This window comes from Aeromonas sp. s9 (genome assembly GCF_040907765.1).
Classification (GTDB): Bacteria; Pseudomonadota; Gammaproteobacteria; order Enterobacterales; family Aeromonadaceae; genus Aeromonas; species Aeromonas caviae.
Map to the genome: position 1 here is coordinate 55,144 of NZ_JBFOCK010000015.1, position 112,842 is coordinate 167,985.

Genomic DNA, 112,842 nt, shown 5'->3' on the forward strand with positions numbered 1-112,842 from the left:
CCAACGCTGGCTGGCTCGACTGGCCACGCTCTGGCCGGATGTCGCCCCCGGCGACAAGCTGGTTTTTTATGTGGACGAGCAAGGCACGGGCCACTTCTGGTTGCGAGATCGCCTCCTTGGCTCTCTTGATGATCCCGCCTTCGCCCCCGCGTTTCTTGCTATCTGGCTGACTGACGACAGCCGGGATCCCGCTCTGACCCGCCGTCTGCGCGGCCAATCCTGATGGAGTATTCCATGAAGTTCTCTTCCTGGTGGCGTCTTGCCTGGTTGCTGCCCCTGCTGTGGCTCTCTGGTTGCGGCGCGGGTCTTGACGATTATCGCGGCTCCCGGCCGGGCTGGGATCTCGCCCGTTTCTTCAATGGCAAGCTGGTGGCCCACGGCCTGGTGACGGACCGCAGCGGCGAAGTGACCAGTCGCTTTCGGGTCGAGATGCAGGGGCACTGGCGAGAGGGCAAGGGGGAGCTGTTCGAGCAGTTTTACTTCGATGATGGCCGTCGGCAGACCCGCACCTGGTTTTTGAGCAAGGGGGCGGATGGCCACTGGCGCGGCACGGCTTCAGACGTGGTGGGGGAGGCGGTAGGCAAGACAGAGGGCTTTGCCCTCAACTGGCGTTATCAACTCGATCTGGCACTGCCGGATGAGAGCGTGGTGAGGGTGAGCTTTGATGACTGGATGTATCTGCTGGACGACGATCGCCTGATCAACCGCGCGAAGATCAGCAAGTTCGGCATTCACCTCGGCGAGGTGATCCTCTATATCGAACGGCTTGAGCAATGAAAGCCGTTGCATTTTTGCCGACGATAGCCATTGGCTATGGATCGGCAAGGCACAGACGATTGTCCTTTGAGTCTGCTTCTGGATAAGCTGACTCCGTTCCCGATAATGCTTACCACCTGGAGGTGAATCATGAAGAGCCCCATTGGTCTTGATACCGTTCAATCACAAGCCCTGGCCGCCGAGCTCAACAAGCTGCTGGCCAGCTACCAGATCCTCTACATGAACGTCCGTGGCTTCCACTGGAACATCCGCGGCAACCAGTTCTTCGAGCTGCACCTGAAATTCGAAGAGATCTACAACGACCTGCTGCTGAAAGTCGATGCCCTGGCCGAACGCATTCTGACCCTGGATGGCGTGCCCCTGCACAGCTTCAGCGACTACATCCAGGTGTCCGCCATCCCCGAGCAGAAGGGGCTGCATGACGGTCGTGCCTGCGTGGAATCCCTGCTGGCGAGCTTCCGCGAACTGCTGGTTGCCCAGCGCCGCATCCTGGGTCAGGCCGCCGATGCCGGTGATGAAGGGACTGCATCCATCCTCTCCGACTATGTGCAGCAGCAGGAAAAACTGGTCTGGATGCTGCGCGCCTATCTGGCCTGATGAACCTGGGGCCGGCTGCCCATGCTCCGGCCCGTATCATTGCCCCTGTTGTTGCACACCCGAGTTGTCTCTCCTTGATTTCCCACCCGCTTGCCGCCCGATTTGGGCGGCTTTTTTCTATTTGATCTGCATCAATGAAATGTTAATTGGTAAATTGAATGCCTATTAAGTTTTCCAGGAGGGGAATAGAATCGCCACAAAACAGATAACTGAAATGTCCAATTAGGAGAGACATGATGTTTTGTGTGCAATGTGAACAGACTATTCGTACCCCGGCAGGCAACGGCTGCGCCTATGCACAAGGCATGTGCGGCAAGACGGCTGAAACTTCTGATCTGCAGGATGTGCTGATCTATACCCTGCAAGGGCTCAGCGCCTGGGCCCTGGCGGCCCGCGAGCACGGCATCGTCGACAGCGAAATAGACGCTTTCGTGCCCAAGGCGTTCTTTGCCACCCTCACCAACGTCAACTTCGACTCCGCTCGCATCGTCGCCTACGTCAACCAGGCGCTGGCCTATCGCCAGCAACTGGCCGCCAAGCTGGCACCGCTGGCGGTACAGGCCGATGCACTGCCCGCTGCCGCCCGCTTCGAGCCGGGTGCCGATCTGCTGGCCCAGCTTGCCCAGGCGCCGCAGACCGCGGTCAACCGGGGCAAAAACGAGGTCAACGAAGACATCATGGGGCTGCGCCTGCTCTGCCTCTATGGCCTCAAGGGTGCCGCCGCCTACATGGAACACGCCCGGGTGCTGGATCAGCAGGATGCCGGGGTCGCCGCCGAATTCCATCGCATCATGAGCTGGCTCGGCACGGATCCCTGCGATCTGGATCCCCTGTTCAAGTGCGCCATGGACATTGGCCTGCTGAACTTCAAGATCATGGAGATGCTGGATCTCGGTGAAACCACCGCCTTCGGCCACCCCGAGCCGACTCAGGTACGCGTCACTCCGGTACCGGGCAAGTGTATTCTGGTCTCCGGCCACGACATGGTGGATCTCAAGCTCATCCTGGAGCAGACCAGGGGCACTGGCATCAACGTCTACACCCATGGCGAGATGCTGCCGGCCCTGGCCTACCCCTTCTTCAAGCAGTACCCGCACCTGGTGGGCAACTACGGCTCCGCCTGGCAGAACCAGCAGAAGGAGTTTGCCAACTTCCCGGGCGCCGTGGTGATGACCTCCAACTGCATCATCGACCCGAACGTGGGCAACTACAGCGATCGCATCTTCACCCGCTCCATCGTCGGCTGGCCGGGCGTGACCCACCTGGAAGGGGAAGATTTCTCCGTCGTTATCGCCAAGGCGCAAGCGCTGGAAGGCTTCAAGCACGTTGAGCTCGAGCACTTCATCACCATCGGTTTTGCCCGCAACGCCCTGATGCAGGCCGCTCCCGCAGTGATCGACAAGGTCAAGGCTGGCGAAATCAGCCACTTCTTCCTGGTGGGGGGATGTGACGGCGACCGTGCCGAGCGCGCCTACTACACCGAGTTTGCCAAGGCGATCCCGCAGGACAGCCTGCTGCTGACCCTGGGCTGCGGCAAGTACAAGTTCAACAAGCTCGATTTCGGCGACATCGGCGGCATTCCGCGCCTGCTGGACGTGGGTCAGTGCAATGATGCCTACTCCGCCATCCAGCTGGCCCTGGCGCTCGCCGACGCGTTCGAGTGCGGCGTCAACGATCTGCCGCTGACCCTGGTGCTCTCCTGGTTCGAGCAAAAAGCCATCGTCATTTTGCTCACCCTGCTGGCGCTCGGCGTGAAGGACATCCGCACCGGCCCGACCGCCCCGGCCTTCCTCACCCCGGCCCTGCTCAAGGTGCTGGAGGAGCAGTTTGGCCTGAAAGGCACCACCACGGCAGACGCGGATCTCGCCGAGATCCTGGCGGCCTGAGCAAAGACACAGCCTTACACGCTCAGCATGTTGTAAGCCTTTGGCGAGCCTGATGGCTCGCCTTTTTTCAACGCTATTTCCGAGCAAGAGGAGCCTTGCGATGACCTCCACCTCTTTGAGCCTGCGCTGTATAGCCCGCCGGGCAGAGACCCACGACGTGGCGAGCTGGCAATTTGAACCCCTGGCTGGCGACCTGCCCTCCGTGCTGGCCGGCCAGTGCGTCACCCTGCACACGATGATTGACGGCCAGCCTCACTGCCGCGCCTACACCCTCTCCTCCAGCCCGCAGGATCCTTTCTGGCAGGTCACCATCAAGGATGTGGGGCTGGTCTCTCACCATCTGCACCAGAGCCTGCAAGTGGGGGACGAGATCCGGGTAGACGGCCCCTTCGGCGATTTCCACCTGACCGCTTTGCCCTGCGAGCGGCCGCTGCTGCTCAGCGCCGGTTCCGGCATCACCCCCATGTGGGCCATGCTGCGGGACGAGCTGGCCAAACGGCCGGATGCAGACATTCGCTTTATTCACAGCGCCAGAACCCCCGGGGATGTGATCTTCGCAAGGGAACTGGCTTCGCTGGCCGAGGCTCATGCCGGTGTGCGCCATGCTTTAGTGCTGGAGAAAGTAGGGGAAGAGGCGCCAACGGCTCATCCCTGGGTTGGCCGGCTCACACCGGACATGTTGAGGGAACTGGCGCCAGACCTGCTGGTGCGCCACGTCTATCTGTGCGGGCCTGCCCCCTACATGACCGCAGTCTGCACCATGCTGGCGGAGCTGGGACTGCCGGCAGCGCAGTTGCACCAGGAGTCGTTCGGCCTGCCTGCTGGAACATCGAGTGCGGCGCCAGTTGCGGCCGGCAGCGACCACTTCTGGCTGACCCTCAAAAAGAGCGACAAGAAGGTGAAGATCCTGCCGGGTCAGACCCTGCTGGCGGCACTGGAGGGGGCGGGGGAGACCATGATGGCCGCTTGCCGCGCCGGGGTGTGCGGCGCCTGTCGCTGCACCACGGAAGGCGAAATCGAGCGCCAGAGCGTGATGACCCTGAGCGCGCAGGACCTCGAGAACGGGGTGGCGCTGGCCTGTTCCTGCACCGCCAGAGGGGATGTGAGTCTGGAGTACTGACGGGCGTCATTGGTATCCCGAGCTTTTCTCGGGCGGGTCGTGCGGGTAGACTCAACCCCAGTTTCAGCAAAGTACGGGATAAAAAATGACAATTCTGGTGACGGGGGGAGCCGGTTACATCGGTTCCCACACCCTGGTCGAGCTGCTTGGTACCGGGCAGCAGGTCGTAGTACTGGACAACCTCTCCAACGCTTCCCCCGAATCGCTCAAACGGGTCGAGCGGATCACCGGCAAGCCGGTCACCTTCGTGGAAGGGGACATTCTGGACAGAGCCTGCCTGCAGCGGCTGTTTGCCGAGCACAGGATAGTATCCGTGATCCACTTCGCCGGCCTCAAGGCGGTGGGGGAATCCGGCCAGATCCCGCTCACCTACTATCAGAACAACGTGACCGGCACCCTGGTGCTGTGCGAAGAGATGGCCAGGGCCGGCGTGTTCCGGCTGGTGTTCAGCTCCTCGGCCACCGTTTATGGGGATCCGGCCTCGGTACCCCTGCGGGAAGATTTCCCCACCAGCGCCACCAACCCCTATGGCCGCTCCAAGCTGATGGTCGAAGAGATCCTGCGTGACCTCTCCAAATCAGATCCCCGCTGGGCCATCGTGCTGCTGCGCTACTTCAACCCGGTGGGTGCTCACGAGAGCGGCCTCATCGGTGAAGATCCCAACGGCATCCCCAACAACCTGCTGCCTTACATCAGTCAGGTCGGCGTGGGCAAGCTCAAGGAGCTGGGGGTCTTTGGCAACGACTATCCGACCCCGGACGGCACCGGGGTGCGCGACTATATCCACGTGGTGGATCTCGCCATCGGTCACCTCAAAGCATTGGCCCGCATCAAGAGTGATACCGGCGTCTTCACCTATAACCTTGGCACCGGTCAGGGCTATTCCGTGCTGGAGATGGTCAAGGCGTTCGAGGCAGCCAGTGGCCGTGCCATTCCCTACCAGATCAAGCCCCGTCGCCCCGGCGACATTGCCGAGTGCTGGGCTGAACCGGCCCTGGCCCGTGACGAGCTGGGCTGGCAGGCCGAGCGGGGGCTGGAGCAGATGATGATCGATACCTGGCGCTGGCAAAGCCAGAACCCGAACGGTTATGGCCCTGCTGCGAAGCCGTGATCAAGGGTCATGCGCTGCTCTTCGCCTTGCTGACAGCTTCTCGCGACGACCCATCAGGCCTGATGGTTTGCAGCCTGAATAGCAAAACGCCCCGGCATGCCGGGGCGTTTTTTCATGCACAACGCGCGGGTTACTGAATGCTCTTGCCGGCGCGGACATCCTTGATGATAGCCTTGAGGCTGGCCAGATCCCGCGGTGCGCCGCGCAGGATCTGATCGCCGATGATAAAGGCCGGGGTACCGGAAATGGCCATGGCTTCGGCCAGCGCCCGGTTGGTACCCAGATTCTGATCGATGCTGCCGTCCTTGATCTTCGCCTCGACCTTGCTCCAGTCCACGCCGGCGGCCCTGGCGACGTCTTTCACCTGGGCTTCGTCGGAAAGGGGTCCCTGATGGGCGTACAGCTTGTCGTGGAAGGCCTGGTATTTGTCGGGCTGGCCGAGCTTCACCGCCAGCGCCGCGCGGGCGGCGTAGTAGGAAGTTTCGCTCAGGATGGGGAACTGCTTGTAGATGTAGCGGATCTCCTTGTCCTCAGAGAGCAGTTGCTGAATGAGGGGATGAGCGCGCTTGCAGTAGCCGCAGTTGTAGTCGAAGAACTCCACCACCGTCAGGCTGCCCTTGGGATTGCCGCTCTCGGGATCCTGGTTGGCGAAGAGCTGCTTGGCATGGGCTTCTATCAGCGTCTTGTCGTTCTCGGCCTGCTGGCTCTCCTGCTTGGCACGCAGGGCGTTGGACATCTCGACCAGGATCTCCGGATTCTTGACCAGATAGTCGCGCACGATCTGCTCGACATCGCTCTTGGTCAGCTCGCTCGCCTGCACGGGCGCCGCAAGCAGGGTCGCGCCGGTCAGGGCGGCGAACAGGGCATGTTTGATTCTCATAAGTCCATCTTGCTGGGGATGTGGTAGTGGCCCCTATAGTGGGTGAGTCTGTTTTCAAGTCAAGCCATCCGCTTGAAAAAGCACGGTTTGCAGCGGTTTTGCCGGTTTTGTGCGCCAGATAGCCCAATAAATGGGCAAACAAACGGAGTGGGGATTTACAAGGGCTGGGGGCATGGGTAATATGCGTCGCACTGCTGCGGAGGGGTGGCAGAGCGGCTGAATGCACCGGTCTTGAAAACCGGCGATGGGCGACCATCCGTGGGTTCAAATCCCACCTCCTCCGCCATCTATATAGCCCAACTGATTTATTCAGTTGGGCTTTTTCGTATTCGCGCACCTACATGCAGGTGCCATTGAGTGACAACCTGAGCGGGGCTCTCCCACCCGTCAGTTCCTTCAATGGTGGCCAACAAGATGCGGACGAGCACGGCCAGGCTGCCCGTCAGTCCGGTGGATGTCTGGCTCGAACGCCGAGCCTGTCTCTTTCACGGTCTCGATGGCCTCTGTTGTCTGAACGCTGTCATTGTCTGGGCCGTTAGATTGCTGCCGCCAGTGACGATAATCCCGCCTCCCGTGCTCTCCTGCCAGCCCATGCCTTCTCACCTTGGCCGCCACCACAGCGCCCGTGATGACACTGGAAGTGAGGGCTGAGAGCCACTCCCTGCAGCCCCCTGCCGGCATTGCCGAGCGCCAGACATCAGGGGGCAACATCATGACGCTCTCCGCTGCGTGGCTCGTCTGGCCCTCCAGGCCTGAATGCGCGCCTGGGTGCCGATGACGAAGACAAAAAAGACCGGCACGAAGAAGATGGCCAGCAGGGTGCCGCTGATCATGCCGCCGAACACGCCGGTGCCGATGGCATGCTGGGTCTCCGCGCTGGCACCACTGGCAAGCATCAGCGGCACCACGCCGAGGGTGAAGGCGAGCGACGTCATCAGGATGGGGCGCAGGCGCAGGCGGGCGGCGGTCACCGCAGCGTCAAGCAGCGAGCGCCCTTCGCCGTGCAACTGGCGGGCAAACTCCACGATGAGGATGGCGTTCTTGGCCGACAGACCGATGATGGTGATCATGCCCACCTTGAAGAAGACGTCGTTGGGCATGCCGCGCAGCATCACCGCCGCCACGGCGCCGAGCAGGCCCAGGGGAACCACCAGCATCACGGAGAGCGGAATGGACCAGCTCTCGTAGAGCGCGGCCAGCACCAGGAAGACCACCAGCGCCGACAGCAGCATCAGCAGGGGGGCCTCGGCCGCCGACTGGCGCTCCTGCAGCGACTGTCCCGTCCAGGCCAGGGCGAAGCCTGGCGGCAATTGCGCCACCAGGCGATCCATTTCCGCCATCGCGGCGCCACTGGACACCCCGGGGGCGGCACTCCCGGAGAGACGCACGGCGGGGAAGCCCTCGAAGCGCATCATCTGTTGCGGCGACTGGCGCCAGGTCGGCGTCACCACCTCCCGCAGGGGCACCATGCCGCCGCTGGCATTGCGCACCCGCAGGCCGAGTACGTCATCGAGCTGCATGCGCGCCGACGCGTCGGCCTGCAGGATGACCTGCTGCATGTGCCCGCCGTTGGGGAAATCGTTGATATAGAGCGATCCCATCGCCGCCGACAGGGTGCTGCTCACGCTGGTGAACGAGAGTCCCATGGCCTCGGCCTTCTGCCGGTTGATCTCGAGGTGAATGCTCTCGCCGGGGGGCAGGCTGTCGGGATAGACATCGCTCACCACTTCGCTTTGGGCCGCCAGTGCCAGCAGTTGCGCCTGGGCGGCCAGCAGCGCGGCCTCCCCCTGGTTGGCCCTGTCTTGCAGGAAGAGCGTGAAACCGGAAGAGGTGCCCAGTTCGTCGATGGCGGGCGGCAGCAGGCTCATCACGGTGCCTTCCTTGCTGTTGGCCATGGCGGCCTGTGCCAGCTCAGCCTCTTCGGCAGCCGTGGCACCATGACGCTGGTCCCACTCTTTGAGCATGGTGAAGGCCATGGCGGCATTGGGGCCTGCGCCGGAGAAGCTGAAGCCCTGCACCACCAGGTTGGTGTCGAGCGCCTCGCGAGAGGCCACATGGGCCTCGAACTCCTTGATGACGGCCAGGGTGCGCTCGCTGGTGGCGCCGGTCGGCAACTGGATGGAGGTCATGAAGTAGCCCTGATCCTCGTCCGGCAGAAAGGAGGAGGGCAGCTGGGTGGCCGCAATGGCCAGCACGGCGCAGAGGGCGGCGAAGGTAGCCATCATGCGTCCGCTGCGCCCGACCAGCCGGGTGACCCGAACGCCGTAGCCTGCGGTGAGCCGCTCGACGCCCCGGTTGAAGGCGCCGAAGAAACCGCGCTTCTCATGGTGATCCGGGCTGATCGTACGCAGCAGGGTGGCGCAGAGCGCCGGCGTCAGGGTCAGGGCCAGGAAGGCGGAAATCAGGATTGACACCGCCATCGACAGGGTGAACTGCTGGTAGATGACCCCCACGGAGCCGCTGCCGAACGCCATGGGGATGAACACCGCCGTGAGCACCAGAGTGATGCCGATCACCGCCCCGGTGATCTCCTTCATGGCCCGCGATGTCGCCTCTCGGGGCGATAGCCCCTGGGTGGCCATCAGGCGCTCGACGTTCTCCACCACCACGATGGCGTCGTCGACGATGATGCCGATGGCCAGCACCATGCCGAACATGGTGAGGGTGTTGATGGAAAAGCCGGCCAGCAGCATCACCGCGAAGGTGCCAAGCAGGGCGATGGGGGCGACGATGGCCGGGATCAGGGTGTAGCGCAGGTTCTGCAGGAAGAGAAACATCACCAGGAACACCAGCACCATGGCTTCCAGCAGGGTGTGGATCACCTTGTCGATGGAGACCTTGACGAAGGGGGCCGAGTCAAAGGGGATCGAATAGGCCATGCCCGCCGGCAGGGTTGGCGAGAGCTGGGCAAGGCGAGTACGCACCGCATCGGCGGTGCGCACGGCGTTGGCGCCGGGGGAGAGCTGAATGGCGGCGCTGGTGGCAGCCACCCCGTTCTCGCGGTTGGAAAAGGCGTAGGATTGCGCCCCCAGCTCGACCCGGGCCACGTCACCCAGCACCAGCTTGGCGCCATTACTACCGGCCCGCAGCACGATGGCGGCGAACGCCTCGGGAGTGGTCAGCTGCCCCTGTACCGTGAGGGGAACCGTCAGTCGCTGGCCAGGCAGGGCGGGTTCGTCGCCGAGGCGCCCCGGTGCAATCTGCACGTTCTGCTGCTCGATGGCCTGCGCCACCTCGCTGATGGTCAACCCGTAGGCGGCGAGCTTGCCCGGATCCACCCAGATGCGCATGGCCTGCTCGGCGCCGAACAGCTGCACTCGCCCCACGCCGTCGATGCGGCGCAGCTCCTGCACGATATTGCGCGCCATGTAGTCGTTCAGCGCGACCTCATCGAAGCGGCCATCCGGTGAAGTCATGCCGACCATCATCAGAAAGCCGGACGAGGCGGACTCCACCTGCAGGCCGGTTTGCCGCACCGCCTGTGGCAAGCGAGGCTCGACCGCCTTGATGCGGTTTTGCACGTCCATCTGGGCCAGCTCCGGATCGGTGCCCGGCTTGAAGGTGGCGGTGATCTGCGCGCTGCCGGAGGCATCTACCGACGACTCGAAGTAGAGCAGGTTCTTCACCCCAGACAGCTCGCGCTCGATCAGGCTCACCACCGCATCGTTCAGGGTCTGCGGCGTGGCGCCCGGATAGGTGGCATAGAGGGTCACCGACACCGGCGCCACCGAGGGATAGCGGGAGATGGGCAGCTTGGGGATGGCGATGACCCCCGCCAGCACGATGAAGAGGGCGATCACCCAGGCAAACACCGGGCGATGAATGAAAAACTGCGGCATGAAATGTCTCCGATTCAACGGTTACCGGCGTCAGCCTGCTGGCTGACTGCGGGGGATTGCCAGGGATGGGCAATGACTTGCGTCCCCGGGGTCAGGCGGTCGATCCCCTCGATCACCACCCGCTGTCCGGCGTTGAGCCCGGACGCGATGCGGTACTGGCTATTCACCAGTTCAGCGGTGTTGACCGGAACCAGTTGTGCCTGCCCCTGGCCATCCACCACCCACACGCTGGTCTGGCCCGATGTGCGCACCACCGCCTGCTGAGGCACGCTCAGGGCGTTGGCATAGCGGGCACGGGGAATGCGCGCCTGTACGTAGAGGCCGGGCAAGAGCCGCCGCTCCGGGTTGTCCACCAGTACCCGCAGCAGTACGTCGCCGGTCCCGGCATCCACCTCGATGCCGGAGAAGAGGATGTGCCCCTGCATGCCGAGCGGCTTGCCGTCGCTGCCGAGGATGTCCACCGCCAGTTCCGGTGCCGTCGAGCCAGCCTGCTGGCGCAGGGTGTCCAGCACAGAGGCCGGTTGACGCACATCGACGTAGACCTGATCGATCTGCTGGATCCTGGCCATGGGGGTGGCATCGGTGGGGGACACCAGGGCCCCTTCACTCACCAGCGCCTGATCGATGCGCCCGGCGATGGGGGCTTCCACGCTGGCAAATTGCAGGTTCAGCTGGTGCCGGGCCAGGGTCGCCCTGGCCTGGGCCACATCGGCGGCCGCCTGATCCCGCTGGGAGACAGCATCGTCATAGGTTTGGCGGCTGATGGCCTCGGTGCGCAGCAGCGGCACCAGACGGTCAATCTGGATGCGGGCGCGGGCCAGCACGGCCTGGGCGCGCTGCAATGCGGCGGCGGCGCTGTCGACATCCGCCTTGAAGGGGGCCGGATTTATCTGGAAGAGCACGGTGCCAGCGTTGATCTCGGCACCCTGCTCGAACAGGCGGCGCTGCACGATGCCGCTGATCTGGGCCCGAATTTCGGCGCTGCGCACCGCGGCTACCCGGGCGGGCAGATCCTCGCTGATGACCAGGTCCTGCCCTGCCAGCGTCATCACCGACACCTGAGGACGGGTCGGCGCATCTTGCGCTTGCGACGCCCCATCGCAACCTGCCAATCCGAATACGGCAATGACGGCGAGCAGGGCGCCCGCATACCGCTGTTTGACAAACATCATACTCACCTCGTTAAACCGTCTCCCGGGCATGGTGCTGCCGCGAGAGCACATCGAACGGGCATTATGGCGAGGGGCTATTGCGAATGATTCGAGGCTTTGTGGAGAATCCATGGAGGCGGTGATAAAGTTCAAGCCCACCATTTTCGAGTCCGACCATGTCGTATCTTCCTGCTTCCGCCAACCCGGCGGCCCAGTCACTGGTACTGATTGCAGAGGATGAAGCCGAGATAGCCGACATCCTCGCCGCTTACCTGCAACGCCACGGATTGCGCACCCTGCATGCCGCCGATGGCCGCGAAGCCCTGGCCATGCACCAGACATGCAAACCCGATCTCCTGTTGCTGGATGTGCAGATGCCGCAGCTCGATGGCTGGCAGGTGCTCAGCGAGATCCGGGCCCGTGGCGACACGCCGGTGATCATGCTGACCGCTCTGGATCAGGACCTCGACAAGCTGATGGGGCTGCGCATGGGGGCGGATGACTATGTGGTCAAACCCTTCAACCCGGCCGAAGTGGTGGCTCGGGTACAGGCGGTGCTCAGACGCAGCCAGGCTGCGAAGCAGACCACGGCCCGGGTGCTGCGGGTCGGCCCCTTCCAGATCGATCTGGAGAGCCACGAGGCCAGCATTTGCCGCGATGAGGGGCAGCAGATGCTGGATCTGACCCTGACCGAGTTCAAGTTGCTCGCCTCCCTGATGCGGGCACCCAAGCGGGTGTTCAGCCGCGCCGAACTGCTGACCCACTGCCTGCCGGAGGGGGATACCCAGGAGCGCACGGTGGACAGCCACATCAGCAAGCTGCGCAAGAAGCTGGAGGCACAGGGCATCCAGGGGGTGCCCGCCAGTGTCTGGGGCGTCGGCTATCGCTTCGGGGGCGATGCGTGACATCGGCACCCGGCCTGCGCAGGCAGATCATCCGCTCCCTGGGGCTGATGGCACTCGGCATCATCTGCCTCGCGGTGATCGGCACCTATGTGTTCTACGCCATTGCCGTGACCTATGTGCCTGGCAGCATCTCCGAGAGCTGGATGCCATCCAGGGTCGAGATGATCTGGATCGGCTCGACCATTCTTATTGCATTGGGGATGGCGCTGTACGTGGCGGTGCGCCTCTCTCGGCGCATCCTGACCCCGCTCAATTCGGTGGCGAACAGCCTGCGAGAGGTGGCAGAGGGCAAACTCGATGCGCGCGTGCCGCTGGATGAACAGGCGATCGGGGAGACGGCGCAACTGGTGCGGGACTTCAACACCATGGCCGAGCGACTGCAAAGCATGACCCGCGAGCGGGAGTTCTGGAATGCCGCCATCGCCCACGAATTGCGCACCCCGGTGACCATCTTGCGTGGCCGATTGCAGGGGCTGGCCGAAGGGGTATTTCCGCCAGAGCGTGCGCTCTTTGAAGGTTTGTTGCGCCAGGTGGAGGGATTGACCCACCTGATCGAAGACTTGCGGGTATTGAGCCTCAACGACAGCGGCCACCTGGAGTTGCAACGAACAGAGGTCAGGCTGGCTGATGAGCTTGCAGTGGTGCTTGAGGCGTTTGCCACTCCTCTGGCCGCGAGCGGTTTCACCCTCAAGCGGGAGCTCGATGCCGAACTCTGGGTCTGTTGCGATGCACTTCGCATCCGTCAGGCCCTGATGGCGCTGCTGGAAAATGCCCAGAAGCACGCGGTGCCGGGCATGCTGACCGTGCGCCTGCATCGTTCGGGCACCCAGTGCATCCTGAGTGTGGAAGATGAGGGGCCTGGCATCAGCGAGGAGGTCGCCGCCCATATCTTCGAGGCGTTTCGCCGGGGGGATCCGTCACGCTCACGCAAGAGTGGCGGCAGCGGGCTCGGGCTGGCCGTGGTCAAGGCCATTGCCGAGGCCCACGGCGGCAGTGCGGTCTGCCAACCCGGCGGGCGGGGCGGCACCCTGTTCCTGCTTTCCTGGCCCCTCTTGCACCCTGACGGCAGGTCATGACCCCGCATTGCCCCATCGGTTGAGGATAGGCAAGCCGAGGCGCGTGTGTTGACTGTGATCCAACAGCCCAAAAAAAGCCCATCTCATGGGGAGAGACGGGCTTTTTTTATGGCTTGCAGGCAGCGCCCTCATGGGGCGCCGGGATCAATGCTCGGCCAGCAGGGGCTCTCCCTCCTGGCGTTTGTCGTGGATGGCAAAGCGATCGACCAGGGTGGCACTGGCGTCGTTCAGGCCGATGACCGCCACCTCTTTCCCCTCGCGGCGGAACTTGATGACCACCTTGTCGAGGGCCGTGATGGCGGTGATGTCCCAGAAGTGGGCGTGCGTCAGGTCGATGACCACCTTCTCCACTTCCTCCCTGAAATCGAAACCGGCCAGGAACTGCTCGGCGCTGGCAAAGAAGACCTGGCCCCGCACCAGATAGGTACGCACGGCGCCGCTGCGCTCGCTGTCGCTTTTGACCAGCATGACGCGGGCAACCTTGTGGGCGAAAAAGAGAGAGGCGAGCAGCACCCCCACGAAGACCCCGAGTGCCAAGTTGTGGGTCGCGACCACCACGGCGACGGTGGTCACCATCACCAGGTTGGTGGAGAGGGGGTGGCTCTTCAGGTTGCGTACCGACTCCCAGGAAAACGTGCCGATGGAGACCATGATCATCACGGCCACCAGGGCTGCCATGGGGATCTGACGGATCCACTCATCCATGAAGACCACCATCAGGATGAGCAGGGTCCCCGCCACGAAGGTGGAGAGGCGGCCGCGGCCACCGGATTTGATGTTGATGACGGACTGGCCAATCATGGCGCACCCCGCCATGCCTCCCAGCAGACCGGCGCCGATGTTGGCGATCCCCTGACCCTTGCACTCGCGGTTGCGATCGCTTGGGGTGTCGGTCATCTCGTCGACGATGGCTGCCGTCATCATGGACTCGAGCAGTCCCACCACCGCCAGCCCCGCTGAGTAGGGGAAGATGATGGCCAGGGTCTCCAGATTGAGGGGCACGTCGGGCCAGAGGAAGACCGGCAGGGTATCGGGCAGCTCACCCATGTCGCCCACGGTACGGATGTCGATGCCCAGGGTGATGGCCACCGCCGTCAGGATGACGATGCACAGCAGGGGGGAGGGGAGCAGTTTGCCCACCACGGGAACGAGGGGGAACAGATAGATGATGCCAAGCCCGGCCGCGGTCATGGCGTAGACCTGCCAGGTGACGTTGGTGAGCTCGGGCAGCTGGGCCATGAAGATAAGGATGGCCAGGGCGTTGACGAAGCCGGTCACCACGGAGCGGGAGACGAATCGCATCAGGCTGCCGAGCCTGAGGTAGCCCGCCGCTATCTGGAAGAGGCCGGTGAGCAGGGTGGCCGCCAGCAGATACTGCAGGCCATGTTCCTTGACCAGGGTCACCATCAGGAGCGCCATGGCGCCGGTGGCGGCGGAAATCATGCCGGGACGACCGCCGACGAAGGCGATGACCACGGCGATGCAGAAGGAGGCATAGAGGCCGACCTTGGGGTCGACGCCCGCAATGATGGAGAAGGCGATGGCCTCCGGGATCAGCGCCAGGGCGACGACGATGCCCGACAGCAGATCGCCCCGTATGTTGGAGAACCACTCTTGTCTTGCACGTTCCAGCATGGGGATTTTCTCGCTCGTTGAGGATCCATGGCCACAGGCCCGCAAATCAGGGGGAATGGCGGGGATCACAGGGTTGGATTGGCTGTTGATGGTCGGGTAAACCGGCCGGTCGGCATAACCGGAGTCAGGCGGCAGAGGCCGCACAGGGCAGGGTCAGGGCGGCGTGACGGCCACCCCAGAGCACATAACAGGCATAAGGGGCGCATGTTAACAGCCGGTGCCAGGCCGGGGAAGCCCGGATTGTTTTATCTAGCACAAGAGCAGCCAACATAGACCAAACAAGGGGGCTCTGCCGTTTTCAGAGAAGTGATTGATGCGATTATGGCAACACCGAAGGGGGCAACACCATGGGACCGGCCACCGTACGGGCTGCCTCGTCACCTCGCAGTACCCGTACTATCTCGAGAGCGAACTCGATGGCGGTGCCTGGTCCCTGGCTGGTGATCAGGCGATGGGCTTCATCGGTCACTACCCTTGCCGTGCTCAATTGTGTCGCGGGCAGACGGGCCTGAAAGCCCGGGTGGCAGGTGGTGCTCGCATCCCCTAGCAAGCCGTGATGGTGGAGTACCACGGCGGGTGCGGCGCAGATGGCGGCGCGCCAGCGGCCGAGGCCTGCCTGCTCCCGTAGCAGGTCGATGGCGAGGGGGGTGTCGCGGATCACTTCGCTGCCGGGCAGACCGCCCGGTACGACCATGGCATCGAAGTCACGGGTGGTCAGCTCGTCGAGATGGCAATCCGCCACCAGTTGCACCCCGCGAGAGGCGCGGATCTGGCGCGCTCCTGTGGGGCAGCAGGAGGCCAGCACCACATCGATGCCACCCCGAACCAGGGTATCGACGATGGCAACCGTCTCTATCTCTTCCGACCCGGGGGCCACCAGTACCAGTACGCTCATCCTGCACTCCTTGCTTGCCAGCTGCTCTGCTCAGCGCTTCTCTTTGACGGCCTGATAGAGGCCCTGATTGACCGGCACCGCGATACCGTGAAGGGCGGCCTTGCCCAGCAGGAAGCCGGTGATGGCTTCGATCTCGGTCTCTCGGCCCTGTTCCATGTCCTGATACATGGAAGAGTAATTGTCGGCGGTGAGCTCCACCACCATCATGACGCGGCGCAGCAGCTCTTCGCTGCCGGTGGGCTGACCTTCGGCCCGCATGACGTCAGCCACTTCCACGCAGATTTGCTGCAGGGCATCGGCAAAACGCGGACCGGCCAATTCGCCGTTCTTGAGCTTGTAGAGCGCGGTGAGGGGATTGATGGCGCAGTTGACGGCGAGTTTCTGCCACTGGCGTGTCAGGATCTGCTCATCCCAGCCGGCCTGACCCAGGGCGCTGGCCAGCTCGTCGGCGAGGTGGGCATGGGCACGGGCCGCTTCGTTGATTGGGCCCAGCCAGGTCTCCCCCTTGCCGGTGTGGCGGAACACGAAGTGGCCGCTCTGCATGGCGCCATGGCTGGTGACGCCGGCGATCACCGGATTGTCGGGGAAGAGTGCGACCACCTGATCGGCGATCCCCATGCCGTTGTGCAGCAGCACGATGGGTACCCCTGTCGCCAGTTGCCCGACCAGGGGAGTGAGGGCCGATATCACCTGCCCCGCCTTGGTCATCACCAGCAGGCGTTTGATGCAGCCCGGCTTGTCGATGAAGGCGCGTTCGATGGCCAGGAGCTGGGTATGCCCCTCAAGGGAGGTAAAGTCGACGCCGGGATGCAAGGTGGCACGATGGCGCTCGCGCAGCAGGAGGCGGGTTGCTTGGCCGCTTTGGGTCAACAGGGAGGCGAAGACGCCGCCCAGGGCGCCGCAGCCCAGCAAGGTCCACTCGGGAGAGACAGGGTGACGGCGTGTTTTCAGGTTGTTGTCGCGTAATCCGCTTGGCATGAAGAGGCTCGATCATGGGAAGGGCTGCCATCCTGTCAACCGCCAACCCGGGATAAGGGAAGATGTCGCTTGGTGAATACCTGGAACCGGTGCATGAGCTGGCTGCCGGGTCGTGCTCAAGGTTCATGGGCAGCCAGGGAGCCTCATGTATGCATGACCATACGGGTTCCTGGGCTGCACTTCACCGAGTGTCGGACCTCTCGCGACCGCTCCTGGACGGGTTCTAACGGGTCTCACCATTCCTGTGCGCAGGGGATTCTAGCAGAGCAATCCCATCGAAATCAGCAAATTTGCCCGTTTTCTGGTAGATTTGCCCACCTGTCAGCACAACCTGAAGTACAGCATGAGGAGCCCGGCTATGCCGTCATTCGATATTGTCTCTGAAGTCAAAATGAACGAGGTGTTGAACGCCGTTGATAACGCCAACCGTGAACTGGCGACCCGTTTCGATTTTCGTGGTGTGGAAGCCAGCTTCGAATTGAACAAGGAAGAAGTGAAGCTGGAAGCCGATGCCGATTTCCAGCTCAAGCAGATGGTCGAGATCCTGCGCGGCGCCCTGCTCAAGCGCCAGATCGAGAACAGTTCCATGGATGTGGGTGACAGCGTCCACTCCGGCAAGCGTTTCCACCTGACCGTGAAGTTCAAGCAGGGGATCGACAAGGAAGTGGCCAAGAAGCTGGTGAAGCTCATCAAGGATTCCAAGATCAAGGTGCAGGCCGCCATCCAGGGCGACGAGGTGCGGGTCACCGGCAAGAAGCGCGACGATCTGCAGGAGACCATGGCCCTGGTGCGTGGCGCCGAGCTGGGTCAGCCGATGCAGTTCCAGAACTTCCGCGACTAATGGCGGACGGGGAGGGCTCGGTCCTCCCCATTGTCACGGCAAAGAGGTCGGCGAAGGCGCCATAAAAAAACCGGAGCGGCTGCTCCGGTTTTTTGTTTCTGCGAAACCCGTTCGATTAGAACTTGTAGGTCACGGAGAAGTAGTGGCTGAAGCCAGAGCTCTTCCAAGGGGTACCGTCGTAGGCGGTAGAGCCGTCTTTGGTGCCGTAGGCATCCATGAAGTACTTCAGACCATAACCCACTGCGTAGCGGTCGGAATGCCAGTAGATACCGTGGAAGGTAGCCAGGTTGTCGCTGGTGCGGTCGGCACGGTTGTGGGTATCCAAGTCGAACGCGTAGTCCAAGTAGCCTTGGTAGGAGACGAAGCTGCCGTTGCCAAAGGTGTAGAAAGGCTTGAACCAGTTCATGGCGAACCAGTAACCGTTCCAGTCACCTTCTTCTTCAACAAAGAACTGGTTTTCGGTGGAGTGGCGGGCATACAGGTTCATGCCGACTTTACCGAACCAGGGCACTTGCACATCAGCGCCCAGACCGATCATGTTCTCCATCTGGTGGTCGCCGATATTGTTCAGGGAGGCGATGTAAACCTCTTGCACCGGGCCGAAGGAGAGATCTTTACCAGTCAGCGCATCCAGAGACATACGCGGCGCAAACTTCATGAACAGATTCTGATCGCGGTGCTTATTGCTGTGACGGGAATCGAAGATATCGAACACATCGACGTAACCGTAAAGGTCGAACAGACCGGAGCGACCACCGAATTCCATTTCGAAGTAGGTGTCGTTGTAATCTTCAGCACCAGTGGTGAAAGGACGTTGGTCGATGGTGTGCATCACGTTGAACTGCATCCACTTGTAGTCGTTCTTGTGGATGTCGCCGCTGTAATCGGCAGCCAGGGCCGGAGTGGCGGAGGCAGCCAGCAGACCGGCAGCGATCAGAGTCTTGGTAAATTTGGCCATTTTATTGGTCTCTTGTGCGTTAGTTGAGGTTTTCCGTAGCCTGCCCACAAGGAGCGGGAGGGATTCTAGCCAAATAAATTCAACGGATAAACAAGCACCAGGGAACTTTGTCAGGATTTGTGAATCTAATCACCCCCTAAAATGCGCAAACGCTTGCTATTTGTGCGTTTGTGGTGACAAGGTGCTGCCTCGTTTGGCAACCATGATGATCAGGATCATCACCGGAATACCGAGCAGACTGGTGCCGATGAAGAAGTGGCTGTAGCCGATCTGCTCCACTACCCGACCGGAAAACCCCGCCAGCAACTTGGGCAGCAACAGCATGATGGAGCTGAACAGGGCGTACTGGGTGGCGGAGAAGGCGACGTTGGTGAGACTCGAGAGATAGGTCACAAACGCAGCCGTGGCGATGCCGGCGCTGAGGTTGTCCAGCGAGATGATCAGGGTCAGCAGCTCCAGGTTGTGGCCCACTTCGTTGAGGAGAGCGAACAGCAGGTTGGTGCTGGCGGTCAGCACGGCGCCGAGGAACAGGATGCGCAGGGTGCCAAAGCGCATCACCAGCACGCCCCCGAGCGCGGCCCCCACCAGCGTCATGATGACGCCATAGACCTTGGTGATGGTGGCCACTTCCGTCTTGCTGAACTGCAGATCCACATAGAAGCTGTTGGACATCACCCCCATCACCACGTCCGAGATGCGATAGCAAGCGATAAGCCCCAGGATCAGCAGGGCCGAGGAGCCGTAGCGGCGGAAGAAGTCGGCGAAGGGACACCAGATCGCCTCGTAGGTCCAGGCCCCCAGCCCGGCCAGCGTGGGGGACCAACCCCGTGCCAGCAGGGTGGCCTTGCGCGCCATCTGCTGCTCGTCCTGACTCTTGAGATCGATCTGCGGCTCGTGACTCATCAGGGTGGTGAGGATGCCAAGAGACATCAGCCCTCCCATCAGCAGATAGGTGAGCTGCCAGCCGCGATAGTCATAGCCGCTGTTGCTGCCGAGCCAAGCCGCCAGCGCCAGTGCCCCCGCTCCCGCCATGATCATGGCGAGTCGATACCCCGTCATATAGGAAGCGGCCATGGCCGCCTGCAGCCGCTCGGGAGCAGATTCGATGCGATAGGCGTCGATGACGATGTCCTGGGTGGCAGAGGAGAAGGCAACCAGCAGGGCGAAGAGGGCCAGCTGGGCGAGCTGGGTCTTGGGATCGCAATAGGCCATCCCCACCAGGGAGAGGGCGATCAGCACCTGGGAGAACAGCATCCAGCTGCGTCGCCGCCCAAGCAGCCCTGACAGCAGGGGCAGGGGCAGCCGATCCACCAGGGGCGACCACAGCCACTTGAAACCGTAGGCCAGCGCTACCCAGCTCATGTAACCGATGTCGGTCAGGCTGACATCCGCCTCGCGCAGCCAGAACGAGAGGGTGCCAAAGACCAGCAGCAAGGGCAGGCCGGAGGAGAATCCCATGGCAAACAGGATGAGTACCCGCGCTTCCAGATAGACGGCGAGGGCATCTCGCCAGCGGGTGGCGCGGCCCGGTGTGTGGCTGGGCGGGCGGAGATTGTTCAACTGCCTGACTCCTCGGGGAAAAGGGGGTCATTTTGTCAGGTTCGGCAGGCGTAGCCAAGGCAAGCCGAGGGGGGAGCGGCAGGTTTCAGGGGCGCGAGCCGATGCAGTGGTGCGGGCAGGGGCCCCCGTCGGCGAGAAAATTGGCGCAGGCCATGAGTTGCAGGCGCAGCGCGTCATCACAGAGGAGGTGCTGCTCATCCCACAGGTGCAGGCTGTGAAGCAGATGCCAGAACACCCCTTCCTGTGCGTTGGCGGGGGTTTTGTCCATGGGGATCACGCAGAGCGCCTGCCAATGGGAGAGAAGTTGCCAGCTCAAGTCCTCCAGCTGCTGGTAGGGAATCTTGCGTGCCAGAAAATGGCGAACCGCCTGGGCCAGCGGGCCGGCGTGTTGGGCTATGTAATCATGACAGGTCACCGGCTCCTCCTTCTGGTTCTGCTCCCCGATGCGTGGCACACATCGGGGAGCAGAGTATAGAAAAAGAGATTGGTGACCCGTTCAGGGACGCGGTGGAATGTGATCCGGGCCGCGTTATTTGTCCGCGAGCAGCACCACTTTCTTCAGGATGATGGGGCTGGTGGGGACGTCGTTGGCACGCAGGATGGAGCTGTAGCCGGTCTGGACCTGGGCCAGTTTGTCCAGCACCTCCATCCCCTTCACGACCTGGCCGAACACGGTGTAACCGGCGCCGGCATTGGCGTTGAGGTTGTCGTTGTCCACCAGATTGAAATAGAACTGGCGAGTGGCGCTGTCGACCGCCTGGGTGCGGGCCATGGCGATGGTGCCGCGCTTGTTGGGCAGGCCGCCTCTGGACTCGTTGACCACGGGATCGAAGGTCGGCAGGGGCTGGAACTGCTGGTTGTAGCCTCCACCCTGCACCACGAAGTTCTGGATCACCCGGTGGAACAGGCTGCCGTCATAGCTGCCGTCTGTCACGTAGCGCAGGAAGTTCTTCACGGTCTGGGGCGCCTGTTTGGGGGCCAGCTCCACGACGATGGTGCCATGGTTGGTCTCCATCTGGACTTTTTGACCGGCAAAAGCCAGGGGGGCGATCAGGGTGACCAGTAACCAGAGTTTCTTCATTTATATATCCTCGCTCAGCTCGGCTGACCCTTGAGATAACCGCGCAGCGCCTCGTCGGCCATGATCTGCTGCAGCACGCTGCCCAGCTGCTGGTTCAGAGTGGATTCCAGATCGGCCATGCTCGGCTCACCCGGGCCCTCCTTGCTGGAGGACATGTTGAACTGCTTGGTCAGCTTGCTGCCCTGGAAGTCCGCAATCACCTGCAGGCTGACGCGGGACTTGGTGACATAGGTGAAGGTCTTCTCTTCCACGGTGACGGCGGCAGTGGAGATGGCCAGCGTCAGGTTGGTGGTGCCGCTGTTGCCCACTTCCAGGCCCTGGCTGCGCAGCCCTTCCGCCAGTTTTTCAGCCAGCAGGCTGTTGAGAGGCTGACTGCTGTTCACCAGCACAGGAGCCTTCTCTTTCTTCTTGATGGAGAAGACATAGGCGGCTTCACGCTTGTCCACCCCTTCCATGGTGATGCGGTTGCCGGAGTAGTACTGCTGGTTGGAGGGGATGACTTGCGGGTTGAGCAGGGCGCTCTCGGGCCAGTGAGTAGCACAACCGCCCAATACCAGAGCGGCCAGCAGCAAGAGTGACTTTTTCATCATGGGTTTCCTTTAGCTTTATCTTTAGCGTTTGATGGCTTTCAAAATAACGAATTTGCTGTTCGACGCAACGACTTGTGCGTTGCCAAACAGGCGCTTGAGTTTGTTGTGATAGTCCAGATGACGGTTGCCTACTATCCAGAGTTCGCCCCCCTGAGGCAACACCCGGTGGGCATCGCTGAACATCTGCCAGGCGATGTGATCGGTGATCGCCTGCAACTGATGGAAGGGGGGATTGCAGAGGATCCTGTCCGCTGCCCCGACGGGAACGTCATCGAGACAGTTGTTGACCATGAAGTGGGCACGGGGCAGGGCATCGGGCAGGTTGTGCTCGACGTTGAGCCGTGCGGACGCTACCGCCATATAGGACTCGTCGATGAAGGTCACCTCCACCTCGCTGTCGCGCGCGAGCAGGGAGAGCCCGAGCACGCCGTTGCCACATCCCAGATCGATCACTCTGTGGGCACTGTGGATGGGCAGGTTGTCCAGCATGAAGCGGGCGCCGATATCCAGGCTCGTGCGCGAGAACACGTTGGCATGGTTGTGGATGAGCATGTCGGTGCCTTCCAGCGGCCAGACGGTCGGGAAGGGACTGGTCAGGGACGGGCGCTCGGCGGCCGGGGTGCAATGAATGAGGCGCGCCTTCTTCCAGGCGAGCGAGGTGCGGGTCTCCCCCAGATATTTCTCGAACAGCTTGAGGGTGGAGGTGTGGATGTCCTTGGCCTTGCCGGCAGCAATGATGCGGGTCGCAGGGGTCACGACCCCGCGCAGGGCAAGCAGTTGCTGCTCCAGCAGCGCCTGATACTTGGAGACCTTGATCACCACCAGGGCGGGGGCATCGGGCAGGGGGGCCAGCGCATCCTGCAGGGTGATGGCGTGGGGATCCAGCCCGTTTTCCGCCAGATTGGCCAGGGTGGCCCGCTCGCTGATGTGGGAGTCGGTCACGCAGACGGGGGCGTGGGCATGCAGATAGCTGGCCAGGGCGCCGAAGCCGTCGTTCATGATGATGACGGGGCCGTCAGGTGCCTGCTGCGATTCGGCAAGGTGGCTTATCAGATACTCGTCCGCCGCATCCCAGGCCTGCAGGGGGTCCTGGCTCTGCCGTGGGTAACGATACAGGGTCAGGCGGCAGTGGGCCGTGTCGAGCAGGGTTTGCATAGGCAAGAGTCCAACGTGTGATTGATGAATGGCGACCGTCTGCCCCGTGTTGCCCGGCAGCGGTGAAAGTGGCGCTATTCTAGCGGCGGCGGAGAAATTCACCAGTCCGGTGCGGCGAGAGCGAGCGGATCCTTCGTACCTGATGCATCGGGCGCACAACCCTGGCTACAATGGCCGGATATTCAACGAGGAGTCCTTACCGTGAGCATGCAACAACAGATAGAGGCCAAGCTGGCCGCCGCGCTCTCCCCGAGCCACCTGGAAGTGATCAATGAAAGCTACATGCACAGGGTGGCACCGGGCTCCGAAAGCCACTTCAAGGTAGTCGTGGTGAGCCAGGCGTTTGAGGGACAGCGTTTGCTGGGTCGCCATCGTCAGGTGAACGGGGTGCTGGCCGACGAGCTGGCGGGAGCCATTCATGCATTGGCGCTGCATACCTATACCGAATCCGAGTGGCAGGCCCGGGAGCAGGCGCCAAAGACGCCGGGTTGCGTCAGCAAATCCCCCTTTGCGTGAGCCGTTGGACCTTCTGATGGCGCCTTCCTCGGGCCATTAACAGCGCTATCACGAATGGTGTGCAGCCAGGGATGAGGGGGAGGAGCATTATTTTTTCTAATCCTTTTCCTCATGCCTGAAAAATACCCCTATATGGTTAGTTTTGCGAAAAGTCCTTTAAAACCACGGTTTGCAAGGACGTGCGCGAAATATTCAGTGAAGGTTAATTTTGTGATAGGGCGGGGATTTTCCCCATTTGGCGTGGCGGCTAACTCGCCTAAGGTGGTAAACTCAGGCGCTTTTGAATGATCCTGTATGTTGCTGATTTGTTTATTTCTTCGACAGCTTTCCGCGATGTTGACGGGCTCATTCAACAACTCGTCGTGATGTATTTCTCGGCGCTAACCAACCTGTCTTCCCTTAACGGTAGTGCAAGTGAGTATGATTACAATTAAAAGAGGACTGGACATCCCCGTGCTGGGTGCTCCGGAGCAAGTAATCTACGATGGCCCGGCCATCACCCGTGTTGCTACACTCGGCGAAGAGTTCGTGGGGATGCGTCCTACTATGTTTGTCAAAGTAGGTGATCGCGTCATTAAAGGTCAGGAGCTCTTCGAAGATAAGAAGAATCCCGGCGTTAAATTCACGGCCCCTGCCACCGGTGTGGTTTCTGAGATCAACCGTGGTGCCAAGCGTGTTCTCCAGTCCGTCGTCATCGACATCGATGGGTCCGACGAGCAGGTGACCTTTGCGCATTTTGCCTCCGCCGAGCTGGCACAGCTCGAGCGCAGCAAGGTGCAGGAGATCCTGGTCGCATCAGGCCAATGGACCGCGCTGCGTACCCGCCCGTTCAGCAAGGTGCCGGCCGTGGGCTCCACCCCGCGCGCCATCTTCGTCACCGCCATGGACACCAACCCGCTGGCCGCCAGTGCGGAGCTGATCATCAAGGAACAGGCCCAGGCCTTCCTCGACGGTCTGGCCGTGCTGACCCGCCTGACCGATGGTACCGTCCACGTCTGCAAGGGCGAAGCCAGCCTGCCGCACTCCTCCCTGGCCCAGGTCAAGGAAGCCGTGTTCGTCGGTCCGCATCCCGCCGGTCTGCCGGGCACCCACATCCACTTCCTGGATCCGGTCGGTGCCAACAAGGTGCAGTGGCACATCAACTATCAGGACGTGATCGCTTACGGCAAGCTGTTCACCACCGGCCAGATCTTTACCGACAAGGTGATCTCCCTGGCTGGCCCGAACGTCATCAAGCCGCGTCTGCTGCGTACCCGTCTGGGTGCCAGCCTCAGCCAGCTGACCAACAACGAGCTGCGTGCGGACGAAAACCGCATCATCTCCGGTTCCCTGCTGAGCGGTGCCAAGGCCGAAGGGGTCCATGACTACCTGGGTCGCTTCCACAACCAGGTGAGCGTGCTGGGCGAAGGCCGTGAGAAAGAGTTCATGGGCTGGGTCAAACCCAGTGCCAACAAGTTCTCCATCACCCGTACCACCCTCTCTCACCTGATGAAGGGCAAACTCATCAACTTCACTACCACCACCAACGGTAGTGATCGCTCCATGGTGCCTATCGGCAACTATGAGCGCGTGATGCCGCTCGACATCCTGCCGACCCTGCTGCTGCGGGATCTGATCTCCGGTGACACCGACAGCGCGCAGGCGCTCGGCTGCCTGGAGCTGGATGAGGAAGATTTGGCGCTCTGTACCTTCGTCTGCCCCGGCAAGACAGAGTACGGCCCCGTCTTGCGTGAGTGCCTGACCAAGATCGAACTGGAAGGTTAAGCGATGAGTTTCAAGCAACTTCTTGAAAATATGGAACATCACTTCGAGCCGGGTGGCAAGTACGCAAAGTACTATGCCTTGTTCGAAGCGGCGTACACCCTGTTTTATACCCCGGGTTCCGTGACCCGCAATGCCGCCCATGTCCGTGATGCGATCGATCTGAAGCGCATGATGATCATGGTGTGGCTGGCTGTGTTCCCGGCCATGTTCTGGGGCATGTACAACGTCGGCAACCAGTCTATCGCCGCCATCGCCCACATGGGCAGCGCGGCCGGTGCCGATTCCTGGCAATACGCCCTGGCCACCCTGTTCGGTGCCTCGCTGGATCCGGCCGTCGCCGGCATCGGCAGCAAGATGCTGATCGGTGCGGCGCACTTCTTCCCGATCTACATCACCGTCTTCATCGTCGGTGGTTTCTGGGAAGTGTTGTTCGCCATGGTGCGCAAGCACGAGATCAACGAAGGCTTCTTCGTGACCTCCATCCTGTTCGCCCTGATCGTGCCGCCCGAGCTGCCCCTGTGGCAAGCTGCCCTGGGTATCACCTTCGGTGTGGTGCTGGCCAAGGAAGTGTTCGGTGGTACCGGCAAAAACTTCCTGAACCCGGCGTTGGCGGGTCGTGCCTTCCTGTTCTTCGCCTACCCGGGTCAAATCTCCGGTGATGCGGTCTGGGTTGCCGTTGACGGCTTCTCCGGCGCAACCGCACTGAGCCAGTGGGCCCAGGGCGGCCAGATGGCGCTGATCAACGGTGCCACCGGTGAAGCCATCAGCTGGATGGATGCCTTCCTTGGCAACCTGCCCGGTTCCATCGGTGAAGTTTCCACCCTGATGATCCTCATCGGCGCAGCCATGATCGTCTACATGCGCATCGCCTCCTGGCGCATCATCGCCGGCGTCATGGTCGGCATGGTCGCGACCTCCCTGCTGTTCAACGTCATCGGTTCCGATACCAACCCCATGTTCAGCATGCCGTGGCACTGGCACCTGGTGTTGGGTGGCTTCGCGTTCGGCATGGCCTTCATGGCGACCGACCCCGTTTCCGCTGCCTTCACCAACAAGGGCAAGTGGTGGTATGGCGCCCTGATCGGCGTGATGGTGGTGCTGATCCGGGTAGTGAACCCTGCATTCCCGGAAGGCATGATGCTGGCCATTCTGTTCGCCAACCTGTTTGCCCCCTTGTTTGACCATTTCGTGGCACAGGCGAACATCAAGCGGAGGATCGCACGTGGCGTTTAATAAAGACTCTACTACCGGCACTCTCGCCGTAGTGACCGGTCTGTGTCTGGTCTGCTCCATCGTGGTCTCCGTGGCTGCCGTGGGTCTGCGTCCGGCCCAGCTGGAAAACAAGGCACTGGACAAGCAAAGCAACATCCTGTCCGTCGCCGGCGTCGACATCAGCGCCGTGGCCAAGCGTGACCTGGCCCAGCTCTATGGCGACAAGATTGAAGCGCGTCTGGTGGATCTGACCAGCGGTGAGTTCGTTGACGGCGATGCCGACAACTTCGACACCAAGGTTGCCGCCAAGGATCCGGCCAAGAGCATTCGCCTGGCTCCGGCCGACGACAAGGCCGGCCTGCGTCAGATCTCCAAGCTGGTTCCCGTGTTCTTCGCCAAAGATGCCGAAGGCAAGGTCGACAACATCATCCTGCCGATCTACGGCCAGGGTCTGTGGTCCACCATGTATGCCTTCGTAGCGGTCGCGGCCGACGGTCAGACCATCAAGGGCATCACCTACTATGACCACGGTGAAACCCCGGGTCTGGGTGGCGAGATCGAGAACCCGGCCTGGCGCGAGCTGTTCGTCGGCAAGAAGCTGTTCGACCAGAACGGTCAGCCTGCGCTGCGTGTGATCAAGGGCCATGCTCCGGCTGGTTCCGAGCATGAAATCGACGGCCTGTCTGGTGCAACCCTGACCGGTAATGGTGTACAGCACACCTTCGACTTCTGGATGGGCCCCAAGGGCTTCGGTCCCTTCCTGGCCAAGGTACGTGCAGGAGAAATCAACAATGGCTGACAAGAGCGAAATGAAAAAGTTGCTGTTGACGCCTGTGCTCGGCAACAACCCCATCGCACTGCAGGTGCTGGGTGTCTGTTCCGCGCTGGCCGTTACCAGCCAGATGAAGACGGCGTTCGTGATGACGCTGGCCGTTACCGCGGTCACCGCCTTCTCCAACCTGTTCATCTCCCTGATCCGCAACCAGATCCCGAACAGCGTGCGGATCATCGCCCAGATGGCGGTGATTGCCTCGCTGGTTATCGTGGTTGACCAGGTGCTCAAGGCGTATGCCTATGACATCTCCAAGCAACTGTCGGTGTTCGTCGGCCTCATCATCACCAACTGTATCGTGATGGGTCGTGCCGAAGCCTACGCCATGAAGAGTGCCCCGCTGCCCTCCTTCCTGGACGGTATTGGCAACGGTCTGGGTTATGGCGCCGTGCTGCTGACCGTGGCCACCGTGCGCGAGATCCTGGGTTCCGGCACCTGGTTCGGCATCGAGCTGCTGCCGCTGGTGAACAATGGTGGCTGGTATGTGCCCAACGGCCTGCTGCTGCTGCCGCCGAGTGCGTTCTTCATCATTGGTCTGATCATCTGGGGCGTGCGCACCAAGGATCCCAAGCAGGTGGAGGCGAAGGATTAAGGTATGGAACACTATATCAGTCTGTTGATTCGCTCGATCTTCATCGAGAACCTGGCGCTCTCCTTCTTCCTGGGGATGTGTACCTTCCTGGCGGTGTCCAAGAAGGTCAAGACCGCCATGGGTCTGGGGATTGCCGTTATCGTGGTTCAGACCGTGGCCGTCCCGGCCAACAACTTGATCTACAACTACGTGCTCAAAGACGGTGCCCTGGTATCCGGTCTGGATCTGAGTTTCCTGAGCTTCATCACCTTCATCGGGGTGATCGCGGCCCTGGTACAGATCCTGGAGATGGCCCTGGACAAGTACTTCCCGGCCCTCTACAACGCCCTCGGTATCTTCCTGCCGCTCATCACCGTGAACTGCGCCATCTTCGGTGGCGTCTCCTTCATGGTGCAGCGTGACTACAACTTCGTTGAGTCCGTGGTCTATGGCGTGGGTTCGGGTGCAGGCTGGATGCTGGCCATCGTCGCGATGGCAGGGATCCGCGAGAAGATGAAATATTCCGATGTTCCGGAAGGCCTGCGCGGCCTCGGCATCACCTTCATCACCGCGGGTCTGATGGCGCTGGGCTTCATGTCCTTCTCTGGTATTTCCCTGTAATCGGAAAGGAAATATAGATGGAAATTATTCTGGGTGTGGTCATGTTCACCGTGATCCTGCTGGCCTTGGTGGCAGTCATTCTGTTCGCCAAGTCCAAGCTGGTGACCGCCGGTGACGTGACAATCAGCATCAACGGCGACCCGGCCAAGGCTGTGACCAGCCCGGCGGGTGGCAAGCTGCTTGGCGTGCTCGCCGGCAGTGGTATCTTCGTCTCCTCCGCCTGTGGTGGCGGTGGCTCCTGTGGTCAGTGCAAGGTGCGTGTGAAATCCGGCGGCGGCGACATCCTGCCGACCGAGCTGGATCACATCAGCAAGGGCGAAGCCCGTCATGGCGAGCGTCTGGCCTGTCAGGTCACCGTGCGCTCCGACATGGACATCGAGCTGCCGGAAGAGATCTTCGGCGTGAAGAAGTGGGACTGTACCGTCATCTCCAATGACAACAAGGCCACCTTCATCAAGGAGCTCAAGCTGCAGATCCCCGATGGCGAGAGCGTGCCGTTCCGCGCCGGTGGTTATATCCAGATCGAAGCGCCTGCCCACCACGTGCAGTACAAGAACTTCGATATTCCCGAGGAGTATCGTGGTGACTGGGATCGCTTCAAGATCTTCGAGCTGGAGTCCAAGGTCAACGAGCCGATCATCCGTGCCTACTCCATGGCGAACTATCCGGAAGAGTTCGGCATCATCATGCTGAACGTGCGGATCGCAACCCCGCCGCCCAGCAACTGGACTGCCCCTCCCGGCCAGATGTCTTCCTACATCTTCAGCCTGAAGGCCGGTGACAAGGTGACCATCTCCGGTCCGTTCGGCGAGTTCTTCGCCAAGGACACCGACGCCGAAATGGTGTTCGTCGGTGGTGGTGCGGGTATGGCGCCGATGCGCTCCCACATCTTCGACCAGCTGCGCCGTCTGAAGACCAAGCGCAAGATGAGCTTCTGGTACGGTGCCCGTTCCAAGCGCGAGATGTTCTATGTCGAAGACTTCGACATGCTGCAGGCCGAGAACGACAACTTCCAGTGGCACGTCGCCCTGTCCGATCCGCAACCGGAAGACAACTGGGATGGCTACACCGGCTTCATCCACAACGTGTTGTTCGAGAACTACCTCAAGAACCACGAGGCGCCTGAGGATTGCGAGTTCTACATGTGCGGGCCTCCCGTGATGAACGCCGCCGTCATCAACATGCTGAAAAACCTCGGTGTTGAAGACGAAAACATCCTGCTGGATGACTTCGGTGGTTAATCCATGCACAGCGTTGTAAAGACCTGGCTAGCCTTCGGGCTAGCCTTTTTCTTGACTGGGTGCGGTCAGGAAACGGTCCAATCGAAGCCGGAGATCCACATCACCGGCAGCACCATGGGTACCTACTACTCCATCAAGGTGGCGGATCGCGCCGTTCAGGATGCCGCCAGGCTGCAAGCCGAGGTCGATGTCTTGCTGGAGCGGGTCAACGATCAGATGTCGACCTATCGCCCGGATTCCGAGCTGTCACGCTTCAACCAGCACAAGAGCAATACCCCTGTGGTGGTTTCCCGCGATACCGCGCGGGTGGTGACCGAGGCCATTCACATTGGCCGCGAGAGCCGCGGGGCGCTGGACGTCACCGTCGGTCCTCTGGTCAATCTGTGGGGCTTTGGGCCGGATGCCAGACCGAGCAAGGTGCCGTCCGACGAGCTGATCGCCCAGACCCGGCAGAAGACGGGCCTTGGCAATCTGCATGTGATAACCTCGGTCGACGCCGATACCTTGCAAAAGGACATCCCGGACCTCTACGTGGATCTCTCCGCCATTGCCAAGGGGTTTGGCGTGGACAAGGTGGCCGAGTACCTGGAGTCCCAGGGGGCGCGCAACTATCTGGTGGAGATCGGCGGCGAGCTGCGCATCAACGGTGTCAACGGCAAGGGGCATCCCTGGCGTGTCGCCATCGAGAAGCCGACCGTCAATGCCGGTTCCGTACAAGAGGTGATCCTGCCCGGTGACAACGGGGTGGCCACCTCGGGCGAGTACCGCAACTATTACGAGCTGGACGGCAAGCGCTTCTCCCACACCATGGATCCGCTGACGGGCAAGCCCATCCAGCACCGCCTGGTGTCGGTGACCGTCATCCACCCCTCCTGCATGACTGCAGACGGGTTGGCGACCGTGTTCATGGTCATGGGGCCGGAGAAGAGCCTGGCCTATGCCAAGGAACGGGGGCTGGCCATCTTCACCATCACCAAGACGGATGACGGGTTCGAAGAGGCCTATTCGGATGCCTTCAAACCATATCTGGTCAAGAAGTAAGGGGTAACTACATGCAGATCTTTCTGATCACCTTCGGGGTGTTTCTGATGGTCGTGGTGGCCATGGCCATCGGCTACATTTTCCAGCGCAAGTCCATCTCCGGCTCCTGTGGCGGCCTGGGTTCCATCGGGATCGAGAAGGAGTGCGACTGCCCCGAGCCTTGTGACAACCGCAAGAAGAAGATGGCCAAAGAAGAGGCCCGTCGCAAGATGCTGGTGGACAACCGCATCATCTAACGGCGGATATCGCTCTGAAGGCAGCCTTGCAACGAAACGAGCCGACCCCTGGGTCGGCTCGTTTTTTATGTGGCATGGGGTCAGTAGTCATATTGGCTGCATGCCTTTGCCTTGAACTCTTTCTTTCGCTTTGCCAGCTCCTCCCTGGTGCCCAGTTCATCCCCTTGCTGTATGGCTTTTTCCAAGGCGGCGATGCGCTGATAGAGCCAGTTGCACTCCGCAGTCGGGTGATCCTTGCTCGCGCCCGTCAGCGGCAGCAGCAGGCCCAGCAGCGGCCAGAATCTTCTCATCCTGCACCTCCCAGCCCCCGCAAATGGGAGCCCTGAGAGTCTATGCCCTAGCCCGAACTGGCGCGCTGGCAGAAATGACAGGCTTGGGGTAGCATGGAACGTTCAACTGGTTATCCATACAGTATTTTTGTCGTTCGACACGCCTCCTCGCCGGATGCCCAGGGTCTATCCCTATGATCTGTTCGGGAGGCTGTCGACACAGCAACAGACACGGCCATGCGCAAGATCATTCACATCGACATGGACTGCTTCTTCGCCGCGGTGGAGATGCGGGACAACCCGGCCCTCAGGGAGGTGCCGCTCGCCATCGGTGGCGCCGCCGACCGACGCGGGGTCATCTCCACCTGCAACTACGTGGCGCGCCGCTTCGGGGTGCGCTCTGCCATGCCGAGCGCCCTGGCCAGAAAGCTCTGTCCGCCATTGGTGCTGATCCCCGGGCGGATGGCCGTCTACAAAGAAACTTCGCGCCAGTTGCGCGCCATCTTCCTGCGCTACACCGAGCAGGTGGAGCCGCTCTCCCTCGATGAAGCCTATCTCGACGTGACCCAGAGTCCCCGCTGCGGTGGCAGCGCCACCCTGATGGCGGCGGAGATCCGTGCCGCCATCAGCGCCGAGCTTGGGCTGACTGCCTCGGCCGGTGTGGCGCCGAACAAGTTTCTGGCCAAGCTCGCCTCGGAGCAGCGCAAGCCTGACGGCCTGTTCGTCATCCGCCCCCAGGAGGTGGACGAGTTCGTGCGCCAGCTCCCTCTTGGCAAGCTGCCCGGCATCGGCCGCAAGACGGCAGAGCGGCTGGAGTCCCTCGGGCTGTATTCGTGCGAAGATGCCCGCCAGCTCGGCAACGAGGAGCTGATCGCCCGTTTCGGCAAGCTCGGGGAGATGCTGGCCGGCCGCATCTGGGGGCATGACGATCAGCCGGTGCAGGCCAGGCGGGTGCGCAAGAGCATCGGTGTGGAGACGACGCTCGCCAGCGATGTGCTGGACGAGGACGCCTGCTGGCAGGTGCTCAGCCGGCTCATTCCCGAGCTGGAGCAGCGTTTTGCCAAGGCCTGCTCTGCGGAGATGCTGATGGGGCAGGGGATCAAGCTGAAGTTTGCCGATTTTCACCAGACCACCGTTTATCGCAAGGGGAGTTATCAGGCGGCCCGCTTCCACGATCTGCTGCACGAGGGACTGCAACGGGCTCAAGGAAAGCCCATTCGCCTGCTCGGTCTGGTCGTTGGTTTGCCCGGAGAGGGTGAAATCAATCAATTAAGCCTGGATTTCTGCTGATTTAGTTAAGTTTTTGTATCCAAAACCGATACAGTGTTCACATCTGTAGACGTTAGGAAATAGTGGCATGAGTTCTCTTTCTGTTCAGGGACGGATCACCCTGATCGCCGGTTGCTGTCTGCTGGCCAGTGCCGTCGCGCTGGTGGCTTCTTCTCTTTTCAACGCGGCCCGCATGCAGGAGCAGGTGCTCACCTCCACCACCCTGGAGGGGCAGCACGCGGCAGAAAACTGGATGCAGGCCATGGGGGCGACCCAGGCAGCCCGGGTGACCAGCTACCTCGATGAGGCTTACTTCAGGGCGACCCTGCTTGCCGAGGGCATTCTGTTCCAGCGCAAGAACGCGGCCGACAACTTCGTTCACTCCGAGGCGCTGCGCAATGCCGTCAACCAGCAGTTGCAGGATGCGGCGGAGTCGTCAGCGAACCTGCTCGGTGTCTATGCGGTATTCGAACCCAACCAGCTCGACGGGGAGGATGACAACTATCAGGGGTCGACGGCGCTCGGCGCCAACGACAAGGGGCGTTTTTCCAGCTATTGGGCCAGGGTCGACGGCAAGGTCAGCCTGGAGGTGATGGACGAGGCGATGCTGGCCAACGACAAGCCCTCCGGACACGGCGGCCTTGAGAACGACTGGTACAGTTGCAGCATCCGCAGCAAGGCGCTCTGTCTGCTCGAACCCTATGTGGACGAGGTGGGGACCCAGCAGGTGTTAATGACCTCGGTGACCGTGCCGCTGCTGGACCAGGGTTCCCTGCTTGGCATGGTGGGGGTCGACATCTCCCTGGGGACCCTGCAGAGCCTGGTGGAAGAGATGGGCCGGACCCTCTACAAGGGGCAGGGCAAGGTGCTTCTGCTCAGCAGTGAAGGGCGGGTGGCCGGCGTGGAAGGGTTCCCGGTCGCCCTTGGCAATCTGCTGGAGCAGCAAGGGCTGGCGCAGGATCTCAAGGGGTGGCTGACCAAGGGAGATGTGGTGACGCGCTGGAGCCCGGATGGCGCACTGTTGCAGACCTTCGTGCCGGTCAGCATGCGCGGTACGGATCGCAAGTGGGGCATCTATATCGAGCTGCCCCGCGCCGTGGTGCTCGCCTCGGCCCTGCAACTGCAAGGGGAGCTTGAGGATCAGGCCCAGCGCAGCGTGGCCACCCAGCTCACCATAGGTGGCGGGATTTCGGCGCTCGCCCTGCTCTGCATCTGGCTGATGGCCCAGCGCATCGTGGCGCCCATCCGCGCCGTGGTGGCACGCCTCAAGGACATTGCCAGCGGGGAGGGGGATCTCACCCAGCGCATCGATCTGCGCAGGGATGACGAGATAGGCGAGCTGGCCAAGTGGTTCAACAACTTCCTGGACAAGCTGCAATCCACCATCAGCCAGGTGATCGACACCGTTGCGGGCACTCGGGCCAGTGCGGCCCTGGCGGCGCAAGGGGCAGCCCGTACCAGCGCCGGCATGCAGTCCCAGTATCAGGAGGTGGATCTGGTGGCGACCGCGTTTGAAGAGTTGAGCGCTACCGCCCTGCAGGTCGCCGGCAATGCCAATGCGGCGGTGGCGGCGGCCGATGAGGCCGACACGGCGGCCCAGGAGGGCAAGTCCGTGGTGGCGCAGACCCAGGAGGCCATGTCCAGACTGATGACGGTGATAAGCGATGCCAAACCAGTGGTGGAGCACCTCTCCGCCAACAGCGACAACATCAACGACATCCTGGTGGTGATCCAGGGGATCGCCGAGCAGACCAACCTGCTGGCCTTGAACGCGGCCATCGAGGCGGCCCGAGCCGGTGAGCAGGGGCGCGGTTTTGCGGTGGTCGCCGACGAGGTGCGCAACCTGGCGGGCCGAACCCAGAACGCCATCGTCGAGATCCAGAACCTCATCGGCCAGTTGCAGTCGGGGACGGAGGCGGTGGTGAAGGCGATCCTGACCGGTCATCACCAGGCGGATCTGACCCTCACCAAGGTGGAGCAGTCGGTCAGCGTGCTGGAGCAGATCATCCAGGCGGTCGGCACCATCCACCAGATGAACGAGCAGATCGCGAGGGCCGCGCAGGAGCAGAGCGGAGTGGCGGACGAGATCAATCGCAACGTCAGCAACATTCGCGATGTGAGCCATACCATTCGGGCGGAAGCGGCGACCTCCGCCGACAACGGGCGCGAGCTGTCGCAACTGGCGGACAAGCAGCAGCAACTGGTGGGCCAGTTCCGGGTGTAGGGGAGGATAAGAAAAAAGGCGCCATCCAACCGGAGGCGCCAAACACATTCAGATGACAGACTGGGTTAAATCGACCTGATTTAGCCCTTCTTCCCGCAGAGGAAGAAACACAACACCACAATCACTGTCGACTCACTCACAAAAACCACATGTAAACCAACATGGAAGAGAAGGTGTGAGCCATATGACAACGAATTGCGTGGCGAATTATGTTTATTCACTGGTCGACCCGCAACCGACAATTTATAATGCGCCTCATTAGAAAAATTCATCGTCGGCCGATTCCATGTCTCGTCGTTTACCTCCGCTCAATGCACTGAAAGCGTTTGAAGCCGCGGCTCGTCACTTGAGCTTTACCCGCGCAGCAGAAGAGCTGTTCGTGACCCAGGCAGCCATCAGCCACCAGATCAAGGCGCTGGAGGAGTATCTCGGCATCAAGCTGTTTCGCCGCAAGAATCGCTCCCTGCTACTGACCGAGGAGGGGCAGAGCTACTTCCTCGACATCAAGGACATCTTCGCCTCCATCTCCGAGGCGACCGACAAGCTGCTGGCCCGCAGCGCCAAGGGGGCGCTCACCGTCTCCCTGCAGCCGAGCTTCGCCATCCAGTGGCTGGTGCCCCGCCTGGTCAAGTTCAGCGAACGCCACCCGGACATCGATGTGCGGATCAAGGCGGTGGACATGGACGAGGGGTCGCTGACCGACGACGTGGACGTGGCCATCTACTACGGCCGCGGCAACTGGCCGGGTCTTCGTTCGGACAAGCTGCACACCGAGTACCTGATCCCGGTCTGCTCGCCCCTGTTGCTGACCGGCCCCAAGCCCCTGCGCACCCCGGACGATCTGACCCGTCACACCCTGCTGCACGACACCTCCCGGCGCGACTGGAAGGCCTGGTTCCGCCAGCTCGACATCGATGCCCCCAATGTGAATCAGGGGCCCATCTTCAGCCACTCCACCATGGTGATCCAGGCGGCGATCCACGGTCAGGGGGTGGCGCTCGGCCACAGCGTGCTGGCCCAGCCGGAGATAGAGGCGGGTCGTCTCATCTGCCCGTTCGAGCAGGTGCTGGTGAGCAAGAACGCTTTCTATCTGGTGTGTCAGGAGCAGCAGTCCGATCAGGGCAAGATAGTGGCCTTCCGTGACTGGATGCTGGAACTGGTGGAGCAGGAAGAGGCCCGCAGGCGTGCCCGCCTTGCCGATGCCTGAGGAGTTGACCTGGTGACTGACCTGACAAGAGAGGGGGCGAGTGACGCCCCCGTTCGCATTCTGCTGGCCCACGGCGCGGGGGCGGGCATGGAGCACAGCTTCCTGGCCGAGTTGTCGCGACTGCTGGCGGGGCCGGATATCGAGGTGGTGCGCTTCAACTTCCCCTATATGACCAAACGAGCTCAGGACGGCAAACGCAGGCCGCCGGACAGACAACCCGTGCTGCTGGCTCACTGGCGCGAGATGGTGCGTCAGTTTGCCCATCCCCGGCTGTTTCTGGCGGGCAAGTCCATGGGGGGAAGGATGGCGGCCGAGCTGTTTTGCGAGGGGGGCGACGAGATGGATGCTGCAGGATTGATCGTTCTCGGGTATCCTTTCCACCCCCCGGCCAAGCCCGACGCATGGCGGGGCGAGGTGCTCAAGCTGATCACGACGCCCACACTGCTGCTGCAGGGGGAGCGCGATACCTTCGGTTCCCGCGCCGAGCTGGCCGATTTCCCCTTCTCACCCGCCGTATCGGTCCACTGGCTGACCGACGGGGATCATGGTTTCAAACCGAGAAAGGCGAGCGGCATGAGCGAGCAGGAGAACCTGCGCCTGGCCGCGGAGCGGATCAAGGGTTTTATCGCGGCGGTGGGCCGCTCCTGACCATCTCGAGCGGGTCGAGAGAAGAAGCGTGCAAGGAGAGAAGATGCAGATCCAACGACATTGGCTGGTGCTGGCGGGCTTCTTCGGCCTGACGGCCACCATGCTCGGGGCCTACGGCGCTCATGGGCTGGCGGCGACCGGCATCGCTCCTTCGTTGCTGGCGGCGTTCAACACCGCCGTGCAATACCAGTTTTTCCACGCCCTGGCCCTGCTGGTGCTGGGGTTGTGCGGCGTGCGCGGCAAGGTGATCACCTTCGCGGGCGCCGTCTTTGTGCTGGGGATCCTGGGATTCTCCGGCAGTATTTACGCCATGGTGCTGCTTGGCAGCAAGGGGCTGGGGCTCATCACCCCGGCCGGTGGCCTCTGTTTTATGTTGGGATGGGCGGCTCTGATGTGGGCCGGCTGTCGTCTTGGAGGAAAGAATGAATAATCTGCTGCTTTATTGCCGCCCGGGTTTTGAGAAAGAGGCGGCGGCAGAGATCACCGAGCGTGCCGGCAACATGCAGTGCTACGGCTTTGCCCGGGTCAAGGACGACAGCGGCTATGTGATCTTCGAGTTGTATGACGAGGAGCAGGCCGATCTGCTGGCGCGCAAGCTGCCGTTCCGCGAGCTCATCTTCATTCGCCAGATGCTGGTGGTGACCCACGAGCTGAAAGATCTGGAAATAAGCGATCGGGTCTCTCCCATCCTGGAGGCGGCGAGCGGTTACGCCATTTGCGGTGATCTTCGGGTTGAGACGGCCGATACCAACGAGGCGAAGGAGCTCTCCGCCTTCTGCCGCAAGTTCACCGTGCCGCTTCGCCAGGCGCTGCGCAGCAACGAGATCCTGACCAAGAAGGAGACCCCGAACCGTCCCGTGTTCCACGCCTTCTTCCTGGCCAATGACCACCTGATGCTGGGGTACTCCTACTCCTTCAACAACTCTGCCTTCCACATGGGGATCCCGCGCCTGCGATTCCCGGCCGATGCCCCGAGCCGCTCCAGCCTCAAGCTGGAAGAGGCGTTCTACGTCTTCGTGCCGAAGGAAGAGTGGGACTTGCGCCTGTGCTCCGGCCTGAAGGCCGTGGATCTTGGTGCCTGCCCGGGTGGCTGGACCTATCAGCTGGTGCGTCGCGGCATGATGGTGACGGCGGTGGACAACGGCATGATGGCCCAATCCCTGATGGACACAGGTCAGGTGAAGCACATCCGTGACGATGGTTTCGTGTGGCGGCCGAGCAAGAAGAATACCTACTGGCTGGTGTGCGACATGGTGGACAAACCGGCGCGAGTGACCCACATGGTGGCCGACTGGTTCAGGGAGAACGACTGTCAGGAAGCCATGTTCAACCTCAAGCTGCCGATGAAGAAGCGCTACGCCGAGGCGGTGCACAACATCGAGGTGCTGCGCGGACTGCTGGCCGACATCGACGGCGGTTTCATCATTCAGGCCAAACAGCTCTATCACGATCGCGAAGAGATCACGGTGCACGTTTACAACAAGTTCTGGGTCTCCAAGCTGTCCCCCAAGTCCTGAAGCAGCATCGGGAACAGGGCATGAAAAAACCGGACGGCGACGTCCGGTTTTTTTGTGTCTGGGTCATCAGAAGCGGTAGTCCAGACGCATCATGGACTCGTCGTCGGTGATCTTCAGCTCAATTTGCAGGGGAATGGTCTTGTCACTGGGGTTGAACTGCATCTTGACGCCATCCCCGCGAAGCTTGACAGAGGTGTTGATGCCACCAGCGTTGAACTTGATCCTGGGCTTTTGCTTTTCGAAGGAGAGGCTGACGCTCTTCTCTGCCGTGAGGTTCAGCTTCTGATAGGGGGTGACCTGCCGATTGCCGTTGCTGTCGGTGGTGATATCCACCCCCAGAGAGAGCGGCTTGGGCTGTTTGAGCAGATCGTTGGTATCCAGGGTGGATTGCCAGGTCTGCTTGGCTGGCGCCTCGTGCTGGGGGGGCGGCGTCAACCAGGCATTGTCGACTGGCCTGTCTAATGCCGTGGCACTGCTGCTGACAATCAGCAAGATGAAAGTAGCACGCATGGTGGATCTCCTTATCCCTCATATCAACATAGTATTCATCTGGCGTGGGAGGTAGGGAGGCGTTGGCATAAAACAAAGGGAGCCGAAGCTCCCTTTTAAAATCATATGGTTGGATTCTATTTATAGACGGTCGATGATGGCCTGGGTGAATTCGCTGGTGGACGCTGTGCCCCCCAGGTCACGGGTCACCCGATCGCCGGACTCGATGGTCGCCCGCACGGCCTCGCGAATGCGCTCCGCTTTGTCCTGCATGCCGAGATACTCCAGCATCTGGATGGAGGCGAGGATCACCGAGGTGGGGTTGGCGATGTTCTTGCCGGCGATGTCCGGCGCAGAGCCGTGTACCGCTTCGAAGATGGCGGCCCCTTCACCGATGTTGGCGCCCGGCGCCATGCCCAGCCCCCCCACCAGACCGGCACAGAGATCCGAGAGAATGTCGCCGAACAGGTTGGTGGTGACCATCACATCGAAGCGTTCCGGGTACATCACCAGGTTCATGCAGGCGGCGTCGACGATCATCTCCTCGTTCTGGATGTCCGGGTAGCGGGCCGCGACCTGACGGGCCACTTCCAGGAACAGGCCGGAGGTGGACTTGAGGATGTTGGCCTTGTGGATGATGGTGACCTTCTTGCGTCCTTCCTGGCGCGCCAGCTCGAAGGCGAAGGTGACGATGCGCTCGGCCCCTTCCCGAGTGATGATGCTCATCGCCTCGGCGCTCTGGTTGTCATCGCTGCGCTTCTGGCCGGCACCGGAGTACATGCCTTCGGTGTTCTCGCGCACCGTGATGATGTCGATGTTGTCGTAACGGCTCTTGGTGCCCTTGAAGGAGAGGACGGGGCGCACGTTGGCGTAGAGATTGAACTTCTTGCGCAGGGAGACGTTGATGGAGGTGAAGCCGCCGCCGACCGGAGTGGTGAGCGGGCCTTTCAGGCTGACCTTGTTCTTCTCGATCAGGTCGAGGGTGGCCTGGGGCAGCAGTTCGCCATGTTTTTCCAGGGCTACCAGACCGGCGTCTGCGTATTCGTAGTCGAAGTCACAACCCGCGTGGGTCAGGATCTGGATGGCGGATTCGATGATGCTGGGGCCGATGCCGTCGCCCGGGATGACGGTAATCTTTCTTTTTGACATGAGGCGTATCCACTTCTAGGGAACAGAGGGGGAGGATTCGTCGGCTTTATACCATTTTTGCACCACATCCTCCATGTTTCTTTACATTTTACCCATTTATGTCAACAGGTACGGCCTGTCTTGGGAAATGGTGTGCTGGGGATCACGCCCCGGCATCAGGGACGGGAGGGTAGCGGATCTCCCGCAGGTTGAACCCGAGCGGGATATCGTGCTGCAGCCGGACCAGGCGTTGGGCCAGCAGGGCCTCTTCCCGGTGCTGGCGCAGCTTGAGCAGGGGTCTGGTGGCCTCCTCCCGCTCGCAGGCCTCCAGCATGGCAGCCAGGTCCCCGTATTGCTGCAGCAACTGGGTGGCGGTCTTGGGGCCGATGCCGGGCACCCCCTTGATGTTGGAGCCGCCGATACCGGTCAGGGCCCAGAAGTCCACAAGCTGGGTCGGTGTAACGCCGTACTGCTGCTGGACGAAGGCGGCATCCAGCCAGCGTTTGTTGAAGTAATCCCGCACCCGGATCTGCGGGCAGATGAGCTGGCAGAACCCCTTGTCGGTGGAGATGATGGTGGCGCTGGCGCCGTGCTGGGCAATGCCGCTTGCCAGGGTGGCGATGAGATCGTCCGCCTCGTCGGTCTGGGAGAGCAGGGCATCCACACCGCACTCCCAGAAGGCGTCCTGCAGGTCGGCAAGCCCTTCCCTCAGCTCATCCGGCATGGGGGTGCGGCCCTCCTTGTAGGGGGGATAGAGCGTCTTGCGCCAGCTGTGGACCTCACCGTCAAAGACCGCGATGGCGTGGGTCGGCTCGCTGGCTGCCAGGAGCTTCTTGCAGGTGTTGATGAGGTTGGCTCGGGTGGCGAGCAGGGCCTGGGCCGGGGTCAGTCCCTGCTGGCTCTGCACCGCGTGCAGTCGGCGGATGAGGTTGAGGGCATCGATGATGAGCAGGTGTGGCATGGGGCACTCCGGGCGTCGGGGAGTGCCATTGTAACAATGGTGGCGTCTCCTGCTAACCCCGTAGAAGACCAGTCAATGAAAGAGGGGCCCATGGGCCCCTCCGGTGCATTGTGGTGTCCCGGCTATTTGACTATCTCGTAGCAGGGAACGTACTGGCTGCCCGGCAGCTTCATGCGCTGCTGCTTGACGAAGCTTTCCAGCAACCTGTCCATCAGGTGCATCAGCTCCTTGTCGCCGTGCAGCTTGAAGGGACCCTTCTTCTCGATGGCCCTGATGCCCCCTTCCTTGACGTTGCCTGCGACGATGCCTGAGAAGGCGCGGCGCAGGTTGGCTGCCAGCAGCTGGGGTGGCTGGTTGCGATGCAGATCCAGGCTGGCCATGCTGGCGTGATCCGGCTCGAACGGCAGCTGGAACTCGGGCTCGATCCGCAGGGACCAGTTGAAGGAGTAGGCATCTCCCACCGACTTGCGGTATTCGCGGATCTTCGGCATCGCCTCCTTCATCACGCGGGCCACCTCGGGCGCATCGCCGATGATGATCCGGTAGAGACTGGTGGCGGCTTCCCCCAGGGTCGCCTTGACGAAGTCGTCGATGGCGCGGAAGTAGTCGGCGCTCTCTTTCGGGCCGGTCAGCACGATGGGGATGGGTTGGCGATCGTTGGCCGGGTGCATCATGATGCCGAGCAGGTAGAGCAGCTCCTCGGCAGTGCCGACCCCGCCCGGGAAGATGATGATGCCGTGACCCAGACGCACGAAGGCTTCCAGCCGCTTCTCGATGTCCGGCAGGATCACCAGCTCGTTGACGATGGGGTTCGGCGGTTCGGCGGCGATGATGGAAGGCTCGGTGAGACCGATGTAACGGCCGTTGCGCACCCGCTGCTTGGCGTGGCCGACGGCGGCCCCCTTCATGGGGCCCTCCATGGCACCCGGACCGCAGCCGGTACAGATGTTGAGCTCGCGCAGACCCAGCTCGCTACCCACCGCCCGGGTGTACTGGTATTCCACCTCGTTGATGGAGTGGCCGCCCCAGCAGACCACCAGGTTGGGATCGGCGCCGGGCAGGATCGCCTTGGCGTTGCGCAGGATGGCGAACACCACATTGGAGATATGGGTGGAGCTGGTCAGGTTGACCAGACGATTGGACTCGAGCTGGGTCGACACATAGAGAATGTCCCGCAGCACGGAGAACAGGTGCTCCTGGATGCCGCGGATGATCTCGCCGTCGACGAAGGCGTGCTCGGGGGCGTTGAACAGCTCGAGCTTGACCCCGCGCTCGCGCCGGATCACGTGAATATCGAAGGATTTGAAACGTTCCAGTATCTCTTTGGAACTGTCGGTATGGCTGCCGGAGTTGAGGACCGCCAGCGAGCAGTTGCGAAACAGTTGATAGATATCGCTGGAGGCCGTCTGCTTGAGGCGATCCACCTCGAGCTGGGACAGCAGGTCCATGCTGCCCACGGGATTGATGTGTGTAATCATAATTTCCCCTTTCACTCGCTTGTTATCGTTGTGCTTTCCCTGGGGAGAAAACGGGATGCTTTGGCATCCCTCGGGTTCGATAGTAGAGGCAAGGGGGTGGGCAGGGGAATAGGGGGACTGTGCGTTTGCCGCTTTTTTAGCCGCCCCTCAAAGCGGATTCAGGCGAGATTGACCTGATCCCGGCCGGAGTGCTTGGAACTGTAAAGCGCCTTGTCGGCGCGCTCGAACGCATCCGTGGTATGGTCGCCGGTCCGAAACAGGGTGGCACCGATGGAGATGGTGATCTCGACCCTGGCATCGCGAAAGCGGAACGGGATGCTCTTGATGGTCTGACGCAGGTTCTCCAGCGGCTTCTGGTACTTGTCCGGATTGATGTTCGGCAGCAGGACCACGAACTCCTCACCGCCAAAGCGGGCGATGAAGTCGGTGTCGCGCAAGGCGTTCTGCAGGGCCTTGGCAACCACCTTCAATGCCTTGTCGCCGGCCATGTGGCCGTAATTGTCATTGATGTGCTTGAAGTGGTCGATGTCGATGATGGCCAGGCACAGGGGGGTGCCATAGCGTAACCAGCGTTTGTATTCGAGCTCGAGCCGCTCGTCCAGGGCCGCCCGGTTGTGTACCTGGGTCAGGCTGTCGAGGAAGAGCTTGTGTTTCTGGATGCTGAGCCGCTTCTTGTACTCGGCGGTCTCGTCCTTCATCAACCTGAGCTTGGCTTCCATGTTGGAGAGGTGGGTGAGCAGGTGGCGCTCGCGGTTGGCCATCTCCTCCCGCTCCTGCTGCAGCCGGCGGATGGTGTCCAGATGCCCAGAAATGGCGCCCCTGAGTATCTGTGGCGAGTCATGGGCTGCCATAGCGCGATCGATGGCGGCGAGTTCCCGCTCCAGCGCCTGTCCGCTGAGATGGGCGGCATTTTGCAGCGCCCGCCCTTCATCCAGGGATTCGGTAAAGCTGTAATGGACCGAGGAGAGACTCTCGTTCAGGGTGCTGAGAAACGCCTGGGAGGCTTTGCGCTCTTCCCGGGTACCCTCGATGATGAGTTCGATGATCTGCAGGCAGACTTCGGCCAGCAGGGCAGGGGTGATGCTCCCGAGCAACTGGCGGCGGATGTCTGCGAGGCTCTCGCCCACGGCGCCGGCAAAGTCGAGCTCGGTGATGAGACGCTGCAACTCGTCTGAAATCTGGGCATGTGCCTTGATGTCAAAGGAGTCGGTAGGGGCCGGGCTGGAGAGCTCGGTGGGGATCTCCGCCGAAGGGGGGATCAGCGGCTTGCGCGGCAGCAGCTGGATCTTGATCGCCTGCTGGTAGAACTCCAGCAGCCGGATCACCTTCTTCTGGTGATCGCCGATGCCGTAACTCTCCGGGCTGGCGAGAAACTCCTTGAGGGCGCGGCGGGTATCTTCCGGAAACCCCTTGATGGTTTTGAGCTGTTTGCTGCCGAGATCGATGGCTGCCCGGGTCAGGCTGATGGACTCTTCCATGGTGTGGCTGTGCTGCTGCAACAGCTTCTCGATGGCGATCAGATCGGCATCGATGGAGGTGAGCGGAGGGTTGCCTTCAAGTTTCTGCTTGAGCTTGGCGAGCCGGTTGTCGAGCTCGCGATCGTGGCCGCGACAGGCTTGCATCAACTTGCCGATGAACTGGATACTGCGGGTGCGTTCGGCATCGGAGAAGCTCGCCATGCCGTCAAGCTCCTGCTGTTTCTGCTGGAGGGATTCCCTGAGTCTTGCCAGTTGTCCTGTTACGGCAGCCATATCATTCATTCTTCAGGTCGCCCTGTTGTCATTATCGTTTTTGTTTCGTCCAGCAACAGAAAGCCAATCAAAGACCCCGTTGAGTACCTTTTTTGTCAAGGATTGTCCGCAACCTTCATCCGTGAAAGCGCAAGCCAGTTAACCCATTGCTTTTCATGAGAAGAATTTACTTTTACCAGTCCCTTGTCAATTGCCATCAAGCAGCATTGCCACACATCTCCGTTAAAAAATGCGGCCTGCTGGCAATCGATGGCGGCCAGCTCAAGCCAGACGCTCTGCTGGCATTTTTCGCTGAGCTGAATGGCACCCGAGAGGGCCAGGTAGCAGAGATCGAACAGGCCGTGGTGATCGAGGGCCATGGCTGCCTTGGGCAGGAAGGGATGGCTGACGATGCCGAGGCTGATGCGCCTGTCCAGCGGGTGCTCGCAGGGGAAGGCTGCCAGGGTGTCGAGCAGGGTCTGGGCCAGCTGATGCAACTGGGCCACGTGGCGCTGGGGCACCACATAGAGCAGGTGGCCTTCGCGCAGGTCGTAGATGCGGCCATCCTGCGGGGTCAGTTCGTTGACGTAACGGCCGAAGGCCTGCTCTATCTCGCGGCTGACCTGATAGCCGTGCTGCTCCAGGCTGTTGATCAGGAAGGGAACCCGGAACAGCAGGTAGTGCAGCTTGTCGTCAAATTCGCTGGTGGGGCGTTCGCTCAGGTACCAGCGCTCGGATTTCTGCTGGCGCTTGGCCATCTCCCGCGGCCAGCGGCTCATCAGTCGCTGCCAATTGGCCAGGCCGCTGCGCGGCTCTACCAGCAGGGCTTCTCCCAGCTGCTTGGCATGAAGGCGCGCGACCCGCAGTTTCAGCCAGAGGGTGAAGAACAGATAGATGAAGAGTGCCAGCAGCAGCCCGGTGCTGACGCTGGTCCAGAGGTATCGCTCCTGCTGGTGCTGGCTGACGTCGAGTTGCTGTTCCAGCTCCTTGACCTGTTGCACACGCTCCACCTGGGCGTAGTTGTCGCGCACCGCCTCCTGCTCCAGCGCCAGCTGTTGCTGGCGAACCAGTTCGCTGCGCTGGTGGTAATTCTTGTAGCTCTCCAGGGCCTGCTGGAGGTAACCCTTCTGCTCATAGGCGACGGAGAGCAGGCGGAAGATCTCGAACTGGCGCCGGATGTCCCCAATCCGGTTGGCCAGGGTGAGGGCGTTCTCCAACTGCAGGATGGCGATGCCCGCCTCCTGCTGCTTGAGGTGCAGCTCTCCCAGCAACAGCAGGGTGTCGATGAGCGACTCCTTGTCATCCCCCAGCTCATGGGACTGGCGTGCGGCGTTCAGGTAGTTTCGCGCCAGGTTGAGGTTGCCGGTCTGCAGGTAGGTCTTGCCTATCTCGAACTTGAGGTGGGCGATGCGGGTGCGGTTGCTGCTCTCGTCCAGCAGGTCGAGGGCATTGAAGAAATAGACCAGCGCCATGTTCATCTCGCCCTGATCGCGGTTGAGGCGGGCGAGCACGATCAGGGCGTCGCTCAGCATGGAAGGATTGCCGAGAGCATGAAAATAGTTGGCCGCCTCGCTGGCGTATTGCAGCGCTTTTTGTGGCTCCTGCTCTTCCTGATAGAGGCTGACCATCTGGTTCGAGAGCAGGCCGAGGAAGAGGGGATCCTGCAGGGGCTTGGCTTGCTGTTGTGCTTCGATGTACTCCCCCAGTGCAAGCTGGGGCTGATCCAGAGCCTGATAGAGATCCCCGCCCACGGCGCTGGTCCAGGCCCTGGCCAGAGGCTGTTTGGCGTGATCCGCCCATTTGCGGGTCTCTGCCAGCTGCTGTTTGGCGAGATCGAATTGCCGCTCCTCTATGCTGGCGTTGACGCGCAGCAAGCGGCTGTAGACCTGCAACTGGCTCTCCTTGAGGTCGGGATTGGCCAGCAGTTTGTCGAGTTTGTCGAGCAGGGGGGACGCGGCGCCATGGGTATGCTGTTGCAGGTTGCGGCTTCTAACCAGCAGATAGAGCCCATGGGCCTGCAGCTCGAACTGCTGCTCTTTCTCGGCCATGGCGATGCCCTGCTCAAAGGACTCCTGTGCCTGGGTGAACTGCCCTAGCTGCTGCAGACACTCCCCCTTGAGCAGATAGGCGCCCGTGGTCTGGGTGGCGGTACCGTAGTTCAGCATCGGCTCGCGATAGCCGTACTCCTGACGGTTGCTGATGATCTGCTTGGGATTGTTGGCCGTGCGTTCGAGGAAGGAGGTGGCAATCTGGGCACATCTGGCGGGATCGGTCAGCACCAGGGTCTGGGCCTGCTGCAGGTCGATGGACAACTGCTCCTTGGCCAGATCCAGATCAGGAGCCGACAGGGAGGACATCATCATTGCCAGAAAAAACAGTTGATTCATTGGATTAAGAACGGCACGGAGGTGCAGGCATGTTATCCAAGCCCACCCCCGCCCGTCCAGAGTTTACTGAGGTGATGCGCAGCGGGCCGCAGCCCGCAGGATGGCGGCGCCGGTGATTACTGGCGAATGAGGCGCAGGTTCGCCGGAACCGGCTCCCAGTCGCTGCGGAAAGGGTTGATGTCCAGGCCGCCGCGGCGGGTGTAACGGGCATGGACGGTCAGTTGTTCCGGGGCGCAGAAGTGTTTGAGATCGGTAAAGATGCGCTCGATGCACTGCTCGTGGAACTCGTTGTGCTGGCGGAACGAGATGAGGTAGCGCAACAGCTTCTCCCGGTCGAGGCGCGGGCCGCGATAGTGGATCACCACGGATCCCCAGTCCGGCTGGCTGGTCACCAGGCAGTTGGACTTGAGCAGGTGGCTGTGCAGGGTCTCCTCCACGATCTCGCGACCGGCGGCCCCTTGCAGCAGGGTCTCGTCAAACTCGTAGCCATCCACCTCGATATCCAGGTTGTCGATGCACTCACCGGGCAGCTGGGCTATCTGGTGGGTGGCCTGGTCGAGGGTGAAGAGGGTGACGCTCACCGGGGCACCAGCGCAGCCACTCAGGTCCTGAACCAGCAGCGCTTGCACTGCCTCCAGGGAGTCGCAGCGGGTCTGGTTGAAGGAGTTCAGGTAAAGCTTGAACGACTTGGACTCGATGAGATTCGGGCTGGTGGCCGGCACAAAGACCTCCCCGATGGCAACCACGGGCTTGCCTTTGGCATTGAGCCAGGAGAGTTCATACAGGGTCCAGACGTCGCACCCCTGGAAGGGCAGTTCACCTCTCAGGCCAAGATCGTCGCGGTTCAGGCTGCGTGGCACGGGCTGCAGCAGACTCGGGGTGTACTGGCTGATGTAGGCGGACTGCTGCCCCAGGCTCAGGCCTTGCAGCGCACTGGCGCCGGCGTATCTCTCTTGTTTGCTCATGCTGGTTTGCTCACGCTTGTCTGATAAAGGGTTTGATGGTGCAATGGCCCGATTTTTCGATCAGGTACTTGCGGCCATCAGAGGCCGCTATTGTGGGGAATATCGATGTCGGATCAAGTCCTGTCTGCCCTGAAGCAGTTCTTTTTACGCTGGCAGCGCGATGGTGAAGGAAGGCGGGGGCTGCCCCTGTGTGACTGGGAGGCCGACTGGCGCTCTCCTTGCGAGCTGGATGAACCCAGGGAGGGGCGGGTAGCCTGGCGTCCGTTCCAGCGGGAGCAGGCAGTCGACTTCACGGCCATGGCGAACGCCCTGGAGCTGACCCTGCATCCCAGCGCCATCGCCCTGTTTGGCCACTGGTTCAGCCGCCCTCTGCCCTGCTCTTTCAAGGGGCTGCGCATCGAACTCATCCTGCCGTGGAACGACGCCGATCTGGATCTGCTCAAGGAGAACCTCATCGGCCACCTGCTGATGCTGCGCAAGTTGAAGCGATCCCCTTCACTCTTCATTGCCACGACCCGCAACGAGATGACGCTGGTCTCCCTCGATAACGAGAGCGGCCAGGTGTGGCTGGAGTGGCTGGACTCCGGACGGCGCCTGACGCTGGCCCCCTCGTTGCCGGCCTTTCTGGCGCGACTGGAAACCTTGCCCCAGTGATGCTCCAAAAGAGAGGGCCTTGCCACCTGGCAAGGCCCTCTCTTTTTAATGCGCCATTGTGCGCGGTGGGCACCTACTCCTTGAAGTCCCAGGAGAGGTTGGAGACCAGCCTGCAAGGCTCGCACTTGAAGTCGAAGATCTCGTGCAGGGGGGCGGCCAGCGCCCATGGGCCACCACAGCCAGGGCAGGGGCGAGCCCGCTCTTCGGCGGCGCTCAGGCCGCCTACCCGGTAGAGATAGTAATAGGTGGGGATGCCGCTCAGGACCTCCAGCCGTCTGGCGAGATCGCTGCCCCGGCGATGAAGGCGGCTGCCCACCTCGCCGATTTCGTGCAGGGCGGCGTGCTCGGCGATGGAGCCGTTCATCTGCAACTGATCGCAGGCTTCCCAATCTTCCTGCCACTTGATGATCTGCTTGTGATCACCGTTGGCGACGGCGGGCAGCCGATAGAGCGGGATGGGGGCGAAGTGATCGCCACAGCGCAGGGGGGAGCAACTGTGCAGGAAGCTGGTGTAGAGCAGCATCCAGCTGGGACGCTCCCCCTGCTCTGCGCACGGGTCCGTACTGTCCGAGAGCAGATCCGCCCCTTGCAGGTGGAGTTTGGGGGCGAGCAGGCCCGCCTGGTGCAGACCTTGCTCGGCAAGGGCGACCAGCTCGCTCTGGTTGTCAGGGTGCAGGCTGTCCTGCTCCGGGCAGACCACCCGGCTGACGAAATAGCCTTCGTGCATGCTGGTGGGAAACTCCCGCCCCAGGATCTGACCCTGATAGCGCAGCATGTCGAGGTAGTGGACGATGGCCCGCTCGGCCTCCCCGAGGGAGGTATCGCGGTAGCACTCAAAGGTGAGTTCGAGGATATACATGGCGATGGGTCAACCCGGCTTCTGGTTGAGCAGCAGATCGGTGAGGCGATCGACCTTCTGCTCCAGCCGGGCGAGCTGTTCGCTCAGTTGCTGAAGAGTGACGCTTTCCGTGGCCAAGGGGGACGCCTCGGGGGCACTGGCGGGGGCGGGCGCTGTCGCCGCGGGCTGGGGTTGTTGCTTCCACTGGCTCAACACCTTGAGCAGCTCGGCCATGGGCACGGGATGGCTGAGGCGGGCCTTGACCATGGCGGTAGAGGGGGTGATCCCCCTGGCACTGAGTTCGTTGGCTATCTGGATGATCTCTTGGGCTGACATCTTGGCTCCTGCACGGCCGTCTTGCTGCGGGTGGATAGTGGCACAGAGCTTAATCAAAGCCTGTCCATCAGGAAAGCGGAGCGAAGGGCGTGGGTGGCGAGAGGGAGGGGCGCCTGGGCGATGGAGGGAGGGGATTGGCGGCTCCGCGTCTACCCAACGCTGGCCGCCGGGAGTGCGGGGATCAGGTCCCCTGGCGCAGCATCACATCCAGTTGGTCGATGGCTTCCGCCCAGTCGGCGTCGTGGCTGAGGGCATCGCGCAGAAAGCCTGCCTGGGAAGGCGTCCAGAACGGCGCGTCGGGCAACTGGGTATGGCGATCGATGGGATGGTCGCGGATAAAACGCTGCTGGCTGATGTCGTCACTGGCCAGCCCCAGCTGGGCAAACAGGGCGGCCATGTCATGGGTGAGCAATTCCATGTCGGTACTCCTTGGAAGGGGGCTGTGGAAGAGTATAGCCAGCCCCCGTGCTCTCAAATCTAGGAGGGGAGACGATGGGGTGGCAGCTCGACACCGGCGACATGCAGCCCCTGCATGCAGAGCTGCCCCTGATAATGGCTCTCTCCGTCGCTGGAGAACTCGAACTGGTAGTAGGTGAGCAGGCGCAGGGGCTTGTGCCCCAGGGCACGGTGTGTCCGCGCCAGCGACAGCAGTTGCAGGTCGTGGTGCTGGCAGTAGCGGCGCATGTATTGCCAAGCCAACTCCGCCTGGCGGCGCTGTTGCCAGAAGGCCCAGCCAACGAGGCCGAGCAGCAAGATCCCAAGCATTTCTCCCATCAGCGGGTTCCTTCTGTGATGTGTGTGGGGCCCTGTTCACCTCAGGCAACAGGGCCGTTGTGTCGGGCCTAGGTGGCAGCGAACAGGCGACCGATGGCCAGACCCAGGGCCTCGCTGCGTTCGGGGTCACGCAGTTTTGCCAGCATATCATTGCGCAATGCCGGTAGCGTGACGAGCTCGGCAAATACCTGGTTGAAGAACTGGGTGGGTTGCAGGGCGAGCTGCTCCAGAAACAGGCCGAGCAGTTCGGGGTGTTTCAGATCGGGCCAGAGGCGGCCAGCGATGGCGAGGAGCAGGGAGGGGCTTGGCCGGGTTTGCAGCAGGGTCAGCAGCTTGTTGGTGCGCAGTCCGTTGCCCGGGCAGGAGGCCAGTGCCCGGCACAGATAGGCCAGGGTTTCGGGGTCAGGCTCGGCGCACTCCTGCTCCTTGCCGATGCGCTCCAGCAATGCGCCTTGCAGGGCAGGAGGCAGGGGGGCGTTCTCCAGGCTCTGGCACAGGGCGTAGAGGGGGGCCTGCGGCAGTACGGGCAAGGCCTTGCAGACCAGTGCCAGGTTGCGTTCAACCTGCAGCTGCTCCGCGAGATCTGCAAACCCTTGCAGTCCCAGGGCCTGCCACCCCTCTTCCCCCGGCGCCGCCAGATAGTGGCAGAGGGCCTCGTAGTAAGCGGAAGGGGCTTGTTCCAGCTGGCGGGCCAGCTTGGCGTGCACACTGGCCATCTTGGCCTCGGCCGGACGGAAGGTGTAGGGGTTGTCCGCCAGACGCTGGGCCTTCTCTTCGTCCAGTTCACCGGTGAGCTTGTAGCCCAGAGTCTCTACCACCTGATCCATGAAATGCTTGGGGCCGCTGGAGATGAGCAGGCCGCGTTCATCAAGGGCGAACTTGAGGAACCAGAGGTAGTGCCTGGATTCGGTCGGCTGGAAGAAGTGCACGCCGAGCCAGGCGTGCTGCTGCAACGGCCAGGGGTAGGGCTCCTGCTGCTGCTCGATGCGCACGAAGAGGTCGCTGGGGAGCGGGCGCACCTGGCGGCCCAGATCGAACAGCTGGAACTGGGTATCGGCCTGGGTCAGAAACTCGGTCAGGGTGTTGATGGAAGACATGAAGAGATCCCGCTTGAAGATAATGCGGGCGATTATAAGGGGGCTGCACCAGATAGCCAGAGGCGGTGATGCAGGGTATGAAGGTGACGGCAACATGGCAGCCATTGCGGGGTCGGTGTATAGTAGCGCCCCTTTTTGATGGCCGTATTGAGTGGGGCCCCGTCGCAGACCGGGCCCGCGATGAGGAAGTGAGCGAGATGAATCAATATCTGCTGGTTGCCGGTCTGCTGGGAGAGCTGACTGCCGAGTTGCAACGTCTGGAACGCTGGCAAGCCGACCATCCGGGGAGCGAGGCGCTGGCAAGCGAGCTGCCGTTTTGTGTCGATACCCTGAGTTTCGATCAATGGCTGCAGTTCGTGCTGATCCCGCGCATGGAGCAGCTGGTGCTGCTGCAGGCTCCGCTGCCGACCAGCGTCTCCCTCTATCCCATGGCGAGTGAGGTCTATAAAGAGGAGCTGGCGGAGGTCGAGGCCCTGCTTCGTCTGATCGCCCGTTTCGATCTGCTGCTCTCCGGCAAAGTGGTCGAACAATGATGGACGAGCAGACCCGGACAGCGGATGCCTTGCAGCCGACTCTGCTCTATCAGGATGACTGGCTGGTGGCGGTGAACAAACCGTCCGGTCTCCTGGTGCACCGCAGTTGGCTCGACAAGGCCGAGACCCGTTTCGCCATGCAGATGACCCGGGATCTGATCGGGGGTCGTCATGTCTACCCCGTGCACCGACTGGACAGGCCCACTTCGGGTGTGCTGCTGTTTGCTCTCGATCCTGCCGTGGCCCGTACCCTGACCGAGGCCTTTGCTGCCCGTCAGGTCCACAAGGAGTACCTGGCACTGGTGCGGGGATGGGCCCCCGAAGAGGGGCTCATCGACTATCCGCTCAAGGAGCAGCTGGACAAGATTGCCGATGCCTTCAGCGACCCGGATCGCCCCGCCCAGGAGGCGGTGACCGCGTTTCGTCGTCTGCATCAGGTCGAGCTGCCCTTCGCCGTCTCCAAGAAGCATCCCACCAGTCGCTACAGCCTGGTCCGCCTCTTTCCCAAGACGGGGCGTAAGCACCAGCTGCGCCGCCATCTGGATCACCTGTTCCACCCCATCGTCGGTGATACCACCCACGGGGATGGCCGACACAACCGCTTCTTTCGCGAGCACTACGGGTGCGACCGCCTGCTGCTGATCGCGCACCGTCTGAGCTTCGAGCATCCGGTGCTCAAGGTGCCGATGCGGATCCAGGCGCCCCTGGGCCCCGAGGTGCTGGGTCTGTTCGCCCGTCTGGGCTGGCCTGCCAGCGAGCAAGACTACGGCGCCTGAGCCTCTTTCCATCTGTTGCCTCTGACCGGGCTGTGGCATGCTGTAACCCAGGTACGTCAGAGGAATGACTTATGGCTCAACGAGATATCGCCTGCGCAATCGCGTACCCCCCGCCTGTTCAGGGGGGCTCTTCCTACCCATCCCGGTCTTGCCGGGCCCAATGTCTGTCCCTGAGGAGTCGCTGATGGCCGAGATCGACATCCTGGTCGGCACCGTCTACGGCTCTGCCATGCTGGTGGCCGAGACCCTCTGTGACCACCTGCAAGCTGATGGCCATGTCTGCCAGATCTTCGATGACGCGGCGCTGACCGACATCGATGCCTCCCGCTTTCTGCTCATCGTGACCGCCACCACGGGGCAGGGGGATATACCGCCCAATTTGCAGTCCTTTGCCAGTGCTCTGGCCGATCGTGCTCCTTATATGAAGGGATGGCGCTATGCCCTCATCGCCATGGGAGACAGCAGCTATGAACACTTCTGCGGAGCGGGGCGATCGCTGGATGCCCTGTTGCAGGAGCTGGCTGCCGAGCCACTGGTTGTGCACCTGGAAATCGATGCGACGGTAGAAGATGAGCCTGAAGTGGCGGCGCTGGCCTGGTTGAAAACCTGGGAAAATAGACTGTAGCCAGACCCTTCTCCCCGAGAATAAATTCACCTCCGTGAGTGTGCTATCGGGGGTGTTTTATTTTTGGGGCGTCACGCCTCAGCCCCCAAATATATCCTCTCTTTCGTCCGGTTATTTTTCTCGCCAATGATGATAAGCGATTGGCCATATTCATCATCAACCACGACAAATTGAAAAATTAAAAGTTCCGCATTGAAAGCGATTTCAGTCATGTTTTTGCTACTGCGGCATGGATTTATCACTTAACTCTCGTTGCAAATTAATACTTGAAAGCGCTTTCTTTGGTTATTATTTTTCTTTTTTGTGCTTATCTTGGGTGGTTGGTGCCAAAAAATGAAAATTAATTGACATTTTGTGGCTGTGGTTGTCGGTGGCGTGCGATTTGTCATCGTTTTGTGAATCAGCTCATGTTTGCAGGGAATTTGGGTACCTATAATCGACCTCGGTTATCACCAAAACGTTTTTCCGGTGATAAGAACTTGAATATCAGGATCACACTCCTCTCAGCGGGAATAAGGAAAATGAAAATGAAAGCAAAGTGGCTCCCGATCGCTGCAGCAGTAACCGCAGCCCTGGCTTCCCAAGCCGCCTTCGCCGTTGATTTCCACGGCTACTTCCGTTCCGGTGTCGGTGTTTCCGGTGACGGGGACATGGTCAAATACAACGTCAACAAGGTTGGTCGTCTGGGTAACGAAAATGATACCTACGGCGAAGTCCAGCTGGGTCAGGAAGTCTTCAACAAAGATGGCAAGACTTTCTACGTAGACTCCATGTTCGCCATGGCGTCCAACGGCTCCAACGACTGGGAAGGTACCGGCACCGTCTGTAACTTCGATGCCAAGCAGTGCAACGGCGACTCCGACTTCGCCCTGCGTCAGTTCAACGTGCAAGCCAAGGGGCTGCTGGGCTTCGCGCCGGAAGCCACCCTGTGGGCCGGTAAGCGTTTCTACCAACGTCACGACATCCACATCTCTGACTTCTACTACTGGAACATCTCCGGTGCCGGCGCCGGTATCGAAGGCATCCAGGCTGGTCCTGGCAAGCTCTCCCTGGCCTGGGTCCGAAACGACCGCAGCGCGGGTGATGTCTTCGGTCAGTACACCCAGACTGGTGTAGATGGCAACGGTGATCCGGTTTACCAGAAGAACGAAGATCTGAACGTCAACACCCTGGACGTGCGTTATGCCGGCATCCCGCTGTGGCAGGACGGTTCTCTGGAAGTGGGCGCCATGTATGCCCTGGTCAATGAGACAGACGCCCAGAAAGATCTGAAGAACGACAACATGAAGAACGGCGTCATGCTGACCGCCGAACTGACCCAAGGCATCTTCGGTGGCTTCAACAAGACCGTACTGCAGTACGGTACCGAAGGCTACTCCAAGACCATGGCCTACTACGGTGATGGCTCCTGGTACGGTGCCGAAGCCAAAGCCGGTGCCGATGGCTACCGTATCATCAACTGGGGCGTCATCCCGATGGGCAACTCCTGGGAGATGGGTCACCAGCTGGTCTACGGGGTAGGCAACGAGATGTGGGATACCAACGACAAGACCGAAACCATGTCTGTCGTAGTTCGCCCGATGTACAAGTGGGATGACTTCAACAAGACCATCTTCGAAGGCGGTTACTTCAAGGACAAGACCAGCTATAACAATGGCGCTGCCGATGACAAGGATGCTGGCTACAAGCTGACCCTGGCTCAGGCCTGGTCTGCCGGCTCCAGCTTCTGGGCCCGTCCGGAAATCCGTGTATTCGCTTCCTATCTGGCGAATGATGAAGACAAGGAAGTGTTTGAAGGCAACACCTCCAAAGACACCTATCAGGTTGGCGTACAAGCAGAAGCCTGGTGGTAAGCAATATCTTCAGTTAAGTTAGTCACTGCCCCCTTATGGGGGCAGTTTTGTTTCGCATGATGTGGCAACCGGGTTATGGAGATAAGAAGAATGAAACTGGTAAAGATGTCTATCGCGGCCATGGTTACCGCGCTGCTGGCCGGTTGTTCCGGTAGCATGGTGGTGCCCGTGCAGGAGCACGCCTCCATTCTGAGTAATGCCGATCAGGCCAAGCAGGCGCTCTCCCAGGCAACCAGTTGTTGCACAGGGTTCAACGAATTCAATTATGTCTCCCTGCCGGAAGGCGAGACGCTGCTGGCCATCGACGGCAAGCAGCCCAGTTATCAGTTTGACGAGGGCATGAGCTATTTTGCCGCCTATCGTCTGCCGGCCAATACCGGCAATCTGGCCATCACCCTGGCCTCCCAGGTCAGCAAGACGGTACTGGTTCCCAAGGTGATCATGCTGGATGCCCAGTTCAAGGTGACTCGCGTGCTGGGTGAGTCGGTCTTTGCCTATCAACCAGCCCACCTGCTCGACAACGACAGGATTGAGGGGCGTGTGTTTGTGGACCGCAGTATGCCGGGCAATCCCGCCACTGAAACCTATATGGTGGTCTATGCGCCGGCCAACGAGACGGCGGGCAGCACCACCATCTTGCACCCCGCGAAGGCCTTTGCTCGTGCCAACGGCACGGTCGAGCCGGATATCAAGGACCCCGTGATCCCCCATTCGCCCTGGGGTCTGGTACAGATAAAGGTCACGGACATGGCCAAGGGACAAGGCCTGGAAGCCGTGTTCAAGCCTGAATACGCCGACAAGGTGGCGATGAGCCAGGCCAAGCCTGCTACCACTGCCGTGGCTGCGACGGCGGCCACCACGGCAGCCGTTGCCGCAGCGCCGAGCAAACCGGCTCCCGCCATGCTGAGTGAGACCGAGAGCTTCTACAACGCCCAGATCGAGAAAGCGGTGAAGGTCGGTGATATCGACAAGGCGATGCAGCTCGTGAATGAAGCCGAGCGTGCCGGTTCAACCAAGGCGAAATCGGTCTTTATTGATGCAGTGAAACGTTCACAGAAGAACTAAATATCTCGGTTTATTAAAATCGATATTTATTGGAGGCCTCCCTTGTTGGAGGCCTTTTTAATCGGTAGACTGGATAATATAAATCCGCAATAAGTTACATTTGGTTACAGTGAGTATCACTGAGTATTATTTGGTTTCTTTGTGATTTGTTTTGAAGTGGTTTATTTCTTTTTGCGGCGAAGCTATAACAATACGAAATAATATTCAAGATAGCCCCCTCTCTGCTTATTTATTATCTTGTGATCTCTCCTCCAAATTTATTATTCCCTTGTTTCCGACAGAGGCATTTCCACCCCCGCTGGGTTATATTCTGCTGGTCAAAATAAGCAACCCGGAAAACGCATTTGGCGCAGTGACGGATGAAGCACATCGTCATCAATAAACTGCCCTGAGTCGTTGTCGGAAAAAAAATCCATTCAGGAGCGCACACATGTTAAAAAATGCTTTCTCTAATCTGCAAAAGGTCGGTAAGGCGCTGATGCTGCCCGTATCGGTCTTGCCCGTTGCAGGTATTCTGCTGGGGGTGGGTGCTGCCCACTTCAGCTGGTTGCCGGAAATCGTCTCCCAACTGATGGAGCAGGCCGGTGGTTCCGTATTCGGCCAGATGGCTCTGCTGTTCGCCGTGGGCGTCGCCCTTGGCTTCACCAATAACGACGGTGTTTCCGGCCTGTCCGCCATCGTCGGCTACGGCATCATGACCGCCACCCTGACTGTGATGGCGCCTGTGATGGGTGTCGAGAAGATCGATACCGGTGTGCTGGGTGGTATCCTCGCCGGTGGCGTGGCTGCCTGGGCGTTCAACCGCTTCTACAAGATCCAGCTGCCAGAGTACCTCGGCTTCTTCGCTGGCAAGCGCGCCGTGCCCATCATCACCGGTTTTGTTTCCATCGGTCTGGGTGTCGTGCTCTCCTTCATCTGGCCGCCGATTGGTGGTGCCATCGGTGCCTTCTCCGACTGGGCTGCCAACCAGAACCCGGTCCTGGCCTTCGGCATCTACGGCGTGGTTGAGCGCTCCCTGATCCCGTTCGGTCTGCACCACATCTGGAACGTGCCGTTCTTCTATCAGGCTGGTACCTGCGTCAACGCCGCCGGTGAAACCGTACACGGCATCATGACCTGCTTCCTGACTGCTGATGACGCTTCCCGTGCTGCCGGTAACGGCTTCGGTCAACTGGCGGGTGGCTACCTGTTCAAGATGTTCGGTCTGCCTGCTGCCGCGTTTGCCATTGCGCACTCCGCCAAGCCGGAAAACCGCGCCAAGATCGTAGGTATCATGGCTTCTGCTGCCCTGACCTCCTTCCTGACCGGTATCACCGAGCCTATCGAATTCTCCTTCCTGTTCGTGGCCCCGGTACTGTACGCCATCCACGCTCTGCTGGCAGGTCTGGCCTATGTCCTGACCAACATGCTGGGTGTCGTTCACGGTCACACCTTCTCCAACGGCTTCATCGACTTCGTGGTGCAATCTCCGCGTGCCGACAACATGCTGCTGCTGGTGGGTCTGGGTCTGGTCTACGCAGTCATCTACTACGTGGTCTTCACCGTGGTCATCCGTGCCATGAACCTGAAAACTCCGGGTCGTGAAGACGAAGCCGCTCAAGAGTCCTCTGCCGGTCAAAGCAAGGACGAGATGTCTGCTGCACTGGTCTCCGCCTTCGGTGGCAAAGAGAACATCGCCTCTCTGGACGCCTGCATCACCCGTCTGCGTGTCGGTGTGAAGGATGTGGCCAAGGTTGACCAGGCTGGTCTGAAGAAGCTGGGTGCCGCCGGTGTGGTGGTGGCTGGTTCCGGTGTACAAGCCATCTTCGGCACCAAGTCCGACAACCTGAAAACTGAAATGGACATCTGGATGAAGAGCAACTGATTGTCGCTCCGATATCCGAGTTCCGAAAAGGGAGGCGCAAGCCTCCCTTTTTGCTGGGTTGCGTTTGGTGGCGGGACATGTGCGGGGACTTTCCTGACGGCGCCAGCATGGTGTGACCCAATGAAAAAGGCGCCCTTGGGCGCCTTTGCTGCATCAGACCGGCTTAAAGCTTTTCGAGATCCCGTTCTATCTCGCTGATCTTGTTCTGCACCACTTTTTCCAGATGACGCAAGTCGCGCAGTATTTTCTGCTTGATGTCCGGGTCGGCGGAAGGCTGGCCGCCCTGGGTCAGATTGTCCAGCTCATCCACCACGTATTTGAGGTTGGCGTTGATCTCGGTGACATCCTTGTACTCATGGGTCCCCGAGTCGACCAGCATGGTCTTGCGCTGGCGGGGGTATTTGAATTTGACGCTCTTGGCGAAGAATTCACCCTTCTGCTTCTTGAAATAGATCTTGAGGATGTCGTGGTTGGCTTCCTGGCGCAGGGTGTAGCTGTCCACCGAGGTGGGTTCCTGGATCCCCAGGCTCTTGAGATTCTCGTACATCGGGCTTCCTTGGTTTGAAACGATCCTGACCCCTCTATCTTACCCGAGTCCGGACGCCTTGCCTGTGACAGGCGCGCCAAATTCAAATTGGTGTCAAAAAGGTCTTCTTTAATCAATGAGCCAAGGGGGAGGGGTGAACGCCTTGCCAGCACTGCCATAAGCGGTATCGTCTCATGGGGGTGTGCAGTGCTGGTGGGGCAGGGGGGAGTTGGCGCCCACCCATGAGAGCGGGCATGAAAAAGGGCACCAGAGGTGCCCTTGATGACATCGGCGTGGATTACTCGTCGATGGAGCGCAGCAGGGCGTTGATGCCGACCTTGGCGCGGGTCTTGGCATCCACCTTCTTGACGATGACGGCGGCGTAGAGGCTGTACTTGCCGCACTTGGAGGGCAGGGAGCCGGAAACGACCACGGAGCCGGCCGGGACGCGGCCGTAGTGGATTTCGCCGGTTTCGCGGTCATAGATGCGGGTGGACTGGCCGATGAAGACCCCCATGGAGATGACGGAGCCTTCCTCGACGATCACCCCTTCCACCACTTCGGAACGGGCACCGATGAAGCAGTTGTCTTCGATGATGGTCGGGTTGGCCTGCAGTGGCTCCAGTACGCCGCCGATGCCGACGCCGCCGGAGAGGTGCACATTCTTGCCGATCTGGGCGCAGGAGCCCACGGTGGCCCAGGTGTCGACCATGGTGCCTTCATCGACGAAGGCGCCGATGTTGACGTAGGAGGGCATCAGCACGGTGTTCGGGGCGATGAAGGAGCCTTTGCGCGCGGTCGCGGGCGGCACGACGCGAACACCGGCAGCCTTGAACTGCTCTTCGGTGTAGTTGGAGAACTTCAGGGGAACCTTGTCGTAGTACTGGGCATCGTCGCCCTTGATGATGCCGTTGTCGTTGATGCGGAAGGAGAGCAGCACGGCCTTCTTCAGCCACTGGTGGACGACCCACTCGCCGGCAATCTTCTCGGCAACCCGGGCTTTGCCGGAGTCCAGCAGGTCGATGGCTTCCAGAATGGCGGCCTTGGTGGCGGCATCGACGGAGCCGGGGGTGATGGAGTCACGGCGCTCGAAGGCCGCTTCGATGGTCTGTTGCAACTGGGTCATGACAGGTTTCCTTTATAAAATTCTGTTTGTTGTATCACACTTTTCCAATCGTTTTTAAGGGCTCTCGCCGATTTCTTCAGAATCAGGGCGATTTATTGTACTTGAGTGGTCCAACCATTTGTTCTGATTGAGGAATCAATACGTCAAAAAGCCTCTTTCGAGGCTTCATCCGAGCGTGTCAGGCACTCTCGCCAACCGGTTCCTGGGGGTTGAGCTGATTGACCAGCTTCTCCTCGAGGGCTTGCTGCTCCTCCGGGTTCAGCGGCTCTCCGGCCAGGGTGGTGAGGCTGAAGAAGTCCTCCACCCGCTCACCGATGGTGGTGATCTTGGCGGCATGGAGGGAGAGGTCGCACTGCTGGAACACGGCACCGATACGGGCCAGCAGGCCCGGGGTATCCAGGGCTGTCAGCTCCAGCAGGGTGTGGCGGTTTTCCCCCTTGTGGGGCAGGAAAACCACCCTGGTCGGCACGCTGAACTGGCGGTGGCGTCTGGACAGGGGCTTGCTGCGCAGTACCAGCTTGCCCGGCTCCTGAAGGGCTTTCTCCAGCGCCTTCTTGATGGTGGCGGTACGGTTGGGGCTGATGGGCTCGCCGTTTGGCTCCAGCACGATGAAGGTATCGAGCACGTAGTCGTTGCGCGAATTCATGATCTGGGCGTCGTGGATGCTGAGGTTCTTCTGATCCAGCGCCGAGGCCACGGTGGCAAAGAGGTTGGGGGTATCGCGACAATAGATGAACACCTCGCTACCGCCCCGTATGGGATGCTTGCCGATGAGCACCAGGGGGGCCGGGTTGTCACCGTGGGCGATGATCTTGCGGCAGTGCCAGGCGATCTGCTCCGGGCTGTGGCGCAGGAAGTAATCGGCCTTGAAGTCGTTCCAGAGGGCGGTGACCGCCTCCTGTGGCATCTCGCGCTGGGTCAGGATCTGCCTGGCCTGGCGCTGGTTTTCACGGATCTTGAGGCGCATGTCCGGCGGGTTTTCCAACCCCTGGCGCAGGGCCTTCTGGGTGGCGAAGTAGAGTTCGCGCAGCAGGGTGCCCTTCCAGTCGTTCCACAGACTGTCGTTGGTGGCACAGATGTCGGCCACGGTCAGGCAATAGAGCAGGTCGAGGTGCAATTCATCCCGCACCTTCTGGGCGAAGTCGGTGACCACGTCCGGGTCGTAGATGTCACGGCGCTGGGCGGTGACCGACATCAGCAGATGGTGGCGCACCAGCCAGGCGACCAGTCGGCTCTCGTAGCGATCCAGCCCGTGCAACTGGCAGAACTCCAGCGCATCCACGGCCCCGAGTTCGGAGTGATCGCCGCGCCTGCCCTTGGCGATGTCGTGGAAGAGGGCGGCGATGCTGAGCAGCTCGGGCTTGCGCAACTGGGTGAACACCTCGTGGCAGAGCGGGTGAGTCTGGCGGCTGGCTGGATTCGGGAAGCGATGGATGTTCTGCAGCAGCCGATGGGTGTGCTCGTCCACCGTGTAGGCGTGGAACATGTCGAACTGCATCTGGCCGACGATGAGGTTCCACTGGGGCAGGTAGGCCGCGAGGATCCCGTACTTGTGCATCAGGGTGAGCGGCTGGCCGATGCCGTTGGGGTGGCGCAGGAGCGCCATGAAGAGACGGCGGCACTCGGGTAGATCTTGCAGCCAGCAGTTGAGGGTGCGTCTGGCCTCGCGCAACTGGCGCAAGGTGGCGGAGTGGATGCCGGCGATCTCCGGGTGCTGGGCTATCTGGTAGAAGAGTCGCAGGATGGCGGCAGGATCCCGGCCGAACAGCTCGGAGTCCACCGCATCGATGAGGCGGCCGCGCAGCTGGAATTCGTCGCTGATGCGGCGCACGTCCATGGCGGTGTTGCCAAGAATGGCCTCGTCAAAGAGTTGCAGCAGCATCTCGTTGAGTTCGGCCACCCGTCGCACCGTCTGGTAGAAGCGCTTCATCATCTGCTCGACCGGGCCGTTTCCTTCCCCCTCGAACCCCAGCATCTGGGCCACGGTGCGCTGGCGGTCGAACAAGAGGCGGTTGTCCCCCTTGTTGATGGCCATGTGCAGGGCGAAGCGCACCTTCCACAGGAAGTTCTGACAGTCGAGCAGCTCCCGGTACTCGGCCCGGTTGAGAAAACCGTGGCTGGTCATCTCGAACAGGGTGGTGGCGCCGAAGTGGCGGCGGGCGACCCAGGCCAGGGTCTGGATGTCGCGAAGGCCCCCGGGATTGTTCTTGAGATCCGGCTCCAGCTTGTAGGCGGTGCCGAGAAACTGCTGGTGGCGCAGGGCCTGCTCTTCGCGTTTGGCACGAAAGAAGGCTTCGCTCGGCCAGAAGTGCTGGGGCTGGGTGGCCGCCTGCAACTGCTCGAATCCGGCCAGGCGACCCGTGATGTAACGGGCCTCGATGAGGTTGGTGGCAACCGTGATGTCGTTGCGGCCCTGCTCGATGCACTCGGCCACGTTGCGCACCGACTGCCCCACTTCCAGCTTGAGATCCCACAAGAGGGTGATGAACTCGCCGATGCGAAGCCCCAGCACCTCGTCCAGTTCATCTCCTTCGTAGAGGATCAGCAGGTCGATATCGGAGTGGGGATGGAGTTCGCCGCGGCCATAGCCGCCTACCGCGATCAGGGTGAGCTCGGTCCTGTCGAAGCCGAACTTGTGCCAGAGCCTGGTCAGCAGCGCGTCCATGTATTCGGAGCGGGTGGCCACCAGTTCGATGATGTTGTCACCGGCGTCGAAGCGCTCATGCAGCCAGGCGAGAAAGCGGCTCAGGTACTCCTTGCAGTTGTCACGGGTGAGCTGATCGTCTGGTAGCAGATGGGGAGAAAGCAGGCTGGCATCCATGGCATGTCACACTCTCGGTCGGGCCGGGTAAAGAGCAACCCCGGCGCGCGGCCGGGGTTGAATGTCAAACGTGGCGGATAAAACGCTCGATAGTGTCGTCGGGGCGCAGGGTCAGGACCTCGCAGCCATCCTCGGTCACCAGCAGGGTGTGCTCCCACTGGGCGGAGTCGCCGCCGTCCTTGGTGGTCACGGTCCAGCCATCCTTCGGATTGACCTTGCAGTGGTACTTCTTGCTGTTGACCATGGGCTCGATGGTGAAGCACATGCCCGCTTTCAGCTCCAGCTTACCGCCGTTGCGGTAGTGGAGGATCTGCGGCTCTTCGTGGAACTCGGCACCGATGCCATGGCCGCAGTAGTCGCGTACCACGGAGAAGCCTGCCTGCTCGACGATGGGCTGGATGACGGCGCCGATCTCGGTGATGCACATGCCCGGGCGCACCCGCTTGATGGCGGCATAGAGGCTATCCTGGGCCACCTTGCAGAGCTGGCGACGCAGGGGGGTGGTCTGGCCCACGATGAACATGGCGGAGGTATCGCCGTGATAACCATCCTTGATGACGGTGATATCCAGATTGATGATGTCCCCTTCCCGCAGTTTCTTGTGGTTCGGGATGCCATGGCAGATGACATCGTTCACCGAGGTGCAGATGGACTTGGGGAAACCGTGGTAATTGAGCGGCGCGGGGATGGCCTGCTGCACGTCGACGATGTAGTCGTGGCAGAGGGTATTCAGTTCGTCTGTGGTGACGCCCGCCTTGACGTGGGGGGCGATCATGACCAGCACGTCGGCGGCCAGCTGGCCGGCGACACGCATTTTTTCAATCTCTTCCGGTGTCTTGATTTTAATGGACATGGGATCTCTCTTGGGGCCTGATTGCGCATCCTGCCGATGCCCAACAACCAGGTAATGAAAAATAGATGCGTTTGCAATCAGGGCGAAATTTTATCCCCAACCCCCGTTTACTTCCAGTGTGATCGTCATCGCAACGTCATCAGGCGGTCGCACCATGGTCCGGGATCCATTTTTAGCACCCGGGCTGGTGGTGTCATGACCAAAGTTATGGTATAAAGCGCGCCGGAATGGGGAACTCGTGTCCTCATGCCATCACCCTTACTCAACAACACACACACATCGACACATATGCCGGGGTGCCTTAACGGGTCGGTTATATGGGATGTGTGGAGGCCTAACCCCAATACAGAGGTATAAAATGGCTAAAGTTTCTATGCGCGACATGCTGCAAGCCGGCGTTCACTTCGGTCACCAGACTCGTTACTGGAACCCGAAAATGAAGTCCTACATCTTCGGCGCCCGCAGCAAAGTTCACATCATCAACCTGGAAAAAACCGTTCCGATGTTTGACGATGCCATGAACTTCATCAGCTCCGTAGCTGCCAAGAAAGGCAAGGTACTGTTCGTAGGTACCAAGCGTGCCGCGTCTGAAGCCGTCAAAGAAGCCGCTGAGCGTTGCGACCAGTTCTATGTTAACCACCGCTGGCTGGGCGGCATGCTGACCAACTGGAAAACCGTTCGTCAGTCCATCAAGCGCCTGAAAGATCTGGAAACCCAGAGCGAAGACGGTACCTTCGACAAGCTGACCAAGAAAGAGGCGCTGATGCGTACTCGCGAAATGGAAAAGCTGGAGAAGAGCCTGGGTGGTATCAAGAACATGGGCGGCCTGCCTGACGTTCTGTTCGTTGTCGATGCCGACCACGAGCACATCGCTATCAAAGAAGCCAACAACCTGGGTATCCCGGTAGTTTCCATCGTTGATACCAACTCCAACCCGGACGGCGTTGACTATGTCATCCCGGGTAACGACGACGCTATCCGTGCCGTACAGCTGTACCTGAACGCTGCTGCTGACACCGTTCTGGAAGCCCGCGAGCAGGACATCGTTGTTCAAGCCGAACAAGATGGCTTCGTTGAAGCTGAGTAATTGATAAGGACTGAAAAGCCCTTATTAACCAAGCTGATGTAATTGGTTAGCAGGGGCCCTTGTGGCCCCTGTTTCTTGTCAATTCAAGACCGAGGATACTGGACATGGCAAACATTTCTGCCGCCCTGGTAAAAGAACTGCGCGAGCGCACCGCCGCTGGCATGATGGATTGCAAAAAAGCGCTGGAAGAAGCCAACGGTGATATCGAGCTGGCTATCGAGAACATGCGTAAATCCGGTCAGGCCAAGGCCGCCAAGAAAGCTGGCCGTATCGCCGCTGAAGGTGTGATCTTCGCCCGTACCGAAGGCAACGTTGCCGTCATGATCGAGCTGAACTGCGAGACTGACTTCGTTTCCAAGGATGCCGGTTTCCTGGCCATGGGTCAGAAGATCGTCGAGATCGCTGCTACCCAGAAAATCGCTGACGTTGACGCGCTGAAAGCCGCCGACTTCGGCAACGGCGAGTCCGTCGAACTGACCATCACCAACCTGATCGCCAAGATCGGTGAGAACATGAACCTGCGTCGCGTGATGCTGGTTGAAGGTGACAACCTGGGCACCTACGTTCACGGCTCCCGCATCGGTGTTATCACCAAGCTGGTTGGCGGTACCGACGAGCTGGCCAAAGATCTGGCCATGCACGTTGCTGCCAACAGCCCGCAATTCGTCAAACCGGAAGACGTGTCTGCCGAAGTCGTTGCCAAAGAGCGCGAAATCCAGATCGACATCGCCATCAACTCCGGCAAGCCGAAAGAGATCGCCGAGAAGATGGTTGAAGGCCGCATGAAGAAGTTCACCGGTGAGGTTTCCCTGACTGGTCAACCGTTCGTGAAAGATCCTTCCATGACCGTTGCCGAGCTGCTGAAGAAAGAAGGCGCTGACGTTGTTTCCTTCACCCGTTTCGAAGTGGGCGAAGGCATCGAGAAGCAAGAGACCGACTTCGCTGCTGAAGTAGCAGCCCAGATCGCGGCCGCTCAGAAGGCCTAATCGAACCGGTTTTTCCGTTTCCCCAGACCGCGACTTATGTCGCGGTCTTTATATGACCAGGAATCAGTGACATGAGTACCAATCCCAAGCCTGCATACAGACGTGTTCTTCTGAAGTTGAGTGGTGAAGCCCTGCAAGGATCCGAGGGTTTCGGCATTGATCCGGCGGTGCTGGAACGGATGGCCCAAGAGATCAAAGAGCTGGTTGAGCTGGGTGTTCAGGTCGGTCTGGTCATCGGTGGCGGCAACCTGTTCCGTGGTGCCGGCCTTGCCAAGGCAGGCATGAATCGCGTGGTGGGTGACCACATGGGCATGCTGGCGACCGTCATGAACGGTCTGGCCATGCGTGATGCCCTGCATCGTGCTTATGTGAATGCCCGCCTGATGTCGGCCATCTCCCTGCAAGGGGTCTGCGACTCCTACAGCTGGGCCGAAGCCATCAGCCAGCTGCGCGCCGGCAAGGTGGTGATCTTCTCTGCCGGTACCGGCAACCCCTTCTTTACCACCGACTCGGCAGCCTGCCTGCGCGGTATCGAGATCGAAGCCGACGTCGTGCTGAAAGCCACCAAGGTCGATGGCGTGTTCACCGATGACCCGGTCAAGAACCCGGATGCCGTGCTCTATCAGGAACTGAGTTATGATGAAGTTCTTGAAAAAGAACTCAAAGTGATGGATCTTGCTGCTTTTACCCTGGCCCGCGACCACGATCTGCCGATCCGGGTGTTCAACATGAACAAACCGGGCGCGCTGCGCCGCGTGATCATGGGTGAGCCGGAAGGTACCCTGATCCACCAGGCCAGCAAGTAAGGCAAGTGTGAGCCCCAGGCTCGCTTGTCCATTACGCCAGTCAACAAGATAGATACGAGCCGCCTGTCGGCTCGTTCGCCAAAAGGAAAACCACTGTGATCAACGAGATTAAAAACGACGCCAAGGACCGCATGGGCAAAAGCGTAGAGTCGCTGAAGACCCAGATGTCCAAGATCCGTACCGGCCGTGCTCACCCGAGCCTGCTTGACGGCATCCAGGTGGAGTATTACGGTGCTGCCACTCCTCTGAAGCAGTTGGCCAACGTGGTGGCAGAAGATGCCCGTACTCTCTCCATCTCCATCTTCGATCGCTCCATGATCCAGGCGGTGGAAAAAGCCATCCTGACCTCCGATCTGGGCCTGAACCCGTCCAGCAACGGCCAGACTCTGCGCGTGCCGCTGCCGCCGCTGACCGAAGAGCGTCGCCGTGATCTGACCAAGATCGTCCGTGCCGAAGCCGAAGGTGCCCGGGTTGCCATTCGCAATATCCGTCGCGATGCCAACGCCGACCTGAAAGCCCTGCTGAAAGAGAAAGAGATCTCCGAAGACGACGACCGTCGCGCCCAGGAAGAGATCCAGAAGCTGACCGATACCTTCATCAAGCTGGTGGATGACGCCCTGGTTGTGAAGGAAAAGGAGCTAATGGAAATCTAAGCCTCCGACAGGTATATTACGAGCGCCGTGTAGTGCCCCTGCACGGCGCTTTTGTCTTTGTGGGAGAAATGAATGTCGCTTTTGGCAGCGCTAGGCGATAGCGCCAGCTCGTCCTTGCCCCGTCACGTCGCCATCATCATGGATGGCAATGGTCGCTGGGCCCAGAACCGCGGCAAGATGCGGGTTTCCGGGCACAAGGCGGGCGTGAAATCCGTGCGTGAGGCCGTGGCCTTTGCCGCCCGTGCCAAGATGGAGGCGCTGACCCTGTTTGCGTTTTCCAGCGAGAACTGGCGCCGTCCGGAAGGGGAAGTGAACGCCCTGATGGAGTTGTTCATGACGGTGCTGGGTCGCGAGGTGAGCAAGTTGCACAGCAACGGCATTCGCCTTCGGGTGATTGGCGACACTGCCCGCTTCAGCGAGCGGCTGCAGGCCAAGATCGCCAAGGCCGAGGCCCTGACCGCCAACAATCAGGGATTGACCCTCAATATCGCCGCCAACTATGGCGGTCAGTGGGACATCGCCCAGGCGGCCCGGACCCTGGCACGGGCCGTGGCGGCGGGTGAACTGGATGCCGAGGCGGTCGATGAGGCGGCATTGGGTCGTCATGTCTGCATGGCTGATCTGCCCCCCGTGGATCTGTTGATCCGCACCGGCGGGGATCATCGCATCAGCAACTTTGTCCTGTGGCAGCTCGCCTATGCCGAACTCTATTTTACCCCGGTCCTGTGGCCCGATTTTGACGAGGCCGAGTTCAGTGGGGCAGTTGCCTCCTTCGTTGCTCGCGAGCGTCGCTTCGGGTGTACGGGTGAACAGATCCGGGAATTGATCGCCGCGCAACAGACCGGCTAAACCCCGCTCCCAAGAGAGAGGTTTCTTTTGCTAAAACAACGAATTATTACCGCATTACTGTTAGTTCCCCTGGTGTTGGGGGCGCTGTTTTTTCTGCCGTTGAAATTCTTTGCCCTGCTCGCCGCCCTGGTCTTTCTGCTGGCCAGCCGTGAGTGGAGTGCCTTCGTCACTGCCCAGCCGCAACAGTGGTTGCCGCTGGTGTTCTGTCTGCTGCTGGGGGCCAGCCTGTTCTGGGTGCCCGTGGAGCAACTCTGGATCCCCCAACTGCATCCGCTGGTGATGGGCGTGCTCTGGACCGCCGTCAGCTGGTGGCTGCTGGGGCTGCTGCTGGTGCTGCGCTACCCGCAAAGCGCCAGGCTGTGGCGTGAATCCATCTGGCTCAAGTCCCTGTTCGGTCTGGTGACCCTGGTTCCCTTCTTCTGGTCCCTGGTGGCCATTCGCGGTTACAACTTCTACCACGACCCCATGATGGGGGCCTGGATCCTGCTGTTCGTGATGGGACTGGTCTGGGCGGCAGATTCTGGCGCGTATTTTTTCGGCAAGGCGTTCGGCAAACACAAGCTGGCACCGGCCGTGAGCCCGGGTAAAACCATCGAAGGCATGCTGGGTGGGCTGTTTACCGCCAGCCTGCTGGCCATCGGCGTGACCTGGTTCATGGGCTTCGTGCCTGCCAAGATGGGCACCGTGCTGCTCTGTTCCCTGCTGGCGGTGCTGGCCTCCGTGCTCGGCGATCTGGCCGAGAGCATGTTCAAGCGGGAAGCCGGCATCAAGGATTCCGGCACCCTGTTGCCGGGCCATGGGGGCATTCTCGATCGCATCGACAGCCTGACGGCGGCGCTGCCCGTCTTCCTGCTCAGCTACCTGTTGCTCGGTCCGGAGTTTTGATGTTTCGCGCACTGATGATCCCGGGAGCGTCCCGCTCCATCAGTCTGTTACCCAATCAGGAGTCTTGATGCAAAACCTGGTGATCCTGGGAGCGTCAGGCTCCATCGGTCAGAGCACCCTTAAGGTACTGCGCCACAACCCCGGGCGCTGGCAGGTGCTGGCGCTGACCGCTGCCCGCAGCGTGGATGCCATGCTGCGCGACTGTCTCGAATTCTCCCCCCGGTTCGCCGTCATGATGGACGAAGGCGCCGCCAGCGATCTGGCGGGTCGGCTCAAGGCTCACGGCAGCACCACCCGGGTGTTGTCCGGTCAGGCAGCCCTGTGCGACGTGGCTGCTCACCCCGATGCCCACAGCGTGATGGCGGCCATTGTCGGTGCGGCGGGTCTGGCACCCACCATGGCTGCCGTGCGCGCCGGCAAGCGCATTCTGCTGGCCAACAAGGAGGCGCTGGTGATGTCCGGCGCCTTCTTCATGGAGGCGGTGCGAGAGCACGGCGCCGAGCTGCTGCCCATCGACAGCGAACACAACGCCATCTTCCAGTGCCTGCCGGTCGACGTGCAGCGCCAGCCCGGTTTCTGCGATCTGGCCGGGGCGGGGATCAGCAAGATCCTGCTGACCGGCTCCGGCGGACCTTTCCGCTATGCCGATGTGGGTGAATTGCACCATGTCACCCCGGCGCAAGCCATTGCCCATCCCAACTGGTCCATGGGGGCCAAGATCTCGGTGGACTCCGCCACCATGATGAACAAGGGGCTGGAGTACATCGAGGCGCGCTGGCTGTTCAATGCGGCCCCCGAGCAGATCCAGGTGGTGATCCACCCCCAGTCCGTCATTCACTCCATGGTGCAGTACAAGGATGGCTCCGTGCTGGCCCAGCTCGGCAACCCGGACATGTGCACCCCCATTGCCCACGCTCTGGCCTATCCGGAACGGATCGAGTCCGGTGTGGAACCTTTGGATTTCTTCAGTGTCGGAGAGTTCAGCTTTATCCGGCCCGACTATGAGCGCTATCCCTGTCTGGCGCTGGCCATGAGCGCGTGCCAGCAAGGGCAGGGGGCGACCACCTCCCTCAATGCCGCCAACGAGGAGGCCGTCGCGGCTTTTCTTGCAGAGCGGATCGGATTTATGGATATTGCCAGAGTCAACGAATCCGTCATGGCCGAGCTGGGCAGCAGTGCTGCCGGCTCTCTGGCGGATCTCATCGCCCTGGACGGTACGGCCCGAGCCCGTGCCCAGCAACTGATAAAGGAGCTTGCCGTATGAACGGACTGTGGTGGCAGCCAGCCCCTCTCCATGCTCTCGAGCTCAGGACTGGACATGACCGCGAGGTACGCGGCTGATGGGCGGGGTTCTGTGGAATATCGGCGCCTTCATCGTGGCCCTCGGGCTGCTGGTGGCGGTGCATGAATTTGGCCACTTCTGGGTGGCTCGTCGTTGCGGCGTCAAGGTGGAGCGCTTCTCCATCGGCTTTGGCAAGGCCATCTGGCGTCGCCTTGGCAAGGATGGTACCGAATACGTGCTGGCCCTGATCCCCCTTGGCGGTTACGTCAAGATGCTGGATGGCCGGGTCGACGAACTCAAGCCTGGGGAGGAGGCGCAGGCCTTCAACCACAAGAGCGTCTGGGCGCGGATGGCCATCGTCGCGGCCGGCCCCATGGCGAACTTCGTGTTCGCCCTGTTCGCCTTCTGGCTGATGTTCATGATAGGGGTGCCGAGCGTCAAACCCGTGGTGGGCGAGGTGCGTCCCGCCTCCATCGTGGCAGAGGCCGGCATCCTGCCAGGCATGGAGATCGTCGGCGTCGGCGGCGAGGAGACCGGTGACTGGGAGAGCGTCACCTACGCCCTCATCAGCCACCTTGGCGATGACTCGGTCCAGCTCAAGCTCAAGGCGGCCAACACCAGCTATGCAGTGGACAAGACCCTGCAGCTGGCAGGCTGGAAATTCGACCCCGACAAAGAGTCCCCCATCGGGAGCCTCGGGATAGTGCCCCTCGGTGGCAAGGTGCTGCCCGTGGTGGAGGCCGTGGTGCCATCGAGCGCCAGCGAGAAGGCCGGCCTTCAGATAGGGGATCGCATCAAGGGGGTCGATGGAGAGGCCATCACCGAATGGGCCCAGTTTGTCGAGCGTGTCCAGCAGTCACCGGCGCAGCCGCTGCAGGTGACGGTGGAGCGCGGGGGCAGCGAGATGACCCTGACCCTGACCCCGGACGGGAAGAAAGTGAAGGGCCAGCTGGTCGGTTTTGTGGGCTTGTCGCCGCAACTGGTTCCATTACCGGATGAGTATCGAACTCTGTTACAGTATGGGCCTTTGCAAGCCCTGTGGCATGGGGTCCAGAAGACCTGGAGCCTGATCACCCTGACCTTCGACATGATAGGCAAGCTGATCGGTGGCATCGTCTCTTTGGACAACCTGAGCGGCCCCATCTCCATCGCCAAGGGGGCCGGCAGCAGCGCCGATTACGGGTTGGTCTATTTCCTCGGATTCCTGGCGCTCATCAGCGTCAATTTGGGGATCATCAACCTGTTCCCCCTGCCGGTGCTCGATGGTGGCCATCTGGTCTATTTCCTCATCGAGGCGATCACCGGCAAGCCGGTATCGGAAAAAATTCAGGAAGTTGGGTTCAGGATAGGCGCCGCCATTCTGATGTTACTGATGGGCATTGCGCTGTTTAATGATTTCGCTCGCCTCTGAGGCCAGAGCATCAACAAGGACACATAAGAACAAAATGGCTGTTAAAAAAGCATTGGTGTTGAGTTGCCTGCTGGGGGCCAGCTTCCTGGCTCAGGCTGCCCCGGCCTCTTTTGTGGTGCAAGACATTCAGGTCGAGGGCCTGCAGCGGGTGACCCTGGGTGCCGCCCTGTTGAATCTGCCGGTGCGGGTCGGTGATTCCGTCGACTCCGTGTCCCTGGCGAACGCCATCAAGAAGCTCTATGCCTCCGGCAACTTCGAGGACGTCAAGGTCTATCGCGACGGTCAGGTGCTGCAAGTGGTGGTCAAGGAGCGCCCGACCATCTCCAGCATCGAGTTCTCCGGCAACAAGGACATCAAGGAAGAGCAACTGACCCAGAGCCTGGAATCCTCCGGGATACGCGTGGGTGATCCGCTGGATCGCACCGTGCTGAGCTCCCTCGAGAAAGGGCTGGAAGATTTCTACTACGGCGTGGGCAAGTACTCCGCCAAGGTCAAGGCCATCGTCACCCCGCTGCCGCGCAACCGGGTTGACCTCAAGTTCACCTTCGTGGAAGGGGAAGCGGCCAAGATCCAGCAGATCAACATCGTCGGCAACAACGTTTTCCCGGAAGAGAAGCTGCTGGCCCAGCTCTCCCTCAAGGACGACGTGCCCTGGTGGAACTTCACCGGCGATCAGCGCTACCAGAAGCAGAAGCTGGCCGGTGACATCGAAGTGCTGCGCTCCTACTACATGGACCGCGGCTACATCCGCTTCACCCAGGAGTCCACCCAGGTCTCCATGACCCCGGACAAGAAGGGCGTTTACGTCACCCTCAACGTCAAGGAAGGGGAGCAGTACAAGGTTTCCGGTATCCAGCTCAAGGGTGACCTCATCGACCGCGGCGGCGAAATGAAGGGCCTCATCCCCATCGAGGCGGGTAGCGTCTACTCCGCCAGCCAGGTGACCCATACCGAAGAGGTGCTCTCCAAGTTCCTCGGCCGTTACGGCTACGCCTATCCGAAAGTGGTCACCTTCCCCCAGATCAACGACCAGACCAAGGAAGTGGAGCTCATCGTCAACGTGGAGCCGGGTCCCCGGGTCTATGTGCGCAACATCAACTTCAGCGGCAACGTCACCACCAAGGACGAAGTGTTGCGTCGCGAGATGCGCCAGATGGAGGGCACCTGGCTCTCCTCCGACAACGTCGAGCAGTCCAAGACCCGTCTCAACCGCCTCGGCTTCTTCGAGACCGCGGAAGTGGACACCAAGCGGGTGCCGGGCAGCGATGACCAGGTCGATCTGGACTTCAAGGTCAAGGAGCAGCCGGCGGGGTCCATCAACGCCGGTATCGGCTACGGCACCGAGTCGGGTCTGAGCCTGCAGGCGGGTCTGCAGCAGGACAACTTCATGGGGACCGGCAAGAAGATCGGCATCAACGCCAGCACCAACGACTACTCCAAGAGCGTCGACCTGAGCTATAACGACCCCTACTTCACCGTGGACGGGGTGAGCCTGGGCGGCCGTCTCTACTACAACAAGTTCAGTGCGGCCGACGCCAACATCGTGGACTACGAGAACACCACCGTCGGTTTCCGTCTCTCCAGCGGCTTCCCGGTCAACGAGAACAACCGTCTCGACTTCAGCCTGGGCTACGAAAACAACAAACTGTCCCAGCCCAACCCCTATGTACAGGTGGACGAGTTCTGGAAGGTCTACAACGGCAATCTGGATGGCGACAACCGCATGGTGTTCAACACCGTGGACGTCACCGCCGGCTGGACCCGCTCCACCCTCAACAAGGGTCAGTTCCCGACCTCCGGTGACCGCCAGCGGGTGAACGCCAAGGTGACGGTGCCCGGCATGGATCTGCAGTACTTCAAGCTCAACGCAGAAGATGCCCACTACTTCCCGTTTGATGCCGATCACAAATGGGTCATGCTGGCCAAGGCCCGTGCCTCCTACGGCGATGGCTACGGCACCAATGGCGATTACGAGCACGTTCTGCCGTTCTTCGAGAACTACTACGCCGGTGGTTTCGATACCCTGCGTGGTTTCAAGAGCAACACAGTCGGTCCGAAGGCGCTCTACTACTACAACTTGAGTGGTAACGACGTCATCCAGGGCACTGACAGCTCGGTCGGGGGCAACGCCCTGGCGGTGGCCTCGCTGGAAATGATCGTGCCGACACCCTTTGCCTCCGAGACCTATCAGCCCCAGCTGCGGACCAGCTTCTTCATCGACGCCGGTTCCGTGTGGGATACCCACTTCGACTACAGCCAGTATCAGAACCGTTGCTTCAGTGGTTGCAACTATCTGATGGACTACTCCGACCCGAGCAACATCCGGATGTCGACCGGTCTGTCGCTGCAGTGGCTCTCTCCCATGGGCCCGCTGGTGTTCGTGCTGGCAAGACCAATCAAGAAATACGAAGGGGACGACACCGAAGTCTTCTCCTTCAACATCGGCCGTACCTTCTAAGGGAAGCGGACGTCCCCCCGCCATGGCGGGGGGAAGCATGATGGGTCGCGCGTTTGCGTGCCTCACCAGGTAACAAGACGATCTCGTGGATCGCTTGCACAATCAGGTAAATCAGGTAGCCCTCGACCGAGGGACCAAGGAGTAAGTGTGAATAAAGCGTTGAAAGTAGCTGGTTTGAGCTTTGCACTGATGGCTGCCGGCATGGGTTCTGCCTTCGCTGAGACCAAGATTGCCGTGGTCGACATGGGCGAAGTCTTCCAAAAGCTGCCCCAGCGTGAAGCCGTTGCCAAGAAGCTGAAGGGCGAGTTCGAGCCGCGCATGCGTGAACTGCAGAAGCTGGAGTCTGACGGTCAGGCACTGGTCGAGAAGTTCAAGAAGGACGAAGCCTTCATGAGCGCCGAACAGAAGAAGCAGAGCCAGGAGAAGCTGGCCAAGCTGCAGATGGAATTCAACCAGAAGCGTCAGGCGTTTGAACAGGACAACGGTCGCCGTCAGTCCGAAGAGCGCAACAAGATCCTGACCAAGGTGCAGGCTGCCATTGACGCCATCGCCAAGAGCAATGGCTACGATCTGGTGCTGGAGCGCAACGCCGCCCCTTATGCAGCCAGCAAGCTGGACATCTCCGGCCAGGTTATTTCTCAGGTTAGCAAGAGCAACTAATTGATGGCATTCACTCTCGCACAGCTGGCCCAGCAACTGGGGGCCGAGGTCCATGGGGATGGGACCCGGGAAATTCGCAAGGTCGCGACACTGGAAAAAGCCGGGGAGGGGGAGATAGCCTTCCTGTCCAACAAGAAGTACCGGCATTTTCTGGAGCAGAGCAAGGCCACTGCCGTGCTCATCACCGAGGCAGACCTGCCGTTTTGCCCCACCAACGCCCTGGTGCTCAAGGACCCCTACGTGGGCTTTGCACGGGTTGCCCAACTGCTGGACACCACCCCGCAGCCGGCCATGGATATCCATCCGAGCGCCGTCATCGCGGCGGACGTGCAACTGGGCGAGAGAGTGGCCATCGGGGCCAATGCGGTGATCGAATCCGGCGTCGTGCTGGGTGATGATGTGCGCATCGGCCCGGGCTGTTTCGTTGGCAAGGATACCCGACTGGGAGCGCGCTCCCGGTTGTGGGCCAACGTCACCCTCTATCACAACGTGACCCTGGGCACGGACTGTCTGGTACAGGCCGGCACCGTGATCGGGGCAGACGGTTTCGGTTATGCCAACGAGCGCGGCGAGTGGATCAAGATCCCCCAGCTCGGCGGCGTGACCATCGGCAACCGGGTCGAGATCGGTGCCTGCACCACCATCGACCGCGGTGCTCTGGAAGATACCCGCATCGCTGACAACGTCATCATCGACAACCAGTGCCAGATCGCCCACAACGTCGAGATCGGCTACGGCACTGCCGTGGCGGGCTCCACCGTGATGGCCGGTAGTCTCAAGGTCGGCAAATACTGTATCATTGGTGGTGCCTCCGTCTTTAACGGGCACATGGAGATCTGCGACCAGGCCACCGTCACCGGCATGGCCATGGTGATGCGTCCCATCACCGAGCCCGGTATCTACTCTTCCGGCATCCCCCTGCAAACCAATAAAGAGTGGCGCAAGACTGCCGCACGGGTGATGCGTATCGAAGAGATGCACAAGCGGTTGAGCAAGCTTGAGAAAAAGCTGGATCAAGAATAATCACGATTGGTATAGGGTACTGTTTTGACTACTGAAAAGAAGAGCCTGGGCATCCAGGAAATCATGGATCTGCTGCCCCACCGTTATCCGTTCCTGATGGTGGACAAGGTGGAAAACTACGAGATCAGCGATGAGCGCAAGACCCTGCGCGCCATCAAGAACGTCTCGTTCAACGAGCCGATCTTCCAGGGCCACTTCCCGGCCAAGCCGGTCTTCCCCGGCGTGCTGATCCTCGAAGCCATGGCCCAGGCCACCGGTATCCTGGCCTTCACCATGGTGGGCAAGCCGTCCCCCAACGAGCTCTATTACTTTGCCTCCATCGACAATGCCCGCTTCAAGCGCCCGGTGGGCCCCGGCGATCAGCTGGTGCTGGATGTGGAGTTCCTGAAGGAGCGTCGCGGCATCGCCAAGTTCACCGGTGTCGCCACCGTCGACGGTGAAGTGGTCTGTACTGCCGAACTGATGTGCGCCAAGCGCGAGGTATAACCGTGATCGATCAGACTGCCATCATCCACGACACCGCCATCGTCCATGAGTCTGCCGTCATCGGCAAAGGGGTTGAAATCGGCCCCTTCACCGTCATCGGCGCCGAGGTCGAAATCGGTGACAACACCTGGGTGAGCTCCCACGTGGTGATCAAGGGTCCGACCAAGATCGGTCGCGGCAACAAGATCTTCCAGCACACCTCCATCGGTGAGGATTGCCAGGACAAGAAGTACGCCGGCGAGCGCACCTTCCTCGAGATCGGCGACAACAACGTGTTTCGCGAGAACTGCACCGTGCACCGCGGCACCACCCAGGACCAGAGCCTGACCAAGGTGGGTAGCGGCAACCTGTTCATGGTCAACGTTCACGTGGCCCACGACTGCATCATCGGTGACAACTGCATCTTCGCCAACAACGCCACCCTGGCGGGCCATGTGCACATCGGTGACTTCGTGATCTTCGGCGGTCTGTCTGCCATTCACCAGTTCGGCCGCGTCGGCTCCCACGCCTTCGTCGGCGGCTGCGCTGCCCTGAACAAGGACGTGCCGCCCTACGTGATGGCCGCCGGCAACTACGCCAAGCCGTTCGGGGTCAACTCCGAAGGCCTGCGTCGTCGTGGCTTCAGCGCCGAGGCGATCTCCGCCGTCAAGCGCGCCTACAAGGAGATCTTCCGCTCCGGCAAGACCATTGAAGAGGTGTTGCCCGTGCTGAGCGAGATGGCCCAGAGCGAACCGGCCATCCAGCTCTATGTGGATTTCCTCAAGGACAACGAGCGCGGGATCATCCGTGCCTGATCCCATTCGCATCGGCATCGTCGCCGGAGAGACCTCCGGCGACATCCTGGCCGCAGGGCTGGTGCGCGAACTGCAAGCCCGCTACCCGGATGCGCAGTTCGAAGGGATCGCCGGGCCGCGGATGCAGGCTCTCGGCGTGAAGGCGCTGTTCGAGATGGAGGAGCTCTCCGTCATGGGCATCACCGAGGTGCTGGGCCGTCTGCCCCGCATCCTCCAGGTACGCCGCGAACTGCTGCGCCACTTCATCGCCAATCCCCCCGACATCTTCGTCGGTGTGGATGCACCGGATTTCAATATCGGGGTGGAGCTGAAACTGCGCCGCGCCGGTATCAAGACGGTCCACTATGTCAGTCCCTCCGTCTGGGCCTGGCGTCAGGGCCGCATTCACAAGATCAAGGCGGCCACCGACATGGTGCTCGCCTTCCTGCCGTTCGAGAAAGCCTTCTACGACCGTTTCGATGCCCCCTGTCGCTTCGTCGGCCACACCATGGCGGACGACATTCCGCTGGTCCCGGATCAAGGGGCGGTGCGCGAGGCCCTCGGCATCGATCCCGCCCGTCGCTGGCTGGCGGTACTGCCGGGGAGTCGCACGGCGGAAGTGGGCTTCATGGCGCCGGTCTTCCTCGAGGCGTGCAAGCACCTGACGGTGCACAACCCGGATCTCGGTTTCATCGTGCCTCTGGTCAACCAGAAACGGCGCGAGCAGTTCCTCGCCATCAAGGCCGAGGTGGCCCCGGAGCTCGACATGGTGCTGCTGGACGGCCAGGGCCGCGAGGCCATGATTGCCGCCGATGTGGTGATGCTCGCCTCCGGCACCGCGGCCCTCGAGGCCATGCTGGTGAAAAAGCCCATGGTGGTCGGTTACAAGCTCAAACCCTTCAGCTACTTGCTGGCCCAGTGGCTGGTGAAGACGGATTATGTCTCCCTGCCGAACCTGCTGGCGGACAAGATGCTGGTGCCCGAGCTCATCCAGCACGAGTGCACCCCGGCCAACCTGGTGGAAGAGGTGAGCAAGCTGCTGGACCATGACAACAGCGAGCTCATCGCCACCTTCACCCGGTTGCACGAGAAGATCCGCTGCAATGCGGATGTGCAGGCAGCGGAAGCGGTTGCCGTGCTGCTGGAACGCTAGTGGGCTCTGCCTGTGTGTCAGGCGTGATGTTGTGCTGATACTGGCCCTGCGGGGCCGGTTTTGATTCAAGGCTATGAGATGACGATCGATATTCCCGAAGACAAGCTGATTGCCGGGGTGGACGAGGTGGGTCGCGGCCCCCTGGTGGGTGACGTGGTCACCGCCGCGGTGATCCTGGATCCTGCCAATCCCATCCTTGGCCTCGCCGATTCCAAGAAGCTCTCCGAGAAGAAGCGGCTCGCCCTGTTTGGCGAGATCAAAGAGAAGGCGCTGGCCTATGCCATCGGCCGCGCCAGCCCGGCGGAAATCGACGAGCTCAACATCCTGCACGCCACCATGCTGGCGATGCAGCGCGCCGTGGCGGGGCTCAAGGTGACGCCCGAGCTGGTCTTCATCGACGGCAACCGCTGCCCCAGATTGCCGATGGAGGCCCGCGCCGTGGTCAAGGGGGACAGCCTGGTGGCCGCCATCAGCGCCGCCTCCATCCTCGCCAAGGTGACCCGGGACGCCGAGATGACCGAGCTGGACAGCCGCCATCCCGAGTACGGTTTCGCCCGCCACAAGGGCTACCCGACGGCGGAGCACCTCGCCATTCTGGCCGAACGGGGCCCGCTGCTCGAATACCGTCAGAGCTTCAAGCCGGTGCGCCGCGCCCTGGGGATCGAATAACCGATGCCGATCTGTCTGAACGATTTCTGCTTGCGCAATGAGAGGGCGTGACCATGGCTGATCCCCGCTTCATCCACCTGAGGGTGCACTCCGACTTCTCCATGGTCGACGGCCTGCAGAAGATCGGTCCCATCGTCTCCGCAGCCGCCGCCAACAACATGCCGGCTCTGGCCCTGACGGACCAGATGAACATGTGCGGCCTGGTGCGCTTCTACGGCTCTGCCCACGGCAAGGGGATCAAGCCCCTGGTCGGGGCGGATTTCTGGGTGCAGAGCGACGAGCTTGGGGACGAGCAGTTTCGCCTCACCCTGCTCGCCATGGACAACGACGGCTACCAGAACATCACCCTGCTCATCTCCCGCGGCTATCAGCGCGGTCATGTGCAGGGGCGCCCCGTCATCGACAAGGCCTGGCTTGGCGAACATGCCAAGGGGGTGATCGTCCTCTCCGGGGGGCGCGAGGGGGATGTGGGCAAGTTCCTGCTCAAGGGCAACCGCCAGATGGTGGAGCATTGCCTCGCCTTCTACCAGACCCACTTCCCGGATGCCTACTACCTGGAGCTGCTGCGTACCGGCCGCCCGGACGAGGAGGTCTATCTGCACATGGCGGTGGCCATTGCCACCGAGTTCGAACTGCCGGTGGTGGCCACCAACGAGGTGGTGTTCCTCACCGCCGATGACTTCGATGCCCACGAGATCCGGGTCGCCATCCACGACGGCTACACCCTGATGGACAAGCGCCGACCGCGCCGCTACAGCCCCCAGCAGTACCTGCGCAGTCAGGAGGAGATGGCGGAGCTGTTTGCCGACATCCCGGAAGCCCTGGAAAACACGGTGGAGATCGCCAAGCGCTGCAACGTGACGGTGCGCCTTGGCGAGTATTTCCTGCCCAACTTCCCCACCGGCGACATGACCACCGAGGACTTCCTGGTCATGAAGTCGAAGGAAGGGCTGGAGGAGCGGCTGGCCTTCCTGTTCCCGGATCCGGCGGTGCGGGCCGAGCGTCGTCCCGAGTATGACGAGCGTCTCGACATCGAGCTGAAAGTGATCAACCAGATGGGCTTCCCGGGTTACTTCCTCATCGTGATGGAGTTTATCCAGTGGTCCAAGGACAACGGCATCCCCGTCGGTCCGGGCCGGGGCTCGGGGGCGGGGTCGCTGGTGGCCTACGCCCTCAAGATCACCGACCTGGATCCGCTGGAATTTGACCTGCTGTTCGAACGTTTCCTGAACCCCGAGCGGGTCTCCATGCCCGACTTCGACGTCGACTTCTGCATGGACAGGCGCGACGAGGTGATCGATCACGTCTCCGAGATGTACGGTCGGGAGGCGGTATCCCAGATCATCACCTTCGGCAGCATGGCGGCCAAGGCGGTAGTGCGGGACGTCGGCCGGGTGCTGGGCCACGCCTACGGCTTTGTCGATCGCATCTCCAAGCTGATCCCGCCCGACCCCGGCATGACCCTGGCCAAGGCGTTCGAAGCCGAGCCCAAGTTGCCGGAGCTCTACGAGCAGGACGAGGAGGTCAAGGACCTCATCGACATGGCGCGCCGCCTGGAAGGGGTGGTGCGCAACGCCGGCAAGCACGCCGGTGGCGTGGTGATCGCGCCCACCAAGATCACCGACTTCGCGCCGCTCTATTGCGACGACGAGGGGCATCACCCGGTCACCCAGTTCGACAAGAACGACGTGGAGTACGCCGGGCTGGTGAAGTTCGACTTCCTGGGGCTGCGCACCCTCACCATCATCGACTGGGCCCTTGGCATGATAAACCCCCGTCTTGCCAAAGAGGGCAAGCCGCCGGTCGACATCGCCGCCATCCCCATCGATGACAAGAAGTCGTTCGCCCTCTTGCAGCGTTTCGAGACCACGGCGGTGTTCCAGCTCGAATCCCGCGGCATGAAGGACCTCATCAAGCGCCTGCAGCCCGACTGCTTCGAAGACATGATCGCGCTGGTGGCCCTGTTCCGTCCGGGCCCGCTCCAGTCGGGCATGGTGGACAACTTCATCGAGCGCAAGCACGGCAAGGAGGCCATCTCCTACCCGGACGAGAAGTGGCAGCACGAAAGCCTCAAACCCATACTCGAGCCCACCTACGGCATCATCCTCTACCAGGAGCAGGTGATGCAGATCGCCCAGACCCTGGCGGGGTATACCCTGGGTGGCGCGGACATGCTGCGTCGGGCCATGGGCAAGAAAAAACCCGAAGAGATGGCCAAGCAGCGGGCGGGCTTCGAGGAGGGGGCGGTCAAGAACGGCGTCGACGGCGAACTGGCGATGAAGATCTTCGATCTGGTGGAGAAGTTTGCGGGCTACGGCTTCAACAAGTCCCACTCCGCTGCCTATGCGCTGGTCTCCTACCAGACCCTTTGGCTCAAGACCCACTTCCCGGCGGAGTTCATGGCGGCGGTGATGACCGCGGATATGGACAACACCGACAAGATAGTGACCCTGGTGGACGAGTGTCAGCGCATGGGGCTGACCGTGATCCCGCCGGACGTCAACACCGGTCGCTACCGCTTCAGCGTCAACGAGGACGGCCACATCGTCTACGGCATCGGCGCGGTGAAGGGGGTAGGGGAAGGGCCCATCGAGGCGATCCTGGACGCGCGGGATCGGGACGGTCCGTTCCGCGACCTGTTCGACTTCTGCAACCGGGTCGACATCAAGAAGCTCAACAAGCGGGTGATGGAGAAGCTCATCCTCTCCGGCGCCATGGACAGGCTCGGCCCCCACCGCGCCGCCCTGATGGCGACCCTGGAGGAGGCGATGCGCGCCGCCGAGCAGCACGCCAAGGCCCAGGCGGTGGGGCAGGTCGACATGTTCGGCGTGCTCACCGAAGAGATCGACGACGTCAAGAAGGCGTTCGCCAACGTGCCGCACTGGCCCGACAAGGTGTGGCTGGAAGGGGAGCGCGAGACCCTCGGGCTCTACCTCACCGGTCACCCCATCAACCAGTACAGCAGCGAGCTGCGGCGCTACACCTCGGGCCGACTGTGCGATCTGCATCCCACCTCCCGGGATACGGTGACCACGGCGGCGGGGTTGGTGATCGCGGCGCGCAGCATGGTGACCAAGCGCGGCAACAAGATGGGGATCTTCACCCTGGACGACAGATCCGGCCGTCTGGATGTGACCCTTTTCAGTGAAGCGCTGGAAAAATACGAAGAATTGATGCAAAAAGACCGTATTTTAGTGGTTTCTGGACAGGTCAGCTTTGATGACTTCTCCGGTGGCCTTAAAATGTCGGCCCGCGAGTTGCTGGATATCAACGATGCGAGGGAGCGTTTTGCCAGGGCAATCCGCATCTCCCTCGATGAACAACGCATTGACGAGCGCTTTTTCCCGCGTTTGTGCGAGATTTTGGAGCCCGCCCGTGCCGGAGTCTGTCCGGTTCAGGTAAACTATCGTCGCCCCGGTTCCCGGGTGCGATTGACGCTCGGTACCGAGTGGCGGGTGACGCCCACCGATCAACTGATAGATGACTTGCGAGTCCTGCTTGGACGAGAGCGGGTTGAATTGGTTTTTGATTAGAGGATCTATTGTCCCTATGAGTCTTTTTCTGGATTTTGAACAGCCGATCGCCGAGTTGCAGGCACAGATCGATGAACTGCGCCATGTGAGCGAGCACAACAGTGCCGTGGATCTCAGCGAAGACATTCGCCGGCTGGAGAAGAAAAACGAAGAGCTGACCAAGAAGATCTTCGGCGATCTGGGTGCCTGGCAGGTATCCCAGATGGCACGTCATCCCCAGCGCCCCTACACCCTCGACTACATCGAGCAGATCTTCACCGATTTCGACGAGCTGGCCGGGGATCGCGCCTATGCCGATGACAAGGCCATCGTCGGCGGCATCGCCCGTCTCGACGGCGAGCCCGTGATGATCATCGGTCACCAGAAGGGTCGCGAGACCAAGGAGAAGATCAAGCGCAACTTCGGCATGCCGCGTCCGGAAGGGTACCGCAAGGCCCTGCGCCTGATGGAGATGGCCGAGCGCTTCAAGATGCCGATCATCACCTTCATCGACACCCCGGGTGCTTACCCCGGCGTGGGTGCCGAGGAGCGTGGCCAGTCCGAAGCCATCGCCCGCAACCTGAAAGTCATGGCCGGCCTGACCGTGCCGGTGGTCTGCACCGTGATCGGTGAAGGCGGCTCCGGCGGCGCTCTCGCCATCGGCGTGGGCGATCGGGTCAACATGCTGCAGTACTCCACCTACTCCGTCATCTCCCCGGAAGGGTGCGCCTCCATCCTGTGGAAGAGCGCCGAGAAGGCCTCGGTGGCGGCGGATGCCATGGGCATCACCGCCCAGCGCCTGAAAGAGCTGAAGCTCATCGACAACATCGTCGAGGAGCCCCTCGGCGGTGCCCACCGCGACGTGGAGAAGATGGCCAAGCACCTGAAAGCGCGCATCAAGCAGGATCTGGATGCCCTGCGCCCCCTCGACAGCGAGCAACTGCTGGAGCAGCGCTACCAGCGCCTGCTGGGTTACGGCTACTGCTGATCTGCCGCTTCCAATAAAAAGTCCCCGCATGCGGGGACTTTTTTTATGGGCGACGTTTGTGGGGGGACGCCGGGGCGGGCCTCAGGGGGCGGTCAGCGCCCGGTGCATGGGGCGGAAGCACGCCCTCCGGCAGGGCTCAGGGCCCGCCACTCCCGCCACAGCAGCCAGCACAGGGGGGGCGTCAGCAGCAGCACGGTGGCGGGCTGGGCCATCAAGACCCCGTCGCGCCCCCACCAGAGGGGCAGCAGGAAGATGAGGGGCAGCAGCAGCACCGTCTTGGCCACGGAGATGACGAGGGCCTGGCGGGTGCGGGCCATGGCCTGCAACAGCACGATGCCGAACATGACGATTCCCTCCAGGGGCAGGGCAGCGAGGTTGAGGGTCAGGCTGCTGATGGCGGCGGCGAGCAGCTCTGCGTCCTGATCCCCGGTGTAGAGCATGGCGACCGGCTGCGGCAGCAGCTGGACAATCAGCCAGACCCCCAGGCCATAGACCAGGGTGATCTTGAGCCCCATCGCCATCAGGAACTGGAGGTCGCGATGGCGGCCGGCCCCGGCTGCCTGGCTCACCAGGGGCTGGATGCCAAACGCCAGTCCCTGCAGGATGACGATGAAGACTGCCTCCGTGTATCCCGCCACGGTGAAGCCCGCCAGATCCTTGACCGTACCGTGCACCATCAGCTGGCTGTTGTGCAGCTGCAACAGCAGCCCCAGGTTGAACTGGGCGATGAGGCTCGGCAGCCCGGTGAAGAGCAGGCCGGGCATGGCCGGGAAGCGTGGCACCAGCTGGCGCCAGGTCAGCCGCAACCGGGCGTGGCGGGTGAAGAAGTACCCCAGGCCGAGCAGGCTGACCATGGCCTCCGAGAGGAGGGTGGCCTGGGCCGTGCCGGTGAGGCCGAGCCCGAGCCGGCCCACCATGATGTAGTTGAGCAGGATGTTGAGGAGGGCGCCGCCGCTCACCAGTACCATGGCGAGGCGAGGGCGGCCGTCGTTGCGAAGCAGGTAGGGCACCGCCAGGTTGCTGGCGAGCAGCAGGGTGCCACCGCCAATCCAGGTGAGGTAGTCGCTGGCCTGCTGCCAGGTGTCGGTGCCGGGGGCCATTCCCAGGGCCTGCAGGATATCGGTGTGCCAGTGGTGCAGCAGCAGCGGCGCTACCGTGCCCAGGATCAGCAGCAGCCAGAGGGCGCTGACCAGAGCCTGGCGGGCCAGAGCGAGGTTCCTGGCGCCCTGCTGGAAGGAGATGGCGGTGGCGGCCCCCATGGCGATCATGGCGGCGAGGCCGATGAGCACCATGATGACCGGATAGACCAGGTTGATGCCGGCAAGGCCGGCGGCCCCCACGTAGTGGCCGACGAAGATGCCGTCCACCAGGTAGTAGGCTCCGGAGACCAGCATGGCCATGACGGAGGGGAGGGCATAGCCCCAGAAACGGCGGGCCATGGCCCGTTGACGCAGGCGGAAGTAGGCGGACATATCTGTACTCGGGAAAAGGGCCGGAATCGAGCAGACAGTCTAGTTTCTTATGGTTTAATTGATAATCAGGCTTTCATTTGATGAATTGCTGAATAAAGCTCATCAATCAACGGATCCTGTGATACTCCTTCAGCATGTCGATCAGGGCTCGCAGCCCTTGCCCCAGCTGGTGCCGGCCCGGATAGAAGAGGTTGAACCCGGCAAAGCTGGGGCTCCAGTCATCCAGCACGCTCACCAGCCGCCCCGATGCCAGGGCGTCGAACACCTCCCCCTCGTGGCAGTAGGCGAGCCCGAGCCCCGCCTCGGCCGCCCCCAGGTAGAGCGCGGGCGTGCTGGTGGTGAGCGGGCCCGTCACTTCGATCTCAAGCAGTTCCCCCTCGGCGGCAAAGGCCCAGCGATAGTGGTGATGGGGCGTGAGCCGGTAGCCGATGCAGTCGTGCTGGCGCAGATCCGAGGGGTGGCGAGGGGTGCCACGCCGTGCCAGATAGTCGGGGGAGCCCACCACCAGATAGCGCTGCTGCGGGCCCAGGGGAACCGAGATCATCTCCTGGGGCAGCAGGTCGCCGTAGAAGAGGGCGGCGTCGTAGCCATCCTCGATGAGGCGGGGCATCAGCTCCAGCTCCTCCACCTCCACCTGCATGCGCGGGTAGCGCACCAGATAGTCGATGAGCACCGGGGCCAGCACCTCCTGGATGGCGGCTCGGGGGGCACAGAGCCTGAGCCTGCCCACGGGTTCGCCCGCGTGGCGCGTCAGCTCCGCCAGTGCCGTCTCCAGTTGCCCCAGGGTCGGCAGTACCTGGGCCAGCAGCCGTTCGCCCGCCTCGGTCGGCACCACGGCCCGGGTGCTGCGATTGAGCAGCCTGACGGCCAGGCGACTCTCCAGCCCTTTGAGGGCATGACTCAGGGCCGAGGCGGAGACCCCGAGCTCGAGGGCGGCCTTGCTGAAACTGCGGTGACGGGCGACGGCGGCAAACACGGCCAGCTCGGCGAGATCGGTGCGGGAGAGGGTCATGGTCGGTACGCAGAAAAGGGGCGGACACAAAGGGTACGCCATGGGGCGACGGGAGACAATCGGGGGGCAATGAGGGGATTGTGACAAAATTGTTGCGCGTTTCAAGGGTGAGGTGGATCACATCAAAAAGTTTATATGTTAAAAAAAAATCGCAATATGGCGATTCAAGTGTGATCTGAAGCGACGGAAAGGCGATTCCAATCAAACTTTGGTTGATTAATTCAAAAAAACGCTGTGATTAATAGGGCCTTTTAACTAGAGTCATCTCATCGGATGAGGTGAGCGTTATCCCGTTGTTAACGAGCGAGCACGATCCCCTCTGTATTACGACTCCCCGCCCGTGTTTGTTGCAATCAGGTTGCCACAGGGAGTGGCGGCCGGATGGCCGGGGCGGAGGAACAAACAGGACGAATAGCTGGAGTTCCAGGGAAAGGAACCGGGCCCAGGCCCACTGACAAGTTAAGATCCCACTTTCCTTGATGACAGGAACACCCCTATGTCTGACATGAACATTGCAGTTGAAGGCAGCTTGAGCAAAGCCTCCTCCCGTGGCATCAACAAGGCCGACGTGGTCTGGATGCTGGGTCTGTACGGTACCGCCATCGGCGCCGGTGTCCTCTTCCTGCCGATCAATGCCGGTGTCGGTGGCCTGTGGCCGCTGGTCGCCATGCTGATCCTGGCCCTGCCGCTGACCTTCTTCGCCCACCGTGGCCTGACCCGCTTCGTGCTGTCCGGCTCCACCCGTGACGGCGACATCACCGAGGTGGTGGAAGAGCACTTCGGCAAGACCGCAGGCAAGTTCATCACCCTGCTCTACTTCTTCGCCATCTACCCCATCCTGCTGATGTACTCCGTGGCCATTACCAACACCGTCGAGAGCCTGATGGTGCACCAGCTGGGCATGACGGCACCTCCCCGTGCCATCCTCTCCCTGGTGCTGATCCTGGGTCTGATGGCGATCGTTCGCCTGGGCGGCCAGGTCATCGTCAAGGCGATGAGCGTGCTGGTCTTCCCGTTCGTGGTCACCCTGATGGGCCTGGCGCTCTACCTGATCCCGCACTGGAACGGTGCCATCATCACCGAAGCCCCTGCGCTGGGTGAGGCCTTCAACGGCGACTTCATCAAGACCCTGTGGCTGGCCATCCCGGTGATGGTGTTCTCCTTCAACCACTCCCCGATCATCTCCTCCTTCGCGGTGGACAACAAAGGCCGCTACGGCGCCAACGCCGAGAAGAAGTGCAGCAACATCCTGCTGGGCGCCCACGTCATGATGGTGATGACGGTAATGTTCTTCGTGTTCAGCTGCGTGCTGAGCCTCTCCCCGGCTGACCTGGCGGCGGCCAAGGAGCAGAACATCTCCATCCTCTCCTACCTGGCCAACCACTTCGACAACCCGGTGATCGCCACCGTGGCACCGCTCATCGCCATGGTTGCCATCAGCAAGTCCTTCCTGGGTCACTACCTGGGTGCGCAAGAGGGCATGAACGGCCTGATGGCCAAGTCCCTGCGCGAGAAGGGCAAGAACGTCGACGTCAAGCAGCTGAACAAGGTGACCGCGGTCTTCATGATCCTGACCACCTGGGCCGTGGCCACCATCAACCCGAGCATCCTCGGCATGATTGAAGATCTGGGCGGCCCCATCATCGCCATGCTGCTCTTCCTGATGCCGATGTACGCCATCGCCAAGGTGCCGGCCATGCGCAAATATGCCGGCAACCTCAGCAACGGCTTCGTCACCCTCATCGGCCTCATCGCCATGTCCGGCATCATCTACAAGCTGATTGCCTGATGACAGCGTTCATCCCTGTGAGAAAGCCGCCCCCCGGGGCGGTTTTTTTATGGGCACAAATGCTTAACAAAGCGGTGGTGGCGGCCTAACATGGCGGGATGTTTTTCTAGACGGGACAACAGGATATGTCTGGGTTGAAAAAGGATCTCGGGCTCTGGCAGGGGATGGGGCTGCTCGCCACCTCCCTGCTCGGTACCGGGATCTTCGTGGTACCGGCCACCGCCGCCTCGCTGGCGGGAGGGGCGTCGCTGTGGGCCTGGTTGCTGCTGATTGCCCTGGTGCTGCCCATCGCCTTTACCTTCGCCCGCCTCGGGCGGCGTTATCCCCACGCGGGTGGCGCGCCCCATCTGATTGGCCTCGCCTTTGGCAACGGCGCCGAGCGCTTCTCCGCTTTCCTGTTTCTGGCGGTGCTGCCGGTGGGCCTGCCTGCCGCCCTCACCATCGCCGCCGGTTTCTGGCACGCCCTGTTCGACATGGGGGAGTGGACCCTCTGGGGCATCCAGCTGCTCACCCTGCTCGGGGTCTTTCTGCTGGGGCTGCGGGGAGCGCGCTCCTCCGGCAACCTGCAACTGCTGATCGCCCTGGCCATTCTGGGGCTCACCCTGCTTATCTGGGTCAAGGGGGATCTCAGCTGGCGCGATGCCGCCCAGCCTCTGCCAACGGCGAGCGAATGGCCCGCCATGGGCTCGGCGCTGGCGGTGATGTTCTGGTGTTTCGTGGGGCTCGAGGCCTTCGCCCACATGGGGGAGGAGTTCAAGCGGCCAGAGCGGGACTACCCCCTTGCCCTGCTGGGGGGCGTGCTGCTGGCGGGGCTCATCTACTGGGTGCACTCGCTGGTGGTGCTCAAATATGACCTCTACGGGGACGAGGCGACCAATGCCACCGCCATTCCGGCCCTGCTCTCCCTGTTGTTCGGCCCCACCGCCAAGTGGCTGGTGGCGGTGCTGGGCTATCTCTCCTGCTTCGCCAGCATCAACATCTACCTGCAAGGTTTTGCGCGCCTTATCTGGAGCATGGCGCGGGAGGGCAAACTGCCGGTCTCCCTCTCTCGCCTCTCGGCCCGGGGCGCTCCCCTGCATGCCCTTGCCTGGGTGCTCGCCATCTGTTTCGTCTCCATCACCCTGATCCTCTGGCTACGTCTGCCCCTCGATGCGTTGATCCGCTACGCCAACGGCAACTTCGTGCTGGTCTACCTGCTCTGCATGGCGGCCGGCTGGCGCTTGTTGTCGGGGACCGGCAAGGGGCTGGCGGGCCTCAGCGTGCTGCTCTGTGCCCTGGTGCTGCTGGCCCTCGCCACCCAGGTGCTCTATGCCGTCGTGCTGAGCCTGGGGTATGGCGGCTTCTCCCTGTGGCGGCGCAGACGCCGCCGCTCGGCGTCCGATGAGGGTGTCTGCGCCATCAAGTAACTCCCGAAAAAAAGCCCCGCAGTGCGGGGCTTGTTGTTGCGGGTCACAGGCTGGCGGGCAGGTCGCTGCGCAAGATGGCGTAGTGGCGCAGGGAGATGAAGCCATCCCCCTTGCGCTCGCACTCCCGCGCCGTGCCCTCGTAATGAAAACCGGCCCGCTCCAGCAGGCGGGCGGAGGGGTGGTTGGGCTCCTCCACCACCGCCAGCAGCCGGTGCAGGTCGGTGGTGCGGTAAGTGAGCGGCAGCCAGAGTTGCAGCGCCGCGCTCATCACCCCCTTGCCCCAGTGTTCGGGATAGAGCCAGTAGCCCAGCTCGGCACACCGGTGAGTCGGGTCGGCATCGTTGTAGCCGATGGCCCCCAGCGGCTCGCCCGTGTGCCGGTCGCGAATGAGGTGCCAGGCGCCACGGCCGGTACGGGTCAGCTCGGCATACCAATCCATCTGTGCCCGGCATGCCGCCAGGCTGTCGTAGCTGACGCCGTAGTAGGCGACGACCCGGGGATCGGAGAGGCCGCGATAGATGTGAGGCAGGTCGGTGTCGGTGACGGGATCCAGCCTGATGTGGGGTGGTGCTGATGTCATGATGACTCCTTGCGGCCAGCCGTGGCTGGCCGCGTGTGTTGCGTAACAAGAGATGGATGATCCGGGCTGGCGTCAGGCAAACCCGAGCCGCTCGGCAAGGCGCGCCAGCTCGTCACGCCACTGCTGCTGCAGGCGCGGGGTCTGGTGCCTGGGCTTGCGGGCCAGATCGGCGGCGAGCAGGGCATCGAGCTCATACCAGCGCGCCAGCAGCGCCTCTTCGTCATCCCCCGTGGCGGCCGCGGTCTGCGGGTCACCTGATCGAGCCGGGCTGCCCGCCTGCGGCAAGGGGGCATCGCCCAGCAGCTCGGCATAGGCCCGCTCGGCACTGTGAGCCTCCTGGATGCGCCCGTCCTGTATCAGCCAGAAGCGGTTGCAACTGCGCTCGATCAGCTCCCGGTCGTGGGAGACCAGCAGCACGCCCCCCGGGAAGGCGGCAATCGCCTCGGCCAGCTCCTCCTTGCCCGCCAGATCCAGGTGGTTGGTGGGTTCGTCGAGCCAGAGCATATGGTGGCTGCCGAGGGACAGGGCGAGAAACAGCAGCCGTGCCCGCTCGCCCCCGCTCAGGGTGTGCACCTGCTGGCCGTGGCGGGCATAGGGGAAGCCCGCCCGGATCAGCGCCTGTCGCCGCGTCACCTCAGGCAGAGGGGCCAGGGGGTACAGCGCGTCGCTCAGGGTGGCGTCGTCAGCCAGCTGCTGCAGGGACTGATCGTAATAGGCGATGCTGGCGCCGGGGTGGCAGTACCAGCCCGCCTGCGGACTCAGGTCAGTCAGTTCGCGCCAGCACTGGCGCAGCAGGGAGGACTTGCCGGTGCCGTTGGCACCGAGCAGGGCAACCCTGTCCCCCGCTCGCAGCCAGAGCCCCTCGGCACGCAGCAGCGGCGGCAGTGCCGATGCCGGCGATACGTCGAGGGCCTCCAGTCGCAGCAGGGTGTCGGCAGGCAGGCTCACTCCGCGCAGCTCGAGCCGCCAGGGGGCCAGCGCCGCCACCTGGCTCTGCTCCTCCTGCAGGCGGGCGATGCGCTTTTCCATGGACTTGGCCTGGCGCACCAGCTTCTCGTTGTCATGCTCCCGCCCCCAGATGGCGAGGCGCTTGCTGCTGGCGCTCAGGCGGTCTATCTCCTTTTGCTCATCCGCCCGGCGCAGGCGGGCCTGCTCATCCTCGGCAGCCAGCGCCGCCCTGGCCTGGCTGCAGGGCAGGGCGAAGCGGTGCAACTGGCCATCTCGCAGGATCAGGGTCTGATCCGTGACGCGGTCCAGCAGGCGAGCGTCGTGGGAAACCAGCACGAAGGCGCCGCGCCAGCCCAGCAGAAACTGCTCGAGCCAGAGCAGGGCGGGCAAGTCCAGGTGGTTGCTGGGCTCATCGAGCAGCAGCAGGTTGGGTTGGCGCAGCAGGGCGCGCCCTATCTGCAGCCGGCTGTGCTGGCCACCGCTCAGTGCACTGACCGGCAACGTGGCCTGGGCCTCCAGCTGCAGTTCGGCCAGCAGCTTGTCCACCTGCCATTCGGCGGCGGGGTCGTTGCCCAGGGCATCCAGCAGCACGGCGCGGGTGCTGAGGGTGGAAAGCCCGGCGGGCAGTTGCTGGGCCACGAACTCGCAGCGGCAGGCGGCGGCCTGCACGATCCGGCCGGCCTGGGGCGTGCGCTCGCCCGCCAGCAGCGCGAGCAATGTGCTCTTGCCGCAGCCGTTGGCGCCAATCAGGCCGAGTCGGTCGCCTGCGCGAATGCCGAGTTCGAGATGGTCAAATAAGGGAAGGTGCCCCGCACTCATCTGCAGGGAATAGGTACTCATCAGGGTTGTCATGCTCTTGCTCTCTTAAATCGCGGGATAGGATATCCCTGTCATCAGGAGCGCTGGCGACAACGGCAGAGTCGAGAAAGGTCTCGGTATGGAAGGGAGTCGGCTTTGCTCGAACCCGCTATCGCAGCGCGATGGTATGCAGGCAAGAGCACTTGAATGTGCCGAACAGGCGAGCCGAGAACATCGGACACGCTTGGATAACCATTTTTTACCTCCTTGTGTTTCGTTATGGCACGGTGCGGCGATTATAGGCACAGAAAAAAACAGTCGTCCATCCGCCCTGTGGGGGGCCGTGGGCACCGCATCGGGAGGCGCGGGGTAAAAAAACGCCCCGTGATACGGGGCGTGGGGGGTCAGTCGCGGGGGGTCTTGAGGGCCTCAATCACATCGTCACTGGGGGCCAGCCCCTCCACGTGGTTGAAGCTCTCCAGCCCCTCCTGGGGATTGATGGTGAGGGCGTCGGCGCTCAGGTAGCTGCCGCTGCCGGCGCTCTCCACCACGACGATGACTTCAGGCTGCTTGTCGCCGTTGAGATCCAGCAGCTTGATCTCCTTGATACTGCCATCGCGCGGCAGCACCTTGCCGTCGATGAACTGATCCAGCGGAAACTGCGGGTTGGCACCGGAGTAGAGGCGCACGTCGTAGCTGCCGGTGGAGGCGGGCTCGGCGCGCCCTTCGCTGACGGTCACCACCTGGCCGGAGGGAAGTGTCAGCTGTTTGAAGAAGCCATCCGCCGCCTGGCTGGCGAGGGGAAGGGTGAGCAGGCCGAGAGTAAGGAATAAGACTTTCATGGAGAGGACCCTTGTTGCTGCTTGTGTGTCTGTGACGGGCAGGGGACGCTTCCCTGCCACGTCGGAAGCGGGCAGGGGGCCGCTGGTCGACCGCCCCCTGCCCGGGTTGTCATCACCATATCTTGACCCGTTTGGCCGGGTCCAGATAGAGCTTGTCGCCGGGCTGGATCTTGAACGCCTCGTAGAAGGCGGGGATGTTCGGTACCACGCCGTTGACCCGGTATTCCGGCGGCGAGTGGGGATCCGAGGCGAGCAGCATCTGCATCAGCTCGGGGCGATACATGCCCTTCCACACCTGGGCCCAGCCGAGGAAGAAGCGCTGCTCGCCGGTAAAACCGTCCAGCACCGGGGCCTCCTTGCCATCCAGGGAGAGCAGGTAGGCCTTGTGGGCGATGGTGAGGCCGCCGAGATCGCCGATGTTCTCCCCCAGGGTAAACTGGCCGTTGACGTACTGGCCCTTGATGGGCTCGAAGCGGTTGTACTGGGCCACCAGCCGGCTGGTGCGGAAGCGAAACTCCTTGAGATCCGCCGGCGTCCACCAGTCGCGCATCACGCCGTCACCGTCGGATTTGGCCCCCTGATCATCAAAACCGTGGCCCATCTCATGGCCGATCACCCCGCCGATGGCGCCGTAGTTGACCGCATCGTCCGCCGTCATGTCGAAGAAGGGGGGCTGCAAAATGGCGGCCGGGAAGACGATCTCGTTGTTGCTCGGGTTGTAGTAGGCGTTCACCGTCTGGGGTGACATGTGCCACTCGTCCCGATCGACCGGCTTGCCGAGGCGCGCCAGGTTGTCGGCGTATTCGAAGGCGCGGGCCCGCTGCAGGTTGCCCACCAGATCGTCGGGGCGAATGGTGATGGCGCTGTAGTCCTTCCACTTGTCCGGGTAGCCGATCTTGGGTCTGAACTTGGCGAGCTTCTCGAGGGCCTGTGTCTTGGTGGCCGGGGACATCCAGTCCAGCTCCTGGATGCTCTGGCCGTAGGCGGTGCGCAGGTTCTCCACCAGCTGCTCCATACGGGCCTTGGCCGCTGGCGGGAAGTAGCGCTCGACATAGAGCTTGCCCACCGCCTCCCCAAGATTGTTGTCCAGTACCCCGAGGGCCCGCTCCCAGGGGGCGCGCTGCTTGGGCGTGCCGCTAAGAGCGGTGCCGAAGAAGGCAAAATTCTGGGCATCGGTCTGGCTGTCGAGGTAGGGGGCGTAATCGGTGATGAGCTGCCACTTGAGGTAGGCCTGCCAGTCAGCGACCGGAGTCTGCTGCATCACCTCGTTCAGAGCCGAGAGGTAGGTGGGCTGGCCGATGACCAGGCTCTGCTGCCCCGCAAGGCCAGCCTGGGCCAGGTAGGCGTCCCAGTCGATGGCGGGGGCGAGGCGCCCCAGCTCGCTCACCGGTCCCTTGTTGTAGTTCTTCTCTCTGTCTCGCAGGGCCACGTTGTCCCACTGGATCTGGGCGAGCCTGGTCTCGAGGGCCAGGATGCGTTTCGCCTTGGCCTGGGCATCCGTCTCACCGAAGCGGCTCAGCATGGCGGCGATGTGCTGCTCGTACTTGTGCAGCAGCGCCTGGCTGTTGGGGTCGCGCTTGAGGTAGTAGTCCCGATCCGGCAGGCCGAGGCCGGCCTGGTAGAGGTAGACGGCATAGCTGTCAGGGGCCTTGGCGTCGGCGTCTATCCAGAAACCGAAGGGGGAGCCGCCACCGGTGCGGGCGCTCTTGGCGAAGGCGCGGGCGAGATCCTGCGGTGTGCTGATCTGCTCTATCTCGCTCAGCATCGGCAGCAGGGGCGTGGTGCCCTTGGCGTTGCGGGCGGCCTGATCCAGATAGCTCTGGTAGAGGTCGTTGATCTGCTGGGCCGGGGTACCGGCGGCGGCTTTGCCATCCAGCCCCTCCACCAGCACCCGCACGTCCGCCAGGGATTTGTCCCGCAGCAGGTAGAAGGCGCCGTCGGCGGGCCGGTCATCGGGGATCTTGGCCGTGGCGAGCCAGTGGCCGTTCACGTAGCGGAAGAAGTCGTCACCAGGCTTGACGCTGGTGTCCATGTTGGCCAGCGCAAGGCCGGAGTGTTTGTCCGGTTGGCTCGGTGCCTGACTGCAACCGGCCAGCAGGGCCAGCCCGACGAGGGTGGCCAGGATGTGTTTCTTGTTGTTCATTATGGTTTTATTCCAATTCGGGTTATATGGCTTCCTTGCCCACGCAGGGAGCGATTCACTCTAGCAGCCGGGTTAGCGCTTGATAAGCCCGACTCTGCTAAGATCGGCCTGGTCGTATTGGGGAAGCCTATGATTTCTCGTATTTATTCTCGTTTTTGTCAGACCCTGCCCGCGCCGGAAGGTTCCCGCGGTCTGCTGGTGGCTTTCAGCGGCGGGCTCGACTCCACCGTCTTGCTGGTGCTGGCGGCCCGTTTTGCCCGCGCCCACGGCCTCGCCCTGAACGCCCTGCACGTTCATCACGGCCTGAGCCCACATGCCGACGACTGGGTGGCTCACTGCGAAGGGGTGTGCCGGCAACTGGCGGTGCCCCTCATCGTGGAGCGGGTGCAGCTCTGTCGGGGCAACGGGGAGAGCCTGGAGGCCCAGGCGCGGGCGGCGCGTTATGAGCGACTCGCCGCCCACCTGGGGGAAGGGGAGTGGCTGCTCACCGCTCACCATCAGGACGATCAGCTGGAGACCCTGCTGCTGGCGCTCAAGCGGGGGGCCGGTCTGCGCGGGCTGGCGGGCATGGTGGCGAGCCAGCCTTTTGCCGCAGGCCATCTGTTGCGCCCCTTGCTCGACATGAGCCGGGCCGAGCTGGCGCAAGCCGCGCAGTCACTTCCTTATGGCTGGGTTGAGGATGAGAGCAACGAGGACCCGAGCTATGACCGCAACTTCCTGCGCCAGCAGATCATCCCCCTGCTCAAGGACCGCTGGCCCGCCATGGCCCGGACGACGGCGCGCACCATGGCCCTGTGCGCCGAGCAGGAGGCGCTCATCGGCGAGCTGGCCGAGGCGGACTGGCAGGCGGTGGGTGAGGGAGAAGGGCTGCGCATTGACGGACTCCTCTCCCTCTCCCCCGTGCGGCGTAACAACCTGCTGCGCCACTGGATCCGCCGCCAGGGGGGAGAGATGCCCTCCCGCGAGCTGCTGGGCCTGCTGTGGCAGGAGGTGGCGCTGGCGCGCGATGACGCCAACCCCAGGCTGAGCCTGCAAGGGTTGGCGTGCCGCCGCTATCAGGGGCGCCTCTACCTGGTGGCGCCGGATCTCGCCCCCCGCGAGGAGGTGCTGCCCATCCGGATGGAAGAGACGCTCACCCTGCCGGACGGGCTTGGGCAGTTCAGGCTCTGGAGAACGGATGGCGAAGGGTTGCGGACACCGAAGGGGGACGAGCCGCTCTCGGTGCGTTTTCAGGTCGCCCCCGGCGTCATGCTGAAACCGGTGGGGCGGGTGGGCAGCCGGCGGCTCAAGAAGCTGCTGCAAGAGTACGGGGTGCCCTCCTGGCAGCGGGGGCGCATTCCCATCCTCTACTACGGTGAACAGGTGGCACTGGTGGCCGGGCTCTTTGTCTGCGACGGATTTCTGGCGCCAGAAAAGGGGGTGGCGTGGGAGTGGCGGCCCCCCGTCATCCCGGATGCGGATTGACATCGCAGAGTGACAGGGGGCCGGGAGGCGAAAGGGTGATGCCCTATTCGGGCAGGCCGGAGCCCCCGGCTTTCTTGCGGGCGTAGAGATGGGTATCGGCCGTCTCGTAGAGGCGCTGCACATCCATGCCCGACTGCCAGCTGGCGGCTCCCAGGCTGCACCCCACCGAGAAGGCGCTGAGCTCCTTGTGGCTGTGGAGCACATGTTGCAACCGCAGCCAGACCGGGCGCCAGGCCTCGGGGTCCGCGGGTTGCAGCAGCAGGGCAAACTCGTCCCCGCCGAGGCGAAACGCCTGATCCGTCCCGCGAATGCACCCCTGCAGCAACTGGGCGAAGCGGCTTAGCACCAGGTCGCCCACCGGGTGGCCCCAGGTGTCATTGACCTGCTTGAATCTGTCGAGATCCAGCAGCACCAACACCAGGCCGTGGGGTTCCCGGCTGTGTTGCTCCACCGCCCGGCCGATGGCCTCATCGAAGTAGGCGCGATTGCCAAGCCCGGTCAGGTGGTCGAGCCGCACCTGCTGTTCCAGCCGATCCAGCCGCAGATAGAGGGGCAGGGTGAGACTGAACAGCTGATGATATTGCTCAAGCAACCGCCTCTGGCCGTCGCTCAGGGGGTGCTCCAGCTCGTAGTGCAACTGGCCGAGCAACTGCTCGTGTCGTCCCCGCAGCTCGAAGCGATAGGCATGCAGGGTCAGCCTGGCCTGGGGCGGGTGCGAGATGAGGGGATGGGGCTGGCCAGAGTCGAACTGGAGCGAGTGGATCCGGACAATGTTTGCCACCCGCTCGGCAAAGATTGCCAGCAGGGCGTCAAGATCCCGTTGCCCCAGCAACTGCTCTATCTGCTGATAGCGGTCCTGCCCGGTCAAGGGCGCAAGCCGCTCCATCTGCTGTACCCACTGCTCTATGCCATGTCCGAAGCCGTTCAATGACGATGTGTTTTCCACGTTACAGCCCTTACACCTCTCCATTCATTGCGCAGGCTCTTGCAAGCCCTGTGCCTAAAATATGTCCGATGAAAAACAAGGGGGCTGGCTAGGCTTAACGGGATGAAACGGGAGGGGAAATCCCTGCCGCTGAGCGAGTGGTGTGCCATATGGGGAGCGGGCGCTGTGCTTGCAGGGAAGAGGGTGCCGGGCAGATGAAGGAGAGGGATGGGTGTACGCCGATGTGTTGATCCTGCTGATCTTCGCCGTTGTGCTGGTGGCCATTTTCCGGCGCCTCGGCCAGCCGGTGATCCTTGCCTATCTGTTTGCCGGCATGCTGCTCGGCCCCCATGGCGTGGCCATCGTCACGGGTCAGGCCATGATGCAGACCATAGGGGAGCTTGGCATCGTGTTCCTGATGTTCTCCCTCGGGCTCGAGTTCTCCCTGCCGCGTCTGCTCGCCATGCGCAAGCTGGTGCTGGGGGTCGGCAGCCTGCAGGTGCTGCTCACCTCACTGCTGTTTTTCGGGCTCGGCTGGTGGTGGGGGCTGAGTCTGGCCCAGGCGCTGGTGGTGTCAGGCACCCTGGCGCTCTCCTCCACCGCCGTGGTGATCAAGCAGCTCGGAGAGCTCAAGCAGCTCCATACCCGGCGAGCCCAGCTCGGGGTGAGCGTGCTGCTGTTCCAGGATCTTGCCGTGGTGCCCCTGCTGGTGATGATCCCCATCCTGGCCCAGCCCGAGGTGCAGGGCAGCGCCCTGCTGGCGGAGGTCGCCTGGGCCTCCCTCAAGGGGTTGTTTGCGCTCTTCGTGCTGCTGGCGGTGGGGAAGTGGCTGCTGCCCATGCTGTTTTTCGAGGTGGCGCGCGCACGTTCAGATGAACTCTTCGTACTGAGTGCCCTGCTGGTGGCATTGCTGGCGGCCTCCCTGACCCAGTGGATGGGACTCTCCATGGCGCTCGGTGCCTTTCTGGCGGGCATGATGCTGGGGGAGTCCCACTATCGTCATCAGCTCGAGGTGGACATCAAGCCGTTTCGCGACGTGTTGATGGGGCTCTTCTTCATTACCATCGGCATGACCATGGACTGGGCGCTGGTGGCGGACGCCTGGTGGCAGGTGCTGGCCTGTGTGACGGGGCTCATCCTGTGCAAGTCGCTGCTCATATTGCTGGCGGGCCGCCTGATGGGGGAGCGCAAGCGCGACGCCATGGCCGCCGGCATCATGTTGAGCCAGGTCGGGGAGTTCGGTTTTGTGCTGCTGGCGCTGGCGAGTCATCACGGCTTGCTGGATCACCAGCTGGTCTCTCTGCTCATCGGCATCGGTGTCATCTCCATCGCCCTCACCCCCTGGCTGGTGTTGCGGGCGCTGGGGCTTGCCCACTCCCTCACCGACAGTGCCCTGCTCTCTCGCGCCGAGGTGGCTCAGTCGGGCCTGAGCAAACACCAGCACGTCATCATCGCCGGGTTCGGACGCACCGGCCAAACCTGTGCCCGCTTTCTCAAGCTCGAAGAGATCCCCTTCCTGGCCCTGGATCTCGATCCCGAGCGGGTGAGCGAGGCCAAGCTGGCGGGGGAACAGGTGGCGTTCGGCGATGCCAGTCGGCGCGACATCCTGCTGGCGGCCGGTCTGCTGCGGGCGCGGCTGGTGATCATCACCTTCGACGATCGCAAGCGAGTCGATGCCATGCTGATGCTGATCCGGGAGCTGGCGGGGGAGATCAAGGTGCTGGTGCGTACCCGGGATGACAGTTTCCTCGAACACTACAAGCAGGCCGGCGCCTTCGAGGTGATCCCCGAATCCCAGGAGGGAGCCCTGATGCTGGTCTCCCACCTGCTGCTCAACTGCGACATTCCCATCGGCCGGGTGATCCGGCGCATGGAGCACGAGCGCAGCAGCCAGTATCGCTTTCTGCACGGTTTCTACTGGGGCGGCAAGAGTGCGGGCAATCTGGAGACGGATCAACTGCTCGAGCGGCTGCATCCCGTGCTGCTGCACGACCAGGCCTGGGCGGTGGGACACAGGGTACGGGATCTCGCCCTGGGAGAGGTGCGCATCAAGGCGATTCATCGCGGGGAGCGCAGCCTGGATCCCAGGCGCGAGCTGGTGCTGGCGGCGGGAGATACCCTGGTACTTTTCGGCACGGCCGTGGCCATGGAACAGGCCGAGCAGCGCCTGCTGGAGGGACGCTAGGATCTCCTTGCCATGGGATAAGGCCCCTCAGGCCTCTTCGCGAAACTGCTGCTGCCTCCCGCTGCCCGGCAGGTCGAGGAAGGCCTCGATGCGTTGGCGGTGATCCAGCGCGTCCTGGTATCCCAGCTTGATGAGCCGCTGGCAATAGCCGGGGTCAAACATCAGGAAGCTGGCCAGGCTGCTGCTCTCTTCGCCGTTGACCCCGAGCACTCGCAGCAGACGGCGCAGCTGGGTCGGCAACCGTGGGAGGTATTCGAGGGCGATGAGGTCGAGATCCTGGCTGGGGCGGATCACGCAGGTCTCCACCTGGCGCAGTTTCAGCCGACTGCGCTCCCGTGCCGGAATGAGGGAAAGGGTCTGGTTGATGCGCCCGAGCCGCTCCAGATCCGAATTGAGGGTGTCGGAGAAGACGGTGTTGAGCAGATGGCTCGCGATGTTGGAGCTGGTCAGGTGCCCCTGGCGGGGAGTCGGGTTCTCCCTGTGAGGGGAGTCCAGGGTCACCAGCAGGATCCGCTCCGCCCCCAGGTGGATGGCGGGACTGAGCGGGCTCAGCTGGTGGATGGAGCCATCCCCGTAGACGCGATCGCCGATGGGGGTGGCGGGAAAGACAAAGGGCAGCGCCGACGAGGCCAGCAGATGATCCGAGGTGAGCAGGGTACGCAGGCCACGTCGTCTGGCGCGCTCCCAGGGCTGATGTTCGGCCCGCCCCTGGAAGAAGGTAGTGGAGAGGCCGTCATCGTAGTCGGAGGCCGTGATGGCGATGGCCTCCAGGCTGCCGTAGAGGATGTTGTCATCGATGCGGTGATAGTCGATGAGCTGATCCAGCAGACGGCGCAGGGGGGCGTTGTCAAACAGGTGAAAGGCGCGGTTGCTCTGGGGGGTGATGAGGCCGGCCGAGCCCTGATAGAGGGTGCGCCACAGCAGTTGGCAGGGGTGGAAGTCGAAGATGTGGTGGGTCTCGAAACGTCGCCAGACCCACTCCAGCTTGCGCACCCCCAGATGGAAACAGGAGGCGTAGCACGCCAGCGCCGTGATGTTGAGAGCCCCCGCCGAGGTGCCGCACAAAATGGGGAAGGGGATGCCGATGTTGCGGGGGTAGAGTTCGGCCACCGCCTTGAGTGCGCCGACCTGATAGGCGGCGCGGGCACCACCACCAGTCAGCAGAAGAGCAGTATTGGGTCTGGCCATGAGGGTGCGCCTTATCGTGATCGCCAGGGCGGGTTGCCACCGCGCAATTCAACTATAAGACGTTGTATACCGGATAAAAATGGGCCGCACGCTCAATTTTTGCGGCCCGTTTCATTTTCAGTTTGCCAAGGGTGTCTGGCTCAGTTGATCGAAGGCGGCGAAGGCTGGAGGGCTTGCCAGAATACGGCCATGGCCGAGCCCCCGGGTGCTCACCAGTCGGGTTCTGCCATCCTGGGCCGCGCGCAGGGAGTCGCCATGGGGAGCGAAGCGGTCTTCCTCATCGTGCACGATGAGGGCGGCGCCGCTGCGCCGGGCGAGCCGGCCAAGGGGGTCAACCGTGCTGAGCGGGTGCTGGTATTCGTGTTCTATCTCCTTGACCACCGCATCGAACAGCCGGATGGAGTAGCCGGAGCGCGCCACCATGCCGTAGAGCTGGGGCACGTAGTCGAGCACCGGGGAGATGAGCAGCAGCGGCAGCGCATCCATGGCAGGGTGACGGCTGCTGAGGGTGACGGCGCCCCCCATGCTGTGGGTGATGACGCCCTGGACGGGGCCGACCCGCTCGAGGATCTCGTCGAAAGCGCGCACGAAGCGGGGCAGGTGACCCCTGTTCCCTTCGCTCCGGCCGTGGGCGGGGTGATCGTAGGCGAGCGCCGTATAGCCCTGGGCGGCGATGTGGCTCATCAGCGGATAGAACTGGCTGGCACTGCCTGACCAGCCGTGCATCAGCAGCCAGACCGGCCCCTGCCCGAGCCGGTAGCTCATCAGGGTCCCTTCACTGGTGTGGATGGCCTGCTCGACCAGGCCGGCCGGGGCTTCGACGTCCCGGGTCGCCCGCTGCGGGGTGAGCAGCAGCTTGCTGGCGGTGCGCTTGGCGTGGGTGGGCGCGAGCACGTGATGCAGGCGGGTGCCGAGGCCCAGCAGCAACTTGCTCGGGCTGAAGCGGCGTGTGTTGAAATAGATCTTGCTGCTCATGGTCATCCTGTGTTTTTTGTGTGCGAACGGTCGTGCTTTTTTGCGGGTTTTTAAAAAGAAGAGCCCGTCGGGTCAGCACCAGCTGGTCAGCAATTGTTCCACCTCGGGCCAGAAGTGACGGGCTGGATCCTCGCTGAGCCCCAGGGCATGGAACACCTGATCCCCGAGATAGAGGCCATAGAGGCGATAGACGGCGCGCCAGGGATCGAGATCGCTGCGCCACTCCCCTCTGGCCTGCCCCTGCACTACCTGGCGTGCCAGGTAGTCGAGCCAGAAACGGACCAGCTCGCGTGCCGCCTGCTGGACCTCACCCTCCTGGGCGGAGGTCCAGGCATCGAGGAACATGCAGCGGCCGGCAAAACTCTGGTTCCAGGCCAGCCAAGCCTGCAACAGGGCGAGCAGTTTCTCCTGCTGGGTGGCGTGTCCCTGTTGGCGCACCGGCTGGATCACCCGCTCACGAAATACCTGGGCGGAATGGGTGAGTACGGCGATCTGTAGGTTGTCACGGGACTGGAAGTGGGCGAACAGACCGCTTTTTGACATCTCGCAGGCCGTTGCGAGGGAGCCTATGGTGAGGCTCTCAAGCCCCTGCTGGCTCGCCTGCTCGAATGCAGTCTGCAAAATGGTGTCGCGGGTCAGACGTCCCTTGCTCATCCGGCTCTCCTCTCTCTGGGCTGGCAGCATAAAGTACGACCGTGCTAACTGTCGAGCCGCAAATGGTGCAGGGAGGCCGTTTCCGGCTGCTGCGGGGGCCAGAGAGTCTGCTGGGGGCGGTTGTGGCTGCCTTGTTCCGAGCCAGCGGGGGACGAGCTCAGTCGTCCTTGATGCCCATTTTCTGCAGGGCGATGACTGCCTGGGTGCGGTGCTTGACCCCGAGTTTGCGGAAGGCGGAGTGACATGGGCTCTGATGGTGGCAAGGGGCTCAACTGTCCTTGATATCCATCTGCTGGAGGGCGATGACCGCCTGGGTGGGGTTTTTGACTCCAAGTTTGCGGAAGGCGGAGTGATATGGGCTCTGATGGTGGCAAGGGGCTCAACTGTCCTTGATATCCATCTGCTGGAGAGCGATGACTGCCTGGGTGCGGTTCTTGACCCCGAGTTTGCGGAAAATCGCGGTGATATGGGCCTTGATGGTCGCTTCGGAGACGTTGAGCTCCCAGGCGATCTGTTTGTTGAGGCTGCCATCCCGCAACATGATGAGCACCTTGTATTGCTGGGGGGTGAGGCTGGCCAGCTTGGTGGCGAAATCGGGCCCTTCGCTGGGCTCGGGATGGAGGGAGATGCCTTCCGGCACCCAGTTGTCCCCCCCGATCACCGTATTGAGGGCGCTGACCAGCTCTTTCATGGGGACGGACTTGGGAATGAAGCCGAGCGCGCCCAGGCGCAGCACCTGCTGGATGATGGCGGGATCCTCGGAGGCCGAGACCACGACGATGGGGAGATCCGGGTGATGTCCGCGCAGATAGGCCAGCCCCTCGAAGCCGTTGGCCCCCGGCATCTTGAGATCCAGCAGCAGCAGGTCGACGTCGGGATGTTCATCGAGCAGGTGGCTCAGGCTGTCGATGGAGTCAGCCTCCAGCAATCTGGCGTCGTCGATGGCCATGTGCACCGCTTGATAGAGGGCGCCCCGAAACAGGGGGTGGTCATCTGCGATGACGATGGTAAATTGGCTGTCCATAGCTCACATTGTTGCTAACTGATTGTTTTGAAAAATCAAACTAGCACTGCTACCCAAGTGGGTCAAACCCGCCAGTACGCAAATGTGAGGTGGTCATCGGATGTCGTGCCACGGGGCCGGCGGGATGGCCAGTAAACAACCCATGCAGGAGGCAATCGATGGGATCCCTGGTTTTGACGGTGGGCACGGGCTCCACCTGGGCAATGAGAACGGCGCTGGTGCTGGCCATGAGCGGGCTCACGTGGCAGGAGCAGGTCTTCGATCTGGAAGATGCCAAGGAGCTGCAACGGCTCAAGCGCACGGCCCCCGCCGGCCTGGTGCCCTGGCTCGACGACGGTGAGCTGCGTATTCACGACTCTCTGGCCATCGCCGAATATCTCCACGAGTGTTGCCCGGAGCGTCACCTTTATCCGGTGGACAAGGCCGAACGGGCACTGGCCCGCAGCCTGTGCGCCGAGCTGCACGCCGGTTTTCGCCAGATCCGCACCCTGCTGCCCTTCTTCCTGGGGGCGCCCACCCAAAGTGAACCGCCAGTGGAGGTCATCGACGAGCTGGCCCGGTTGCAGACCCTCTGGTCCCAGGCGCGCGGGCCCTTCTATTTCGACGAGGCGAGCATTCTGGATGCCTTCTATGCGGTGATGGCCTATCGACTGGCAAGCTATGGCATTTCGCTGCCCGGTCAGGCTGGCGCCTATCAGCAGGCCTTGCTGGCCTGGCCCCTGTGGCAGGAAACCCTGCTCAGGGCGAGGTTGCAGTGGCCAAAGGCGGCCCGCCAGTCTGATTGATGCGGGCGTTGGCAAGACAAAAAAGGGGAGCCATCGGCTCCCCTTTTTATTCAGGCCAGGTCGCTATTTCTGCCGACCCGCGAAGACCACGACCACTTTGTCTTCTCCTTTCTCCCGCACGAAGCCGTAGGGGGCATCGGAAATCTTCTTGTGGCTGCCCGCCGCGATGGCAGGGTGGGCGGCACGGAACTGGCCGAGCCGTTGCCAGTGCTTGACCAGCTCCGCCTTCTCGCCACTCGCCAGCTCCTGCCAGTTCATGTCCGAGCGCACACTCTGATCGAACACGCCGCCATCCTTGGCCAGCCCCCGGCCGGACTCGTCGCCATAGTAGATCTGGATGCCCCCCGGCAGCAGCATGAAGCTGTTGGCCACCCGCCGTTGCAGCGCCACGTCCTGGTAGTCGCCGAAGAAGAGCTTGGTGTCGTGGGAGCTGATGTAGCTCAGCACGTTGAACTCGGGATCCTGGTTGATGCGGCTGGCGTAGCTCGCATAGGTGGGCTCTGCCCCCGCCATGCACTGGGCCTGGGGCAGGGCGAATTCACGCTGGTAGTCGAAGTTGATCAGGGAATCGAAGCCGTGCTGGTACCAGAAGTCCTTGGCGACCCCGTGATCCCACACCTCGCCCACCATGTAGAAGGGAAGGTCATCGAGGGCCTTGCCCGGGTTGGCGGCCTTCCACTCCTTGAGCGCGTCGGTGCCCGCCTGCTTGAGCCTGGCCCAGACCGCGGGCTCCAGGTGCTTGACGGTGTCGGCACGGAAGCCGTCGATGCCGAAGCGGCGCACCCAGTCGGTGTGCCAGGCAATGAGGTAATCGCTCACGGTGGCGTTGGGCAGGGCCTTGGCCCTGGTGTCTTTTTTGGCAGCGAGCAGCGGTGGCAGCCCCACCGATCTGGTGGATTCGGTCAGGAAGTCCGGCAGTCCCGCCACCGAGCCGGTGACGTCGTCGGTGCCGGGTTGCGGGTAGCCGGGCAGGCCTGCGCGCACCCAGTCAGGGCCCCACCACTTGTCCCAGTGGGATGACTGGTAGTCGATGAACTGGTTGTAGCCATGCCAGTTGAGGCCGCCGCTTGGGCGCCATTCGTTCCAGCGACTCGGCAGCTTGCCGGTGTTCTGGGTGAGATCGGTGAGCCCCAGATCCTGCAAGTCGGCGAGGGTGGCGTAGCCTGCGTGGTTCATCACCACGTCGAGGATGATCCGCATGCCGCGCTTGTGGGCCTCGTCCACCAGGGTTTTCAGGCTCTCTTCGTCGCCGTAGTTGGGGTCGATTTTGGTGAAGTCGAGCGCCCAGTAGCCGTGGTAGGCGTAGAAGGGGAAGTTCCCCTGTTCGCCACCGCCGATGAAGCCGTGGACCTGTTCCACCATGGGGGTGATCCAGATGGCGTTGATGCCGAGTTGCTTGATGTAGTCGAGTTTCTCGGTCAGCCCCTTGAAGTCACCGCCATGCCAGGTGGCCACTTCGTCCTGACCATCCTTCTGACGACCGAAGCTGTGATCATTGGCAGGATCGCCGTTGTGGAAGCGGTCGGTCAGCAGAAAATAGACGCTCGCCTGATCCCAGCTGAAGGGAGCAGGCTTGGCGGCCTTGACCGGCTCGAGCAGCAGCAGGCCGCCGCTCTCCTTGCTCGGTGTCAGGGTGATCTTGCCGCCCTTGACCACGGCTTCCTGCCCCGAGTAGGCATCCCGCAACCGTGTGCCGTCGGGCCAGACTCCCTTGAGTGATGTCGTGACCGGGCCGCCATCCCAGCTGATGCAGGGCTCTTCCGGAGGCTGGCGTTTGAACTCGCTCTTTTTGGTTGCCCGCAACACCTTGAGGCTGGGGGTATCGGGGTTGAAGGTGAACTCGTAGTCCCCCGCCAGCATCACCCTCAGATTGAAGTCTGTCCCCTTGCTGCACTTGTCCATGGGCTGGGCGGTGCCGAAGGGAAGGGGCTTGGCCTCGGTTGGCCCGAAGCTGGTGCCGCAGCTGTTGCCCGCATCGCTGATGCGGATCTGGTGGCTCCCCTTGTCCAGTCTGTGGGTCAGGGTGACGGTGCCCTTGTCCAGCGTCAGCGCCTCGGCTACCGGTTTGCCATCCACATGGAGATAGACCTCGGGGGCGGCCATCGCCTGACCGATGAACAGCGGTGTGGCGAGCACGGCCAGCCACAGGGGTGATGGGCGAAGAGCGGGGCGCGAAGAGAGACGCATAAGCCATTCCTTGAGCAGAGTGTGAGGAGCAGGATCCGTTGAGGCACTCATTCTAGGGCGCGCTGGGGCAGGCTTGGACCGGTAAAATACCGATTTGTGACGTCAGTTCAAATGGTTACGTTTTCAAGAATGGAAAAGTGTGAACCGGGTGTCGCGGCCATGAAAAAAGCCGGTCAGTTGACCGGCTTGTAGGCATTCGGGGTGGCGTCACACGGTGAAGAACTTGAAGTTGACGAAGGCCACCGCGATGAAGGAGGCAACCATGCCGCTGATGCAGAGCACCGCAGGGCGGATGGCAGGCCAGCGATGGGCCAGCAGCACGATGGCCAGCAGGGTCGGATAGAGGCCGAACATGTAGCGGGGCATGGCGTTGAGTCCGGTCATCAGGGGGATGGTGCAGCAGATGAACATCAGGGTTGCTTCGGCCCAGCGTTTCTGGCTGAACAGGTAGCCATTCAGGCACCAGCCGAAGATCACCATGATGGAGAGATAGGCCTTGCGCCCCCCCAGCTCGAAGCCGCTCAGCCACCAGTCCAGGGGGCTGTCCATATAGCGGCCCCAGGCCACCTGGATGTGCTTGAAGGCCAGGGCATCCCCGGTGAGGTGATAGAGATAGACCATGTAGGAGAAGAGGCCGAGGGGAATGAGCCAGAGGGTGAACACCACCTTGAAGGCCCGCTCGGTGAAGCGGAAGAACTCGCGCCAGCCGTAGGCCTGCAGGGCCAGGATCAGCACCGGGAACACCATCATCACCCCCAGGTTGCGGGTGGCGGAGATGAAGATGCCGAGGAAGGCGACCATGAGCCACTGTTCGCGGTAGGCGAACAGGAACATTCCCAGCATCAGCGCCATGAACATGGGCTCGGTATAGCCGGAGACGAAATAGGCGGAGAAGGGGGAGAAGGCCAGCAGCCAGACCCCGAAGCGGGCTGTGTCGTCCCCCAGCTTGAGCTGGCGCAGCACCAGCAGCATCAGGGGCAAGCTGATGAAGAAGGCGATGTTGGCCACCAGCATCAGGCCGATGAGGCTCTCCATGTCAAACAGGCTGGAGAGACCGCCGGCCAGCATGGGATAGAGGGGCATGAAGGCCCAGTTCGCCGCATTGCCCTTGCTCAACCAGCGTGGATAGAGGTCGTAGCCATTCTCGATGATGCGCTGGAACCAGACGCAGTCGAACTGGCAGTAGGCTTGCAGCGGCCCGATGTCGGTGGCGCCATAGAGCTGGACGCCGAAATAGCCCATGCCATAGAGCGCCACCCGGCTCAGCACGAAGGCGGCGACGATCATCAGCCAGTCGCGGCCGCTGATGCGCAGTGACGGGCGATAGGGGAGTGCAGCCCCGGTTGACGGGGCGGTATTGGTCATATCATTCATCAGGCAAAAACCCAGATACGGGAGAGAACGTAGGTGAGCACGGTGACGGTCAGGGTGGCGATCACCACCGGCAACAGGCCGGAGAGACCGGCAAACAGCAAACCGCTCAGGATGAGGTTACGCACCGCCAGCGAGAAGAGGGCAACCAGCAGGAACTTGCTGGCGGCACCTTGTTTCTGGAAGGTGATGTAGCGATGGCCGAAGAACGAGAACCAGAACGCCACGGCAAAGGCCAGGGTCGTGACCAGGTGCTCGGAGATGGCCGGCCAGGTATGAAAAAGGGCGATGGAGGTACCCAGATCGACGAGGGTGGCCCCCCCGCCGACAAAACCGAAGCGAACCAGCCGCCAGAATTCCTCGCGGGAGATCATTGAGACGCCTGCTCCTGCTGATCATCAGCGGCTTTCGCGGCGGCCTTCTTGCCAGCGCTCTTCTTGCTGGCGGTGGGCACTTCCTGCTTCTGCTCTTCATCCTGCTTGGCGTACTGGCCGTAGACCCCTTCGATGAGGTAGACGGGGCGCTGTTTCACCTCGACGAACATGCGGCCGATGTACTCGCCGATGATGCCCAGCGACAGCAGCTGGATGCCGCCGAGGAACAGCATGACCGACATCAGGGAGGCGTAACCGGGCACGTCGATGCCGAAGAAGAGCACCTGGGTGATGATCTTGAGGATATAGAGGAAGGCGATGAAGGAGACACCGACCCCGATGTAGCTCCACACCCGCAGCGGCCAGCTGGAGAAGCTCATCAGGCCGTCAAGGGCGAAGTTCCACAGCTTCCAGTAGTTGAACTTGGTTTCGCCGGCATGGCGGGCCGGGCGCTCGTAGGGAACGCCGACGGCGCGAAAACCGGCCCAGGCGAACAGCCCCTTCATGAAGCGGTTGCGCTCCGGCAACTGCTTGATGGCCTCGACCACCTTGCGATCGATGAGGCGGAAGTCACCGGCGTTCTCCGGCAGCTTGGTGCTGGTGGAGAGGGCGTTGAAGAAGCGGTAGAAGCCACCGGCGGTCAGGCGTTTCATCGGGGTGTCGGCGCTGCGATCCACCCGGATGCCGTAGACGGTGTCATAGTCGCCGGTCTGCCACAGCTTGACGAACTCCAGAATGAGAGAGGGGGGATCCTGCAGGTCCACGTCCATGGGGACGATGGCGTCGCCCTTGGCCTGGTGCAGGCCGGCGGTCATGGCCGCTTCCTTGCCGAAGTTGCGGGCCAGGTTGACCAGGGTCACACGGGGATCCCGGGCGATGGCCTGCTCGACCACCTCACGGGTGCGGTCACGGCTGCCATCGTTGACGAACACGATTTCAAGCTGGTCTTTGAGCGGGGCCAGTTCGGTATCTATCGCGCTGATGAAGGCGTCTATGCTCTCTTCCTCGTTGTAAACGGGAACGACCAGAGAGAGTCGAAAATCGGCACGGGACATGGGAACTTCCTTATTGAAAGAATTATTTTACGGAACAGATGCTTGGGGCATTCCGCTTCACTGAGCCACGGTCAGCCGCACGGACTGGACGTTGAGCGGTGTCGGAGCGGAGAGCGCCAGGAAGTTGGGACGCTTGGGATCGGCGGTCAGGGAGTCGCCCGGCAGGCTGAGACGGATCTCGTTGATGCCCGCCTTGGCCAGCTTGACCGTGGTGGTGAAATCATGACCCAGCGCCACCTTGAGCAGTGCGCCAGCCTGAGGGCTGTTGATCCTGGCCTGGATGGTGAGCTGCTCCGGCTGGGCCTGCTGCTTGGGCAGCACGAAATAGAGACCGCCCTGACCGCTCAGCTCGGTGCCTTGCTCGCTGGGCTTCTTGGCCCAGCCTTCGCTTGAGAGGAAGCGGCTTGGCTTGGTCAGGTTGAGTTCGTTGCCGGGCTGGTAGGTCATGCTGGAGTTGTGCTCCCAGAAACGGGTCTTGCCTTCCAGGTAATAGAGCTTGTAAGCCAGGCTCACGTTGGGGTGAGCGGCCAGATAGAGGGTATAAAGGTAGAAACCGCTCAGTGCCAGGATGGCAGCCAGAAAACCGAACTTTTTGTAGGTCATATTACTCACTCGACGCCCGACAGATTGATAGGCAGATTTCGCGCATATGCTAATCCAATTGCAAAAAAAGCATAGTGGATCACAAAAATATATTTGCTCACATATTAACCCTCAATCACCCTGCTTACCAAGGGGCTTTGGGGTCGTTTGCTTCCTCTTCTTGATTGTGGCTTTTTCGGCGCCAACCTGTCTGCCGCCACCTGGGGCGCATCAGGCAAACGGCTGATATTGTGCTTTGTTGTGGCAGGATCTGTCGCCATTTCACCCGGGCAGAATTAAGATGGCCTGTCCCGTCGTCAAGGATGACCCATGAGACTCTTCTCTCTGTGTGTGCTCTGCTGTCTGCCCCTCCAACCGTTGTGGGCGCAATCGTTCTGCTCCTCCCCCCTTCGCGTCGGTTTCGATGACTGGCCCCCATACCACTATTACCAGCAAGAGGGAGCACGTCGGGAACTGCGTGGATTTGCGGTCGACTACCTCAATGCCGTGTCGAATCGGCTGGGTTGTCGTCTGGTCTATGTGGAGCGTCCCTGGAAGCGGGGGTTGCACGATCTTGAGCGGGGTCGGCTGGACATCGTGATGGAGGCGTATTTTGCCGATGACAGGGCGCGTTATGCCTGGTTCTCCATCCCCTACAACCCGGGCCGGACATCGCTCTGGGTACGCAAATCCGGTACCGGTGAGGAGTCGGATCTGGCGAGCTGGCTGGCCCACGGGCATCGCCTCGGTGTGACCAGGGACTACTATTACGGCCCGGAAATCACCAAGGTTCTGCAGCGATACCGCAACCAGGTGAGCGAGGTCAACGATGTGCAAAACTATCGCAAGCTGCTGCTTGGGCGGATAGACGGTTTTCTCGGGGATAGTCTGGCCACGCCCTGGGGTCTGAAAAGAGAGGGGCTGTCGGATGCGGTCGTCCCCCACACCATGGCGATCCATGAGACGCCCACCTTTTTCATGTTGAGCAAGAAGACCCTGTCCGGGGAATTCGTAGCGCGGTTCAACGAGGCGATAGTGGCCGTCGGTGACAGCGGGGAGCAGGAACTCATCTGGCGTCGTTACACCTCCGTCCGCTAGCAAAGTCGCCAGCATTCACGCATCATGGGGACCTGACCGTCGCGCCTGACAGGCCGAAATGAACCGATTTGAGGCAAGCGTGGTAAGAAGCATGGGTAAGAAGTATTGGTTGGCATTGGCGAATCTCATCTGGCTGGGCTGCTGGCCGGCCAGCATGGTTCATGCCAGCACGGAACAGGCGGTAGTGGCCAGTCCCAGCATCCAGCATGACTGGTATCAGAACGAGGTGGCCGAGCAGGCTCGTCATGAGCTTGAACAGCAGTTGCAGGAAGCGGTGTTGGCCCAGCTGCATCCGGATTTCTACCGCCTCTGGCAGCAGTTGCAAAAGACCCCGGTGGATCGGCGCGGTGCCCTCTACGATGAGGCCTTTGGCAAGCTGGCCCGGTTCCAGCAGGCCTGGCGAGGGATGGATCTGGTCGCGCGCGAACAGATGCAGACCCTCAAGCTGGATCTGAACCGCCCCCTGGTCCATGCTCCCCAGGGAGACAATCTGCTGGAGCAGGTCAGGCAACTCAGGCCACAGGTGGCGGAATACGACGCCGTGCGCGAAGAAGTGCGCAAGCTGCTGGCCATGCCCATGGCCAAGCACTGGCCCACCCTCTCCATGCCGACCCTGAGGGCGGGGGAGAGCTCGACCGAGCTCGGCCAGATCCGCTCCATCCTGAACGAACTGGGGGACAGTGCCCCGACTCACCAGGACAGCCTCTACGATCCCGAGACCGAACAGGCCATCAAGCAGTTCCAGCGCCGCCACGGCCTGACCGCCGACGGCATCATCGGCCGTCAGACCCGCAGCTGGCTCAATACCGGCCCCGAGGTGCGCGCCAGCCTGCTGGTTCGCAACCTGTGGCGCCGTGATCTGGTGGATCACCTTGCCGGTCGCTATGTGCTGGTCAACATTCCGGACTACCGTCTGAGCGTGGTGGAGTCTGGCAGCGAGGTCTTCACCAGTCGGGTCATCGTCGGCAAGGAGCAGCGGGCCACCCCCATCCTCGCCAGCGAGATCCGCTCCATCGTGCTGAACCCGGCCTGGCACGTGCCGCGCTCCATCCTGAGCAAGGACATTCTGCCCAAGCTCGGGCGCGATCCTGCCTACCTGGATCGCGAACAGTTCGAGGTGATCGACGGCGAGGGCAATCCGGTGCAGTTCAGCGAAGATGGCTGGCACCATGCGCTGGCCTCCGGTTTCCCTTACCGGTTGCGGCAAAAGCCGGGGGATCACAATGCCCTGGGTCGCTACAAGTTCTATCTGCCCAACAACGATGCCATCTATCTCCATTCCACCCCGCGCAAGGCGCTGTTCGAGCAGGGGGCCCGTGCCTTCAGCTCGGGTTGCATCCGGGTGGAACACGCCGACGATCTGGCGGAGCTGCTGCTGGCGGACTCCCGCTATCAGCCGGACAAGGTGGCCAGCATCCTGAAAGAGACCCAGACCAAGTGGCTGCCCCTGAGCAACCCTATCCCGGTGTTTACCGTCTACTGGAGCAGCTGGATTGATGAAGAGGGACGTCAGCAACTGCGCAACGATATCTACGGATTCGACAGAGTCAGCTATCAAAGCCGCTTGCTGTGATCCTCGCCACAGAGTGAAAAGCCCGGCCCGTGCCGGGCTTTTTCATGGGTGAATGGGGTTTGACAGCGCTTTTTCTGGCAGGTAGTTTCGGCCCTTGTATCAAATTCATTCACCTGTGTGACTTCACCATGAGATGGACGGACAACGGATGCTGGGACAAGAGATAAGCCGACGCCGTCTGCTGCTGGGGGCGGGTTGCCTGATGGGGACCAGCCTGCTGTCGTTCCCTGCGCTGGCGAGCCGCAGCACTTCGGGACGGGAACTGAGTTTCTTCAACCTCAATACCGGCGAGCGGGTACGCGCCAGTTATTGGGAAGATGGCCACTATCTGAGCGACGGGCTGGCGGAGCTCAACCATATTTTCCGTGACTACCGTCGCAACGAAGTGTTCAACATCGACAGAAAGCTGTTCGATCAGCTCTTTCTGCTGCAACACAAGTTGGGACGCCACGGCGAAATCCAGCTCATCTCGGGTTATCGCTCCCCGGCCACCAATCAGCAGAAGCGGCGCAAGAGTCGCGGCGTCGCCAAGCACAGCTACCACACCCTGGGGCAGGCGGTTGACGTGCGCATCCCCGGCGTGCAGCTGGCGCACCTGCGCAAGGCCGCCCTGAACCTCAAGGTGGGCGGTGTGGGTTATTACCCTGCCGACAACTTCGTGCACCTGGACACAGGCCCCGTTCGCAGCTGGTGAGTCGGGATTTCCTCAAGGGTTGAGTGCCGATTGTATCTTGTTGCCGCTGGCATTGAGGGGGACCAAGCTGCTAGGCTCTGGACTCCAGCCAGAGGAGAGAAAGATGAAGCAGATTGTGATCGGGGGGCTCATCGCCCTGTTGTTGACTGGTTGCGGCAAGCTCAACCGCGAGAGTTACGACAAGCTGAAAGTCGGGATGAGCTATGCCGAAGCGAGTGCCATCCTCGGCAAGGCCGAGCGTTGCGACGATGCTCTCGGCACCACGAGCTGTGTCTGGGGAGGGGAAGGCAAGAACATCAAGGTGCGTTTCATCGCCGACAAGGCGACCTTCTTCAGCTCGGAAGGGATCAACTGACCCTTTCCTCCCTTGCCGATGCCCAACAAAAAAGCGCCGTATGGCGCTTTTTTGTTGCTCGTTATCCGTGCGATATGGCCAGGAACTGGCGCGATCAATGGGTGGCGTACTGATAGTTGAAGGTGGGCAGTCCCCACTTGAAGCGTACCGCCAGGAGCCGCAGCACGAAGCCGATGCCGATGGCACCAAAAGCGGCCCAGTCGTTGGGCAGCCCATGGTGCAGCGCAAAGCAGTAGAGCGCGGCGGTGATCAGCGAGACGGCGGCATAGAGCTCGCGCTTGAACACCAGCGGGATGCGCTGGCACAGCAAGTCCCGCAGCACCCCCCCGAACACGCCGGTCACCACGGCCATGATGCAGGCGATGCCGGCCCCGTGGCCCATCTCCAGCGCCCTTGCCGCCCCGAAGATGGAGAAGACCACGAGCCCCAGGGCATCGAGCGCCAGGAACAGCTTGCCAAGGTAGCGCATCAGCGGGGCCGAGATGACCCCGGCCATGGCGGCGCCCGCCACCAGCAGCACGTATTCGGGGTGCTCGACCCAGAGCAGGGGATAGTGGCCCAGCAGCACATCCCGAATGGTACCGCCACCGATGGCCGTCG

At 61.8% G+C, this 112,842-nt stretch carries 104 protein-coding genes, 1 tRNA gene and 1 pseudogene (2 of these 106 cut by a window edge); 58 read left to right on the top strand and 48 right to left on the bottom strand.

Annotated features, from left to right (window positions below):
* From AB5Y54_RS02370 to galE, 6 genes are all read left to right on the top strand, one after another.
* On the top strand, positions 1–223 hold the 3' portion of the coding sequence (locus tag AB5Y54_RS02370; protein WP_162624617.1) for a chalcone isomerase family protein. Its footprint begins 320 nt before the window's first position; the window shows 223 of its 543 coding nt (coding positions 321–543); the start codon falls outside the window, past its left edge; its stop codon occupies positions 221–223.
* Between the two features lie 11 nt (positions 224–234).
* Positions 235–777 carry a DUF3833 domain-containing protein gene (locus AB5Y54_RS02375; protein WP_080768134.1) on the top strand — a complete coding sequence of 181 codons (543 nt, stop codon included), beginning with the start codon at positions 235–237 and terminating at the stop codon, positions 775–777.
* 129 nt (positions 778–906) lie between these two features.
* Positions 907–1,374, top strand: a complete 468-nt coding sequence (locus AB5Y54_RS02380) for a Dps family protein (protein WP_010673329.1) — start codon at positions 907–909, stop codon at positions 1,372–1,374.
* Between the two features lie 236 nt (positions 1,375–1,610).
* Positions 1,611–3,260: a hydroxylamine reductase gene (gene hcp, locus AB5Y54_RS02385; RefSeq protein WP_111896701.1), complete on the top strand. Its 1,650-nt coding sequence runs from the start codon at positions 1,611–1,613 to the stop codon at positions 3,258–3,260.
* A 100-nt stretch (positions 3,261–3,360) separates the two neighbouring features.
* Positions 3,361–4,380 (top strand): hybrid-cluster NAD(P)-dependent oxidoreductase, encoded by a 1,020-nt coding sequence (locus AB5Y54_RS02390; RefSeq protein WP_111896700.1) that lies wholly within the window; start codon positions 3,361–3,363, stop codon positions 4,378–4,380.
* Between the two features lie 85 nt (positions 4,381–4,465).
* On the top strand, positions 4,466–5,491 hold the full coding sequence (galE, locus tag AB5Y54_RS02395) for a UDP-glucose 4-epimerase GalE (RefSeq protein WP_052816338.1): 1,026 nt from the start codon (positions 4,466–4,468) through the stop codon (positions 5,489–5,491).
* Positions 5,492–5,621: 130 nt separating this feature from the next.
* On the opposite strand, the gene AB5Y54_RS02400 is transcribed toward galE, so the two are convergent.
* Positions 5,622–6,371 carry a DsbA family protein gene (locus AB5Y54_RS02400; RefSeq protein WP_039041345.1) on the bottom strand — a complete coding sequence of 250 codons (750 nt, stop codon included), beginning with the start codon at positions 6,369–6,371 and terminating at the stop codon, positions 5,622–5,624.
* Positions 6,372–6,569: 198 nt separating this feature from the next.
* Here AB5Y54_RS02400 and AB5Y54_RS02405 point away from each other — a divergent pair.
* Positions 6,570–6,657 (top strand) — tRNA-Ser (locus AB5Y54_RS02405).
* A gap of 424 nt (positions 6,658–7,081) precedes the next feature.
* On the opposite strand, the gene AB5Y54_RS02410 is transcribed toward AB5Y54_RS02405, so the two are convergent.
* Positions 7,082–10,210 (bottom strand): multidrug efflux RND transporter permease subunit, encoded by a 3,129-nt coding sequence (locus AB5Y54_RS02410; RefSeq protein ID WP_324034251.1) that lies wholly within the window; start codon positions 10,208–10,210, stop codon positions 7,082–7,084.
* Positions 10,211–10,224: 14 nt separating this feature from the next.
* Positions 10,225–11,382, bottom strand: coding sequence for an efflux RND transporter periplasmic adaptor subunit (locus tag AB5Y54_RS02415; RefSeq protein WP_368153181.1), 1,158 nt, complete (start codon positions 11,380–11,382; stop codon positions 10,225–10,227).
* Between the two features lie 155 nt (positions 11,383–11,537).
* Here AB5Y54_RS02415 and AB5Y54_RS02420 point away from each other — a divergent pair, with 155 nt between their 5' ends.
* A complete protein-coding gene (locus AB5Y54_RS02420) occupies positions 11,538–12,266 on the top strand; it encodes a response regulator (protein ID WP_048208200.1) in 729 nt (242 codons plus the stop codon).
* A complete protein-coding gene (locus tag AB5Y54_RS02425; RefSeq protein ID WP_128344701.1) occupies positions 12,263–13,342 on the top strand; it encodes an ATP-binding protein in 1,080 nt (359 codons plus the stop codon). The genes AB5Y54_RS02420 and AB5Y54_RS02425 overlap by 4 nt, the downstream gene beginning before the upstream one ends.
* 144 nt (positions 13,343–13,486) lie before the next feature.
* Here AB5Y54_RS02425 and AB5Y54_RS02430 read toward each other — a convergent pair whose 3' ends face one another.
* The 3 genes from AB5Y54_RS02430 to AB5Y54_RS02440 all read right to left on the bottom strand — a co-directional run bounded on the left by AB5Y54_RS02430 (position 13,487) and on the right by AB5Y54_RS02440 (position 16,850).
* A complete protein-coding gene (locus AB5Y54_RS02430; RefSeq protein ID WP_048208199.1) occupies positions 13,487–14,977 on the bottom strand; it encodes a SulP family inorganic anion transporter in 1,491 nt (496 codons plus the stop codon).
* A 319-nt stretch (positions 14,978–15,296) separates the two neighbouring features.
* Positions 15,297–15,872 (bottom strand): DJ-1 family glyoxalase III, encoded by a 576-nt coding sequence (locus AB5Y54_RS02435; RefSeq protein WP_201984450.1) that lies wholly within the window; start codon positions 15,870–15,872, stop codon positions 15,297–15,299.
* A gap of 30 nt (positions 15,873–15,902) precedes the next feature.
* Positions 15,903–16,850 carry a ketopantoate reductase family protein gene (locus tag AB5Y54_RS02440; RefSeq protein WP_201984448.1) on the bottom strand — a complete coding sequence of 316 codons (948 nt, stop codon included), beginning with the start codon at positions 16,848–16,850 and terminating at the stop codon, positions 15,903–15,905.
* 358 nt (positions 16,851–17,208) lie between these two features.
* On the opposite strand from AB5Y54_RS02440, the gene AB5Y54_RS02445 reads away from it, so the two are divergent.
* A complete protein-coding gene (locus AB5Y54_RS02445; protein ID WP_010673357.1) occupies positions 17,209–17,691 on the top strand; it encodes a YajQ family cyclic di-GMP-binding protein in 483 nt (160 codons plus the stop codon).
* 115 nt (positions 17,692–17,806) lie between these two features.
* Here the strand turns inward: AB5Y54_RS02445 and AB5Y54_RS02450 are convergent, their stop codons facing one another.
* From AB5Y54_RS02450 to AB5Y54_RS02475, 6 genes are all read right to left on the bottom strand, one after another.
* Positions 17,807–18,649 carry an outer membrane protein OmpK gene (locus AB5Y54_RS02450; RefSeq protein WP_201984445.1) on the bottom strand — a complete coding sequence of 281 codons (843 nt, stop codon included), beginning with the start codon at positions 18,647–18,649 and terminating at the stop codon, positions 17,807–17,809.
* 156 nt (positions 18,650–18,805) lie between these two features.
* Positions 18,806–20,107, bottom strand: a complete 1,302-nt coding sequence (locus AB5Y54_RS02455; RefSeq protein ID WP_223918336.1) for an MFS transporter — start codon at positions 20,105–20,107, stop codon at positions 18,806–18,808.
* 187 nt (positions 20,108–20,294) lie between these two features.
* The gene (locus AB5Y54_RS02460; protein WP_266136531.1) at positions 20,295–20,624 is read right to left on the bottom strand and encodes a hypothetical protein; all 330 of its coding nucleotides are present in this window, start codon (positions 20,622–20,624) and stop codon (positions 20,295–20,297) included.
* 114 nt (positions 20,625–20,738) lie between these two features.
* Positions 20,739–21,290, bottom strand: coding sequence for a peptidylprolyl isomerase (locus AB5Y54_RS02465; RefSeq protein WP_201984442.1), 552 nt, complete (start codon positions 21,288–21,290; stop codon positions 20,739–20,741).
* A gap of 14 nt (positions 21,291–21,304) precedes the next feature.
* Entirely contained in the window at positions 21,305–21,877 is a 573-nt protein-coding gene (locus AB5Y54_RS02470; protein ID WP_039040711.1) for a YajG family lipoprotein, read from the bottom strand.
* 24 nt (positions 21,878–21,901) lie between these two features.
* Complete coding sequence (locus AB5Y54_RS02475; RefSeq protein ID WP_368153182.1) at positions 21,902–23,035, bottom strand: methyltransferase; 1,134 nt, start codon at positions 23,033–23,035, stop codon at positions 21,902–21,904.
* A 207-nt stretch (positions 23,036–23,242) separates the two neighbouring features.
* Here AB5Y54_RS02475 and AB5Y54_RS02480 point away from each other — a divergent pair, with 207 nt between their 5' ends.
* From AB5Y54_RS02480 to nqrM, 9 genes are all read left to right on the top strand, one after another.
* On the top strand, positions 23,243–23,551 hold the full coding sequence (locus tag AB5Y54_RS02480) for a BolA family transcriptional regulator (protein ID WP_010673364.1): 309 nt from the start codon (positions 23,243–23,245) through the stop codon (positions 23,549–23,551).
* Positions 23,552–23,971: 420 nt separating this feature from the next.
* The gene (locus AB5Y54_RS02485) at positions 23,972–25,315 is read left to right on the top strand and encodes a Na(+)-translocating NADH-quinone reductase subunit A (RefSeq protein ID WP_069785570.1); all 1,344 of its coding nucleotides are present in this window, start codon (positions 23,972–23,974) and stop codon (positions 25,313–25,315) included.
* Between the two features lie 3 nt (positions 25,316–25,318).
* On the top strand, positions 25,319–26,548 hold the full coding sequence (locus AB5Y54_RS02490) for an NADH:ubiquinone reductase (Na(+)-transporting) subunit B (protein WP_010673367.1): 1,230 nt from the start codon (positions 25,319–25,321) through the stop codon (positions 26,546–26,548).
* Positions 26,538–27,326 carry a Na(+)-translocating NADH-quinone reductase subunit C gene (locus AB5Y54_RS02495; protein ID WP_029313922.1) on the top strand — a complete coding sequence of 263 codons (789 nt, stop codon included), beginning with the start codon at positions 26,538–26,540 and terminating at the stop codon, positions 27,324–27,326. The genes AB5Y54_RS02490 and AB5Y54_RS02495 overlap by 11 nt, the downstream gene beginning before the upstream one ends.
* Entirely contained in the window at positions 27,319–27,951 is a 633-nt protein-coding gene (locus tag AB5Y54_RS02500; RefSeq protein WP_005303545.1) for an NADH:ubiquinone reductase (Na(+)-transporting) subunit D, read from the top strand. The genes AB5Y54_RS02495 and AB5Y54_RS02500 overlap by 8 nt, the downstream gene beginning before the upstream one ends.
* A gap of 3 nt (positions 27,952–27,954) precedes the next feature.
* Entirely contained in the window at positions 27,955–28,551 is a 597-nt protein-coding gene (nqrE, locus tag AB5Y54_RS02505) for an NADH:ubiquinone reductase (Na(+)-transporting) subunit E (protein ID WP_005303538.1), read from the top strand.
* Positions 28,552–28,568: 17 nt separating this feature from the next.
* Positions 28,569–29,792, top strand: coding sequence for an NADH:ubiquinone reductase (Na(+)-transporting) subunit F (gene nqrF / locus AB5Y54_RS02510; RefSeq protein WP_010673369.1), 1,224 nt, complete (start codon positions 28,569–28,571; stop codon positions 29,790–29,792).
* A 3-nt stretch (positions 29,793–29,795) separates the two neighbouring features.
* Positions 29,796–30,833, top strand: a complete 1,038-nt coding sequence (locus tag AB5Y54_RS02515; protein ID WP_368153184.1) for an FAD:protein FMN transferase — start codon at positions 29,796–29,798, stop codon at positions 30,831–30,833.
* An 11-nt stretch (positions 30,834–30,844) separates the two neighbouring features.
* Positions 30,845–31,069: a (Na+)-NQR maturation NqrM gene (gene nqrM, locus AB5Y54_RS02520; RefSeq protein ID WP_010673371.1), complete on the top strand. Its 225-nt coding sequence runs from the start codon at positions 30,845–30,847 to the stop codon at positions 31,067–31,069.
* An 80-nt stretch (positions 31,070–31,149) separates the two neighbouring features.
* Here nqrM and AB5Y54_RS02525 read toward each other — a convergent pair whose 3' ends face one another.
* Positions 31,150–31,359: a hypothetical protein gene (locus tag AB5Y54_RS02525; protein ID WP_069785571.1), complete on the bottom strand. Its 210-nt coding sequence runs from the start codon at positions 31,357–31,359 to the stop codon at positions 31,150–31,152.
* Positions 31,360–31,575: 216 nt separating this feature from the next.
* Here AB5Y54_RS02525 and dinB point away from each other — a divergent pair, with 216 nt between their 5' ends.
* The 6 genes from dinB to rlmM all read left to right on the top strand — a co-directional run bounded on the left by dinB (position 31,576) and on the right by rlmM (position 38,203).
* Positions 31,576–32,628, top strand: a complete 1,053-nt coding sequence (gene dinB / locus AB5Y54_RS02530; protein ID WP_277856160.1) for a DNA polymerase IV — start codon at positions 31,576–31,578, stop codon at positions 32,626–32,628.
* Positions 32,629–32,695: 67 nt separating this feature from the next.
* Entirely contained in the window at positions 32,696–34,831 is a 2,136-nt protein-coding gene (locus AB5Y54_RS02535; protein WP_219596048.1) for a methyl-accepting chemotaxis protein, read from the top strand.
* Between the two features lie 286 nt (positions 34,832–35,117).
* Positions 35,118–36,038: a transcriptional regulator GcvA gene (locus AB5Y54_RS02540; RefSeq protein ID WP_029313926.1), complete on the top strand. Its 921-nt coding sequence runs from the start codon at positions 35,118–35,120 to the stop codon at positions 36,036–36,038.
* A 12-nt stretch (positions 36,039–36,050) separates the two neighbouring features.
* Positions 36,051–36,686 carry an alpha/beta fold hydrolase gene (locus AB5Y54_RS02545; RefSeq protein ID WP_041211279.1) on the top strand — a complete coding sequence of 212 codons (636 nt, stop codon included), beginning with the start codon at positions 36,051–36,053 and terminating at the stop codon, positions 36,684–36,686.
* Positions 36,687–36,729: 43 nt separating this feature from the next.
* Positions 36,730–37,116 (top strand): DUF423 domain-containing protein, encoded by a 387-nt coding sequence (locus tag AB5Y54_RS02550; RefSeq protein ID WP_010673377.1) that lies wholly within the window; start codon positions 36,730–36,732, stop codon positions 37,114–37,116.
* The gene (gene rlmM, locus AB5Y54_RS02555) at positions 37,109–38,203 is read left to right on the top strand and encodes a 23S rRNA (cytidine(2498)-2'-O)-methyltransferase RlmM (RefSeq protein WP_041214679.1); all 1,095 of its coding nucleotides are present in this window, start codon (positions 37,109–37,111) and stop codon (positions 38,201–38,203) included. The genes AB5Y54_RS02550 and rlmM overlap by 8 nt, the downstream gene beginning before the upstream one ends.
* A gap of 66 nt (positions 38,204–38,269) precedes the next feature.
* On the opposite strand, the gene AB5Y54_RS02560 is transcribed toward rlmM, so the two are convergent.
* The 7 genes from AB5Y54_RS02560 to queF form a co-directional block, all read right to left on the bottom strand.
* On the bottom strand, positions 38,270–38,713 hold the full coding sequence (locus AB5Y54_RS02560; protein WP_041211281.1) for a hypothetical protein: 444 nt from the start codon (positions 38,711–38,713) through the stop codon (positions 38,270–38,272).
* 120 nt (positions 38,714–38,833) lie between these two features.
* Positions 38,834–39,841, bottom strand: coding sequence for an isocitrate dehydrogenase (locus AB5Y54_RS02565; protein ID WP_010673380.1), 1,008 nt, complete (start codon positions 39,839–39,841; stop codon positions 38,834–38,836).
* Between the two features lie 142 nt (positions 39,842–39,983).
* Complete coding sequence (gene xni / locus AB5Y54_RS02570; protein ID WP_042015872.1) at positions 39,984–40,781, bottom strand: flap endonuclease Xni; 798 nt, start codon at positions 40,779–40,781, stop codon at positions 39,984–39,986.
* A gap of 122 nt (positions 40,782–40,903) precedes the next feature.
* Positions 40,904–42,259: a nucleotide 5'-monophosphate nucleosidase PpnN gene (gene ppnN / locus AB5Y54_RS02575; protein WP_010673382.1), complete on the bottom strand. Its 1,356-nt coding sequence runs from the start codon at positions 42,257–42,259 to the stop codon at positions 40,904–40,906.
* Positions 42,260–42,417: 158 nt separating this feature from the next.
* Positions 42,418–44,019: a diguanylate cyclase gene (locus AB5Y54_RS02580; RefSeq protein ID WP_143237926.1), complete on the bottom strand. Its 1,602-nt coding sequence runs from the start codon at positions 44,017–44,019 to the stop codon at positions 42,418–42,420.
* An 86-nt stretch (positions 44,020–44,105) separates the two neighbouring features.
* Positions 44,106–46,376 carry a hypothetical protein gene (locus AB5Y54_RS02585; RefSeq protein WP_201984433.1) on the bottom strand — a complete coding sequence of 757 codons (2,271 nt, stop codon included), beginning with the start codon at positions 46,374–46,376 and terminating at the stop codon, positions 44,106–44,108.
* A 116-nt stretch (positions 46,377–46,492) separates the two neighbouring features.
* A complete protein-coding gene (queF, locus tag AB5Y54_RS02590; protein ID WP_139701019.1) occupies positions 46,493–47,341 on the bottom strand; it encodes an NADPH-dependent 7-cyano-7-deazaguanine reductase QueF in 849 nt (282 codons plus the stop codon).
* Positions 47,342–47,446: 105 nt separating this feature from the next.
* Here queF and syd point away from each other — a divergent pair, with 105 nt between their 5' ends.
* Positions 47,447–47,995: a SecY-interacting protein gene (gene syd, locus AB5Y54_RS02595; RefSeq protein WP_139701021.1), complete on the top strand. Its 549-nt coding sequence runs from the start codon at positions 47,447–47,449 to the stop codon at positions 47,993–47,995.
* A gap of 73 nt (positions 47,996–48,068) precedes the next feature.
* Here the strand turns inward: syd and AB5Y54_RS02600 are convergent, their stop codons facing one another.
* From AB5Y54_RS02600 to AB5Y54_RS02620, 5 genes are all read right to left on the bottom strand, one after another.
* Entirely contained in the window at positions 48,069–48,854 is a 786-nt protein-coding gene (locus AB5Y54_RS02600; protein ID WP_201984430.1) for a Zn-ribbon-containing protein, read from the bottom strand.
* Between the two features lie 9 nt (positions 48,855–48,863).
* The gene (locus AB5Y54_RS02605; RefSeq protein ID WP_203764453.1) at positions 48,864–49,169 is read right to left on the bottom strand and encodes a DNA-binding protein; all 306 of its coding nucleotides are present in this window, start codon (positions 49,167–49,169) and stop codon (positions 48,864–48,866) included.
* A 181-nt stretch (positions 49,170–49,350) separates the two neighbouring features.
* Complete coding sequence (locus AB5Y54_RS02610; RefSeq protein ID WP_039039420.1) at positions 49,351–49,587, bottom strand: DUF2789 domain-containing protein; 237 nt, start codon at positions 49,585–49,587, stop codon at positions 49,351–49,353.
* Positions 49,588–49,646: 59 nt separating this feature from the next.
* Positions 49,647–49,943, bottom strand: a complete 297-nt coding sequence (locus AB5Y54_RS02615; protein ID WP_039039421.1) for a DUF3301 domain-containing protein — start codon at positions 49,941–49,943, stop codon at positions 49,647–49,649.
* A 68-nt stretch (positions 49,944–50,011) separates the two neighbouring features.
* Positions 50,012–51,040, bottom strand: coding sequence for a DUF3549 family protein (locus AB5Y54_RS02620; RefSeq protein WP_049636270.1), 1,029 nt, complete (start codon positions 51,038–51,040; stop codon positions 50,012–50,014).
* A gap of 197 nt (positions 51,041–51,237) precedes the next feature.
* Between AB5Y54_RS02620 and AB5Y54_RS02625 the strand changes: the two genes are divergently transcribed.
* The 3 genes from AB5Y54_RS02625 to AB5Y54_RS02635 all read left to right on the top strand — a co-directional run bounded on the left by AB5Y54_RS02625 (position 51,238) and on the right by AB5Y54_RS02635 (position 52,974).
* Positions 51,238–51,573 carry a YqcC family protein gene (locus AB5Y54_RS02625; RefSeq protein WP_010673392.1) on the top strand — a complete coding sequence of 112 codons (336 nt, stop codon included), beginning with the start codon at positions 51,238–51,240 and terminating at the stop codon, positions 51,571–51,573.
* Positions 51,570–52,349: a tRNA pseudouridine(65) synthase TruC gene (gene truC, locus AB5Y54_RS02630; RefSeq protein WP_010673393.1), complete on the top strand. Its 780-nt coding sequence runs from the start codon at positions 51,570–51,572 to the stop codon at positions 52,347–52,349. The genes AB5Y54_RS02625 and truC overlap by 4 nt, the downstream gene beginning before the upstream one ends.
* A 184-nt stretch (positions 52,350–52,533) precedes the next feature.
* Positions 52,534–52,974 (top strand): flavodoxin, encoded by a 441-nt coding sequence (locus AB5Y54_RS02635; protein ID WP_041211289.1) that lies wholly within the window; start codon positions 52,534–52,536, stop codon positions 52,972–52,974.
* 71 nt (positions 52,975–53,045) lie between these two features.
* Here AB5Y54_RS02635 and AB5Y54_RS02640 read toward each other — a convergent pair whose 3' ends face one another.
* Positions 53,046–53,186 carry a hypothetical protein gene (locus AB5Y54_RS02640; protein ID WP_155488369.1) on the bottom strand — a complete coding sequence of 47 codons (141 nt, stop codon included), beginning with the start codon at positions 53,184–53,186 and terminating at the stop codon, positions 53,046–53,048.
* A 315-nt stretch (positions 53,187–53,501) separates the two neighbouring features.
* Here AB5Y54_RS02640 and AB5Y54_RS02645 point away from each other — a divergent pair, with 315 nt between their 5' ends.
* The 3 genes from AB5Y54_RS02645 to ptsG all read left to right on the top strand — a co-directional run bounded on the left by AB5Y54_RS02645 (position 53,502) and on the right by ptsG (position 57,756).
* Positions 53,502–54,827: a maltoporin gene (locus AB5Y54_RS02645; protein ID WP_048208175.1), complete on the top strand. Its 1,326-nt coding sequence runs from the start codon at positions 53,502–53,504 to the stop codon at positions 54,825–54,827.
* Between the two features lie 90 nt (positions 54,828–54,917).
* The gene (locus AB5Y54_RS02650; protein WP_048208174.1) at positions 54,918–55,892 is read left to right on the top strand and encodes a MalM family protein; all 975 of its coding nucleotides are present in this window, start codon (positions 54,918–54,920) and stop codon (positions 55,890–55,892) included.
* 430 nt (positions 55,893–56,322) lie between these two features.
* A complete protein-coding gene (gene ptsG / locus AB5Y54_RS02655; RefSeq protein ID WP_010673398.1) occupies positions 56,323–57,756 on the top strand; it encodes a PTS glucose transporter subunit IIBC in 1,434 nt (477 codons plus the stop codon).
* 163 nt (positions 57,757–57,919) lie between these two features.
* Here ptsG and AB5Y54_RS02660 read toward each other — a convergent pair whose 3' ends face one another.
* The 4 genes from AB5Y54_RS02660 to map form a co-directional block, all read right to left on the bottom strand.
* On the bottom strand, positions 57,920–58,303 hold the full coding sequence (locus AB5Y54_RS02660; RefSeq protein ID WP_039039426.1) for a DUF3461 family protein: 384 nt from the start codon (positions 58,301–58,303) through the stop codon (positions 57,920–57,922).
* 277 nt (positions 58,304–58,580) lie between these two features.
* Positions 58,581–59,408 (bottom strand): 2,3,4,5-tetrahydropyridine-2,6-dicarboxylate N-succinyltransferase, encoded by an 828-nt coding sequence (gene dapD, locus AB5Y54_RS02665; RefSeq protein WP_010673400.1) that lies wholly within the window; start codon positions 59,406–59,408, stop codon positions 58,581–58,583.
* A 178-nt stretch (positions 59,409–59,586) separates the two neighbouring features.
* Positions 59,587–62,229 carry a bifunctional uridylyltransferase/uridylyl-removing protein GlnD gene (glnD, locus tag AB5Y54_RS02670; protein WP_368153185.1) on the bottom strand — a complete coding sequence of 881 codons (2,643 nt, stop codon included), beginning with the start codon at positions 62,227–62,229 and terminating at the stop codon, positions 59,587–59,589.
* A 64-nt stretch (positions 62,230–62,293) separates the two neighbouring features.
* Positions 62,294–63,082 (bottom strand): type I methionyl aminopeptidase, encoded by a 789-nt coding sequence (gene map, locus AB5Y54_RS02675; protein ID WP_010673402.1) that lies wholly within the window; start codon positions 63,080–63,082, stop codon positions 62,294–62,296.
* A gap of 358 nt (positions 63,083–63,440) precedes the next feature.
* Here map and rpsB point away from each other — a divergent pair, with 358 nt between their 5' ends.
* From rpsB to accA, 17 genes are all read left to right on the top strand, one after another.
* Positions 63,441–64,169 (top strand): 30S ribosomal protein S2, encoded by a 729-nt coding sequence (rpsB, locus tag AB5Y54_RS02680; RefSeq protein WP_010673403.1) that lies wholly within the window; start codon positions 63,441–63,443, stop codon positions 64,167–64,169.
* A gap of 104 nt (positions 64,170–64,273) precedes the next feature.
* Positions 64,274–65,155: a translation elongation factor Ts gene (gene tsf, locus AB5Y54_RS02685; RefSeq protein ID WP_010673404.1), complete on the top strand. Its 882-nt coding sequence runs from the start codon at positions 64,274–64,276 to the stop codon at positions 65,153–65,155.
* Positions 65,156–65,226: 71 nt separating this feature from the next.
* A complete protein-coding gene (gene pyrH, locus AB5Y54_RS02690) occupies positions 65,227–65,961 on the top strand; it encodes a UMP kinase (RefSeq protein WP_010673405.1) in 735 nt (244 codons plus the stop codon).
* A 95-nt stretch (positions 65,962–66,056) separates the two neighbouring features.
* Positions 66,057–66,614 (top strand): ribosome recycling factor, encoded by a 558-nt coding sequence (gene frr, locus AB5Y54_RS02695; protein WP_010673406.1) that lies wholly within the window; start codon positions 66,057–66,059, stop codon positions 66,612–66,614.
* Between the two features lie 72 nt (positions 66,615–66,686).
* Positions 66,687–67,463: a polyprenyl diphosphate synthase gene (uppS, locus tag AB5Y54_RS02700; RefSeq protein WP_039039427.1), complete on the top strand. Its 777-nt coding sequence runs from the start codon at positions 66,687–66,689 to the stop codon at positions 67,461–67,463.
* A 27-nt stretch (positions 67,464–67,490) separates the two neighbouring features.
* Positions 67,491–68,348, top strand: coding sequence for a phosphatidate cytidylyltransferase (locus tag AB5Y54_RS02705; protein WP_039039428.1), 858 nt, complete (start codon positions 67,491–67,493; stop codon positions 68,346–68,348).
* 67 nt (positions 68,349–68,415) lie between these two features.
* The gene (ispC, locus tag AB5Y54_RS02710; RefSeq protein ID WP_182957482.1) at positions 68,416–69,612 is read left to right on the top strand and encodes a 1-deoxy-D-xylulose-5-phosphate reductoisomerase; all 1,197 of its coding nucleotides are present in this window, start codon (positions 68,416–68,418) and stop codon (positions 69,610–69,612) included.
* 76 nt (positions 69,613–69,688) lie between these two features.
* The gene (rseP, locus tag AB5Y54_RS02715) at positions 69,689–71,041 is read left to right on the top strand and encodes a sigma E protease regulator RseP (RefSeq protein WP_069651739.1); all 1,353 of its coding nucleotides are present in this window, start codon (positions 69,689–69,691) and stop codon (positions 71,039–71,041) included.
* Positions 71,042–71,075: 34 nt separating this feature from the next.
* Complete coding sequence (bamA, locus tag AB5Y54_RS02720; protein ID WP_029313941.1) at positions 71,076–73,499, top strand: outer membrane protein assembly factor BamA; 2,424 nt, start codon at positions 71,076–71,078, stop codon at positions 73,497–73,499.
* A gap of 147 nt (positions 73,500–73,646) precedes the next feature.
* On the top strand, positions 73,647–74,159 hold the full coding sequence (locus AB5Y54_RS02725) for an OmpH family outer membrane protein (protein ID WP_029313943.1): 513 nt from the start codon (positions 73,647–73,649) through the stop codon (positions 74,157–74,159).
* Positions 74,160–74,162: 3 nt separating this feature from the next.
* Positions 74,163–75,182, top strand: coding sequence for a UDP-3-O-(3-hydroxymyristoyl)glucosamine N-acyltransferase (gene lpxD / locus AB5Y54_RS02730; RefSeq protein WP_039039449.1), 1,020 nt, complete (start codon positions 74,163–74,165; stop codon positions 75,180–75,182).
* Between the two features lie 24 nt (positions 75,183–75,206).
* Complete coding sequence (fabZ, locus tag AB5Y54_RS02735) at positions 75,207–75,668, top strand: 3-hydroxyacyl-ACP dehydratase FabZ (RefSeq protein ID WP_010673414.1); 462 nt, start codon at positions 75,207–75,209, stop codon at positions 75,666–75,668.
* A gap of 2 nt (positions 75,669–75,670) precedes the next feature.
* Positions 75,671–76,462, top strand: coding sequence for an acyl-ACP--UDP-N-acetylglucosamine O-acyltransferase (lpxA, locus tag AB5Y54_RS02740; RefSeq protein ID WP_010673415.1), 792 nt, complete (start codon positions 75,671–75,673; stop codon positions 76,460–76,462).
* Entirely contained in the window at positions 76,455–77,594 is a 1,140-nt protein-coding gene (gene lpxB / locus AB5Y54_RS02745; RefSeq protein WP_104451737.1) for a lipid-A-disaccharide synthase, read from the top strand. Before lpxA ends, lpxB begins: the two co-directional genes overlap by 8 nt.
* Before the next feature lie 78 nt (positions 77,595–77,672).
* On the top strand, positions 77,673–78,263 hold the full coding sequence (gene rnhB, locus AB5Y54_RS02750) for a ribonuclease HII (protein WP_104451736.1): 591 nt from the start codon (positions 77,673–77,675) through the stop codon (positions 78,261–78,263).
* Positions 78,264–78,316: 53 nt separating this feature from the next.
* Positions 78,317–81,796 (top strand): DNA polymerase III subunit alpha, encoded by a 3,480-nt coding sequence (gene dnaE / locus AB5Y54_RS02755; RefSeq protein WP_042015569.1) that lies wholly within the window; start codon positions 78,317–78,319, stop codon positions 81,794–81,796.
* A 16-nt stretch (positions 81,797–81,812) separates the two neighbouring features.
* On the top strand, positions 81,813–82,763 hold the full coding sequence (accA, locus tag AB5Y54_RS02760; RefSeq protein ID WP_010673419.1) for an acetyl-CoA carboxylase carboxyl transferase subunit alpha: 951 nt from the start codon (positions 81,813–81,815) through the stop codon (positions 82,761–82,763).
* Between the two features lie 92 nt (positions 82,764–82,855).
* On the opposite strand, the gene AB5Y54_RS02765 is transcribed toward accA, so the two are convergent.
* Both AB5Y54_RS02765 and AB5Y54_RS02770 read right to left on the bottom strand, forming a co-directional pair.
* The gene (locus tag AB5Y54_RS02765) at positions 82,856–84,235 is read right to left on the bottom strand and encodes an MATE family efflux transporter (RefSeq protein ID WP_368153189.1); all 1,380 of its coding nucleotides are present in this window, start codon (positions 84,233–84,235) and stop codon (positions 82,856–82,858) included.
* A gap of 106 nt (positions 84,236–84,341) precedes the next feature.
* Positions 84,342–85,247 (bottom strand): LysR family transcriptional regulator, encoded by a 906-nt coding sequence (locus tag AB5Y54_RS02770; protein WP_102949239.1) that lies wholly within the window; start codon positions 85,245–85,247, stop codon positions 84,342–84,344.
* A 496-nt stretch (positions 85,248–85,743) separates the two neighbouring features.
* On the opposite strand from AB5Y54_RS02770, the gene AB5Y54_RS02775 reads away from it, so the two are divergent.
* Together AB5Y54_RS02775 and yjeH are read left to right on the top strand one after the other, a co-directional pair.
* Positions 85,744–87,036: an HAAAP family serine/threonine permease gene (locus tag AB5Y54_RS02775; RefSeq protein ID WP_049636279.1), complete on the top strand. Its 1,293-nt coding sequence runs from the start codon at positions 85,744–85,746 to the stop codon at positions 87,034–87,036.
* Positions 87,037–87,161: 125 nt separating this feature from the next.
* Positions 87,162–88,442 carry an L-methionine/branched-chain amino acid transporter gene (yjeH, locus tag AB5Y54_RS02780; RefSeq protein WP_042015548.1) on the top strand — a complete coding sequence of 427 codons (1,281 nt, stop codon included), beginning with the start codon at positions 87,162–87,164 and terminating at the stop codon, positions 88,440–88,442.
* A 43-nt stretch (positions 88,443–88,485) separates the two neighbouring features.
* Here yjeH and AB5Y54_RS02785 read toward each other — a convergent pair whose 3' ends face one another.
* From AB5Y54_RS02785 to AB5Y54_RS02800, 4 genes are all read right to left on the bottom strand, one after another.
* Complete coding sequence (locus AB5Y54_RS02785; protein ID WP_048208168.1) at positions 88,486–89,022, bottom strand: GNAT family N-acetyltransferase; 537 nt, start codon at positions 89,020–89,022, stop codon at positions 88,486–88,488.
* Between the two features lie 72 nt (positions 89,023–89,094).
* On the bottom strand, positions 89,095–90,822 hold the full coding sequence (locus AB5Y54_RS02790) for an ABC-F family ATP-binding cassette domain-containing protein (RefSeq protein WP_368153190.1): 1,728 nt from the start codon (positions 90,820–90,822) through the stop codon (positions 89,095–89,097).
* A gap of 350 nt (positions 90,823–91,172) precedes the next feature.
* On the bottom strand, positions 91,173–91,610 hold the full coding sequence (locus AB5Y54_RS02795) for a PliI family lysozyme inhibitor of I-type lysozyme (RefSeq protein ID WP_368153191.1): 438 nt from the start codon (positions 91,608–91,610) through the stop codon (positions 91,173–91,175).
* A gap of 112 nt (positions 91,611–91,722) precedes the next feature.
* Positions 91,723–93,753 (bottom strand): M13 family metallopeptidase, encoded by a 2,031-nt coding sequence (locus AB5Y54_RS02800; RefSeq protein ID WP_368153192.1) that lies wholly within the window; start codon positions 93,751–93,753, stop codon positions 91,723–91,725.
* A 129-nt stretch (positions 93,754–93,882) separates the two neighbouring features.
* Between AB5Y54_RS02800 and tilS the strand changes: the two genes are divergently transcribed.
* The gene (gene tilS / locus AB5Y54_RS02805) at positions 93,883–95,217 is read left to right on the top strand and encodes a tRNA lysidine(34) synthetase TilS (RefSeq protein ID WP_368153194.1); all 1,335 of its coding nucleotides are present in this window, start codon (positions 93,883–93,885) and stop codon (positions 95,215–95,217) included.
* 43 nt (positions 95,218–95,260) lie between these two features.
* Here tilS and AB5Y54_RS02810 read toward each other — a convergent pair whose 3' ends face one another.
* On the bottom strand, positions 95,261–96,187 hold the full coding sequence (locus AB5Y54_RS02810; protein WP_216986770.1) for a GGDEF domain-containing protein: 927 nt from the start codon (positions 96,185–96,187) through the stop codon (positions 95,261–95,263).
* 187 nt (positions 96,188–96,374) lie between these two features.
* Here AB5Y54_RS02810 and AB5Y54_RS02815 point away from each other — a divergent pair, with 187 nt between their 5' ends.
* Positions 96,375–98,327, top strand: coding sequence for a cation:proton antiporter (locus AB5Y54_RS02815; RefSeq protein WP_368153196.1), 1,953 nt, complete (start codon positions 96,375–96,377; stop codon positions 98,325–98,327).
* 27 nt (positions 98,328–98,354) lie between these two features.
* On the opposite strand, the gene AB5Y54_RS02820 is transcribed toward AB5Y54_RS02815, so the two are convergent.
* The 5 genes and pseudogenes from AB5Y54_RS02820 to AB5Y54_RS02840 all read right to left on the bottom strand — a co-directional run bounded on the left by AB5Y54_RS02820 (position 98,355) and on the right by AB5Y54_RS02840 (position 102,168).
* On the bottom strand, positions 98,355–99,515 hold the full coding sequence (locus tag AB5Y54_RS02820) for a patatin-like phospholipase family protein (protein WP_010673432.1): 1,161 nt from the start codon (positions 99,513–99,515) through the stop codon (positions 98,355–98,357).
* A 117-nt stretch (positions 99,516–99,632) separates the two neighbouring features.
* The gene (locus AB5Y54_RS02825; protein ID WP_368153198.1) at positions 99,633–100,490 is read right to left on the bottom strand and encodes an alpha/beta hydrolase; all 858 of its coding nucleotides are present in this window, start codon (positions 100,488–100,490) and stop codon (positions 99,633–99,635) included.
* Positions 100,491–100,562: 72 nt separating this feature from the next.
* Complete coding sequence (locus tag AB5Y54_RS02830; protein ID WP_368153199.1) at positions 100,563–101,144, bottom strand: TetR/AcrR family transcriptional regulator; 582 nt, start codon at positions 101,142–101,144, stop codon at positions 100,563–100,565.
* A gap of 268 nt (positions 101,145–101,412) precedes the next feature.
* Positions 101,413–101,493 (bottom strand): annotated as a pseudogene (locus AB5Y54_RS02835) (DNA-binding response regulator); the annotation flags it as partial.
* A gap of 30 nt (positions 101,494–101,523) precedes the next feature.
* Positions 101,524–102,168 carry a response regulator transcription factor gene (locus AB5Y54_RS02840; protein ID WP_010673435.1) on the bottom strand — a complete coding sequence of 215 codons (645 nt, stop codon included), beginning with the start codon at positions 102,166–102,168 and terminating at the stop codon, positions 101,524–101,526.
* A gap of 158 nt (positions 102,169–102,326) precedes the next feature.
* Here AB5Y54_RS02840 and AB5Y54_RS02845 point away from each other — a divergent pair, with 158 nt between their 5' ends.
* The gene (locus AB5Y54_RS02845; protein WP_201934745.1) at positions 102,327–102,953 is read left to right on the top strand and encodes a glutathione S-transferase; all 627 of its coding nucleotides are present in this window, start codon (positions 102,327–102,329) and stop codon (positions 102,951–102,953) included.
* A gap of 63 nt (positions 102,954–103,016) precedes the next feature.
* Here AB5Y54_RS02845 and AB5Y54_RS02850 read toward each other — a convergent pair whose 3' ends face one another.
* From AB5Y54_RS02850 to AB5Y54_RS02870, 5 genes are all read right to left on the bottom strand, one after another.
* Positions 103,017–105,140: an alpha-amylase gene (locus AB5Y54_RS02850; protein ID WP_183149563.1), complete on the bottom strand. Its 2,124-nt coding sequence runs from the start codon at positions 105,138–105,140 to the stop codon at positions 103,017–103,019.
* Between the two features lie 207 nt (positions 105,141–105,347).
* On the bottom strand, positions 105,348–106,514 hold the full coding sequence (locus AB5Y54_RS02855; RefSeq protein WP_029313951.1) for a membrane protein: 1,167 nt from the start codon (positions 106,512–106,514) through the stop codon (positions 105,348–105,350).
* Entirely contained in the window at positions 106,514–106,885 is a 372-nt protein-coding gene (locus AB5Y54_RS02860) for a GtrA family protein (protein ID WP_010673439.1), read from the bottom strand. Before AB5Y54_RS02860 ends, AB5Y54_RS02855 begins: the two co-directional genes overlap by 1 nt.
* A complete protein-coding gene (locus AB5Y54_RS02865; protein ID WP_041213382.1) occupies positions 106,882–107,940 on the bottom strand; it encodes a glycosyltransferase family 2 protein in 1,059 nt (352 codons plus the stop codon). Before AB5Y54_RS02865 ends, AB5Y54_RS02860 begins: the two co-directional genes overlap by 4 nt.
* A 57-nt stretch (positions 107,941–107,997) precedes the next feature.
* Entirely contained in the window at positions 107,998–108,543 is a 546-nt protein-coding gene (locus AB5Y54_RS02870) for a hypothetical protein (protein WP_010673441.1), read from the bottom strand.
* 309 nt (positions 108,544–108,852) lie between these two features.
* Between AB5Y54_RS02870 and AB5Y54_RS02875 the strand changes: the two genes are divergently transcribed.
* The 4 genes from AB5Y54_RS02875 (at position 108,853) to AB5Y54_RS02890 (ending at position 112,242) form a co-directional block, all read left to right on the top strand.
* Positions 108,853–109,620 (top strand): ABC transporter substrate-binding protein, encoded by a 768-nt coding sequence (locus tag AB5Y54_RS02875; RefSeq protein ID WP_041213380.1) that lies wholly within the window; start codon positions 108,853–108,855, stop codon positions 109,618–109,620.
* A 91-nt stretch (positions 109,621–109,711) separates the two neighbouring features.
* Positions 109,712–111,193, top strand: a complete 1,482-nt coding sequence (locus tag AB5Y54_RS02880) for a murein L,D-transpeptidase (protein WP_368153201.1) — start codon at positions 109,712–109,714, stop codon at positions 111,191–111,193.
* A 148-nt stretch (positions 111,194–111,341) separates the two neighbouring features.
* Complete coding sequence (locus tag AB5Y54_RS02885) at positions 111,342–111,887, top strand: DUF882 domain-containing protein (RefSeq protein ID WP_368153202.1); 546 nt, start codon at positions 111,342–111,344, stop codon at positions 111,885–111,887.
* A 103-nt stretch (positions 111,888–111,990) separates the two neighbouring features.
* Positions 111,991–112,242, top strand: coding sequence for a hypothetical protein (locus tag AB5Y54_RS02890; RefSeq protein ID WP_010673445.1), 252 nt, complete (start codon positions 111,991–111,993; stop codon positions 112,240–112,242).
* 94 nt (positions 112,243–112,336) lie between these two features.
* Here AB5Y54_RS02890 and AB5Y54_RS02895 read toward each other — a convergent pair whose 3' ends face one another.
* On the bottom strand, positions 112,337–112,842 hold the 3' portion of the coding sequence (locus AB5Y54_RS02895; RefSeq protein ID WP_010673446.1) for a trimeric intracellular cation channel family protein. It continues 109 nt past the right edge of the window; the window shows 506 of its 615 coding nt (coding positions 110–615); its start codon lies off the right edge, out of view; it ends in the stop codon at positions 112,337–112,339.

Coding starts and splice junctions, on each gene's coding strand:
- AB5Y54_RS02390 (WP_111896700.1), top strand. CDS start 3,361: ATGACCTCCACCTCTTTGAGCCTGCGCTGTATAGCCCGCCGGGCAGAG.
- AB5Y54_RS02820 (WP_010673432.1), bottom strand. CDS start 99,515: ATGGCCAGACCCAATACTGCTCTTCTGCTGACTGGTGGTGGTGCCCGC.
- AB5Y54_RS02660 (WP_039039426.1), bottom strand. CDS start 58,303: ATGTACGAGAATCTCAAGAGCCTGGGGATCCAGGAACCCACCTCGGTG.
- AB5Y54_RS02410 (WP_324034251.1), bottom strand. CDS start 10,210: ATGCCGCAGTTTTTCATTCATCGCCCGGTGTTTGCCTGGGTGATCGCC.
- AB5Y54_RS02525 (WP_069785571.1), bottom strand. CDS start 31,359: ATGAGAAGATTCTGGCCGCTGCTGGGCCTGCTGCTGCCGCTGACGGGC.
- AB5Y54_RS02375 (WP_080768134.1), top strand. CDS start 235: ATGAAGTTCTCTTCCTGGTGGCGTCTTGCCTGGTTGCTGCCCCTGCTG.
- nqrF (WP_010673369.1), top strand. CDS start 28,569: ATGGAAATTATTCTGGGTGTGGTCATGTTCACCGTGATCCTGCTGGCC.
- AB5Y54_RS02850 (WP_183149563.1), bottom strand. CDS start 105,140: ATGCGTCTCTCTTCGCGCCCCGCTCTTCGCCCATCACCCCTGTGGCTG.
- AB5Y54_RS02795 (WP_368153191.1), bottom strand. CDS start 91,610: ATGAAAGTCTTATTCCTTACTCTCGGCCTGCTCACCCTTCCCCTCGCC.
- lpxD (WP_039039449.1), top strand. CDS start 74,163: ATGGCATTCACTCTCGCACAGCTGGCCCAGCAACTGGGGGCCGAGGTC.
- AB5Y54_RS02535 (WP_219596048.1), top strand. CDS start 32,696: ATGAGTTCTCTTTCTGTTCAGGGACGGATCACCCTGATCGCCGGTTGC.
- ispC (WP_182957482.1), top strand. CDS start 68,416: ATGCAAAACCTGGTGATCCTGGGAGCGTCAGGCTCCATCGGTCAGAGC.
- AB5Y54_RS02800 (WP_368153192.1), bottom strand. CDS start 93,753: ATGAACAACAAGAAACACATCCTGGCCACCCTCGTCGGGCTGGCCCTG.
- rlmM (WP_041214679.1), top strand. CDS start 37,109: ATGAATAATCTGCTGCTTTATTGCCGCCCGGGTTTTGAGAAAGAGGCG.
- accA (WP_010673419.1), top strand. CDS start 81,813: ATGAGTCTTTTTCTGGATTTTGAACAGCCGATCGCCGAGTTGCAGGCA.
- rseP (WP_069651739.1), top strand. CDS start 69,689: ATGGGCGGGGTTCTGTGGAATATCGGCGCCTTCATCGTGGCCCTCGGG.
- AB5Y54_RS02840 (WP_010673435.1), bottom strand. CDS start 102,168: ATGGACAGCCAATTTACCATCGTCATCGCAGATGACCACCCCCTGTTT.
- ppnN (WP_010673382.1), bottom strand. CDS start 42,259: ATGATTACACACATCAATCCCGTGGGCAGCATGGACCTGCTGTCCCAG.
- AB5Y54_RS02550 (WP_010673377.1), top strand. CDS start 36,730: ATGCAGATCCAACGACATTGGCTGGTGCTGGCGGGCTTCTTCGGCCTG.
- AB5Y54_RS02635 (WP_041211289.1), top strand. CDS start 52,534: ATGGCCGAGATCGACATCCTGGTCGGCACCGTCTACGGCTCTGCCATG.
- AB5Y54_RS02455 (WP_223918336.1), bottom strand. CDS start 20,107: ATGGGATTCTCCTCCGGCCTGCCCTTGCTGCTGGTCTTTGGCACCCTC.
- AB5Y54_RS02450 (WP_201984445.1), bottom strand. CDS start 18,649: ATGGCCAAATTTACCAAGACTCTGATCGCTGCCGGTCTGCTGGCTGCC.
- AB5Y54_RS02870 (WP_010673441.1), bottom strand. CDS start 108,543: ATGACCTACAAAAAGTTCGGTTTTCTGGCTGCCATCCTGGCACTGAGC.
- AB5Y54_RS02810 (WP_216986770.1), bottom strand. CDS start 96,187: ATGGAGAGGTGTAAGGGCTGTAACGTGGAAAACACATCGTCATTGAAC.
- AB5Y54_RS02565 (WP_010673380.1), bottom strand. CDS start 39,841: ATGTCAAAAAGAAAGATTACCGTCATCCCGGGCGACGGCATCGGCCCC.
- AB5Y54_RS02855 (WP_029313951.1), bottom strand. CDS start 106,514: ATGAATGATATGACCAATACCGCCCCGTCAACCGGGGCTGCACTCCCC.
- ptsG (WP_010673398.1), top strand. CDS start 56,323: ATGTTAAAAAATGCTTTCTCTAATCTGCAAAAGGTCGGTAAGGCGCTG.
- AB5Y54_RS02515 (WP_368153184.1), top strand. CDS start 29,796: ATGCACAGCGTTGTAAAGACCTGGCTAGCCTTCGGGCTAGCCTTTTTC.
- AB5Y54_RS02645 (WP_048208175.1), top strand. CDS start 53,502: ATGAAAGCAAAGTGGCTCCCGATCGCTGCAGCAGTAACCGCAGCCCTG.
- AB5Y54_RS02615 (WP_039039421.1), bottom strand. CDS start 49,943: ATGGGAGAAATGCTTGGGATCTTGCTGCTCGGCCTCGTTGGCTGGGCC.
- truC (WP_010673393.1), top strand. CDS start 51,570: ATGATGGACGAGCAGACCCGGACAGCGGATGCCTTGCAGCCGACTCTG.
- pyrH (WP_010673405.1), top strand. CDS start 65,227: ATGAGTACCAATCCCAAGCCTGCATACAGACGTGTTCTTCTGAAGTTG.
- galE (WP_052816338.1), top strand. CDS start 4,466: ATGACAATTCTGGTGACGGGGGGAGCCGGTTACATCGGTTCCCACACC.
- AB5Y54_RS02475 (WP_368153182.1), bottom strand. CDS start 23,035: ATGCAAACCCTGCTCGACACGGCCCACTGCCGCCTGACCCTGTATCGT.
- dnaE (WP_042015569.1), top strand. CDS start 78,317: ATGGCTGATCCCCGCTTCATCCACCTGAGGGTGCACTCCGACTTCTCC.
- rnhB (WP_104451736.1), top strand. CDS start 77,673: ATGACGATCGATATTCCCGAAGACAAGCTGATTGCCGGGGTGGACGAG.
- dapD (WP_010673400.1), bottom strand. CDS start 59,408: ATGACCCAGTTGCAACAGACCATCGAAGCGGCCTTCGAGCGCCGTGAC.
- hcp (WP_111896701.1), top strand. CDS start 1,611: ATGTTTTGTGTGCAATGTGAACAGACTATTCGTACCCCGGCAGGCAAC.
- AB5Y54_RS02650 (WP_048208174.1), top strand. CDS start 54,918: ATGAAACTGGTAAAGATGTCTATCGCGGCCATGGTTACCGCGCTGCTG.
- AB5Y54_RS02445 (WP_010673357.1), top strand. CDS start 17,209: ATGCCGTCATTCGATATTGTCTCTGAAGTCAAAATGAACGAGGTGTTG.
- AB5Y54_RS02580 (WP_143237926.1), bottom strand. CDS start 44,019: ATGAATGATATGGCTGCCGTAACAGGACAACTGGCAAGACTCAGGGAA.
- nqrE (WP_005303538.1), top strand. CDS start 27,955: ATGGAACACTATATCAGTCTGTTGATTCGCTCGATCTTCATCGAGAAC.
- AB5Y54_RS02620 (WP_049636270.1), bottom strand. CDS start 51,040: ATGTCTTCCATCAACACCCTGACCGAGTTTCTGACCCAGGCCGATACC.
- AB5Y54_RS02625 (WP_010673392.1), top strand. CDS start 51,238: ATGAATCAATATCTGCTGGTTGCCGGTCTGCTGGGAGAGCTGACTGCC.
- syd (WP_139701021.1), top strand. CDS start 47,447: ATGTCGGATCAAGTCCTGTCTGCCCTGAAGCAGTTCTTTTTACGCTGG.
- AB5Y54_RS02540 (WP_029313926.1), top strand. CDS start 35,118: ATGTCTCGTCGTTTACCTCCGCTCAATGCACTGAAAGCGTTTGAAGCC.
- AB5Y54_RS02480 (WP_010673364.1), top strand. CDS start 23,243: ATGCAACAACAGATAGAGGCCAAGCTGGCCGCCGCGCTCTCCCCGAGC.
- AB5Y54_RS02465 (WP_201984442.1), bottom strand. CDS start 21,290: ATGAAGAAACTCTGGTTACTGGTCACCCTGATCGCCCCCCTGGCTTTT.
- AB5Y54_RS02600 (WP_201984430.1), bottom strand. CDS start 48,854: ATGTATATCCTCGAACTCACCTTTGAGTGCTACCGCGATACCTCCCTC.
- dinB (WP_277856160.1), top strand. CDS start 31,576: ATGCGCAAGATCATTCACATCGACATGGACTGCTTCTTCGCCGCGGTG.
- AB5Y54_RS02775 (WP_049636279.1), top strand. CDS start 85,744: ATGTCTGACATGAACATTGCAGTTGAAGGCAGCTTGAGCAAAGCCTCC.
- AB5Y54_RS02420 (WP_048208200.1), top strand. CDS start 11,538: ATGTCGTATCTTCCTGCTTCCGCCAACCCGGCGGCCCAGTCACTGGTA.
- AB5Y54_RS02640 (WP_155488369.1), bottom strand. CDS start 53,186: ATGACTGAAATCGCTTTCAATGCGGAACTTTTAATTTTTCAATTTGTC.
- AB5Y54_RS02825 (WP_368153198.1), bottom strand. CDS start 100,490: ATGAGCAGCAAGATCTATTTCAACACACGCCGCTTCAGCCCGAGCAAG.
- AB5Y54_RS02875 (WP_041213380.1), top strand. CDS start 108,853: ATGAGACTCTTCTCTCTGTGTGTGCTCTGCTGTCTGCCCCTCCAACCG.
- AB5Y54_RS02765 (WP_368153189.1), bottom strand. CDS start 84,235: ATGTCCGCCTACTTCCGCCTGCGTCAACGGGCCATGGCCCGCCGTTTC.
- tsf (WP_010673404.1), top strand. CDS start 64,274: ATGGCAAACATTTCTGCCGCCCTGGTAAAAGAACTGCGCGAGCGCACC.
- xni (WP_042015872.1), bottom strand. CDS start 40,781: ATGCCACACCTGCTCATCATCGATGCCCTCAACCTCATCCGCCGACTG.
- AB5Y54_RS02500 (WP_005303545.1), top strand. CDS start 27,319: ATGGCTGACAAGAGCGAAATGAAAAAGTTGCTGTTGACGCCTGTGCTC.
- glnD (WP_368153185.1), bottom strand. CDS start 62,229: ATGGATGCCAGCCTGCTTTCTCCCCATCTGCTACCAGACGATCAGCTC.
- AB5Y54_RS02560 (WP_041211281.1), bottom strand. CDS start 38,713: ATGCGTGCTACTTTCATCTTGCTGATTGTCAGCAGCAGTGCCACGGCA.
- uppS (WP_039039427.1), top strand. CDS start 66,687: ATGTCGCTTTTGGCAGCGCTAGGCGATAGCGCCAGCTCGTCCTTGCCC.
- AB5Y54_RS02885 (WP_368153202.1), top strand. CDS start 111,342: ATGCTGGGACAAGAGATAAGCCGACGCCGTCTGCTGCTGGGGGCGGGT.
- AB5Y54_RS02435 (WP_201984450.1), bottom strand. CDS start 15,872: ATGAGCGTACTGGTACTGGTGGCCCCCGGGTCGGAAGAGATAGAGACG.
- nqrM (WP_010673371.1), top strand. CDS start 30,845: ATGCAGATCTTTCTGATCACCTTCGGGGTGTTTCTGATGGTCGTGGTG.
- AB5Y54_RS02865 (WP_041213382.1), bottom strand. CDS start 107,940: ATGTCCCGTGCCGATTTTCGACTCTCTCTGGTCGTTCCCGTTTACAAC.
- AB5Y54_RS02585 (WP_201984433.1), bottom strand. CDS start 46,376: ATGAATCAACTGTTTTTTCTGGCAATGATGATGTCCTCCCTGTCGGCT.
- AB5Y54_RS02440 (WP_201984448.1), bottom strand. CDS start 16,850: ATGCCAAGCGGATTACGCGACAACAACCTGAAAACACGCCGTCACCCT.
- AB5Y54_RS02400 (WP_039041345.1), bottom strand. CDS start 6,371: ATGAGAATCAAACATGCCCTGTTCGCCGCCCTGACCGGCGCGACCCTG.
- AB5Y54_RS02770 (WP_102949239.1), bottom strand. CDS start 85,247: ATGACCCTCTCCCGCACCGATCTCGCCGAGCTGGCCGTGTTTGCCGCC.
- AB5Y54_RS02880 (WP_368153201.1), top strand. CDS start 109,712: ATGGGTAAGAAGTATTGGTTGGCATTGGCGAATCTCATCTGGCTGGGC.
- AB5Y54_RS02430 (WP_048208199.1), bottom strand. CDS start 14,977: ATGCTGGAACGTGCAAGACAAGAGTGGTTCTCCAACATACGGGGCGAT.
- AB5Y54_RS02860 (WP_010673439.1), bottom strand. CDS start 106,885: ATGATCTCCCGCGAGGAATTCTGGCGGCTGGTTCGCTTCGGTTTTGTC.
- AB5Y54_RS02490 (WP_010673367.1), top strand. CDS start 25,319: ATGAGTTTCAAGCAACTTCTTGAAAATATGGAACATCACTTCGAGCCG.
- rpsB (WP_010673403.1), top strand. CDS start 63,441: ATGGCTAAAGTTTCTATGCGCGACATGCTGCAAGCCGGCGTTCACTTC.
- queF (WP_139701019.1), bottom strand. CDS start 47,341: ATGAGCAAACAAGAGAGATACGCCGGCGCCAGTGCGCTGCAAGGCCTG.
- AB5Y54_RS02845 (WP_201934745.1), top strand. CDS start 102,327: ATGGGATCCCTGGTTTTGACGGTGGGCACGGGCTCCACCTGGGCAATG.
- AB5Y54_RS02415 (WP_368153181.1), bottom strand. CDS start 11,382: ATGATGTTTGTCAAACAGCGGTATGCGGGCGCCCTGCTCGCCGTCATT.
- AB5Y54_RS02790 (WP_368153190.1), bottom strand. CDS start 90,822: ATGACAACCCTGATGAGTACCTATTCCCTGCAGATGAGTGCGGGGCAC.
- AB5Y54_RS02610 (WP_039039420.1), bottom strand. CDS start 49,587: ATGGAATTGCTCACCCATGACATGGCCGCCCTGTTTGCCCAGCTGGGG.
- AB5Y54_RS02890 (WP_010673445.1), top strand. CDS start 111,991: ATGAAGCAGATTGTGATCGGGGGGCTCATCGCCCTGTTGTTGACTGGT.
- AB5Y54_RS02605 (WP_203764453.1), bottom strand. CDS start 49,169: ATGTCAGCCCAAGAGATCATCCAGATAGCCAACGAACTCAGTGCCAGG.
- yjeH (WP_042015548.1), top strand. CDS start 87,162: ATGTCTGGGTTGAAAAAGGATCTCGGGCTCTGGCAGGGGATGGGGCTG.
- AB5Y54_RS02830 (WP_368153199.1), bottom strand. CDS start 101,144: ATGAGCAAGGGACGTCTGACCCGCGACACCATTTTGCAGACTGCATTC.
- map (WP_010673402.1), bottom strand. CDS start 63,082: ATGTCCATTAAAATCAAGACACCGGAAGAGATTGAAAAAATGCGTGTC.
- AB5Y54_RS02470 (WP_039040711.1), bottom strand. CDS start 21,877: ATGAAAAAGTCACTCTTGCTGCTGGCCGCTCTGGTATTGGGCGGTTGT.
- bamA (WP_029313941.1), top strand. CDS start 71,076: ATGGCTGTTAAAAAAGCATTGGTGTTGAGTTGCCTGCTGGGGGCCAGC.
- AB5Y54_RS02485 (WP_069785570.1), top strand. CDS start 23,972: ATGATTACAATTAAAAGAGGACTGGACATCCCCGTGCTGGGTGCTCCG.
- tilS (WP_368153194.1), top strand. CDS start 93,883: ATGATTTCTCGTATTTATTCTCGTTTTTGTCAGACCCTGCCCGCGCCG.
- AB5Y54_RS02380 (WP_010673329.1), top strand. CDS start 907: ATGAAGAGCCCCATTGGTCTTGATACCGTTCAATCACAAGCCCTGGCC.
- AB5Y54_RS02785 (WP_048208168.1), bottom strand. CDS start 89,022: ATGACATCAGCACCACCCCACATCAGGCTGGATCCCGTCACCGACACC.